Source organism: Massilia sp. Root418, assembly GCF_001425265.1.
Taxonomy (GTDB): Bacteria; Pseudomonadota; Gammaproteobacteria; order Burkholderiales; family Burkholderiaceae_D; genus Rugamonas.
Map to the genome: position 1 here is coordinate 225,103 of NZ_LMEC01000026.1, position 112,586 is coordinate 337,688.

The 112,586-nt window shown below is 66.2% G+C and carries 102 protein-coding genes and 2 tRNA genes (2 of these 104 only partly in view); 38 read left to right on the plus strand and 66 right to left on the minus strand.

All coding sequences use genetic code 11. The features are described from left to right. The 3 genes in view from ASC94_RS29515 to ASC94_RS29525 are tightly spaced (at most 13 nt apart) and all read right to left on the minus strand, a layout consistent with a single transcriptional unit that may run on beyond the window. Positions 1–612, minus strand: partial view of a glycerate kinase gene (locus ASC94_RS29515; protein WP_056404750.1) — the 5' end (the start) only. Its footprint begins 657 nt before the window's first position; the window shows 612 of its 1,269 coding nt (coding positions 1–612); it begins with the start codon at positions 610–612; its stop codon lies off the left edge, out of view. A gap of 13 nt (positions 613–625) precedes the next feature. After that, positions 626–1,555: a 2-hydroxy-3-oxopropionate reductase gene (gene glxR, locus ASC94_RS29520; protein WP_373888147.1), complete on the minus strand. Its 930-nt coding sequence runs from the start codon at positions 1,553–1,555 to the stop codon at positions 626–628. Beyond that, positions 1,552–2,322, minus strand: a complete 771-nt coding sequence (locus ASC94_RS29525; RefSeq protein ID WP_056404754.1) for an aldolase/citrate lyase family protein — start codon at positions 2,320–2,322, stop codon at positions 1,552–1,554. Before ASC94_RS29525 ends, glxR begins: the two co-directional genes overlap by 4 nt. Positions 2,323–2,703: 381 nt before the next feature. Here ASC94_RS29525 and ASC94_RS29530 point away from each other — a divergent pair, with 381 nt between their 5' ends. The 3 genes from ASC94_RS29530 (at position 2,704) to ASC94_RS29540 (ending at position 6,503) form a co-directional block, all read left to right on the plus strand. Beyond that, positions 2,704–3,666, plus strand: coding sequence for a LysR family transcriptional regulator (locus ASC94_RS29530; RefSeq protein WP_056404756.1), 963 nt, complete (start codon positions 2,704–2,706; stop codon positions 3,664–3,666). Between the two features lie 161 nt (positions 3,667–3,827). After that, entirely contained in the window at positions 3,828–5,114 is a 1,287-nt protein-coding gene (locus tag ASC94_RS29535; RefSeq protein WP_056404758.1) for a Glu/Leu/Phe/Val dehydrogenase, read from the plus strand. A gap of 156 nt (positions 5,115–5,270) precedes the next feature. Further along, complete coding sequence (locus ASC94_RS29540; protein ID WP_056404760.1) at positions 5,271–6,503, plus strand: malic enzyme-like NAD(P)-binding protein; 1,233 nt, start codon at positions 5,271–5,273, stop codon at positions 6,501–6,503. A 136-nt stretch (positions 6,504–6,639) separates the two neighbouring features. Here the strand turns inward: ASC94_RS29540 and ASC94_RS29545 are convergent, their stop codons facing one another. Beyond that, entirely contained in the window at positions 6,640–8,460 is a 1,821-nt protein-coding gene (locus ASC94_RS29545; RefSeq protein WP_056404763.1) for a DUF885 family protein, read from the minus strand. A gap of 188 nt (positions 8,461–8,648) precedes the next feature. Between ASC94_RS29545 and ASC94_RS29550 the strand changes: the two genes are divergently transcribed. Beyond that, the gene (locus ASC94_RS29550) at positions 8,649–11,696 is read left to right on the plus strand and encodes a hypothetical protein (RefSeq protein WP_157201642.1); all 3,048 of its coding nucleotides are present in this window, start codon (positions 8,649–8,651) and stop codon (positions 11,694–11,696) included. Positions 11,697–11,785: 89 nt separating this feature from the next. Here the strand turns inward: ASC94_RS29550 and ASC94_RS29555 are convergent, their stop codons facing one another. Beyond that, positions 11,786–13,054 (minus strand): amidohydrolase family protein, encoded by a 1,269-nt coding sequence (locus ASC94_RS29555; RefSeq protein WP_056404768.1) that lies wholly within the window; start codon positions 13,052–13,054, stop codon positions 11,786–11,788. Between the two features lie 35 nt (positions 13,055–13,089). After that, complete coding sequence (gene senA / locus ASC94_RS29560) at positions 13,090–14,322, minus strand: selenoneine synthase SenA (protein ID WP_229417448.1); 1,233 nt, start codon at positions 14,320–14,322, stop codon at positions 13,090–13,092. Positions 14,323–14,404: 82 nt separating this feature from the next. Between senA and selD the strand changes: the two genes are divergently transcribed. Further along, positions 14,405–15,448, plus strand: coding sequence for a selenide, water dikinase SelD (selD, locus tag ASC94_RS29565; protein ID WP_056404770.1), 1,044 nt, complete (start codon positions 14,405–14,407; stop codon positions 15,446–15,448). 25 nt (positions 15,449–15,473) lie between these two features. Here selD and ASC94_RS29570 read toward each other — a convergent pair whose 3' ends face one another. Both ASC94_RS29570 and ASC94_RS29575 read right to left on the minus strand, forming a co-directional pair. Beyond that, positions 15,474–17,057, minus strand: coding sequence for an FAD-binding protein (locus ASC94_RS29570; RefSeq protein WP_056404772.1), 1,584 nt, complete (start codon positions 17,055–17,057; stop codon positions 15,474–15,476). Continuing rightward, the gene (locus tag ASC94_RS29575; protein ID WP_056404774.1) at positions 17,057–17,482 is read right to left on the minus strand and encodes a hypothetical protein; all 426 of its coding nucleotides are present in this window, start codon (positions 17,480–17,482) and stop codon (positions 17,057–17,059) included. The genes ASC94_RS29570 and ASC94_RS29575 overlap by 1 nt, the downstream gene beginning before the upstream one ends. A 470-nt stretch (positions 17,483–17,952) precedes the next feature. Between ASC94_RS29575 and leuA the strand changes: the two genes are divergently transcribed. The 4 genes from leuA to ASC94_RS29595 all read left to right on the plus strand — a co-directional run bounded on the left by leuA (position 17,953) and on the right by ASC94_RS29595 (position 22,843). Beyond that, positions 17,953–19,659: a 2-isopropylmalate synthase gene (gene leuA, locus ASC94_RS29580; protein WP_056404776.1), complete on the plus strand. Its 1,707-nt coding sequence runs from the start codon at positions 17,953–17,955 to the stop codon at positions 19,657–19,659. Further along, positions 19,659–20,672 (plus strand): alpha/beta fold hydrolase, encoded by a 1,014-nt coding sequence (locus ASC94_RS29585; RefSeq protein WP_082616927.1) that lies wholly within the window; start codon positions 19,659–19,661, stop codon positions 20,670–20,672. Before leuA ends, ASC94_RS29585 begins: the two co-directional genes overlap by 1 nt. Positions 20,673–20,770: 98 nt before the next feature. Next, positions 20,771–21,199: a hypothetical protein gene (locus tag ASC94_RS29590; RefSeq protein ID WP_157201643.1), complete on the plus strand. Its 429-nt coding sequence runs from the start codon at positions 20,771–20,773 to the stop codon at positions 21,197–21,199. A gap of 66 nt (positions 21,200–21,265) precedes the next feature. Next, entirely contained in the window at positions 21,266–22,843 is a 1,578-nt protein-coding gene (locus ASC94_RS29595; protein WP_056404781.1) for a methyl-accepting chemotaxis protein, read from the plus strand. An 86-nt stretch (positions 22,844–22,929) separates the two neighbouring features. On the opposite strand, the gene egtB is transcribed toward ASC94_RS29595, so the two are convergent. Together egtB and egtD are read right to left on the minus strand one after the other, a co-directional pair. Continuing rightward, positions 22,930–24,234, minus strand: coding sequence for an ergothioneine biosynthesis protein EgtB (gene egtB / locus ASC94_RS29600; protein ID WP_056404782.1), 1,305 nt, complete (start codon positions 24,232–24,234; stop codon positions 22,930–22,932). A gap of 15 nt (positions 24,235–24,249) precedes the next feature. Continuing rightward, entirely contained in the window at positions 24,250–25,251 is a 1,002-nt protein-coding gene (gene egtD, locus ASC94_RS29605) for an L-histidine N(alpha)-methyltransferase (protein ID WP_082616928.1), read from the minus strand. A gap of 150 nt (positions 25,252–25,401) precedes the next feature. Between egtD and ASC94_RS29610 the strand changes: the two genes are divergently transcribed. The 7 genes from ASC94_RS29610 (at position 25,402) to ASC94_RS29640 (ending at position 31,264) form a co-directional block, all read left to right on the plus strand. Further along, on the plus strand, positions 25,402–26,268 hold the full coding sequence (locus ASC94_RS29610) for a putative selenate ABC transporter substrate-binding protein (protein WP_056404784.1): 867 nt from the start codon (positions 25,402–25,404) through the stop codon (positions 26,266–26,268). 2 nt (positions 26,269–26,270) lie between these two features. Beyond that, entirely contained in the window at positions 26,271–27,101 is an 831-nt protein-coding gene (locus ASC94_RS29615) for a phosphonate ABC transporter ATP-binding protein (RefSeq protein WP_056404787.1), read from the plus strand. Positions 27,102–27,125: 24 nt separating this feature from the next. Further along, positions 27,126–27,971, plus strand: coding sequence for an ABC transporter permease (locus tag ASC94_RS29620; protein ID WP_056404789.1), 846 nt, complete (start codon positions 27,126–27,128; stop codon positions 27,969–27,971). Then, positions 27,968–28,762, plus strand: a complete 795-nt coding sequence (gene phnE, locus ASC94_RS29625) for a phosphonate ABC transporter, permease protein PhnE (protein ID WP_056404792.1) — start codon at positions 27,968–27,970, stop codon at positions 28,760–28,762. The genes ASC94_RS29620 and phnE overlap by 4 nt, the downstream gene beginning before the upstream one ends. Positions 28,763–28,784: 22 nt before the next feature. Beyond that, entirely contained in the window at positions 28,785–29,462 is a 678-nt protein-coding gene (locus ASC94_RS29630) for an ABC transporter ATP-binding protein (RefSeq protein WP_056404794.1), read from the plus strand. A gap of 173 nt (positions 29,463–29,635) precedes the next feature. Further along, positions 29,636–29,923: a hypothetical protein gene (locus ASC94_RS29635; protein WP_056404796.1), complete on the plus strand. Its 288-nt coding sequence runs from the start codon at positions 29,636–29,638 to the stop codon at positions 29,921–29,923. Between the two features lie 168 nt (positions 29,924–30,091). Continuing rightward, positions 30,092–31,264, plus strand: a complete 1,173-nt coding sequence (locus ASC94_RS29640) for a hypothetical protein (RefSeq protein WP_056404798.1) — start codon at positions 30,092–30,094, stop codon at positions 31,262–31,264. A gap of 5 nt (positions 31,265–31,269) precedes the next feature. Here ASC94_RS29640 and ASC94_RS29645 read toward each other — a convergent pair whose 3' ends face one another. From ASC94_RS29645 to ASC94_RS29695, 11 genes are all read right to left on the minus strand, one after another. Continuing rightward, positions 31,270–31,824: a TetR/AcrR family transcriptional regulator gene (locus ASC94_RS29645; protein ID WP_056404800.1), complete on the minus strand. Its 555-nt coding sequence runs from the start codon at positions 31,822–31,824 to the stop codon at positions 31,270–31,272. Between the two features lie 14 nt (positions 31,825–31,838). After that, positions 31,839–32,309, minus strand: a complete 471-nt coding sequence (locus ASC94_RS29650) for a nuclear transport factor 2 family protein (RefSeq protein WP_056404802.1) — start codon at positions 32,307–32,309, stop codon at positions 31,839–31,841. A gap of 72 nt (positions 32,310–32,381) precedes the next feature. Beyond that, the gene (locus tag ASC94_RS29655) at positions 32,382–32,873 is read right to left on the minus strand and encodes a molybdenum cofactor synthesis domain-containing protein (RefSeq protein WP_056404804.1); all 492 of its coding nucleotides are present in this window, start codon (positions 32,871–32,873) and stop codon (positions 32,382–32,384) included. Between the two features lie 3 nt (positions 32,874–32,876). After that, positions 32,877–33,635 (minus strand): GNAT family N-acetyltransferase, encoded by a 759-nt coding sequence (locus tag ASC94_RS29660; protein WP_056404806.1) that lies wholly within the window; start codon positions 33,633–33,635, stop codon positions 32,877–32,879. A 94-nt stretch (positions 33,636–33,729) separates the two neighbouring features. After that, a complete protein-coding gene (locus ASC94_RS29665) occupies positions 33,730–34,452 on the minus strand; it encodes a hypothetical protein (RefSeq protein WP_157201644.1) in 723 nt (240 codons plus the stop codon). A gap of 38 nt (positions 34,453–34,490) precedes the next feature. After that, complete coding sequence (locus ASC94_RS29670; RefSeq protein ID WP_229417449.1) at positions 34,491–35,621, minus strand: two-component system response regulator; 1,131 nt, start codon at positions 35,619–35,621, stop codon at positions 34,491–34,493. Positions 35,622–35,629: 8 nt separating this feature from the next. Further along, on the minus strand, positions 35,630–38,800 hold the full coding sequence (locus ASC94_RS29675) for a response regulator (protein ID WP_056404810.1): 3,171 nt from the start codon (positions 38,798–38,800) through the stop codon (positions 35,630–35,632). Beyond that, positions 38,800–39,591, minus strand: coding sequence for an ABC transporter substrate-binding protein (locus ASC94_RS29680; protein ID WP_056404812.1), 792 nt, complete (start codon positions 39,589–39,591; stop codon positions 38,800–38,802). Before ASC94_RS29680 ends, ASC94_RS29675 begins: the two co-directional genes overlap by 1 nt. A gap of 2 nt (positions 39,592–39,593) precedes the next feature. Then, complete coding sequence (locus ASC94_RS29685) at positions 39,594–41,048, minus strand: Ppx/GppA phosphatase family protein (RefSeq protein WP_056404814.1); 1,455 nt, start codon at positions 41,046–41,048, stop codon at positions 39,594–39,596. 146 nt (positions 41,049–41,194) lie between these two features. Next, on the minus strand, positions 41,195–42,361 hold the full coding sequence (locus ASC94_RS29690) for a GGDEF domain-containing protein (protein WP_056404816.1): 1,167 nt from the start codon (positions 42,359–42,361) through the stop codon (positions 41,195–41,197). Between the two features lie 33 nt (positions 42,362–42,394). Next, entirely contained in the window at positions 42,395–42,670 is a 276-nt protein-coding gene (locus ASC94_RS29695) for a hypothetical protein (protein WP_056404818.1), read from the minus strand. 149 nt (positions 42,671–42,819) lie between these two features. Between ASC94_RS29695 and ASC94_RS29700 the strand changes: the two genes are divergently transcribed. Next, positions 42,820–43,590, plus strand: coding sequence for a transferase spermidine synthase (locus ASC94_RS29700; RefSeq protein WP_056404820.1), 771 nt, complete (start codon positions 42,820–42,822; stop codon positions 43,588–43,590). A 131-nt stretch (positions 43,591–43,721) separates the two neighbouring features. Next, positions 43,722–46,589 (plus strand): EAL domain-containing protein, encoded by a 2,868-nt coding sequence (locus ASC94_RS29705; RefSeq protein WP_056404822.1) that lies wholly within the window; start codon positions 43,722–43,724, stop codon positions 46,587–46,589. Here the strand turns inward: ASC94_RS29705 and ASC94_RS29710 are convergent, their stop codons facing one another. From ASC94_RS29710 to ASC94_RS33350, 4 genes are all read right to left on the minus strand, one after another. Next, positions 46,590–47,603, minus strand: coding sequence for a DUF4351 domain-containing protein (locus ASC94_RS29710; RefSeq protein ID WP_056404824.1), 1,014 nt, complete (start codon positions 47,601–47,603; stop codon positions 46,590–46,592). An 81-nt stretch (positions 47,604–47,684) separates the two neighbouring features. After that, a complete protein-coding gene (locus ASC94_RS29715; RefSeq protein ID WP_056404826.1) occupies positions 47,685–48,149 on the minus strand; it encodes an acyl-CoA thioesterase in 465 nt (154 codons plus the stop codon). Positions 48,150–48,187: 38 nt separating this feature from the next. After that, positions 48,188–48,553, minus strand: coding sequence for a hypothetical protein (locus ASC94_RS29720; protein ID WP_056404829.1), 366 nt, complete (start codon positions 48,551–48,553; stop codon positions 48,188–48,190). Between the two features lie 112 nt (positions 48,554–48,665). Continuing rightward, positions 48,666–48,815: a hypothetical protein gene (locus ASC94_RS33350; protein WP_200955852.1), complete on the minus strand. Its 150-nt coding sequence runs from the start codon at positions 48,813–48,815 to the stop codon at positions 48,666–48,668. Between the two features lie 208 nt (positions 48,816–49,023). Between ASC94_RS33350 and ASC94_RS32875 the strand changes: the two genes are divergently transcribed. Further along, positions 49,024–49,194 carry a hypothetical protein gene (locus ASC94_RS32875; RefSeq protein WP_157201645.1) on the plus strand — a complete coding sequence of 57 codons (171 nt, stop codon included), beginning with the start codon at positions 49,024–49,026 and terminating at the stop codon, positions 49,192–49,194. A 16-nt stretch (positions 49,195–49,210) separates the two neighbouring features. Here ASC94_RS32875 and ASC94_RS33355 read toward each other — a convergent pair whose 3' ends face one another. Continuing rightward, the gene (locus tag ASC94_RS33355; RefSeq protein WP_200955853.1) at positions 49,211–49,375 is read right to left on the minus strand and encodes a hypothetical protein; all 165 of its coding nucleotides are present in this window, start codon (positions 49,373–49,375) and stop codon (positions 49,211–49,213) included. Between the two features lie 134 nt (positions 49,376–49,509). On the opposite strand from ASC94_RS33355, the gene ASC94_RS29725 reads away from it, so the two are divergent. The 6 genes from ASC94_RS29725 (at position 49,510) to ASC94_RS29750 (ending at position 56,102) form a co-directional block, all read left to right on the plus strand. After that, on the plus strand, positions 49,510–50,367 hold the full coding sequence (locus ASC94_RS29725) for a MaoC family dehydratase N-terminal domain-containing protein (protein WP_056404831.1): 858 nt from the start codon (positions 49,510–49,512) through the stop codon (positions 50,365–50,367). Positions 50,368–50,380: 13 nt separating this feature from the next. Next, positions 50,381–51,541 (plus strand): acyl-CoA dehydrogenase family protein, encoded by a 1,161-nt coding sequence (locus tag ASC94_RS29730; protein WP_056404833.1) that lies wholly within the window; start codon positions 50,381–50,383, stop codon positions 51,539–51,541. Between the two features lie 10 nt (positions 51,542–51,551). Continuing rightward, a complete protein-coding gene (locus ASC94_RS29735; RefSeq protein WP_056404835.1) occupies positions 51,552–52,730 on the plus strand; it encodes a CaiB/BaiF CoA-transferase family protein in 1,179 nt (392 codons plus the stop codon). Positions 52,731–52,838: 108 nt separating this feature from the next. Beyond that, a complete protein-coding gene (locus ASC94_RS29740) occupies positions 52,839–54,203 on the plus strand; it encodes an MmgE/PrpD family protein (RefSeq protein WP_056404837.1) in 1,365 nt (454 codons plus the stop codon). Continuing rightward, positions 54,200–55,057, plus strand: a complete 858-nt coding sequence (locus ASC94_RS29745; RefSeq protein WP_056404839.1) for a CoA ester lyase — start codon at positions 54,200–54,202, stop codon at positions 55,055–55,057. The genes ASC94_RS29740 and ASC94_RS29745 overlap by 4 nt, the downstream gene beginning before the upstream one ends. Before the next feature lie 46 nt (positions 55,058–55,103). Next, entirely contained in the window at positions 55,104–56,102 is a 999-nt protein-coding gene (locus ASC94_RS29750) for a TRAP transporter substrate-binding protein (protein ID WP_056404841.1), read from the plus strand. A 54-nt stretch (positions 56,103–56,156) separates the two neighbouring features. Here ASC94_RS29750 and ASC94_RS29755 read toward each other — a convergent pair whose 3' ends face one another. From ASC94_RS29755 to ASC94_RS29780, 6 genes are all read right to left on the minus strand, one after another. Further along, positions 56,157–57,098 carry a LysR substrate-binding domain-containing protein gene (locus ASC94_RS29755; RefSeq protein ID WP_082616929.1) on the minus strand — a complete coding sequence of 314 codons (942 nt, stop codon included), beginning with the start codon at positions 57,096–57,098 and terminating at the stop codon, positions 56,157–56,159. 61 nt (positions 57,099–57,159) lie between these two features. Further along, positions 57,160–58,683, minus strand: coding sequence for a glycoside hydrolase family 30 beta sandwich domain-containing protein (locus ASC94_RS29760; protein WP_056404842.1), 1,524 nt, complete (start codon positions 58,681–58,683; stop codon positions 57,160–57,162). A 7-nt stretch (positions 58,684–58,690) separates the two neighbouring features. Beyond that, positions 58,691–59,416: an SIMPL domain-containing protein gene (locus tag ASC94_RS29765; RefSeq protein ID WP_056404845.1), complete on the minus strand. Its 726-nt coding sequence runs from the start codon at positions 59,414–59,416 to the stop codon at positions 58,691–58,693. Between the two features lie 88 nt (positions 59,417–59,504). Further along, on the minus strand, positions 59,505–61,394 hold the full coding sequence (locus ASC94_RS29770) for an ATP-binding protein (protein ID WP_082616930.1): 1,890 nt from the start codon (positions 61,392–61,394) through the stop codon (positions 59,505–59,507). Beyond that, positions 61,391–62,014, minus strand: a complete 624-nt coding sequence (locus tag ASC94_RS29775; RefSeq protein ID WP_056404849.1) for a YfiR family protein — start codon at positions 62,012–62,014, stop codon at positions 61,391–61,393. Before ASC94_RS29775 ends, ASC94_RS29770 begins: the two co-directional genes overlap by 4 nt. Beyond that, the gene (locus ASC94_RS29780; RefSeq protein ID WP_056404851.1) at positions 62,002–63,921 is read right to left on the minus strand and encodes a TonB-dependent siderophore receptor; all 1,920 of its coding nucleotides are present in this window, start codon (positions 63,919–63,921) and stop codon (positions 62,002–62,004) included. Before ASC94_RS29780 ends, ASC94_RS29775 begins: the two co-directional genes overlap by 13 nt. Positions 63,922–64,408: 487 nt before the next feature. Between ASC94_RS29780 and ASC94_RS29785 the strand changes: the two genes are divergently transcribed. Together ASC94_RS29785 and ASC94_RS29790 are read left to right on the plus strand one after the other, a co-directional pair. Next, the gene (locus tag ASC94_RS29785) at positions 64,409–66,190 is read left to right on the plus strand and encodes an ABC transporter permease subunit (protein WP_056405426.1); all 1,782 of its coding nucleotides are present in this window, start codon (positions 64,409–64,411) and stop codon (positions 66,188–66,190) included. Between the two features lie 17 nt (positions 66,191–66,207). Beyond that, positions 66,208–67,470, plus strand: coding sequence for a nitrate/sulfonate/bicarbonate ABC transporter ATP-binding protein (locus ASC94_RS29790; RefSeq protein ID WP_056404853.1), 1,263 nt, complete (start codon positions 66,208–66,210; stop codon positions 67,468–67,470). 34 nt (positions 67,471–67,504) lie between these two features. Here ASC94_RS29790 and ASC94_RS29795 read toward each other — a convergent pair whose 3' ends face one another. From ASC94_RS29795 to ASC94_RS29855, 13 genes are all read right to left on the minus strand, one after another. Then, positions 67,505–68,776: an aminotransferase class V-fold PLP-dependent enzyme gene (locus tag ASC94_RS29795; RefSeq protein ID WP_056404857.1), complete on the minus strand. Its 1,272-nt coding sequence runs from the start codon at positions 68,774–68,776 to the stop codon at positions 67,505–67,507. A 99-nt stretch (positions 68,777–68,875) separates the two neighbouring features. Next, complete coding sequence (locus ASC94_RS29800) at positions 68,876–69,214, minus strand: cytochrome c (RefSeq protein WP_056404858.1); 339 nt, start codon at positions 69,212–69,214, stop codon at positions 68,876–68,878. Positions 69,215–69,252: 38 nt separating this feature from the next. Continuing rightward, complete coding sequence (locus ASC94_RS29805) at positions 69,253–70,968, minus strand: PQQ-binding-like beta-propeller repeat protein (RefSeq protein WP_056404860.1); 1,716 nt, start codon at positions 70,966–70,968, stop codon at positions 69,253–69,255. Positions 70,969–70,996: 28 nt separating this feature from the next. Further along, positions 70,997–72,199, minus strand: coding sequence for a hypothetical protein (locus ASC94_RS29810; RefSeq protein WP_056404863.1), 1,203 nt, complete (start codon positions 72,197–72,199; stop codon positions 70,997–70,999). A 60-nt stretch (positions 72,200–72,259) separates the two neighbouring features. Continuing rightward, positions 72,260–73,834, minus strand: a complete 1,575-nt coding sequence (locus ASC94_RS29815; RefSeq protein ID WP_056404865.1) for a GMC family oxidoreductase — start codon at positions 73,832–73,834, stop codon at positions 72,260–72,262. A gap of 22 nt (positions 73,835–73,856) precedes the next feature. Beyond that, positions 73,857–74,423 (minus strand): gluconate 2-dehydrogenase subunit 3 family protein, encoded by a 567-nt coding sequence (locus ASC94_RS29820; RefSeq protein ID WP_200955854.1) that lies wholly within the window; start codon positions 74,421–74,423, stop codon positions 73,857–73,859. A gap of 32 nt (positions 74,424–74,455) precedes the next feature. Continuing rightward, positions 74,456–75,232, minus strand: a complete 777-nt coding sequence (locus ASC94_RS29825) for a hypothetical protein (RefSeq protein ID WP_056404867.1) — start codon at positions 75,230–75,232, stop codon at positions 74,456–74,458. Next, complete coding sequence (locus ASC94_RS29830) at positions 75,233–75,952, minus strand: 2-oxo acid dehydrogenase subunit E2 (protein ID WP_056404870.1); 720 nt, start codon at positions 75,950–75,952, stop codon at positions 75,233–75,235. After that, a complete protein-coding gene (locus tag ASC94_RS29835; protein ID WP_056404873.1) occupies positions 75,952–76,200 on the minus strand; it encodes a lipoyl domain-containing protein in 249 nt (82 codons plus the stop codon). Before ASC94_RS29835 ends, ASC94_RS29830 begins: the two co-directional genes overlap by 1 nt. Continuing rightward, positions 76,197–77,255, minus strand: a complete 1,059-nt coding sequence (locus tag ASC94_RS29840) for an alpha-ketoacid dehydrogenase subunit beta (protein ID WP_056404874.1) — start codon at positions 77,253–77,255, stop codon at positions 76,197–76,199. Before ASC94_RS29840 ends, ASC94_RS29835 begins: the two co-directional genes overlap by 4 nt. Positions 77,256–77,280: 25 nt before the next feature. Beyond that, positions 77,281–78,288, minus strand: coding sequence for a thiamine pyrophosphate-dependent dehydrogenase E1 component subunit alpha (locus tag ASC94_RS29845; RefSeq protein ID WP_056404876.1), 1,008 nt, complete (start codon positions 78,286–78,288; stop codon positions 77,281–77,283). Positions 78,289–78,479: 191 nt separating this feature from the next. Next, positions 78,480–79,745: a HupE/UreJ family protein gene (locus tag ASC94_RS29850; protein ID WP_157201646.1), complete on the minus strand. Its 1,266-nt coding sequence runs from the start codon at positions 79,743–79,745 to the stop codon at positions 78,480–78,482. Positions 79,746–79,747: 2 nt separating this feature from the next. Further along, positions 79,748–80,353, minus strand: a complete 606-nt coding sequence (locus tag ASC94_RS29855) for a VOC family protein (protein ID WP_082616932.1) — start codon at positions 80,351–80,353, stop codon at positions 79,748–79,750. A 283-nt stretch (positions 80,354–80,636) separates the two neighbouring features. On the opposite strand from ASC94_RS29855, the gene ASC94_RS29860 reads away from it, so the two are divergent. After that, on the plus strand, positions 80,637–82,610 hold the full coding sequence (locus ASC94_RS29860) for a sigma-54-dependent Fis family transcriptional regulator (protein WP_082616933.1): 1,974 nt from the start codon (positions 80,637–80,639) through the stop codon (positions 82,608–82,610). A 7-nt stretch (positions 82,611–82,617) separates the two neighbouring features. On the opposite strand, the gene ASC94_RS29865 is transcribed toward ASC94_RS29860, so the two are convergent. Further along, positions 82,618–83,841, minus strand: coding sequence for a pyridoxal phosphate-dependent aminotransferase (locus ASC94_RS29865; RefSeq protein WP_056404880.1), 1,224 nt, complete (start codon positions 83,839–83,841; stop codon positions 82,618–82,620). 66 nt (positions 83,842–83,907) lie between these two features. After that, entirely contained in the window at positions 83,908–85,044 is a 1,137-nt protein-coding gene (locus ASC94_RS29870; protein WP_056404882.1) for an FAD-dependent monooxygenase, read from the minus strand. Positions 85,045–85,074: 30 nt separating this feature from the next. On the opposite strand from ASC94_RS29870, the gene ASC94_RS29875 reads away from it, so the two are divergent. Continuing rightward, a complete protein-coding gene (locus ASC94_RS29875) occupies positions 85,075–85,911 on the plus strand; it encodes an IclR family transcriptional regulator (RefSeq protein WP_157201647.1) in 837 nt (278 codons plus the stop codon). Between the two features lie 563 nt (positions 85,912–86,474). Here ASC94_RS29875 and ASC94_RS29880 read toward each other — a convergent pair. The 5 genes from ASC94_RS29880 to ASC94_RS29900 all read right to left on the minus strand — a co-directional run bounded on the left by ASC94_RS29880 (position 86,475) and on the right by ASC94_RS29900 (position 90,151). Next, positions 86,475–86,564, minus strand: a tRNA-Ser gene (locus tag ASC94_RS29880). Positions 86,565–86,595: 31 nt separating this feature from the next. Beyond that, positions 86,596–86,685: transfer RNA gene (locus tag ASC94_RS29885), tRNA-Ser, on the minus strand. A gap of 67 nt (positions 86,686–86,752) precedes the next feature. Continuing rightward, positions 86,753–88,042, minus strand: coding sequence for a serine--tRNA ligase (serS, locus tag ASC94_RS29890; protein ID WP_056404887.1), 1,290 nt, complete (start codon positions 88,040–88,042; stop codon positions 86,753–86,755). Between the two features lie 64 nt (positions 88,043–88,106). After that, on the minus strand, positions 88,107–88,310 hold the full coding sequence (locus ASC94_RS29895) for a hypothetical protein (protein WP_056404889.1): 204 nt from the start codon (positions 88,308–88,310) through the stop codon (positions 88,107–88,109). 401 nt (positions 88,311–88,711) lie between these two features. Beyond that, on the minus strand, positions 88,712–90,151 hold the full coding sequence (locus ASC94_RS29900) for a PLP-dependent aminotransferase family protein (protein WP_229417450.1): 1,440 nt from the start codon (positions 90,149–90,151) through the stop codon (positions 88,712–88,714). A 180-nt stretch (positions 90,152–90,331) separates the two neighbouring features. Between ASC94_RS29900 and ASC94_RS29905 the strand changes: the two genes are divergently transcribed. Further along, the gene (locus tag ASC94_RS29905) at positions 90,332–90,682 is read left to right on the plus strand and encodes a DUF2917 domain-containing protein (RefSeq protein ID WP_056404893.1); all 351 of its coding nucleotides are present in this window, start codon (positions 90,332–90,334) and stop codon (positions 90,680–90,682) included. Here ASC94_RS29905 and ASC94_RS29910 read toward each other — a convergent pair. Next, positions 90,679–91,494, minus strand: coding sequence for an alpha/beta fold hydrolase (locus ASC94_RS29910; RefSeq protein WP_056404895.1), 816 nt, complete (start codon positions 91,492–91,494; stop codon positions 90,679–90,681). The two genes, ASC94_RS29905 and ASC94_RS29910, sit on opposite strands and share 4 nt — an antisense overlap. 90 nt (positions 91,495–91,584) lie before the next feature. On the opposite strand from ASC94_RS29910, the gene ASC94_RS29915 reads away from it, so the two are divergent. Beyond that, positions 91,585–92,289: a GntR family transcriptional regulator gene (locus ASC94_RS29915; protein WP_056404898.1), complete on the plus strand. Its 705-nt coding sequence runs from the start codon at positions 91,585–91,587 to the stop codon at positions 92,287–92,289. Positions 92,290–92,346: 57 nt separating this feature from the next. On the opposite strand, the gene ASC94_RS29920 is transcribed toward ASC94_RS29915, so the two are convergent. Both ASC94_RS29920 and ASC94_RS29925 read right to left on the minus strand, forming a co-directional pair. Then, positions 92,347–93,723, minus strand: a complete 1,377-nt coding sequence (locus ASC94_RS29920; RefSeq protein WP_056404899.1) for an 8-oxoguanine deaminase — start codon at positions 93,721–93,723, stop codon at positions 92,347–92,349. Positions 93,724–93,848: 125 nt separating this feature from the next. Beyond that, on the minus strand, positions 93,849–95,204 hold the full coding sequence (locus ASC94_RS29925; RefSeq protein WP_056404901.1) for a uracil-xanthine permease family protein: 1,356 nt from the start codon (positions 95,202–95,204) through the stop codon (positions 93,849–93,851). Positions 95,205–95,544: 340 nt separating this feature from the next. Here ASC94_RS29925 and ASC94_RS29930 point away from each other — a divergent pair, with 340 nt between their 5' ends. Continuing rightward, a complete protein-coding gene (locus tag ASC94_RS29930) occupies positions 95,545–95,991 on the plus strand; it encodes a DUF2158 domain-containing protein (RefSeq protein WP_162251462.1) in 447 nt (148 codons plus the stop codon). A 44-nt stretch (positions 95,992–96,035) separates the two neighbouring features. Here ASC94_RS29930 and ASC94_RS29935 read toward each other — a convergent pair whose 3' ends face one another. The 4 genes from ASC94_RS29935 to ASC94_RS29950 form a co-directional block, all read right to left on the minus strand. After that, positions 96,036–96,479: an Hsp20/alpha crystallin family protein gene (locus ASC94_RS29935; protein ID WP_056404905.1), complete on the minus strand. Its 444-nt coding sequence runs from the start codon at positions 96,477–96,479 to the stop codon at positions 96,036–96,038. A gap of 106 nt (positions 96,480–96,585) precedes the next feature. Further along, complete coding sequence (locus ASC94_RS29940) at positions 96,586–97,893, minus strand: replication-associated recombination protein A (RefSeq protein ID WP_056405435.1); 1,308 nt, start codon at positions 97,891–97,893, stop codon at positions 96,586–96,588. Between the two features lie 71 nt (positions 97,894–97,964). Next, a complete protein-coding gene (lolA, locus tag ASC94_RS29945; RefSeq protein ID WP_056404907.1) occupies positions 97,965–98,609 on the minus strand; it encodes an outer membrane lipoprotein chaperone LolA in 645 nt (214 codons plus the stop codon). A gap of 10 nt (positions 98,610–98,619) precedes the next feature. Then, a complete protein-coding gene (locus tag ASC94_RS29950) occupies positions 98,620–101,136 on the minus strand; it encodes a DNA translocase FtsK (RefSeq protein WP_056404909.1) in 2,517 nt (838 codons plus the stop codon). 250 nt (positions 101,137–101,386) lie between these two features. Here ASC94_RS29950 and trxB point away from each other — a divergent pair, with 250 nt between their 5' ends. The 3 genes from trxB (at position 101,387) to ASC94_RS29965 (ending at position 103,859) form a co-directional block, all read left to right on the plus strand. Further along, complete coding sequence (trxB, locus tag ASC94_RS29955) at positions 101,387–102,340, plus strand: thioredoxin-disulfide reductase (protein WP_056404911.1); 954 nt, start codon at positions 101,387–101,389, stop codon at positions 102,338–102,340. A 4-nt stretch (positions 102,341–102,344) separates the two neighbouring features. Further along, positions 102,345–103,046 (plus strand): Smr/MutS family protein, encoded by a 702-nt coding sequence (locus tag ASC94_RS29960; protein WP_056404912.1) that lies wholly within the window; start codon positions 102,345–102,347, stop codon positions 103,044–103,046. Between the two features lie 186 nt (positions 103,047–103,232). Next, positions 103,233–103,859: a trimeric intracellular cation channel family protein gene (locus ASC94_RS29965; RefSeq protein WP_056404914.1), complete on the plus strand. Its 627-nt coding sequence runs from the start codon at positions 103,233–103,235 to the stop codon at positions 103,857–103,859. Between the two features lie 27 nt (positions 103,860–103,886). On the opposite strand, the gene ASC94_RS29970 is transcribed toward ASC94_RS29965, so the two are convergent. From ASC94_RS29970 to ASC94_RS29980, 3 genes are read right to left on the minus strand one after another with little or no spacing between them, the layout of a single operon-like run. Next, entirely contained in the window at positions 103,887–104,225 is a 339-nt protein-coding gene (locus tag ASC94_RS29970; RefSeq protein ID WP_019922031.1) for a P-II family nitrogen regulator, read from the minus strand. 55 nt (positions 104,226–104,280) lie between these two features. Beyond that, a complete protein-coding gene (locus ASC94_RS29975) occupies positions 104,281–106,356 on the minus strand; it encodes an NAD(+) synthase (protein ID WP_056404916.1) in 2,076 nt (691 codons plus the stop codon). Positions 106,357–106,405: 49 nt separating this feature from the next. Then, positions 106,406–107,425 carry an acyltransferase gene (locus ASC94_RS29980; protein WP_162251463.1) on the minus strand — a complete coding sequence of 340 codons (1,020 nt, stop codon included), beginning with the start codon at positions 107,423–107,425 and terminating at the stop codon, positions 106,406–106,408. Between the two features lie 130 nt (positions 107,426–107,555). Between ASC94_RS29980 and ASC94_RS29985 the strand changes: the two genes are divergently transcribed. Together ASC94_RS29985 and ASC94_RS29990 are read left to right on the plus strand one after the other, a co-directional pair. Next, the gene (locus tag ASC94_RS29985; RefSeq protein ID WP_056404919.1) at positions 107,556–108,686 is read left to right on the plus strand and encodes a GNAT family N-acetyltransferase; all 1,131 of its coding nucleotides are present in this window, start codon (positions 107,556–107,558) and stop codon (positions 108,684–108,686) included. 83 nt (positions 108,687–108,769) lie between these two features. Then, complete coding sequence (locus tag ASC94_RS29990; protein ID WP_056404921.1) at positions 108,770–108,970, plus strand: DUF3606 domain-containing protein; 201 nt, start codon at positions 108,770–108,772, stop codon at positions 108,968–108,970. A 30-nt stretch (positions 108,971–109,000) separates the two neighbouring features. Here ASC94_RS29990 and ASC94_RS29995 read toward each other — a convergent pair whose 3' ends face one another. Then, a complete protein-coding gene (locus ASC94_RS29995) occupies positions 109,001–109,387 on the minus strand; it encodes a hypothetical protein (RefSeq protein WP_056404922.1) in 387 nt (128 codons plus the stop codon). Further along, positions 109,374–109,892, minus strand: a complete 519-nt coding sequence (locus tag ASC94_RS30000) for a helix-turn-helix domain-containing protein (protein WP_056404924.1) — start codon at positions 109,890–109,892, stop codon at positions 109,374–109,376. Before ASC94_RS30000 ends, ASC94_RS29995 begins: the two co-directional genes overlap by 14 nt. Before the next feature lie 116 nt (positions 109,893–110,008). Here ASC94_RS30000 and ASC94_RS30005 point away from each other — a divergent pair, with 116 nt between their 5' ends. After that, a complete protein-coding gene (locus tag ASC94_RS30005) occupies positions 110,009–111,196 on the plus strand; it encodes an MFS transporter (RefSeq protein WP_056404926.1) in 1,188 nt (395 codons plus the stop codon). A 5-nt stretch (positions 111,197–111,201) separates the two neighbouring features. On the opposite strand, the gene ASC94_RS30010 is transcribed toward ASC94_RS30005, so the two are convergent. Further along, positions 111,202–111,987 (minus strand): TlpA disulfide reductase family protein, encoded by a 786-nt coding sequence (locus ASC94_RS30010; RefSeq protein WP_157201648.1) that lies wholly within the window; start codon positions 111,985–111,987, stop codon positions 111,202–111,204. A 135-nt stretch (positions 111,988–112,122) separates the two neighbouring features. Further along, a protein-coding gene (gene pcaF / locus ASC94_RS30015; RefSeq protein ID WP_056404930.1) for a 3-oxoadipyl-CoA thiolase crosses the window boundary here: on the minus strand, positions 112,123–112,586 show its final stretch. The gene runs 739 nt beyond the window's last position; 464 of the gene's 1,203 nt are visible here — the last part of the coding sequence; its start codon lies off the right edge, out of view; the stop codon is at positions 112,123–112,125.

Consider the following 112,586-nt stretch of genomic DNA (forward strand, 5'->3'; position numbering starts at 1 on the left):
GGTGGTGGCGTCGGCGCAGGTGGGGCCGGACGCGATGTCGGCCGGGTTATCGCCCGGCACGTCGGAAATGAGCAGCGTTACCACGCGCGCCGGATGGCAGGCCGCCGCCAGCCGGCCGCCCTTGATGGCCGACAGGTGGCGCCGCACGCAGTTCATTTCGCCGATGGTGGCCCCGCTTTGCAGCAGCGCGCGGTTGATCTCCTGCTTCACCGCCAGGTCCAGCGCAGGGTGCGGCATCGGCAGCAGCGCCGAGCCGCCGCCCGATATCAGGCAGATCACCAGGTCGTCCGCCGTCAGCCCCTGCACCATGGCCAGGATGCGGCGCGCCGCTTCCTGGCCCTTGGCGTCCGGCACCGGGTGCGCCGCTTCGGCGATCTCGATGCGCAGGCACGGCACGGCGTAGCCGTAGCGCGTGACCACCAGCCCGCTCAGCTCCCCCGGCCAGTGCTGCTCCAGCACGCGCGCCATCTCGGCCGACGCCTTGCCGGCGCCGATCACCAGGGTGCGCCCGCGCGGCGGCTCGGGCAGGTGCGCGGGCAGGCAAAGCGAGGGCTGCGCCGCCGCCACGGCGGCGTCGAACATGCTGCGCAATAAAGTGGCTTGGAATGTCATGGGGTCCCCGGGCTTATTCAGGCAGCTTGGCGCCGATCTGGTAGTTTGCCATGATCTCCAGCGCGCGCACCAGCGCGGAATGGTCCCAGGCCTTGCCGCCGTGCGCCGAGCAGGTGTTGAACAGCTCCTGCGCCGTGGCGGTGTTGGGCAGGCTCACGCCGATGGCGCGCGCGCTGCTCAGCGCCAGGTTCAGGTCCTTCTGGTGCAGTTCGATGCGGAAGCCGGGATCGAAGGTGCGCTTGATCATGCGTTCGCCGTGCACCTCCAGGATGCGCGACGCGGCGAAACCGCCCATCAGCGCCTGGCGCACCTTGCCCGGATCGGCGCCCATGCGCGAGGCGAACAGCAGGGCCTCGCCCACCGCCTCGATGTTCAGCGCGACGATGATCTGGTTGGCCACCTTGGTGGTCTGGCCGTCGCCGTTGCCGCCCACCAGCGTGATGTTCTTGCCCATCAGTTCAAACAGCGGCTTGACCGCATTGAACGCCGCCTCGCTGCCGCCCACCATGATGGTCAGCGTGGCGGCCTTGGCGCCCACTTCGCCGCCGGACACCGGAGCATCCAGGTATTCGCAGCCCAGTTCATTGATGCGGGCCGCGAACTTCTTGGTTTCAATCGGCGAAATGGAGCTCATGTCCACCACCGTCTTGCCGGCGCTCAGACCCTGCGCCACGCCGCCTTCGCCGAACAGCACCTCGGCCACCTGCGGCGTGTCCGGCACCATCAGGATGATCACGTCGGCCTGCTGCGCCACTTCCGCGCTGCTGGCGCAGGCCACCGCGCCCAGTTCCACCAGCTCCGGCGGCAGCGGCTTGCGCTGCAAGACGAACAGCTCGTGCCCGCCCTTCAGCAGATTCGCCGCCATCGGCGCGCCCATGATGCCCAGGCCAATAAAGCCAACCTTACTCATATCCTTGCTCCTTTGTGGATGGGCCGCGCTCAGGCGGCATTCTTGAATTTTCCTGCCAGCGCTTCGGCGCCGCGCGCCAGCAAGCCGATGTCGCTGCCTACTGCAGTGTAGGTGCAACCGGCCGCGATGTAACGGCGCGCCAGCGCCTCGTCCCCCATCAGCACGCCAGCGGCCTTGCCGGTGGCAACGATGCGGCGCACCGCGCCCTCGATGGCGGCCACCACGTCCGGGTGTTTCAAGTTGGCCAGGTGGCCCATGGAGGCGGCCAGGTCGCCGGGGCCGATGAAGATGCCGTCCACGCCCTCCACGGCGGCGATTTCCTCGATGTTGGCAATTGCCTCCGGCGTTTCCACCTGCAGCAGCACGCAAATATCGTCGCTGCTGGTGGCCCAGTAATCGGCCACGCGGCCATAGTCCGAGGCGCGCGCCGCGGTGGAAAACCCGCGCACGCCGTGCGGCGGATAGCGCGTGGCGGCGACCGCCTGGCGCGCCTCCTCGGCGTTCTGCACAAAAGGAATCAGCAGCGTTTGCGCGCCCACGTCGAGCAGGCGCTTGATCACCACGGTGTCGTTCCACGGCGGGCGCACGATGGGCTGGGCCGTGCCTTGCGCAATCGCCTGCAGCTGGGAGTGCACCATGGGCAGCTCATTGGGCGAGTGCTCCATGTCCAGCAGCAGCCAGTCGAAGCCCGCATTGGCCAGCACCTCCACCGTGACATTGCTCGACAGCCCAGACCACAGGCCGATTTGCAGGGTGCCGCCCTTGAGGGTCCGCTTGAAATGGTTGATGCGTTTGCTCATGCCACTGCTCCTGTAAAGGTTGGTGATATTTATACAAACAACAAGTGATCAGTCGTCGTACGACTTATTGGAGTATATGCTGCGATGCGAAAAAAATGCAAGCCTGGACCAGGCTTGACGGTTTAATGAGATTGGCTTCCCCCCCTGTCCAGCGGCATATGGCGCGCCAAACCCAAGAGGCATTGATGAACGCTCACCTGATTTTCCGATCCGCTACCGCGGCCCGCTGCAGGCCTTACGCGAATTCCTGGGCGTCTGCCTGCCTCCGCCACTGCCATGGCCGCCCGGCTAGACGCATGAAGCCACCGTCCTGGCGCCGGACCTCACATTAGCGCCCCGTAGTCAGTAGAATGGAGCTCTTTTCAAGTTCGGTGCACAAGCATGGAAACCAAATGGCTGGAAGACTTCATCTCGCTGGCCGAGACCAATAACTTCAGCCGCTCCGCCTCGCAGCGGCACGTGACGCAGCCGGCCTTCTCGCGCCGCATCCAGTCGCTGGAAAACTGGCTCGGCACCGACCTGGTGGACCGCACCTCCTACCCCACCCGCCTGACCCCGGCCGGCCTGGTGTTCTACGAGCAGGCGCTGGAGATGCTGGGCCAGATCAACGGCGTGCGCGAGCTGCTGCGCAACAAGCGCGCAGCCGCCATGAACAGCATCGACCTGGCCGTGCCGCACACGCTGTCGCTCACCTTTATCCCCAAATGGATCACGCAGCTCGAGACGGACTTCGCGCCCATCAACAGCCGCCTGATGGCGCTCAACGTGCACGACGCCGTGCTGCAGCTGGTCGAAGGCGGCTGCGACCTGCTGCTGTGCTACCACCATCCGCGCCAGCCGGTGCAGCTCGACCCGGGCCGCTACGACATGCTGGTGCTGGGCCGCGAGGCGTTGCGCGCCTACGCCCGCTGCGACAAGACGCGCACGCCGGAATTCACCCTGCCCGGCACCAAGCAGCATCCGCTGCCCTTCCTGTCCTACACCAACAACGCCTATCTCGGCCGCATGGTGGAGCTGATCCTGGCCGACACCAAGACCGCGCTGCACCTGGAGAACCACTACGAGACCGACATGGCCGAAGGCCTGAAGATGATGGCGCTGGAAGGCCGCGGCATTGCCTTCCTGCCCGAATCGGCGGTCACGCGCGAGCTCAAACAGAAGCTGCTGGCGCCCGCCGACGGCGGCGTGCAGGACTGGGCCATCGAGATGGAGATCCGCCTGTACCGCGAGCGCCCGTCGCCTTCGCGGCCCGGCAAATTCATCGTTTCGCGGCTGTGGGACTACCTCGAAAGCCAGCAGAATTCGTCCCGCAAACGCAGCCGCGTGACCGCCTCCGAACGTTGATCTTTACCTAACGATTTGAACGTTATGCATTTTTTGCATGGGCGGATGCGCATACAGCATTAGCCGCCCTGCAGGGCTCCAGCCTATGATTCGCTTCGCTAACGCACCGCCACAAGCACCGCGACCAACGAAGCAAATAATCGAAAACAGGAGCCAACAGCATGACTACCCAACACGCACTGCCGTCCTACCTCAATCCAGAAGATCTTGGCCCATGGGGCCAGTACCTGCAGCAGATCGACCGCGTTACGCCGCACCTGGGCAGCCTGTCGCGCTGGGTGGAAACGCTGAAGCGCCCCAAGCGCATCCTGACCGTTGACGTGCCGATCGAGCGCGACGACGGCTCCATCGCCCACTACGAAGGCTACCGCGTGCAGCACAACATGTCGCGCGGCCCCGGCAAGGGCGGCGTGCGCTTCCACCAGGACGTGACCCTGTCCGAAGTGATGGCCTTGTCGGCGTGGATGACCGTGAAGAACGCGGCCGTGAACGTGCCGTACGGCGGCGCCAAGGGCGGCATCCGCGTGGATCCCAAGACCCTGTCGCGTGGCGAACTGCAGCGCCTGACCCGCCGCTACACCAGCGAAATCAGCCTGATCATCGGCCCTAACAAAGACATCCCTGCGCCGGACGTAAACACCAATGAACAGGTGATGGCATGGATGATGGACTCCTACGCCATGATCGAAGGTAACCTGTCCACCGGCGTGGTGACCGGCAAGCCGATCTCGCTGGGCGGTTCGCTGGGCCGCCGCGAAGCAACCGGCCGCGGCGTGTTCGTGGTCGGCCAGGCTGCAGCTGCCAAGCGCGGCGTGGCCATCCAGGGTGCGCGTGTTGCCATCCAGGGCTTCGGCAACGTCGGCGGCGTAGCGGCAACCATGTTCGCCGATGCGGGCGCCAAAGTCATCGCCGTGCAGGACCATACCGGCACCGTGGTGCACTCGAATGGCCTGGACGTGGCACAACTGCACAAGCACGTAGCGGAAACGGGCGGCGTAAAAGGCTTCCCCGGCATCGAACAGTTCATGGACCGCGACGCGTTCTGGGGCATTGAATCGGACATCCTGATTCCGGCCGCGCTGGAACAGCAGATCACCGCCGCCAACGCGCCGCTGATCCGCACCAAGATCATCCTCGAAGGCGCTAACGGCCCAACCACGCCGGAAGCTGACGACATCCTGTCCGACAAGGACATCCTGATCGTTCCGGACGTGCTGGCCAATGCCGGCGGCGTTACCGTGTCCTACTTTGAGTGGGTGCAGGACTTCTCCTCCTTCTTCTGGAGCGAGGACGAAATCAACGCACGCCTGACGCGCATCATGCAGGAAGCCTTCAACGCGGTATGGGAAGTCTCGCAAGACAAGAAGGTAACGCTGCGCACCGCAACCTTCATCCTGGCCTGCACCCGCGTGCTGCAAGCGCGTGAAGTACGCGGCCTGTACCCTTGATCAACGCGCTGACTAAGTGAAATCCACAGGCTGGAAGCGCACCGCGCACGCGGATAGTATTGGTAATATCAGTTATTAGCCGCATTCAGTCATCATCACGCCTGCCCTGGCTTATGCTCGGGCAGGCGTTTTTCGCATATACAAAGGATTGGTTTCATGAGTACTTTCGAACAAAAGGCACTGGACTATCACAAGGCAGGCGGCCCGGGCAAAATCGCCATCGCCGTCACCAAGAGCGTCGCCAGCCAGGACGACCTGTCGCTGGCCTACTCGCCCGGCGTGGCAATCCCCTGCGTTGAAATCCAGCGCGACCCGGCGCTGGCCTATGAATACACCGCCAAAGGCAACCTGGTGGCCGTGATCACCAACGGCACCGCCGTGCTGGGCCTGGGCAATATCGGCGCGCTGGCCGGCAAGCCCGTCATGGAAGGCAAAGTGGTGCTGTTCAAGAAGTTCGCCGGCATCGACTCCTTCGACATCGAAATCGACGAAACCGATCCGGACAAGCTGGTGGACATCATCGCCGCCCTGCACCCGACCTTCGGCGGCATCAACCTGGAAGACATCAAGGCGCCGGAGTGCTTCTACATCGAGCGCAAGCTGCGCGAGCGGCTGTCGATCCCGGTGTTCCACGACGACCAGCACGGCACCGCCATCGTGGTCGGCTCCGGCCTGCTGAACGCCGTTGAAATGACCGGCCGCGATATTGCCGACATCAAGATCGTCTGCTCCGGCGCCGGCGCTGCCGCCATCGCCTGCCTGGACCTGATCCTGTCGCTGGGCGCGCGCCGCGAAAACATCTTCGTCTGCGACAGCAAGGGCGTGCTGACCACCGCGCGCGACCTGGACGGCGAGAAAAAAGCCTGGGCGCGCGACACGCCCGCCACCAGGCTTTCGCAAGTGATCGAAGGCGCGGACGTGTTCCTGGGCCTGTCCGGTCCCGGCCTGCTGTCGCAGGCGGATGTGAAGTCGATGGCCAGGCAGCCGATTATTTTCGCGCTGGCCAATCCTGAGCCGGAGCTGCGCCCCGAGCTGGTGCGCGAAGTGGCGCCGGACGCCATCATCGCCACCGGCCGCTCGGACTATCCGAACCAGATCAACAACGCGCTGTGCTTCCCCTACCTGTTCCGCGCCGCGCTGGACTCGGGTGCAAGCACTATCAACCAGGAAATGAAGATCGCCTGCGTGGTGGCGCTGGCCGGCATGGCCCGCAGCGACGAGCGCTTCGGCAAGGACTACGTGGTGCCGGGCCTGCTGGACCCGCGCCTGCTGGTCGGCGTGACGCCGAAGATCGCGCAAGCGGCCTTCCGCAGCGGCGTGGCGCGCAAAGAGCTGGACGTGGAGGCGTACGCCGCGCACCTGGCCAAGCTGGGCCAGTCGCTGATTTGATGCATTGGCGGGTTACGCCGCTGCGCGGCTAACCCGCCCTACGAGAGTCAGCCCACGCATTCGGCATCACCGGTTTACGCCGCTGCGCACGCATCGCGCGTAGGGCGGGTTAGGCGTAGCCGTAACCCGCCGGCTCTCAGCTCCGCTTGCGCATCGCCACCCAGTCACTGACGACGTGCTCCAGCACCTTCAGCGGCAGCGCTCCGTGCGTAAGCACCTCGCTGTGGAAGGCCTTCAGGTCGAACTTCTCCCCCAGCTCCTGCTGCGCGTGCTCGCGCAATGACAGCATGGTCAGCATCCCCACCTTGTAAGCCAGCGCCTGCCCAGGCGACACGAAATAGCGCTCCACCTCCGCCGTCACATCCTCCTCCGGCATGCCGGTGTTCTCCAGCATGTAGGCAATCGCCTGCTCCCTGGTCCAGCGCTTGTAGTGGATCCCGGTATCGACCACCAGCCGCGTGGCGCGCATCATGTCGTCGCGCAGGCGGCCCAGCTTGTCGAGCTGCGTCCGCTCCCAACCCAGTTCGCTGGCCAGCCGTTCGGCGTACAGCGCCCAGCCCTCCTGGTAGGCGCTGAACGGAATCACCTTGCGGAAGAACGGCACATCCCGCAGCTCCATCGCCACCGCGATCTGCAAGTGGTGGCCAGGCAGCCCTTCGTGGTGCGCCAGCGTACGCATGGAAAACTTCGGCGTCTCGCTCAGCGTGCGCATGTTCACGAAGAACACACTGGGACGCGAGCCGTCGAAAGTGCCGGGCTGGTAATAGGCGCCAGGCGCCGTGGCCTGCAGCGCAACCGGCACCGGCTCCACTTTCAAGGCCAGGCGCGGCCGCACGCTGAACGCCCCGCCCAGGCCCTGGCGCGCCTCGTCGATAATGGCGCGGTACTGCGCCAGCATGGCTTGCCGGCCCTCTTCCGTGTCCGGATATTTCTGATCGGGCCGCGCGGCCAGGCGCATCATGCGCTCGCCGCGGCTGCCGCCGCTAAGGCCCTGTTCCTTCAGGATCGCATCCATCTCCGCGCCCACGCGCGCCACTTCCGCCAGGCCCAGGCTGTGCACCTGCTGCGGCGTGAAGTCGGTGGTGGTGTGCATGCGTACCGCCCAGGCGTAGTATTCGTCGCCGTTCGGCAGGCTCCACGCGCCGTCGTTATGCAGCGCCCGGTCCCGCAAAGCGCTGAAGTGCGCAATCAGGCTGCGGTAGGCTGGATAAACCTGGCCTTTCAGCGCCGCCTCCGTGTCGGCCAGCAGCCTGGCGCGCGTGGCGTCGTCCACTTTCCCGGCCGGCAGCGCGGCCAGCTTGTCGCGCATGTCCAGGTACAGGCGGTGCTGCTGCGGCGGCATGGCGACGAAGGCCTGCATCTGCTGCAGCACCTTCTCCACCGTGAAGCGCGGCGGCACGATGCCCTTGTCCTCGCTGAGCTTCACCTGCTCCAGCACCTGCGCGAACCTGGCCGGGAACCTGCGAAGGCGGGCGATATAGTTTTCCGCGTCGGCCGCGCCGGCGACGCGGTGCACCTGCACCATGAAATCCGGCAGCGTGGCCTGGATGCCGTCGAGCTGGTTGACCGGGAAGGCGTGCGACATGAAAGGCTCGCCTTCGGCCCGCATGGTCATGTAATAGTGCAGCGTGTCATAGGACAGCTTGCCGTTGCGGTCCAGATCGGCGCGGTCATAGCTCTCCAGCACGGCCAGGTTGCTCTTCATTTCCGCCATGACCTTGCGCGCATGGGCCGGCGACGAATCGTCCAGGCGGCTGCTGAAGAAGTCCAGCCACGATGGCAGCACGCCCAAGCCGGACAGCGTCTCCGGGCTGTCCATGGCAAAGGTGGCGAACACGCGCGTGTAGAACCAGTCCAGGCGCAGCGGCTTGAAGTGGGATGTGTGCGTCACCAGCAGCACGGCAGCCAGCACCAGGCCCGTCAGGGCCGTCAGCAGCCAGGTCAACGCACGTTTCATCTTCCCTCCAGAACTGTTAAATCAGATTCGGATTTTATCAACTTCTGGCGCAATCAAAAGAAGTTGCTTGGTGATTATTCGCGAGAATCTCAGGACAGGAAAAGATCATAATGGCAATTCTCAGCTGAGAGAACGTCGCGTCCATCACCGAAGCAAACCTCGACACCAATGAAAAACAAGGGGGCATCGTGAGGCTTTCCATCTATCGTCCCGTCTATCGGCTCTGCGGTGCAGTGCTGGCATTCTGCCTCTCCTCTGCTCCGTCGGCAAAAGCAGAGTATCTTGCAGAAGCCAACAACTACCGCGCATCCGTCAAGGTGGTTCCACGCATCGGCGCGTTCTGGTCCAGCGCCTACCAAGAAGCATGGCAAAGCGATTGCTTGCCACAGACCCAGAGCACTGGCTTGATCGACTGGCTGGGGTATCAAAACAAGCTCGACAGGCATAAAGCACCACTGGCCTATACATTGCCGGCGCAAAACACGGGGCTGAACGCGGCAATTGGCATTCCGGAGTGGGACATCTTGACCACCCGCAGGATCGGCACCCGCCTCGATTGCGGTTACAAAGCCCGCAGAATTCTCATCACCATCCGAGCAGAGCGCAACAATGTCCAGCAAAAGTGCGAGTTTCTCTTCCCGCAGAGAGTCACGATCCGGCCGATTCCCAGCGACGAGACAGACTCGTGCTCCTTGTACGCGAGCCTGGAGTCGAATAGGGAAGTTAAATTCGACGTCGATATTACCGATACCCACAGTTTGTCCAAGCAGCGTATTAGCACGGTGATACCCGAGGACGTGCTGATTGTCTCGCTGGGCGACTCGTTCGCCTCAGGTGAAGGCAACCCTGACGTACCGGCGGGGGTTATCGGTAAGGCACTATGGATGGATGCCCGCTGCCACCGAAGCGCCTACGCCGGCCCGTTGCGGGCTGCAGTGCGTATCCTGAATCAACAACAGGACATCCACAATGAGCGATACCGGCGCTCGCTCTCGGCGGGTGCAATGACCGTCGTCAGTTTTGCATGCTCCGGTGCGCTCGTCAGCCAAGGACTCAACGGCGACTACAGTGGTGTCGTACCGCACCAGAAGGCGCTGGAAAGCTATCCCAGTTGGACTGAGACCAAGCAGAGCGCCACCGCATTCGGCAGCGCGGTCCCTATCGAACCACAGATTAGTCAATTAAAGTCTTTCCTCCGCAATCAGAACGACGACGCAAAGACCAGCATAGACCTTTTGTTATTGAGCGGCGGAGGCAACGATATCCAGTTCGGTGCACTGGTCACGGCCATGGTGGCGAGGAACATAGCGTTGGAAAAAACGCAGAGCGCCATTAACCTTTCCCTTGGCGAGCATTTCAATTTCCTCTCATCTTCCTACGGAGATCTTGGAGATGCGCTCGCTGGCTTGAACCTGCAGTATCCCGCCATGCAAACGCTTGTTGTGAAATACCCTGATCCCTTATACCGCATGCCCGGGAAGAACTGTTCCGGTCGCATAGAGCAAGGCACCGCAGAGCCGGGAGGATGGGGTCTGCTCTTGGGGCCACTGTCTGCACTCGGCCAACTGCAACTGACAGACGACGAAGTGGCGTATGTACGGCAAAAGGTCATTGCGCCACTGAATTCAGTGGTTGAGGCGCAGGCCCAAAAATATGGCTGGCTATCGGTAGACGCCATGAAGACCGAAAGCAACGACGTTAGCGAACACGGATGGTGCTTGACCGGTGCGGCCAATGCCTATGACGCCCAGGGCCGCTGGTTCCGCAGCATTAAAGACTCCATACGCTTTCAAGGCAACGTCAATGGCAGCTTTCATCCAACCTTCGAGCTTACGGACAAAATTCAAGGCGTGCTGATCGCACAAAAGTTCAAGGAAGCAGTAAATGCTGAACCGGTTTGGGACGTGCTGTCCATACAACCGTCAAAACAGCAAGGCGACACCCTCGTTGTCCCGCCGTCGCCGTCTATTCGCTACGCGCCCGCCAATACCCTGCGCCCTCTCCTGAGCAGCCCGTCACTGGCAACGTGGCAGTGCGAACCGAATGCCGACGGCTGCACCGGGCGGTCGCCTGGATTTGCCTTGGGGGGGCACGGCGCCAATATTACAGTTGACGCCAAGGCGTACAACGCAGAGGCACGCCGCGGTTACGAGCGAAAGAACTTGCTCAAGCTTCGCGTGGACGCGCTCGCGCCAGCAGTCGGATGCCTGGTCGGCAATGCGACAGTTCCCGTTCCGTGCTCCACGTTCAGTTGGACCAAAGATAAAGAAATTCGCATCGTGGTGAGCGATCGTGATTCCGGCGTCCAGTCGGCCCTGCTTGTTACCCGCGATGATGCCAACCAACAGGTCAGGACCCCGCTGATCCGCACGTCTGATTCGGAGATGGAGATTCCAGTCAGCTTTAGTCGTGACGGCGAATACCGGCTGGCAGTATGCGCAGTGGACGCAGTTGGAAACCGTACCGGGGACGCAGCAAGCTGCGAGGCCGAATTCACCGTCGGTGTGGATACGACTGCCCCAGCGGTAGCCGCTATCACGGCGCACGACGTAGACTGGAGCGAGGGCGCGCGCGCCCGCATCCCCACCATTCCTGTGTTTGGTGAAACGATTCCTGCAATTGCCGTGACCTTTAACACGAAAGTGGCACCGGTCCAATGTCAGGCAGACGTCTCCGGTTGCCCCCTTCCCTCGACCGTCGCAGGTACACTGTGGGGGCGTGCCGTGAATACGATCAGTTTCTCCGACAAGGCCGGCAATCAAACCATCGTGCAATACGCGACAATACGGGTTAGCGACTACAGTACGGCAAACCGGCCCCGCACAGCGCAACAGTGGCGAGCTAGACCTGCGCGAACGGCACTTGCCGCCGCGCTGCGCGCTGCCCTTTTTGTGGTTCCCAGCCTTGCGGAATTCGTCGACGCTAGAGAGCCGCAGGTCGCTACCGCATTGGCTTCGTTGATGACTGCCGAGCCGAACCCCGCAGAACAAGGTGCTGCAGCAGATCTTGTATTCAGCCGTATGAAACAGGCTGATCTGGTTGTCGGCTGGCTCAACTTACTGAGCGGCGCAACCTATATGCGCGACCGAGTGCCGAACAAAGCAGCACTGGAGTGCATGCCATCGACCGGCGTCCCCCAAGGTCAGCTGACACAACTGAAATGGCTGCACAACCGCCTCCGGTGTACAGAAATCGCTGGAGCGAAGAAAGACACGCGCGTTGCACTGGCCAGATAACTCTTTGTGAATCACCTCTGCGGTGCCAGCAGGATCTGCTGGCACCGCGGACCAGCTCGCCGGCGAGGGCGGCAGTCGGCGTCCGCAATTCACCGGATAACGGCACCGCCCTTCATGACGAAAGTGACCTTGGTCAGCAGGCTGGCGTCGGCGGCCGGGTCGCCCTTGACCGCGATGATGTCGGCATACTTGCCGGCCGTGATGGAGCCCACGCGGTCCTTCCAGCCCAGCAGGTCGGCCGCGCTGATGGTGGCGGCCTGGATCGCCTGCATGGACGTCATGCCGTATTTCGTCATGTAGTGGAACTGCTTCGCATTGTCGCCGTGCGGGTAGACGCCGGCGTCGGTGCCGAAGGCGATCCTCGCGCCGCCCTGCACGGCTTTCCTGAAGTTGTCGCGCTGGGTCTGGCCGATGATGCGCTCTTTCTCTATCGACTCGGGCAGCATGCCTGCCTTCGCGCCTTCCTGCAAAATGTAGTCGTCATTGTAGATGTCCATCACCAGCCAGGCCCCCTTCTCGCGCGCCAGCCGGATGCCTTCGTCGTCGATCAGGCTGGCGTGTTCCACCGAGTCCACGCCGGCCAGGATGGCGTCGCGGATGCTGCTGGCGCCGTGGGCGTGCGCGGCCACCTTGCGGCCCAGCTTATGCGCCTCGTCGACGATGGATTTCATTTCTTCCAGCGTGTATTGCTGCGCGCCCGGCTCGTCACCCTTGGACAGCACGCCGCCGGAGGCGCAGATCTTGATCACGTCGGCGCCATACTTGGCCATTTCACGCACCTTGGCGCGCGCGGCCCAGGGGCCGTCGGCCACGCCCTGGCCGGTCACCTTGTATTCCGGCGGCAGCAGGTTGTTGTCGCAATGCCCGCCGGTGATGCCGATGGCATAGCCGGCCGTGCGCATGCGCGGGCCGGTAACGTCGCCGTCGTTGATGGCGTCGCGCAGGGCGATGTCACCGTAGCCTTCGCCGCCCACGTTGCGCACGGTGGTGAAGCCCGCCTCCAGGGTCGCCCGCGCGGCGCGCACGCCGTACAGGGCGGCGCGCACTTCGGAGACGCCGAGCGCCTGGTAGCCGTGCTGCAGCGGGTCGCTGGTCAAATGGGTGTGCATGTCGATCAGGCCAGGCAGCACGGTTTGTGCGGACAGGTCGATCAGCTGGGCGCCGGCGGGTACCCTGGCCGACGCGGTCGGCCCCACCGAGGCGATGCGCTCACCGTTGATGATGATGGTCTGGTCCTTGAGCACGGTGCCATTGACCACGTCCACCAGGCGGCCGGCCTTGATGGCCACCACTTTGCCTGGTTCGGCATGGGCTGCGCCGGCGACGAGGGCGGCGGCCAGGAAGATCTTCATTTTCATGCTGTTTCCCGTGATGTGAAAACAGCAGTATGCAGTTACCAGCTGCAGGTGCGCAAGCCGGCAAAAATGTCGTCCCTGCCGGGCAGGTGGAAGTTGCGGAAACGGGCCGATCCCAGCCGCGACGGCGTGGCGAAGGATGCCCCGCGCAGCACCTGGTGGGTGGCGAAATGCGGCGCCGAATATTCGCGCCACGGCCCGGGCTCGAAACCGGGATACGGCTCGAACGGCGTGGCGGTCCATTCCCACAGCGGTCCCCAGCGGAACGCCGGGTGCCCGGACAGGGCCGCGTATTCCCACTCTGCCTCGGTGGGCAGGCGCCGTTCGGCCCAGGCGCAGTAGGCCTGCGCCTCGAACAGGCTGATATGGCGCACCGGTTCCGGCCCGGCCAGCGTGCACAGGTGGCCGAAGCGCATGGTGCGCCAGAAGCCGTTGCCGCTGCCGTCGCCCGCCTCGCGCTGCCAGTAGCGCGGGGCCGAGCGCTCCTGCCGCATCAGCCAGGCGTTGCCGGCCACGCTCCAGAACTGGCGCCGCTGATAGCCGCCGTCGGCAACGAAGTCAGCGTACTGCGCGTTGCTGACCAGTGCCGCGTCGATGCGGAACGGCGGCACGTAGCAGGGATGGGACTGGAGCTCGTTGTCGAACACGAAGCCGCTTCCTTGAGTACTACTGGCACCGCCCGGGCTGCCCATCTGCAGCGTGCCGCCGGGGAAGCCGATTTCGGACTGCTGCGGCCAGCTAGGCTCGTCGCGCGCCAGTTCCGGCGGCACCGGCACGCCCAGCGTCTGCAAGGCCGCCAGCATGGCTTCGCCCTGCATGTCCTCGTGGGCCAGCGCCAGCCGGTAGGGATAGAGTTCGGTGTCGCTGCCGCCGCAGCGCGAAAGCTGGTCCAGTATGCGGTCCAGCACTTCGTGGCAGTAGGTTTTCACGGCGCCGGGGCTGGGCAGGTCCAGGTTCCAGCGCGCGCCGTGCGGCACGGTGTTGGCGTCGAACCAGTCGTCGCCCTTGCTCAGCAAGGCGTTCGGCTCGGCGTCCGCAGGGTGGCTGGAGGTGGCCTCGCGCAGGATGAACCACTCGGCGAACCAGGCCGTGCGGCCCAGCTCCCACAGCGGCGGATTGAGGCTGCGCAGCTGCGGCACGCGGATGGCGGCATCCAGCCCGGCGGCCGCCGCGCAGTCGAACAGCGCCAGCGTGTAAGCCCGGGCATGCTGCAAGGCGTCCGCCAGCTGCTGCGGCCTGGCGTTGCGGAATGATGCATGAATTGAACTCATGGCTGATTGTAACCGAAGCGTACCGAAGCGCAGGCTGCCCGCCTGCAAGGTGCGGCGGGCTTGTGATATCGTGGCGGGCATTATGCAAACACCTATCAAACTCACCTCCTTTTCCCACGGCGGCGGCTGCGGCTGCAAGATCGCCCCTGGCGTGCTGTCGGAAATCCTGAAAAACACCCACGGCTTCCCGGTTCCCAAGGAACTCATGGTGGGCATCGAAACCTCGGACGACGCGGCGGTCTACAAGCTCAATGACGAGCAGGCGCTGATCGCCACCACCGACTTCTTCATGCCCATCGTGGACGATCCGTTCGACTTCGGCCGCATCGCCGCCACCAACGCCATCTCGGACGTGTATGCCATGGGCGGCACGCCCATCATGGCGCTGGCCCTGGTCGGCATGCCGGTCAACAAGCTGCCGATCGAAACCATCGGCCAGATCATCAAGGGCGGCGAATCGATTTGCGCCGAAGCCGGCATTCCCATCGCCGGCGGCCACACCATCGACTCGGTGGAGCCGATCTACGGCCTGGTGGTGCTCGGCCTGGTGCATCCGTCCAAGGTCAAGCGCAATTCGGGCGCGCAGCCGGGCGACGTGCTGGTGCTGGGCAAGCCGCTGGGCGTGGGCGTGCTGTCGGCCGCGCTGAAGAAGGACAAGCTGGACGCGGACGGCTACGCCGCCATGATCGCCAACACCACCAAGCTCAATAAGCCCGGCCAGGCGCTGTCCGCCATGCCGGGCGTGCACGCCATGACCGACGTCACCGGCTTCGGCCTGCTGGGCCACCTGCTGGAACTGGCGCGCGGCGCCGGCCTGGAAGCGCAGCTGGACATGGCCAGCATACCGCTGCTACCCGGCGTGGAGCAGCTGGCCACGGACGGCTACTTCACCGGCGCGTCCGGCCGCAACTGGGACGCCTACGGCAAGGACGTGGCCCTGTCGGCCGCCGTCACCCCGGCGCAGCAAGCCTTGCTGACCGACCCGCAGACCTCCGGCGGCCTGCTGGTGGCATGCGATCCGGCCAGCGTGGACGAGGTGCTGGCCCTGTTTGCGCGCGAAGGCTTCGAGGGCGCCGCCGTGGTGGGCCGGACCGCCGCCGGCGCAGCGCGCGTCACGGTGGCCTGACCCGCCGCTGCCGCGCCGCCTCGCGCTATCGCGGCAGCACGAAAGGCACGGGGATTCTGGCCAGGCTGGTACGCGTGGTCAGGCCTTTGCCGCTTAAGGTCACCATCTGGCTTCCCGGCGTTGTGCCGCGCGTGATGCCAAAGCGCACCGCAACCTCGTGGAAATCGTAACTGCGGCCTGCGGAGGGGATATCCGCGCCGCAGGTGGCGTTTTCATACAGCGCAGCCAGCGGCTTCAGGTCTGTGCGGAACCGGTAGCCGCTCAGCGGCGCGAGGCTGTGCGCGGCCTCGGCACCGAAATGGCACTCGTAGTCCATGCGCCCGCGCCATTCCGCCCTGCCGGCACGCGCCCTGCAGGCGATCAGCAGGTGCATCAGGAAACGGTTCAGCAGATAGGTTTTGCCGAAATGGCTTTCCCGCACAAACTGCGATACCACGCCGGATCCCTTCCGCAAACAGGCCAGCAGCGCGCGCCGCATCGCCGGTTTCCTGCACAGCGATACCGCCAAAGCGCGGCAGGCACGATCCAGTCCGGCGTAGGCGCCCTGTCCCGCTGTCCAGGTGGCGATCAAGCGGCTCTGCTGCTCCATCGCAAGCAGCCGCTCCCTGGCCTTCAGCAGCAAACGCGATACTTCGGCATCCTTTTCCATTTTCCAGATCATTTCCAGCGGATGCCCCAATCCGGTCAGCGCGCGCAGCGCGTCCTGCAGGGCGCCGTCGCCGCCGCCGAAAATGCCGATGTTACGATCCGGCGTGCCGGCGTCCAGCAAATTGTCGGCGCCCCAGAAACGCGGGCCTTCCACCGGCTTCGATCCGGGTGCGGCAATCAGGAGTTGGGGCAGCGCCACATTCTCCTCCCCCAGTCCAGCGCCAAGCAGAATATAGTCCGGCATGAAGTGCCGCGTGTCGATACTGCCTGCCCGCCGCAGATGGATCTCGCAGGGCTCGACGTGGCCGCCGCCAACGCCGTCGATCCGCCTTTGCGTCGCGGCGCCGGTCTGCGCGGCGAAGCGCTTGACGGCGGCGGCCACACTGGCGGCGGTCGCTTCCATCCACCACTGCGGCGCCTTCCAGAGAGGATAGAGCGCGGACACCAACGCGGGGTTTCCCTTGACGCCATCCAGCCAGCTGACCAGCTGGGCGGCCAACGCCGTGCCCGAGAGCGGCTTCTTGCTGGACCACGCGGGCGTAATTGGCGATGCCGGCCCCCAGTCGCTGCTATTCCTGGGCGGGTAGCTCTGGTCGTCGAAAAACGAAGAAGGCCACTCATACATGAATGGGCCGACAAAGCGCTGCGGCGCGCCGCGCTGAAGCGAAAACGCCTCCTTCTCCGTGTCTGCCACCACCACGGTTTGGCCCTGGGCGGAAGCTTCCAGCGCCGCCGTCACGCCGGCTATGCCGGCGCCCACCACGAGGATCTGCAGATGGCGCGGATCGGCTTCGCACAAGTCGCGCACCAGCATCTGCGCGCGGATAATCTGGTCGCGGATACTGACATGCTGCTGGCCGCTGGACAAATCGAACACATTGGGGGCGACTTTCAGGGCCAGCAGGGACAGCGTGTCTTTCTCCGGCATGATGCCGGCCGCCGCCGACGGGGAATAGCTCATCACATTCCTCCCAGCGAGCGTGCAATGGCCGCGTCGAATTCATCGGCAGGCAGCGAAAACAACAGGCTGTGGCCGAGCACTTCCCGCAAGCCGCCACCTTCGCCGTCATTGTCGTTGCGATTGGCACCAGGCAAATCCGGCGGCGGCGGCGGGTCAACTCTCCCCGGACCACGCCAAAACCAGTCCGCATCCAGCGCCCAGCGCCTGTCGTGCGGAAGATCGGCGCCGCCAACAATCCGCGCCATGCCGGCCTCCCGCATCTCCTGCAACAGCGAGCCCAGATAATTGAGCGCCTTCTCTTCCCCACCGAACCAGGCGGTGCGGTCGGGGGAAGTCATCAACAGCGCATACAACTCGCCGAACGACACGCCGTCCGTGCCGGCCTGCCGCAATTTTTCCATCAGACCGACAGCAATTTTGGACATGCGAGCTTCCCCAAAAGAAATATTATCAAGATAATATTCAAAGCCCGCCAGGCAGTCAAACTGGCGCGCTCCGCAACATTTCCTTGACAGCTCTGCTGCCGATCTCGTACATTAAAGCCCATGTTCCCGCATCCGCACCTATCCGCTTTCCTGCTGCCGGCTCCTAGCGCCCTATCGCTAGCGCCGCGCCTACTAGCACGCGCTTAAAAAACCGCGTCTCAGTTGTACCCCTGCGCCGGCCACAAGCTGCGCAAGTCTCCCCAAAACCAGGAAAGTTTGCACCGATGTCCACCACGGCTATCTACACGCACCGTAGCACCGCACGCACCTTCAAAGGTTTCGCGCTGCTACCGCTATCGCTACCGATCGGTTGCCTGGCCTAGCGTCTTCGTGGCCCGCCCGGCAGCCAACGCCACATCGCATGCGCCTTCACAGGCTTTCCAAAATTCAGAAGACTCAGGAGTACCACCATGATGTTGCAGAACCCAGCAGCGAAATACCGCGCCTTCCCGGCTGTCCAGTTGAACGACCGCACCTGGCCCAACGCCGTGATCAGCAAACCGCCCATCTGGATGAGCACCGATCTGCGCGACGGCAACCAGGCGCTGATCGAGCCCATGAGCCCCGAGAAGAAACTGCGCTTCTTTGAAATGCTGATCAAGATCGGCATCAAGGAAATCGAAGTGGGCTTCCCTTCCGCCTCGCAGACCGACTTCGACTTTGTGCGCAAGCTGATCGACGAAGACCGCATCCCGGACGACGTCACCATCATCGTGCTGACCCAGTCGCGCGAAGAACTGATCCGCCGCACCGTGGAAGCGGCTGCCGGCGCCAAGCGCGCCATCGTCCACCTGTACAACTCTGTAGCCCCGGTGTTCCGCAAAGTGGTGTTCGGCATGTCGCGCGAAGAGATCACCAACATCGCCACCACCGGCACCAAGCTGGTGAAGGAACTGATCGCCCAGCATCCGCAGACCGACTGGGGCTTTGAATACACGCCTGAATCGTTCTCCACCACCGAACTGGATTTCTCCAAGCATATCTGCGACGCCGTCAGCGCCATCTGGAAGCCGACCCCGAACAAGAAGATGATCATCAATATGCCCTCGACCGTGGAGTGCAGCACGCCCAACGTGTATGCCGACCAGATCGAATGGATGTCGCGCAAGCTGGAGCGCCGCGATTCGCTGATCCTGTCGGTGCACCCGCACAATGACCGCGGCACCGCCATCGCCGCCGCCGAACTGGCCGTGATGGCCGGCGCGGACCGCGTGGAAGGCTGCCTGTTCGGCAACGGCGAGCGCACCGGCAACGTGGACCTGGTGACCCTGGCGCTGAACCTCTACACCCAGGGCGTGCATCCGGGCCTGGACTTCTCCGACATCGACAGCGTGCGCAAGCTGGTGGAAGAATGCAACCAGCTGCCGGTACACCCGCGCCACCCTTACGTGGGCGACCTGGTGTTTACCGCCTTCTCCGGTTCGCACCAGGACGCGATCAAGAAGGGCTTCGCCAAGCAGCAGCCGGACGCCCCTTGGGAAATCCCTTACCTGCCGATCGACCCGCAAGACCTGGGCCGCAGCTACGACGCGGTGATCCGCGTGAACAGCCAGTCCGGCAAGGGCGGCATGGCCTACCTGCTCGAACAGGACTTCGGCCTGGTGCTGCCGCGCCGCCTGCAGATCGAATTCAGCCGCGCGGTACAGGCCGTGGCCGACCAGACCGGCCTGGAGATCACCTCGGAAGGCATCCACGAGATCTTCAGCCGCGAATACCTTGAACAGACCGCGCCTTACGCCTACAGCTCGCACAAGATGCAGGAAGACACCACCAGCGACGAGCCGGTGCAGATCGACATCGCCCTCAGCCACCGCGGCGCCGGCATGGCCCTGCAAGGCGGCGGCAACGGGCCGATCGACGCCTTCGTCGATGCGCTCGGCCTGGACATCAAGCTGATGGACTACCACGAGCACTCGATCGGCTCCGGCGCCAACGCCAAGGCGGCCTGCTACGTCGAACTGCGCCTGGAGAACGGTCCGACCCTGTTCGGCGCCGGCATCGACAGCAACATCGTCACCGCCTCCTTCAAGGCCGTGCTGAGCGCCGTCAACCGCCAGATCAAGCAGAAAGAAGGCGCTGCGGCGCCTGCCGCCGCCGGCGCGGACGCCACGGCCTGATGCGCCGGCCCGCGGTCCACAAGGCGGCTGCCGCCGCCCTGCTGCTAGCCGCCGCCGGCAGCAGCGCCGCCCCGCCAGCGGGGCAGGACGCCTACGCCAGCGGCCAGGTGAAAGTGGACGTGGGCGACCGCAAGCTGAATATGTACTGCATGGGCAAGGGTTCGCCCACCGTGCTGTTCGAGGCGGACGGCGGCCGCGCGGGCTGGGACTGGTCCGCCGTGCAGCCGGAGGTGGCCAGGCGCACCCGCGCCTGCGTCTACGACCGCGCCGGCATGGGGTTCAGCGACCCGGCCACGCGCGCAGCCACCGTCGCCAACGCCACCAAGGACCTCCACTTCATGCTGAAGAATGCGCGCATGGACGGGCCTTACGTGCTGGTGGGCGCCGGCTTCGGCGCCATGATCGCGCAGCAGTTCGCCGCGCGCGGACGCGGCAACGTTGCCGCCCTGGTGCTGGTGGAGCCGCCGGCGGACGAGGAACTGGCCGCGGCGGCAGGCGCCAGTGCCGGCGCCGCTGGCTCTGCCGGCACTGCCGCCAATGCCAATACCGGCGGGGTTCCGCAGCCGCAGGCATCGGCCGCTGCGCTGGCGGCAGCCCTCGACGTCGCCCTCGCCTGCCTGGATGCCGCGAGCAGCGGCAACATAGCCGCCGCCCCGGCGTGCGCCTATGCCCCCGGCGGCGAAACCGGCCCCAGGCTGGCCGCCGCACAGGCCGCGCAGGTGGGCAGGCCCGCCTACTGGCGCTCGCGCGCCTCGGAAATCGACAACCTGGCCGCCGGTGCCAGCCAGCTGCGCGCCGCGCGCAAAACCTTTGGCGACACGCCGCTGGTGGTGCTCACACGCGAACAGTCCGCCCAAGTGGCGGCAGCGCAGCAGCTGGCCGCCCTGTCCACGCGCGGCAGCACGGTTGCGGTGCCGGTTGCTGTGCCGGACCCCCGCCAGTCCATCCTGTCCACCCGCCCGGAAGCCGTCGTCGGCGCCGTCATGGGCGTCCTGGACAGACAACCGCCTTGAGCCCGGCGGCGTCATTCATCTGAATGATGCGCCCGCGTCCCCGCAAGCATAGACTGCCTGAACCAACCAGGCTGTCATTGCGAAGGATGGACCAGATCATGAAAACACTTATCGTGGCGGGCTTGCTCGCCTGTGCCTCGCCGCTGGCCGCCGCCCAGGCCGCCGACACCGTGACCATACCCGCGCCCGGGCGCGGCATCGAAGCGCCCGGCCCCGGGCAGATCATTCCCATGCAGCGCGACGAATTCCAGCAGTTCGCCGGCGCCTACAATCTGGCCAACGGCCAGACGCTCTACCTGCGGCGCGTGGACAAGCGCTATTTCGCCAGGGTGGACGACTGGACCGAACACCAGATCGTGGCCGTCGGCGCAAACGAATTCGTGGCGCTGGACCGGCAGCTCAGCATGCGCATCGTGCTCCAGCCCTACGGTCTGGTGGACGGCGAACTGCACGTCGCCGTGCCTGCTGGCCGCACTGCACAATCGCCCACCGCGCAGCCGGAATTGATGCATATTGCCTTCCGCTGAGGCATTCCATGACGCACTGCCGCATTGTTGCTATACTTTTATCGTATTGCAACAAGCGGAGGCGGCATGAAAATGGCGAATTTGAAGATCGGCACCCGGCTTGCGCTGGGCTTTGGCACGGTGCTGCTGATGATGGTGGTGCTGATCGGGCTGGGGCTGCAGCGGCTGGGGCAAATCGGCGAGCTTAATGCCGGCATGGTGAACCAGGACTGGCGCAAGGCCGATGCCGCCGCCCTCATTGCCGCCACCACCCGCGCCAACTCGGCACTGGTGCTGGAACTGTTTATCGTCACCGACAGCACCGCCCAGGCGCGCATCCACGCCAGCATCGACGCCAACAAAAAGACCATTTCCGAAGCGCTGGAAGTGCTGGACAGGCTGGTGGTCCTGCCCGAAGGCAAAGCCCTGCTGGCGTCCATCCGCGCGCAGCGGGCGCAGTACGTGCAATCCTTCAGCAAGGTGAACAAGCTGATCGCGGCAGGCCAGCGCGATGCGGCGGCGCAGCTCATGTCCAGCGAAACGCTGCCGGTGCTGGCCGGCTTGCAGGATAAAATCAAGCAACTGAACGATCTGCAGCGCGGCATCGTCACCGCGCACGGCGCGCAGGTGCAGGACAACATCGGCGCTGCGGGCCGCATGATGGCGGCCCTGGGCGTGCTGGCGCTGCTGCTGGGCGCGGCCTTCGCATGGCGCGTCACGCGCTCCATCACCACCCCGATAGGCCACGCGCTGCACGTGGCGCGCGCCGTCGCCGCAGGCGACCTGACCAGCCATATCGCCTCCGGCACCCGCTGCGAAGCGGGCCAGCTGCTCGATGCGCTGGCGGACATGAACGCCAGCCTGGCGCGCATCGTCGGCCAGGTGCGCAGCGGAACCGGCGCCATCGCCAGCGCCTCCGGCCAGATCGCCAGCGGCAATATGGACCTGTCCGCGCGCACCGAAGCGCAGGCCAGCGCGCTGGAGCAGACCGCGTCCTCCATGATCGAGATGACCACCACCGTGCGCCAGAACAGCGACAACGCGCGCCAGGCCAATGCGCTGGCGCAAAGCGCGTCTGCGGTGGCGCAGCGCGGCGGCAGCGTGGTGGCGCAGGTGGTGGACACCATGGACTCCATCAACGCCTCATCGCGCAAGATTGCGGACATTGTCGGCGTCATCGACGGCATCGCCTTCCAGACCAATATCCTGGCGCTGAACGCGGCGGTGGAAGCGGCCCGCGCGGGCGAACAGGGGCGCGGTTTCGCGGTGGTGGCCTCGGAAGTGCGCACCCTGGCCCAGCGTTCGGCCAGCGCGGCCAAGGAAATCAAGCAGCTGATCGGCGATTCGGTGGACAAGGTGGACGCCGGCGCGCGGCTGGTGCAGCAGGCCGGCAGCACCATGGACGATGTGGTGATCAGCGTGCAGCGCGTGAGCCAGATGGTGGAGGAAATCACGCGGGCCAACCGCGAGCAGACCGATGGCATCGAGCAGATCAACATGGCCATCGGCCAGATCGACCAGTCCACCCAGCAGAACGCCGCGCTGGTGGAGGAAGCCGCCGCCGCCGCATCGGCCATGCACGACCAGGCCGGCGCCCTGCAGGAAGTGGTCAGCCAGTTCCGGCTTGGCGACAAGCCCGCGCAAGCGAGGCTGCGCGCCGCGTAGGGGGTGACCGGGGCGCAGAGCCGGGTGGCGTCGAGCCGGAAGCGCCGAGCCTACGGCGTAACGCGCCAGCCCGGCCGCAAGCGCAGTTATCGCCTTGCCAGCCGTATCCCCGTAAACTGCCAGCGCGCCCCCGCAGGGAAGAAATTGCGGTAACTCGCGCGCGCGTGCCCCGCCGGCGTGGCGCAGGACGAACCGCGCAGCACGTACTGGTTCAGCATGAACTTGCCGTTGTATTCCCCCAGCGCGCCGGGCGCCGTCTCGTAGCCGGGATACGGCGCGTAGCTGCTGCTGGTCCACTGCCAGCAGTGCCCGAACATCTGCAGCAGTCCGCCCGAGCCCGCAGCCGCAGAGGCCGCCGCAGATGCAGGCGCCGGCGCCGGATGCAGCCCGCCGGTCTCCACGACCAGCTGCTGCGCCGCGAATTCCCACTCGCCTTCCGTAGGCAGCCGCGCGCCGCGCCAGTGCGCGTAAGCGTCCGCCTCGAACAGCGACAGATGCGTGGCCGGCCCCTGCAGGTCGAGCGGCTGCATGCCATGCAGCGTGAACTCCGACCACTGCCCGTCTTCGGCGCGCAGCCAGTACATCGGCTTGCGCAGGCCCTGCGCGCAGACCCAGTCCCAGCCCTCGGCCAGCCACAGCGACGGCGTTTCATAGCCGCCCGCCTCGATGAAGGCCAGGTACTCGCCATTGGTCACCAGGCGCGGCGCCAGCGCAAACGGCGCCACATACTGGCGGTGGCGCGGCAGCTCGTTGTCGAAGCAGAAACCGTCGCCGCCATGGCCGATTTCCGTCAAGCCGCCGTCGAACGCGATCCATTCCTGGTGCGCGCCGTCCGGGGCGGACGGCCCGGCGGCCGGCGCCGCCGGGCGCGCGGTGTGCACCGCGGGCACGGCATAAGCCGGGTGCAAGGGATTCTGCGCCAGCAAATGCTTCACATCGGTCAGCATCAATTCCTGGTGCTGCTGCTCATGCTCCAGCCCCAGCGTGACCAGCATTGCCAGCTGTTCGCGTTGCGGCGCCGGCAGCTCGCCGCTGAACAGGCGCGCCATGCGCGCGTCGACGTTGGCGCGGTAGGCCTTCACCTCCGTCAGCGCAGGCCGCGTGAGCAGGCCGCGCTGCGGGCGCGGATGCTTCTCGCCGATGCCGTTGTAATAGGAATTGAACAGCACGCGGAACGCCGGATGGAAAGGCGCAAAATCCGCCTCCATGCGCTCCAGGATGAAGGTCTCGAAGAACCACGTGGTGTGCGCCAGGTGCCATTTGACAGGACTGGCGTCCGGCATCGACTGCGCGCCGCAGTCCTCGTCCGACAAGGGCTCGGTCAGCGCCAGCGAACGCTCGCGCACCGTGTTGTAGCGCGCAATCCAGTGCGCGGGGTCGGTCATCTGCATGGCTGGCTCACCCTGTCAGTCGCCGATGGCGCGGGCATGCAGCACCGCGAACCATTCGGCATCGTCGGTCCAGGTGCGCGTGGCGGCGAATCCAGCCTCCTGCAGCAGGTCGATGAAGCTGCGCCGGGTGTATTTGTAGCTGTCTTCCGTGTGGATGCGCTCACCGCGCACAAAATGCCGCTCATAGCCCTGCCAGCTCACGGTAACAGCCTCGCGCGCTTCCAGATGCATCTCCACCCTGCTCTCCTCGGCGTTGAAGAACGCCCGGTGCTGCCATTGCGTCACGTCGAAGTCGGCGCCGATCAGGTGGTTCAGGTGGCGCAGCATGTTCAGGTTGAACGACGCCGTCACGCCGATCGCGTCGTCATAGGCCGCATCCAGCACCGCGCCGTCCTTGATCAGGTCCACGCCGATTAACAGGCCGCCGTCGCCCTGTTCGTTGGCGCGCATGCGGCGCAGGAAGGCGATCGCCTCGTGCGGCGCAAAGTTGCCAATTGATGAACCTGGATAAAAGAACACGCGCTTGCCTGGCCGCACACTGACCGGCAGATGGAAGCTGCGCGAAAAATCCAGCCCCAGCGGCGTCATTTCAATGTGCGGGAAACGCTGCTGCAGCCGGCTGACCGCCTCCAGCAGGAAGTCGCGCGATATGTCGACCGGCACATACTGCGTGGGATGCAGCAGCGGGAACAGGCTGGCCGCCTTGGCGCAGTTGCCCGCCCCCAGGTCGATCAGCGTGGAACCCAGGCCCACCGCCTGCGCAATCTCGGCGCCGTAGCGCTCAAAGATGGACGCTTCGGTGCGCGTGGGATAGTATTCGGGCAGCTCGCATATCGCTTCAAACAGCTTGGAGCCAAGGCTGTCATACAGATACTTGGGCGAGGTGTAAGCCCGCTCCGCCAGCAAGCCGGTGCTGATTTCCGCGATGGCGGCTGGGCTGCCATGCGGAACGCTGGCTGAACGGCTGGAAACATCAGGCGAAATCACGCGGATCGCCGCAGTACGGGACATAGGCATAATGTGCTCAGTCAAGTTGGTCGGCCATCACCGGGCCTGCTGCCGATGACAGTTTTGCTATCATAGCTGAATATCACATTCCCAGCGCCGCAGCAGCACTGCCGTGCATTCTTGCGTTAGCTACTTAACAATCAACAATTAAGGTTCTCAATGAAATTTTCTCCTCTGAAGCTCGTCAAATCCCTGATGGCCGCCGGCCTGGTGTTCGCCGCCGTGCAAGCGTCCGCCCAGCAGGTGCTGCGCGTGTCCGCCATTCCCGACGAAGCGCCGACCGAACTGCAGCGCAAGTTCAAGCCGCTGGGCGAGTACCTGGAGAAGAAACTGAACATGAAGGTCGAGTTCACCCCGGTGACCGACTACGCCGCCTCGGTGGAGGGCCTGATCAACCACAAGCTGGACATGGTGTGGTTCGGCGGCTTCACCTTCGTGCAGGCCAAGGACCGCAGCAAGGGCCAGGTGGTGCCGCTGGTGCAGCGCGCCGAGGACGAGAAATTCCGTTCCGTGTTCGTCACCACCAACAAGGCCATCACCAAGCTCGATGACCTGAAAGGCAAGACCCTGAGCTTCGGTTCCGAGTCCTCCACCTCCGGCCACCTGATGCCGCGCTCCTTCCTGCTGGCGGCCAAGATCAACCCGGACACCGACATGAAGCGCATCGCCTTCTCCGGCGCGCACGACGCCACCGTGGCGGCGGTAGCCGGCGGCAAGGTGGACGCGGGCGCCCTGAACATCTCAGTGTGGGAAAAGCTGGTGGCCGAGAAGAAGGTCGACCCGAGCGCCGTGCGCGTGTTCTACACCACCCCCGGCTACTACGACTACAACTGGACCGTGCGCGCCGACATGCCGGCTGAAATGAAGAAAAAGATCACCGAAGCCTTCCTGGCGCTGGACCCGTCCAAGCCTGAAGACAAGGCCATCCTGGACCTGCAGCGCGCTTCCAGGTTCATTCCGACCAAGGCCGAGAACTACACCGCCATCGAAGCGGCTGCCGTCAACGCGGGCCTGCTGAAGAAGTAACAATGGCATCTCCCCTGTACCTGCTCGAGCGCCTGACGGTGCGCCATCACGGCGCCGCCAGCGCGCCCGCGCTGCACGCCATCGACCTGGCCATTGCGCCAGGCGAGCAGCTTGCGCTGATCGGGCCCTCCGGCGCCGGCAAGACCACGCTGCTGGCCACGCTGGCGTGCAACCACCAGCCGCAGTCGGACGACAGCGGCCGCTACACGGCCTTCGGCGTGGACCCGTGGGCGCTGGACAACGGCGCCCGGCACCGGCTGCGCGCGCGCCTGTTCCTGGCGCCGCAGACGCCGCCGCTGCCGCCGCGCCAGCGCGTGGTGACGGCGGTGCTGGCCGCGCGCCTGCCGCACTGGAGCCTGTGGACGGCGCTGCGCTCGCTGGTCAAGCCGGTCGATCCCGAAGCGGCCTACCGCGCGCTGGCGCGCTTCAACCTGGGCGAGAAGCTGTACAGCCGCGTGGACCGCCTGTCCGGCGGCGAGCGCCAGCGCTGCGGCCTGGCGCGGCTGATGCTGTCGGACGCGCAGGCGCTGCTGGTGGACGAGCCGCTGTCCGCGCTCGATCCCGCCCTGTCGCAGCTCACCCTGGCCACCCTGCAGCAGGAAGCGCGCGAGCGCGGCGCCGCCCTGGTGTGCAGCTTGCACCAGGTGGACCTGGCGCTGGCCAACTTCACCCGCATCGTGGCACTGAAACAAGGCCGCATCGCCTTCGACCTGCCGCGCGAGCAGGTGACCGAGGCGATGATCGCCGAACTGTACCTGGGCGAGCAGCCGCCGGCCAATGCGCCGTCGGTGCACGAATCGCCGGAAAAGCTGGCCATCGGCGCCTGCCTCTAAGGCCTGATACCCTCCCCCGCCCGTATGCGCAATATTCCCGCTGTACCCTATTCCGAGCGCCACCCCGACCCCGCCTGGCGCGGCCGGGTGACGCTGGCCGTGCTGGCCCTGATCGTGCTGTGGCCGATGGTCGTGGCCAGCGAATTCAAGCCCTCGCTGCTGTTCGACTGGCAAAGCCTGACCGCCACCGGCCGCTTCCTGGCCGGCTTCGTGCCGCCCGCGCACGACCCCGAATTCCTGGCCATGCTGCTGCGCGAAACCTGGCTCACCATCGCCATCGCCACCGCCGGCCTCACGCTCGCGCTGCTCGGCGCCATCCCCGCCACCCTGCTGGTGACCGAGCGCCTGTCCATTTCCCGCCTGGGCAGCGGCCGCATGGCATTGCCTTCGCGCCTGCTGCGCCAGGCCGTGCGCTGGCTGCTGATCCTGCTGCGCAGCGTGCCGGAACTGGTGTGGGCGCTGCTGTTCGTGCGCATCGTCGGCCTCGGGCCGACGGCGGGCGTGCTGGCCATCGCCCTCACCTACTGCGGCATGCTGGGCAAGGTATATGCCGAAATCCTGGAATCGTCCGAAGCCCACGCGGCGGACACGCTGCTGGCCAACGGCAGCGGCAGGCTGTCCGCGCTGCTGTACGGGGCGCTGCCGGAGGCGGCCTCCGAGCTGGTGTCCTACACCGTGTACCGCTGGGAGTGCGCGATCCGCGGCTCGGTGGTGATGGGTTTTGTCGGCGCCGGCGGCCTGGGTCAGCGCATGGACGAATCGATGAAGATGCTGTCCGGCGGCGAAGTATCCTCCATGCTGCTGGTGTTCGTGCTGCTGGTGGCGGCCGCCGACGTGGTGTCGAAATACCTGCGGAGGCGCCTCGGATGACCAGCTTGAAGATCCCCGCCCCGCCGCCGCGCTCCTGGTCCGGCTGGCTGATGGCGCTGGCCCTGGCGGTGCTGGTCGCGGCCAGCTTCGCCACGCTGCCACTCAAGTGGTCGGCCCTGTTCAGCGCCGACGCGGTGCGCAGCAGCAGCGAATTCCTGGCCGGCTTCGCGCCGCCGGAGCTGGCCACGCCTTTCCTGCTCAAGACCGCCAACGCCACGCTGGAAACGCTGGCCATGTCCGCCCTCGGCACCCTGCTGGCGGTGGCCGGCGGCCTGCTGCTCGCACTGCCCGGCGCCGGCCGCTTCGGCCGCCCGGCGCGCGCCGCCGTGCGCGTAATGCTCAACGTGCTGCGCTCGGTGCCGGAACTGGTGTGGGCGTCCATCCTGATGATCGCCGCCGGCCTGGGACCCTTCGCCGGCACCCTGGCGCTGGCCGCGCACACGGCCGGCGTGCTGGGGCGGCTGTTCGCGGACGCGCTGGAAAACGCCGCGCCGCTGCCGGAGCAGAGCCTGCGCACCAACGGCGTCTCGCCGATGGCCGCCTTTTTCTACGCCACCTTGCCGCAAACGCTGCCGCAGATGCTGTCCTACACCCTGTACCGGTGGGAGAACAATATCCGCGCCGCCGCCATCCTCGGCGTGGTGGGCGCCGGCGGACTGGGGCAAATGCTGAAATACCATTTGTCGCTGTTCCAGATGCAGGCGGCCGCCACCGTCATCATTGCCATGCTGCTGCTGGTGGCGCTGGTGGATGCCGCCAGTTTCGCCACGCGGCGCGCGCTCACCCGTTAAGGCTTACCCCGTCAAGGAATCCATGCTCGTCCTGCGCAACCTGTCCAAGACCTATGCCGGCCGGCCCGTACTGGCCAATCTGAACTGGAACTTCCAGGCCGGCGAGTTCGTCGCCATCATGGGGGAATCGGGCGTGGGCAAGTCCACGCTGCTGAACCTGATCGCCGGGCTGGACCAGCCGAATCCGGCCGGCGAGCCGCCCATCCTGCTCGATGGCGTGGCCATGTCCGCGCTGGACGACGACGCCGCCACCCGCCTGCGGCGCCGGAAAATGGGCTTCATCTTCCAGGCCTTCCACGTGCTGCCGCACCTGACCTTGCTGCAGAACGTGGCGTTGCCGCTGCTGCTGAACGGCCAGCCGCAGCAGCGCGCGCTGGAGATGCTGGACGCGGTCGGCCTGCAAGGGCGCGGCGGCGATTATCCGCACCAGCTGTCCGGCGGCCAGCTGCAGCGCGTGGCAATCGCGCGCGCGCTGGTACATCGCCCCGGCCTGGTGCTGGCCGATGAACCCACGGGCAACCTCGATCCGGACACCGCGCACGGCGTACTCTTGCTGCTGCGCAATGAAATCAAGGCGAGCGGCGCCTGCACCATCATGGTCACCCACTCCCACGCCGCTGCCGCGATGGCCGACCGCACCCTTATTCTGACCAGCTCGGGACTACAAGAAGCAACATCCGTCAACCCGTTTGCGCAATAAACAAGATTTTTTTTTGTCCTAGACCTACCAATAATCTACCGTTGCAGTATCATACATACAACTTGCTTGGTTATTAATAGTTGAGTTGATCCGCCATGTTTACGCCGTTTGGGCGGTAAAACACAAGCCAGGAGACGCCAATCTATCCACGTTTTTTAACTAAGGAGGAAAAAATGAGCGTGCGGCAAAAAAAACTCGAACTGATCGAAGCAATGAATCGGGCAAGGGCCTTGGAACCCTCCAGCTTTGTTCCCAACAAACTGCTCGATACGCTGATTGAGAAAATGCACCTGAAAAATGACGCCGAACTGTGCCGCGTCCTTGAAGTGCAGCCCCCCATCATCAGCAAGATCCGCCACCGAAAGCTGGCGGTAGGAGCAACCATTCTGCTGCGCATGCACGAGAAATCGGAATTGAGCATACGCGAGCTGAAAGATCTATCGACTGCCTCGATGCACTGACGCCGCTCCCGTCGTGCAATGCCAGGCGCCGGCATTGCGGTCTCCGGCGCCAATCAACAGCCCAATCCCCGCTGTTACCCCTCCTGTTTGCCCATCCCAAATTTATTTCCATTCGTTAATATCGGCAAATCCGGGTAGAATTTCCACGTCGAAATCCCTGATGCCATCATGCCGCAAGACCCGGTCAACGATGACCACATATTGTTCAGCCAGTGCATCGAAGCGCTGCGCTCGCCCTACCCGGCGGAGCCCGAGTCTGCGCCCAACGCCGCACAGCCCGCGTGGGCCTGTCTGCTGACCGAATTCCAGCTCACGCAAACGTGGGAATTGGGCATCTGCACCATCCTGCCCAGCGTGCCAATACAATTAGCGCCCGACTTCAAAGCCTACCTCTCCATTGTCCGTTTTCCCCAGCCGCGGGCCGATGCGCACCGGCTCGGCACTGTCCTGGCGGCCATCGTTTCGTTTTGCACGGGCACCACGTGCAAGTCTCCCCGCAACGACTTCCTGACCGGAAGCGCGCCGCGCACCGCCCAGGATTTCCTGAAAGCGGCGCTGGCGCACCCTGTTTTCGAGCCGTACTCTAGCGATGGCAAACGTACCGAAGCTGCGCAGGCTGCATACCAGCGCAAAACGGCAGACCTGATACGCCAGCTGCTGGCGGTCGACGATAAAACGTATCTGCTGGCCATCCAGGCCATACGCCTGGTTCAGCTATCGCTGAGCAACAAGCGCGACGACTTCGGGCTGGGCTATACCCTGCTTGCCGCCGCGATCGAATCCGTGGCACAAGTTGCCATCAAGCGCGACAAGGTGAAACCGGCAGAGCCAGCGCATGAATGGGATGAGAAGGCCAGGAACGACCCTGCGTTTGCCGAGCTGCTGCGCCTCTACCGCGAAGCCCGGGGCCAGAACGGCTACCTACAGGCGCGCTTCGTCGCCTTCGTGCTGAAATATGCGCCATACGAGGGCTGGTCGGCCCTGGTACAAGCTCCCCTGCAGAACTTCCTTGACGTCCACAACGAACAATCCCCGGAAGAAGACCGTGAGGAGGATACGCTGGTGGACACGACGGAGCCCCAGCCGCACGAGCTCGGCCGGGCGGAAATCGAGTCGATGCTGAAGGACGTCTACGAGATCAGGTCCTACTACGTGCATCGGGGTAAACAGCCGCCGCACTGGGACCCCAACCCCGGCTTCGTCCGCTACTTCCATCAGACCTACACCGACGACTTCGAAGAACTGATGCTGCCGACCTACGCCCTGCTGCTGGAAATTTCCCGGCAGTCCATCTCCACGTGGCTGGCCGAACGGGCGCTGCGTGCCGGCCCGCGCGCCTGAGCCGATCACTTCACCCGGTCGCGCAGGCGTTGCAGCGTTGAGATGAACACGTCCTGCCGGTCGAAGGCGCGCGCCAGGACCAGCGCGCCCTGGATGCCGGCCACCACTTCTCCGGCCAGGGCCGCCGCCTCCGCACTGCTTTTTCCGGAACGCCTCAGCGCGCCGGCTAGCGCGTCTATCCAGGCGGCGAAGTAGTCGCGCACCTTGACCGCAAAACGGTCGCGCTCGTTGCCGAGGGCGAATACGCCGACCAGGCAGACCTTGCGCCCGCTCAGGAAGTAGCGTTCCACCTGCTCGAACATGTGGGCAATGCCGGCGGCTGCGTCGGCGCTGTCGTGCAATGGCGCGAATACCTGCCGGCGGAACCAGGCGTCGATCTCACCCAGCACGGCGTCCGCCATTTCTTCCTTGCCGCCGGGGAAAAAGTTATAGATGCTGCCCTTTCCCAGCCGCGTGCCTTCGGTAATCCGGGCCAGGCTGGCCCCTTCAAAACCGTAGGTGCGAAACACTTCCGCCAGCAGTGGCACCACGTCGGCGCGCTCTGCGATCACTCTTGCCATTGCATTCCTTTAAGTCAAAAACCCAGTTCGGTCAGGCCGGGATAATCCGCCGGACGCGGGCCGCTGGCGTCCCACAGCAGCTTGCGCTCGGACTCCCTGATCGGCGTCTCGTTGATGCTGGCGTGGCGGTGGTGCATCAGGCCGTGCTCGTCGAATTCCCAGTTTTCGTTGCCGTAGGCGCGGAACCACTGTCCGGAGTCGTCATGGTATTCGTAGGCGAAGCGCACGGCAATGCGGGCGCCGTCGTGGGCCCATAATTCTTTCACCAAACGGTAGTCCAGTTCGCGCGTCCATTTGCGCTTGAGCAGGCCGACGATGGCTGCCCGGCCCTGGACGAACTCGCCACGGTTGCGCCACCAACTGTCTTCGGTATAGGCCAGCGCGACCTTTTCGGCGTCACGGGTGTTCCAGCCGTTTTCGGCAAGGCGCACTTTTTCGGTGGCGGTTTCAAGGGTGAACGGCGGCAGCGGAGGACGGGTGGACATGGCGGACCTTTCGACGAAGTTGTTCCGATCGGTACGGTATGTACCGATCAGTACAATTACTATAGTCGGGGTTCAGGCCGGCTGCAAGCAGTTTTTGCGCGGCGGCGCCGCAAGCTGCGCGCTGATGATGCGGTCCCAGGCCAGCGCGCAAGCGCCCACCACGCCGGGCAGGCAAAAGATCAGCGTGCCGTTGGCGTAGCCGGCCAGCGCGCGCGATTGCACGATGGTGCTGCCGACAGCGCTGTAGGCAAGGTGCTGCAGCAGGTCGCCGAAGCCGCGTATTTCCTGTTCCAGCAGGCCCGCTGCCGCCTCCGGCACCGCGTTGCGCCGCACGAAACCGCTGCCGCCCGAGCTGAGGACCACCTGGATCTCCGGATCGGCGATGCAGTCGCTCAGCACCCGCCGCACCGCGCCCACGTCGTCGCCCACGCAGACGCGCCGCACCACGCTGTGTCCGGCCGCCGCAGCGCGCGCGGCCAGCAGTTCCCCTGCTCCGTCCCGCCCGGTGCCGCGCGGGCTGCTCACACTGAGCACGGCACAACGCAGGCTGATTGCTTCGGGCACGTGTCAGCCTTCCACGCCGTAGTGGCGCGCGTAGCGGCTGTCCAGGTTGGCCAGCGGCATGAGCAGGAACAGGTCGGCGCTTTCGAAGTCAGGATCCCAGGCCGGTTCGCCGCAGATCCACGCACCCGAACGCATATAGCCCTTGAGCAGCGGCGGCACTTGCGGGTTCTGCGACGCTTCCAGTTTGCTGTAGGGGAAAGGCAGGTGGGGCGTGACGCGGTATTCGGCCGGGGCCATGTGCTTGGCGGCCAGGGAGTTGTACACGGCCACGGCATTGTGGCCACCGTCGGCCAGGCTGATACTGGCGCAACCGGCCAGGAAGTCGCAGCGTTCGCGGCGCATGTATTCGGCAAGGCCGGACCACAGCAGCATGATGACGCTGCCGCCACGGTAGTCCGGGTGGATGCAGGCGCGGCCGGCTTCCACGATGCGGTTGCGCACGTTGTTCAGGCGGCTGAGGTCGAATTCGTTTTCGGAGTAGACGCGGCCCAGCTTGTGGGCGCGCGAGGCGCTCAGCAGGCGGTAGGTGCCCACCACGCTCAGAGTGTTGGTGTCGCGCACGATCAGGTGATCGCAGTGCTCGTCGAACTCGTCGCTGTCCAACCCGTCTTCACTGGCCAGCGCGGTCAGGCCCATCGTTTCGATGAAGACCTTGTAGCGCAGGCGCTGCACTTCGCGCAGTTCCTCCGGCGTGCTGGCCATGCTGAGCGCCAGCTTGGCGGAGGAAGTGCGGATTTCCGTCTGTAAGATAGGCTGTTGCATGCTTCGTCCTTGTGAGTTGAGACGAAGCAAGCGTAGCCCTGTAATACTTCAGGACCGTGACAATGTCATGTCACTTTGGTTACATACAACGGGCTCAGACCTTTTTGGGGCGGCCGGTTTTCAGCTGCGGCAAGGAGCCCAGCACGCTTTTCAAGGTGGCCATGTCGGTCTTGCTGATCAGCGCGACGCCGACGCGCAGCAGCTCGCTTTTCTTGATCTCGAAACCGGCTTTCAGGGCGGCCTTCTTCACTTGGCCCAGCACGGCGTATTCGGCTTCCGGCATGGTGAAGCTGTCGCGTACCAGTTTTTCCTTGCGGACCTTTTCCTTGGCCGCGTCCGCAGGCCTGGCGGCGGCTTTCGGTGCGGCTTTCGGCGCGGCTTTCGGCGACGCTTTCACGGCTTTCGGTGCGGCTGGCTTGGCCGGCTTGGCGGCCTTCGCTGCGGCGGCCTTGGGCGCTGCAGTTTTCGCGGCGGCGGCTTTAGGTGCCGTGGCTTTGGGTGCTGTGGCTTTAGGTGCGGCGGCTTTAGGTGCGGACGCTTTAGGCGCAGCAGCCTTGGACGCTGCGGCCTTCGGTGCAGCGGCCTTCGGTGCCGCGGCTTTCGGTGCGGCAGCTTTCGGTGCGGCAGCTTTCGGAGCGGCCGCCTTCACGGCGGCGGTCTTCGGTGCAGCTGCTTTCGCTGCGGCTGCGCGCGGCGCAGCCGGCTTGGCGCCGTTCACTTTCGCTGCCGCGGCCTTGGGGGCGGTTGCGGTGGGGACGGCCGCCTTGGGTTCGGAAGCTTTCTCTTCAGGTTTGACTGCGCTATCGGTTTTGTTCATTTCCACTCCAGAATTTTCAACAATATAAACAATATATACTATTTTTGAGGAGCCTGCTCATTTGCAACATCTTCCGCGTCGCGGAACTTGCTGGCGATCTCAGCGAAAACGCCCTCGATCTCCAGGAAGGCGTCCAGGATATCCGGGTCGAAATGCGTGCCGCGCCCGTCCTGCATGACGGCGACCGCCTCGGTATGGCTGAAAGGCGGCTTGTAGATGCGCCTGGAAATCAACGCGTCGTACACGTCCGCCACTGCCATCAGGCGCGCCGACAGGGGGATCGCCTCGCCCGCCAGTTTTTCCGGGTAACCCGAACCGTCCCATTTCTCCTGGTGCGAATGGGCGATTTCGCGGGCGTAGGTGAGGAAGCCGTTGCTGCCGCCGATGTACTCCTCCACCTGGCGTATGGTGTCGCGCCCGCGTACGGCGTGCAGCTTCATGATCTCGAACTCCTCCTGATCCAGCTTGCCCGGCTTGAGCAGGATGCTGTCCGGGATGCCGACCTTGCCGATGTCGTGCAGCGGCGCAGACTTGTACAGCAGCGTGATGTTCTCGTCCGTGAGCTCGGCGGCGAAGCGCGGGTGGCTTTGCAGCTTGCGCGCCAGCGCCGCCACGTAGTTCTGCGTACGGCGGATATGGTTGCCGGTTTCGTTGTCGCGCGTTTCGGCCATGGTGGCCATGGCCATGATGGTGGCGTCCTGCATCAGCGAGAGCTGGCCGGTGCGCTGCTGCACCAGGCTTTCCAGGTTGGTGTTTTCCGTCTTCAGGGTCTGGCTGGCGGCGCGCAGCTTCAGGTGCGTGGCCACGCGGGCGAACAGGATGGGCGGACTGACAGGCTTGGTCAGGTAGTCCACCGCGCCCAGGCGCAAGCCCAGCGCCTCGTCCTCGGGCTGGCTCTTGGCGGTCAGGAACAGCACCGGGATATCGGCGGTGGCAGGATTCTGCTTGAGGCGGCGGCAGGTTTCGTAGCCGTCCATGCCCGGCATCATCACGTCCAGCAGCACCAGGTCCACCGTGGAGGTCTCGGCGATCTGCAGCGCGGTAGCGCCGTCCTTGGCAACCTTGGTATTGTATTTATCCTTCAGCAGCATGGACAGCAGCGTGATGTTGTCCGGTGTGTCGTCGACAATCAGGATGGTCTGGCGGGCGGTCTGGTTAGTAGTATTCATTCTGGTGTTCATGCTGGGTCCAGTTGTTGTACGGCGGCGGCCAGCAACTGGCTGGCGGCGGCGAAGTCATAGTGTGCCATGTGTGAGGCCAGGCGGTCCATCGTGGCCGCCGACAGCAGCGTGGCCAGGGCGGGCCGCGCGCTATCGAAATAGTCGGTGCTGTCGCCGCTGAATTCGGCGAGCAGGGATTGCAGCTTGCGCAAGGCATGGATGGCTTCCATGGCGTCCGGCGCGGCGGGGTCGCCTTCGGGGCTGGCCGGCTGGGACCGGACGGCGGTGCCGAAATGGCGGTCCAGCGCCGCCGCCACGCCCGCGAGCTCGCGTTCGACGGCAGCCAGCAAGGGAGCGACGGACTCACGGGAGGGTGCGTTGTCGGCGCCAGTCGCGAAGGCGGCTTCCAGCGCCTGCGCGGCGCCTTCGAGGGCGGTGGCGCCCAGGTTGCCGGCGACGCCCCGCAGGCTGTGGGCGGCGGCTGCCGCCTCGTGCACGCTGCCGCGCTCCACGGCGGCGCGCAGGCCGGCAGCTGTGTCCCGCTGGGACAGGCGGAAGCTGTCGAGCAGCTGCTGGTACAGCCCGGCGTTGCCGGCCACGTGGCGCAGGCCGCGCGCGGTGTCGATGCCGTCCAGCTGCGGTGCGCCAGCGGCCTGGTAACGCTGCGCGGCGCCGGGCGCCAGCGTGGGCTCGGGCGACGGCACCTGCGTCGGCGCCAGGCGGGCAATGCCCAGCCAGCGCGCCAGCACCGCGTACAGCCGCTCCGGTTCGATCGGCTTGGTAACGTAATCCTGCATGCCCTCGGCCAGGCAGCGCTCGCGGATGTCCGGCAGCGCGTGCGCCGTCATGGCTACTACCGGAACGTCGTCGAACGCCTTGTCTTCGCGCAGGCGGCGCGTGGCCGCGTGGCCGTCCAGAAGCGGCATTTCCAGGTCCATCAGCACCAGCGCGTAGGCTTCAGGCCCGCCTTCCCGGAGCATGTCCAGCGCCTGCTCGCCATTGTTCGCCAGGTCCACGCAAATGCCCAGCGTCGCCATCAGCTCTGCGCCGATCTGCTGGTTCACGGCATTGTCCTCCACCAGCAGCACCCGGGCCGCGTAGCGCTGGCCAGGCACCGCCTCGCCCTCGGCCTGTTCCGACTGCCGCCTTGGTCCGACGCGGCGCGGCAGCTCGGCGCGCCGCTCCGCGCCGCGCTGCCTGAAGCCGGGCGCCAGCAGCGTCACCAGCGTATCGACCAGCGCAGACTGCCCGATGGGCTTGAACAGGAAACCGATCACGCCCGCCGCCTCGGCCTCCGGCTGCACCTCCTCGCGCCCGAAGGCCGTCACCAGCACCATGCCGGGACGGGCCTGCAGCGCAGCGTCCTGCTGCACCCGGCGCGACAGCGCGATGCCGTCCATGTCCGGCATCTGCCAGTCGCTCAGCACCAGCCGATACGGATCGCCGGCGCGGTCGGCCGCGGCGATGGCGGCCAGCGCTTCGGTGCCGGTGCCGGCCGTGTCCACCCGCAGCGGCAGCGCGCGCATGGCTTCGGCCAGGATTTCCAGCGCCACCGGGCTGTCGTCCACCAGCAGCAGGCGCACGCCGTTCAGCGCGGCCGGCACCACTGCGGCGCGTTCGGCCTGTCCTGTCAGCGGAAACGCCAGGTCGAAACGGAAGATGGAACCCTGGTTCGGCACGCTCTCCACCGTGATTTCGCCGCCCATCAGCTGCACCAGCTGCTGCGAGATCGACAGCCCGAGGCCCGTGCCGCCGTATTCGCGCGTGATGGAGCCGTTGGCCTGGCTGAAGGCCTGGAACAGTTTGCCCATCTGCCCGGCCGTCATGCCAATGCCGGTATCGCGCACGGCGAAACGCAGCAGGGCCGAGCGGTTTCCGCCGGGCTGCGGCGTATCGAGCCGGGTGCAGCTCATTTCCAGCTCGCCGGCCGGCGTAAACTTGACGGCATTGTTGACCAGGTTGATCAGCACCTGCTCCAGCCGCAGCGGGTCGCCCACCAGGTGGCGCGGGATGGACGGCGGCACGTGGAACAGGTATTCCAGCTGCTTGTCCGCCGCGCGCTGGCTGGTGACGCTGGCCACGTTGGCCAGCACGTCGTCCAGGAAGAACGGCACCTGTTCCACCTCCAGCCGGCCCGCTTCGATCTTGGAGAAATCGAGGATGTCGTTGATGATAGCCAGCAGCGACATGGCGGCGCGATGGATCTTGTTCACATAGTCATGCTGCTTGGGCGTGAGGCCGGTGCGCAGCGCCAGGTAAGCCATGCCGATGATGGCGCTCATCGGGGTGCGGATCTCGTGGCTCATGTTGGCCAGGAATTCGGACTTGGCCACATTGGCCGCCTCGGCCAGCTCATTGGCCTTGACCAGCTGCTTCTGGCTGTCGCTGGCCAGCTGCGCCGTGCGGGTGAGTTCCGCCGTGCGTTCGGCGATTTTTTGCTCCAGGTGGCTGTTCAGTTCCCGCAGCTCGTGCTCGGCCTGGCCCAGCCGGGTCAGGGTGTCGCGGAAGCTGTGCACGGCCTTGGACAGACGCCCTATCTGGTCCACCCGGCCGATGCCGGACAGCTTGATGTCGATTTCGCCCCGGGTGAGCTTTTCCAGCGCCTGCTGGATGTCGGTGAACGGCTGGCTCACCTTGCGCGCCACCAGCAGGATGGAAATGATGATGGCCAGCGCCAGCAGCAGGTTGGCCAGCATGGTGTGGGTGATCTGGCGGCGCAGCTGCAAGTCCACCTGCTGGCGCGAGAACGCCAGCTCCAGCGTGCCGACCGGGTAGCTGCGCTTGCCGTCCTGGTATTCCACGGCCCGGCGCACGGTGATCGCGGCCTGCGCCGCGCCACCCTCCGCACCGGCCGATCCCGCTGCGCGCCCGGCGCGGAAGCTGGCCAGCTGCTCGCCGCCCGGCGCCAGCACGCGCAGCACCAGCACTTCCGGCGTGGCCTGCATGGCGTCCACCACGCTGGCCACGGCGGCGCTATTGATGTCGAACAGCGGCCGCGCCAGGGTCTGCGCCAGCACGCTGGCAAGATGGCTGGCGCGCTCGCGCAGCTGCTGCTCCGCTTCCGCGCGCAGCGTGTGGGTGGCGTAGGTGGTGTAAACCGCCGTGGTCAGCGCCACGGCCAGCAGGATGCCCGCCGCCAGCCGCAGCAGGATGTCTTCGCGCCAGGCCTTGAGCAGGCGCCGCCGCATCAGCCTCCCTCGCCTTCCAGTGCCGCGCGCTCCAGCTTTTTATAGGCCGGACTGGCGCGCTCCTGCGCCATGGCATTCCAGATGCGCTGCGCCAGCTCCGGCCGGCGATGTGCCATGCCGTGCGACAGCACCAGGAAATACGGCTTTTCAATCAGCGGCAGCGGCATGACTTCCAGCTGGGCCGCCACCGGGCTGCGCATGACGGCCGCCGCGTCGCTGCCGCCCATGGCCGCCGCGCCGACCCGCCCGGCGGCCAGCTTGCGCGCCAGCTCGTCGGCCCGCTGGCTGCCCTCGTCCACCTCCACCCCCAGCCCGCGCAGCATCGCACCCACCGAGTAGCCGAGCTGGAAGCCGACCGGCCCGTCCAGCTTGCGCAAGGCCTTGCCGTCCCACTCCACGGCGCTGCCCTTGCGGCGCAACAGCATGTAGCGGTCCACGTGCATGCGCTTGGTGTTGTCGGCGCCGGCATTGGGATCGCCGGGGAACACGCCCAGCGCGCGGCGCTCCGGCATGTAGCTGACCGCGAACGCGCCGTCGTATGCATTGGCCTGCAGCTGCGCCAGGCAGCGCTTCCAGGGCATGCTGTGGAAGTCGAAGCGGATGTTGAGGCGCTGCTCCACCATGCGCAGCAGCGCGAAATTGAGGCCGCCCTGCTGCTCGGTGCGCCAGGGCTGCACGTTGGCGCGTTCGAAGCACAGGGTGACGGTCTCCACCGGCGCGGCGGCGGCTGGAACCTGCAGGGCGCAGCCCAGCGCAGCAAGGGAAAGCCAGGCCAGGCAGCTGCGCGCCATGGTCAGGCGTTGGCCCGGATGCTGAAGTCCACGCCCACTTCGTCCCACAGTTCCTGCTCCTTCTCCATCCAGTAGGACACCGTGGGGTGGTCGGCCACCCACTCGCGCCGCAATTCCAGCTCGATCCGGTTCTTCATGCGCAGCTTCAGTTCCGTGAAATCGATGTCGATGCGCGAGTGCATGAACAGGATGGCCAGGCGCAGCGCCACCACGGCCTTGGCGAAGTCGCCGTCGGTGAGCGCGTCGCCCACCTTGCGCAGGTTGCCCTTCTGCGCCACGATCAGGCGGCCCATGGTTTTCTGCTCGCGCGTGGTAAAGCCGGGCAGGTCGGCGTTTTCCACCATGTAGCACGCGTGCTTGTGGTAGCCGGTCTGCGACACCACCATGCCCACCTCGTGCAGCAGCGCGCTCCAGGCCAGCAAGCGGGTGTAGTTGTCGGTGGCCGGTTTCATCTGCGCATACAGCGCAGCGGCGTATTCGGCCACGCGGTTGGCGCGCCCCTCGTCCACCTGGAATTTCTGCAGGAAGGCGCGCACCGACTGGTCGCGGCGGTCGCGCTTGGTCGAGCGCAGCTGCAGGTCCCACATCACCCCCACCCGCAGGCCGGCTTCGATCGGCGTCAAAGCGGCCACGCCCAGCTCGTGCACCAGGGCGATCAGCACGGCCAGGCCGCCGACGATGGTGCTGGCGCGGTCCGGGCGCAAACCCGGCATGTCCATCCGGCTGACGTGGCCGGCGGCGATGAAGCGCTTTTTGAGCGCCTCCAGGCTGACCGCCGTCACGCCGTTGCCCAGCTTGTTCTTCTCGATGATCTCGGCGATGGCGCGGATCGTGCCCGACGAGCCGTAGCACTTCTTCCAGTATTCGGGATGGTAGGGCGGCGCCGCGTCCTCGAAATGGCTGCGCGCCGACAGGATGGCGGCCTCGAACGAGGGCCCGTCCACCCGCCCGCCGACGAAGAAGGACAGGCTTTGCTTGACGCTGCCGATGGAGAACGATTCCACCCGCTCGATGTCGCTGCCGCGCCCCAGTATCAGCTCGGTGGAGCCGCCGCCGATGTCGATCACCAGGCGCCGCTCGCCGGGCAGGTTGAGCGCATTGGACACGCCCATGTAGATCAGCCGCCCCTCTTCCTCGCCGGAGATGATTTCGATGGGGTGGCCGATTGCCTGTTCGGCGGCGGGCAGGAAGGCGGCCGCGTTGCGCGCCAGGCGCAAGGTGGAGGTGGCCACCACGCGCACCGCTTCCAGGTCGTAGCCCTCCAGCACCAGGCGGAAATTCTTCAGGCAGCCGAGGGCGGACTGCATGGCGGCCTCGGTGAGGTTGCCGGACGCGTCCAGCCCGGCCGCCAGCCGGATCGGCTCGCGCGCCGATTTGACGACGCGGATCTCGTCGCCGTCATGCTTGCCGATGGCAAGCCGAAAACTATTGGAACCCAGGTCTACCGCTGCGTACATGCTACTTGCTCCAGGTGTGGGTCCGTGTATTGATTCCAGCATCGATTTATACTGTTTATATGAAAATGCTACCACAGTAAGGCTCGATTGTGACGCGATGATGACACTCTGTTCCGTGCGCGAGGCTCGGCGGCGACACTCAGCCGCTACACTTCCTCGGCGATGGTGGCGTCCGGCGCCTCCGCCACGCGGTTGGCGCCGCCCAGCATGGCCTGCTGCAGGGCGCCGTCGGCGCGCTTGAACAGCGTGACGGTGCTGTCGTCGGCGCGGATAGTGGTCACGCCCATGCTGGCGCTCAGGCTGATCATGGCCTTGTCGGCGCGCACCGGCTGGCTGGCGATGGCGGCGCGGATGCGCTCGGCCACCATGGCCGCGTCCTGCTGCGAGGTGCGCGGCAGCTGGATGGCGAATTCGGCGCCGCCCAGGCGGCCCATCAAATCGCTGTCGCGCAGCTGCTTCTTGCAGATCTCCACCATGGCCTTGAGCACCACGTCGCCCACCGTGTGGCCGTAGCTGTCGTTGACGCGCTTGAACTGGTCCAGGTTCAGCAGAATGAGCGCGGTGGGCAGGCCGGGGCGGCGCGCCAGCGCCATCCATGGCGCCAGCGCCTGGTAGAAGCCGCGCCGGTTCGGCACGTCCGTCAGCGGGTCCACCACTTCCAGGCGCGCCAGCTCGGCCTGCAGCTTTTCGCGCGACAGCAGCAGGTAGCCGAAGGCATTGGTGAGCATCATCAGGTACAGCGCGCCGAAGCCCACGCCCTGCAGCACCAGCGGGCCGACCCAGGACCAGCCCTCCGGATAGGTGGCCGCCAGCACGCCGCGCCCTGCCACCAGCATGCTCAGGCCCGCCATGACCACCACCAGGTAGCGCCGCAGCATGCTGCCGCCGCGCCACGCCAGCGCCAGCGCGGCCACGCCGGACAGGAAGAAGCCGCTCACGATGAGGAAGCCGGCCGCCGCGCGCGGCCCCGGCGCCACGTCCAGGAAATGGCAGGCCAGGTAGGCGGTGGACGTGCCGGCCAGGGCCGGCAGCATCCAGCGGCGCCAGCCGGGGCGCCCGGCCGCCTGCCATAGCGCGCCGGCGTCCAGCGCCATGCCGGCGAACAGCAGCACATTGGCCAGCGGTCCGGTCAGCAGGTCCGGCAGCACGCCGCGGAAGTACAGCAGGAACCAGGCCGCCGCCTGCAGCTGCTTGGCGACCGCCCAGGTGGACAGGCTGAGGGACTTCTTGCTTTCGTACTCGAAGAAGAACAGCGCCGCGCACAGGCTCAGATTGCCCAGCGCCAGCGCCAGTACCAGGGTTTTGATATCCATGAGGGGGACAGCGGGCCGCGCCTGCGGCCCGGCTTACACTTCGTGTTCGACGTTGGTGCTGCCGTCGCCGATCTTGCTGGCCCAGGCCTTGGAGAAGAATTCCTTCTCGTCTTCGGTAGGGGCGTCGTGCCAGAACACGATCAGGGTGCCCTTGTGGTCGTGGATTTGCGTGAATTTCTCGATGAAGCTGGACTTGCCGGCCATATCGGCCAGCGCCGCCACGTAGCCATAAACCCGGCCCAGGCGCTCGATGCGGTCCGGTTCGGTGAAGCTGTTCGTGGCGGTAATGGTCGGGTGATCTAAAAACATGGTGTGCTCTCTCCACGGTGGCCGCTGCCTATGTCGGCAATGTACCTAGAATTAGTGTGCGTGTAAATGAATATGCGCGGCCGCATGCTCTCCGCTACAATCCCCCGAGCTTATCAGAACTTAACCGTTGACAACAAGGTCAGCAAGCCATGCCCGCCACTCTGCACCACACTCCGGCCCCGCCCGCGCCGCCGCGCGTGCGCACGCGCGGCCGCCTGCGCACGCTGGAATTCCAGCCCGGCATGGTGCAAAGCGAAATGCACGTGGCCGATCCGGACCGGCTGGTGCTGGCCTATGCGCGCGCCATGATGTGCTTCGTGCTGTTCCAGCCGCGTCCGGCCCACATTGTCATGGTCGGCCTGGGCGGCGGATCGCTGGCGAAGTTCTGCTACCGCTACCTGCCGCACAGCCGCATCACGGTGATCGAACTGCGCGCGGACGTGATCGCGCTGCGCGCCCAGTTCGCCATCCCGCCAGACGACGAACGCTTTAGCGTCGTGCACGCCGACGCCAGCCACTACATGGCCACCCTGCGCGGCGCCGCCGACGTGCTGCTGGTGGACGGCTTCGACCAGGACGGCCTGCCGCCTGCGCTGGCCAGCGCCGCCTTCTACGCCGACTGCCGGCGCGCCCTGCGCCCGGGCGGCGTGCTGGTGGCCAATGTGTTCAGCTACGATCCCCAGTATCCGGCCGTGCTGCGCCGGCTGCGCGCCTGCTTCCGGCAGCGCGTTGGGAGCTTCCATGGCATTGCCGGCAACAACCGCCTGCTGTTTGCGATCAACAGCACCAGCGCCGTGCCGACACCGGCGCAGCGCGCCCTGCAGCGGGCGGCGCACCGGCGCGGCCCCGCCTGGGGCCTGGCGCACCGCCTGCTGGCACACTGGACCGTGCTGCGGCTGCGCTGGCTGAACAGCGGTTAAGCAACATTATCAAATCGAAATAATTGTTGTCAGTTAGAATTATTTTTTTTCGAAATTATGCCGAACGGCAAGTTTTGTGACAAACTAATGGCGGCCCCATCCCCGCCGAATTTTCACTGTACAGGAAAGCAATGACACGTCGCCGCAAATCCACCCTCACCGTCGCGGCGGCGTGCACCCTGGGCGCGGGGCTGCTCATCACCAGCGTGCTGTTCGCCGCGGTCGGCGCGCTCGAATACGGCAAGCTGCAGCTCGACTTCGAGCAGCGCGCCAACCTGCGCACCGCCGCCATCCAGCGCGGCCTGAACGAGGCGGTGCAGGTGCTGAAAATGACCAACCAGCTGTTCGTGGCCGCCGCCCCGGTGAGCCGCCAGCAGTTCCATGACTTCACCGCGCCGCTGCTGCAGCAGTACCCCTTCATCCAGGCCTTCAATTACCACCGCATCGTGCCCCTGGCCGAGCGCCCGGCCTACGAGGCGGAGATGCGGCGCGTCTTCCCCGGCTTTACCATCACGGAAAACGACAACGGCGTGCTGCGCCCGGCCGGCGAGCGCGCCAGCTACGACGTGGTGCACTTCCTGGAGCCGCTGGAGGGCAACCGGCGCGCCTTCGGCCTCGATTCCGGCTACAACCCGCAGATGCCGCTGGCCATCGACGACATCCTTACCACTGGCCAGCCGCATTCCACCGGCCTGCTCAAGCTGGCCCAGTCCAAGGGCAGCGAGCCCGGCCTGGTAATGATGATGCCGGTGTACCGCCGCGGCGCCCCGGTGGACACCGCGCAGCAGCGCCAGGCAGCCTGGCTGGGCGACACCGCCACCGTGATCCGCGCGCCCTCGCTGGTGAGCAAGATCCTGCAGTCGGCAGGCCTGCTGCAAGACAGCGGCCTGGCCCTGCGGGTCTACGTGGGCGCGCCGGCGCAGGCGTCCAACCTGGTGTTCAGCCATGGCGACCTGCCACCCGCGCCGGGCGCCAGCCATCCGCTGGCGCGCTGGTTCGCCTTCCACCAGCATGCGCTGTACCGCCAGACCTACACCGTGCTGGGCCGCCCCTGGGAAGTGCACGTGACCGCCCTGCCCCAGCCCTTCATCGACAGCCATCTGGGGTCGCTGAGCACTTTGCTGGGCGGCGCGCTGTTCAGCGTGCTGATGGCGGCGCTGGTGCAAAGCCTGGTGCTGCGGTCGCGCCGCGTGCAGATGCTGGTCGATGCGCGCACCGCCGAACTGCGCCAGTCCAACGAGCGGCTGGCGGCCGACGTGGCCATGCGCAAGCACACCGAGCGCGCCCTGCTCGACAGCGAACAGCGCTTCCGCCGCCTGCTGGCGCTGTCTTCGGACTGGTACTGGGAACAGGACGCGTTCTACCGCTTCACCAGCATCACCGACGGCTTCTTCGAAAAGGGCCACATCAACCCGGGCCGCTTCATCGGCCGCACGCGCTGGGACAGCACGCCCGAGATGCTGACCTCGCGCTGGGGCCGCGACCACATCGCGCGGCTGGAAGCGCGCCTGCCATTTTCCCACCTGGAATACGCCATCACCGGCGACGACGGCGTGGTCCGCTGGTTCACCACCAGCGGCGAGCCGGTGTACGACGCGCGCGGCGAATTCAAGGGCTACCGCGGCACCGGCAGCGAAATCACCGAGCGCAAGCTGTCCGAGCAGCGCATCCACCACATCGCCCACCACGACGTGCTGACCGGCCTGCCCAACCGCGCGCTGCTGCAGGACAGGCTGAGCCAGGCCATCGCCTACGCCAACCGCAGCGGCCATCCGATGTGGGTGCTGCTGATCGACCTGGACCGATTCAAGTTCGTCAACGACAGCCTGGGCCACAAGGCCGGCGACCTGCTGCTCAAGACCGTGGCCGAGCGCCTGCTGGCGGCGGTGCGCGCCAGCGACACCGTGGCGCGCCTGTCGGGCGACGAGTTCGTGGCCATCCTGGGCGAATCGAACGAGGCCACGCTGTCGCCGGACATCGTGCAGCGCGTGATGCACGCGGTGGCGCAGCCGGTGATCCTGGAGGGCAAGGAATTCTTCGTCACCTGCAGCATCGGCGTGGCGTCGTACGACGGCGGCGGCAACGCCCAGCATCTGATCGAACACGCCGACATCGCCATGTACGCGGCCAAGAAGCTGGGCCGCAACAGCTTCCAGTTCTACGAGCCGGCCATGAACGAGGAGGCGCAGGAGCGCCTGCGCATCGAGAACGCGCTGCGCAAGGCGCTAGAACGCGGCGAATTCGCGTTGCACTACCAGCCGCAGGTGGACCTGGACAGCGGCCGCATCATCGGCGCCGAAGCGCTGCTGCGCTGGCAGCATCCGGAACTGGGGCTGGTGTCGCCGGCGCGCTTTATCGGGCTGGCGGAAGAAACCGGGCTGATCGTGCCGATCGGCGCCTGGGTGCTGCGCACGGCCTGCGCACAGGCCAAGGCGTGGCTGGAGCACAGCCACGGCCACGCGCCCATGAAGATGGCGGTAAACCTGTCTGCGCGCCAGTTCAGGCAGCCGGACCTGGTGCAGGTGATCGCGGCCGTGCTGGCCGAAACCGGCCTGCCGCCTGCCTGCCTGGAACTCGAGCTGACCGAAAGCCTGTTCATGAACGACGTGGCGCAGGCGGTGAGCCTGCTGCACCAGCTGAAGGCGCTGGGCGTCACCTTGTCGATCGACGATTTCGGCACCGGCTATTCCAGCCTGTCCTACCTGCGCGATTTCCCGATCGACGTGCTGAAGATCGACCGTTCCTTCGTCAACGACATCGCCACCGATCCGGACGACGCCGCCATTGTGGTGTCGGTGATCGCGCTGGCGCACAACCTGCAATTGCGGGTGGTGGCGGAAGGCGTGGAGAGCCGCGAGCAGCTGGACTTCCTGCAGCAGCACGGCTGCGACGCCATCCAGGGCTATTACTTCAGCCGCCCGGTGGCGCCCGAGCTGTTCGAGCAGATGGCGCGCCAGGGCCGCCACCTCGATTCGGCCAGTTCCACGCTGGCCGCCTGATTAGTTAAATATCTGCTTCAGTGACTGCGCATCCTGCAATGCATCGCTCCAGGCTGCCAACTGCTCCTCACTGGCGTTGGCCAGCTTGCGCTGGACAGTGCGCGGCAGCGGCCCGAAGCGCCGCGTCAGCAAGCGCTCCAGCAACGCGGCGGCCCCTGCCTTCCTGCCTTGCTCCAGCCCTTGCTCCAGCCCTTGCTCCAGCCCTTTCTTCAGCCCCCTCTTCATGCCCTTGTCAATGAACATTTCTTCCAACGGCGTAACCCATTCCATTGGGTTTTTCATATCGAGTTCCATGTTGTGCTCCTTCCCCAACCGGCGAACACCCCGCCAGTAGCGCTCGTGCTGCAGTGGCGGCAGGGCCATCATCCAGTTAATCACCTTGAACAGCATAATTATGCGCCGTTTGCTCCAGCCATGTTCATACAGTAGCTTGGTCATTTGCCACTTGGCCGCGTAGAGCTGATCGGGATCATGCCGGGCCTGCTGCGTGCGCAGATGTGCCAGTGTCACCAGGGCGAACGGATTACGGGAAGCCATCAAGGCATCGGCCTGCCCAGCAAAATCAAGCAACTTGGCTGTGGCGAAAGAGATCCCCATCACCGTGCCTAGCAGCTGGTTGTGGAAGGCATGCGGACGCCAGCCGGGATCGTCGTCGGCCAGCAGCACCAGGCTGGCAACCTGCCGGCCGTACTCATTGAAAATACGGTAGTTGTAATCGAATACACGGCGCGCCAGCGATCCATCGCGCTGCGCCTGGACTTCGACATGGATCAGCACCCACTGCTCGCTCCCATCGCGCAGGCGGACCTCGACCAGTTTGTCAGCCACCATGCCGTCCGGGGCGTCGCCAAAGCTGATGCCCGCCAGCTCTTTGTCACGGAAGCGCGGCCGCACCGTCCAGTCGATCCTGGCACAGAGCTCGGTGAAAAAGAAGGCCATGAAGGCGCGGAAAGCATGCGTCAACGCAGCTTTCCAAGGCAGATCGTAACGCGCTGGCGGGACGGCATTCGGCATCCAGCCAGTCTACGGCCACGCCCGGGCCCGCTGCATTGATCCAATGCAAACCGCAGCAGGTTCGGCGCGCGCCGCGGTTGCTTACTTGCGCTTGGCTGTCACCTGCTGGCGCGCCGCCTTGCGCAGCTTGGCCTGCTCGAAGCGGGCTTTTTGTTCCTCGGTCTCGGGCACCAGCGGCGGCACGGCGACCGGCTTGCGGTCCTTGTCCACCGCCACCATGGTGAAGTAGCAGCTGTTCGCGTGGCGCACCAGGCGCTGCTGGATGTTTTCCGTCACCACGCGGATGCCCACTTCCATCGAGGTGTTGCCGGTGTAGTTGATCGACGCCAGGAAGGTCACCAGCTCGCCCACGTGGATGGGCTGCAGGAACATCACCTGGTCCACCGACAAAGTCACCACGTAGCTGGCCGAATAGCGGCTGGCGCAGGCATAGGCCACGCTGTCGAGGTATTTCAGGATGGTACCGCCATGCACATTGCCGGAAAAGTTGGCCATGTCGGGCGTCATCAGAACGGTCATCGTCAGCTCGTGGGCCGACCAGTGCATTGCGCTATCCATTGAAAAACCTTGAGAGTTGAGGGGTGTCAGATGCCTTGGGCTTCGATGTCGGCCAGCGATTCGCGGCCCTTGTCGGTGATGTCGTAGCCGCCGTCGCGCGCCACGATGTGCGCCTTCTTGCCGAGGAAGGTGGCCACGTCGGTGTCCAGCTTGACGTCGCCGCCAGCCGCGACCGCGCGCAGGCCGAGCACGCAGCGGCGCAGGAACAGCGCCTGCTGGCCCTTTTCGGTCAGGGTGATGTGCCCGTTGCGGGCGATGCTGAACATCTTGAGCCCGGACAGGCGCTTGGTGTTGCGGCCGATGCATGCACTGATGCGCTCGCCCAGCTTGAGGCCGCGTGCGACCTCTTTCAGAGCGTCGTATTCATCGGCGGAGAGTTTTTCGTTTTTCATTGCCTAAATTCCAAAAGAGACTTGCGGCCCTCATGGTACGCGCCCTGTAGCGCCAGGGCAAGGCAATGCGGCCGCGAGCTTGCGCCCGGCGGCCCGTTTCAGCGGCGCTGGCTTACTTCAGCGCCTGGACGGCGAACCACGCGACAGCGGCGCCGGCCGCGGCGGTAAACAGCAGCAGGGCCTGCACACGCTTGGTGCTGAGGGCGTTCAGGGCGGCATGGCGGCGGCCAAGATAGATTTTATTGTGTAAGGAATTGCCCATGATGGCCTCCGAGATCAATAAACCGAATGTCGATGATTCATTATATGAACAGATTCGTGACGGTACTGTGACGGCCGGCACAAACACAGAAATATGTAGCTAGCCTGCAACGCAGTTTCACGGCAATCAATGTTGTCCGTGCCGCTACGGCGCGCCACGGCCGGCCGCTGCCTGCTAGGCTTTTGGCCTTACACCACGGGAGAACATCATGAACCAGGCCACCCAACCCAAACCCGGCAACGGCGACGCCGAACGCAGCGCGGACCATATGACCGAGGAAGCGGACATCGGCAGCGGCGAGAAAACGCCGGCCGAGCGCGAGACCGACGAACAGATCAAGACAGTGCCATCCAAGCCCGCCGGCAAGGCGCCGGCCTGAGCAGCGGCCGCCGCCGTCACTGCGCCTTGATCGGCGGCTGCGGCGGCTCGGGTTCCTCGATGGGCGGGATCTCCGGCAAGGGCGTGTTGTCCGGCGGCGGATCCTTTTCGGGTTCCGGCGGCGGGACATCCGGTTCGGGCGTGGTATGGGCCCGGATAAAGGCACTGACGATACGGCTCATGGCGTTCTCCTGTTTCTGCTGCGGCGGGCGGCCCGCCTCAAGCTGAAGCGAAGCCCCCCTTCCGAAATGGCAAATTGTGGCGTGCCCGGACGCGGTCTACACTGGCTCATCGCATCAATCTTGACGAGCCCACCATGACTTCCGACACCAACGACATTACCTTGCTACAGCAGTGGACGGGGAAAACGGAAACCCTGCATGACGTGGTGCGGCCCGAGGCGGTAGCCGCGCTGGCTGCCACGCTAGACTATCCGAGCGCGCCGCCGCACGGCGCACCCTTGCCGCCTTTATGGCACTGGATCAACTTCTGGACCACCGCCCCGCAGTCGGGCCTGGGTCCGGACGGCCATGCGCGCCGGGGCGGCTTCCTGCCCCCGGTGCCGCAGCCGCGCCGCATGTGGGCCGGGGGACGCCTCACCTTTCCCGGCAGCGTGCCGGTGGGTGCCGCCATCAGCCGCACCTCCACCATCCTCGATATCGCGCAAAAGAGCGGCGCCGGCGGCCAGCTCACCTTCGTCACCGTGCGCCACGACATCCGCCACGACGGCCAGCTCGCCATCACCGAGGAGCACGACATTGTCTACCGCGACCTGCCCGCCCCCGGCAGCGCCGGCCCGGCACCCAAAATGCCGCCCGGCGAAGCGCAGTGGACCCGCAAGATCTCGCCCGACCCGGTGCTGCTGTTCCGCTACTCCGCGCTCACCTTCAACGGCCACCGCATCCATTACGACCGCAGCTACGTCACCGAGGTGGAAGGCTATCCCGGCCTGATCGTGCACGGCCCGCTGATCGCCACGCTGCTGATGGAACTGCTGCGCGACAGGCTGCCACAGGCGCGCGTGGCGGCATTCAGCTTCCGCGCCGTCTCGCCGCTGTTCGACACCGCCCCCTTCAGCGTGAACGGCCGCCACAACGCGGACGGCACCGTCACCCTGTGGGCGGCCAACAGCCGCGGCGAACTGGCCATGCAGGCCGAAGCCACACTGGATTAACCCCGGAGATACCATGCACATCCCAACCCAGGACCACCAGGACATCCGCGACGCGGTGCGCGCACTGTGCGCCGAGTTCCCATCCTCCTACTTCCGCCAGGTCGACGAGCAGCGCGGCTATCCAGAAGCCTTCGTCGACGCGCTCACCAAGGCCGGCTGGCTGGCCGCGCTGATCCCGCAGGAATACGGCGGCTCCGGACTGGGCCTGACCGAGGCATCCGTCATCATGGAGGAAATCAACCGCTCCGGCGGCAATTCCGGCGCCTGCCACGGCCAGATGTACAACATGGGCACCCTGCTGCGGCACGGTTCCGAGGCACAGAAGGCGCTCTACCTGCCGAAGATCGCCAGCGGCGAACTGCGCCTGCAATCGATGGCCGTGACCGAGCCCACCACCGGCACCGACACCACCAAGATCAAGACCACCGCCGTGAAGAAGGGCGACCGCTATGTGGTCAACGGCCAGAAGGTATGGATCTCGCGCGTGCAGCACTCGGACCTGATGATACTGCTGGCGCGCACCACGCCGCTGGCCGAGGTGACCAAAAAGTCTGAAGGCATGTCCATCTTCCTGGTCGACATCAAGGACGCGATGGCGCAGGGCATGTCGGTGGTGCCCATCCTGAACATGGTGAACCACGAAACCAATGAGCTGTTCTTCGAGAACCTGGAAATCCCGGCCGAAAACCTGATCGGCGAAGAGGGCAAGGGCTTCAAGTACATCCTGGACGGCCTGAACGCCGAGCGCACGCTGATTGCCGCCGAGTGCATCGGCGACGGCTACTGGTTCATCGACAAGGTCACCAAATACGTCAACGAGCGGGTGGTGTTCGGCCGCCCCATCGGCCAGAACCAGGGCGTGCAGTTCCCGATCGCGAAAGCGTATGTGAACCTGGAAGCGGCCAACCTGATGCGCTACAAGGCCTGCGCGCTGTTCGACGCGCACCAGCCCTGCGGCACCCAGGCCAACATGGCCAAGATGCTGGCTGCGGACGCGTCCTGGGAAGCGGCCAACGCCTGCCTGCAGTTCCACGGCGGCTTCGGCTTCGCCCACGAATACGACGTGGAGCGCAAGTTCCGCGAAACGCGCTTGTACCAGGTGGCGCCGATCTCCACCAACCTGATCCTGTCCTTCGTGGCCGAACACGTGCTCGGCATGCCGCGCTCGTTCTGAGGAGAATTCCATGCGTCCGCTCGATGGCATCACCGTCATAACGCTGGAACACGCGATTGCCGCGCCGTTCTGCACCCGCCAGCTGGCCGACCTGGGCGCGCGCGTCATCAAGGTGGAGCGCCCCGGCGTGGGCGATTTCGCGCGCGCCTACGACGCCCGCGCGCGCGGCCTGGCCTCGCACTTCGTCTGGACCAACCGCTCCAAGGAAAGCCTGACGCTGGACGTGAAGCACGCCGAAGCCGCCGTCATCCTCGGCAAGCTGCTGGAAGATGCGGACGTGCTAGTGCAGAACCTGGCGCCCGGCGCCGCCGCGCGGCTCGGCCTGTCGTACCAGGCGCTCAAGGAGCGGTTTCCGCGCATGATCGTGTGCGACATCTCCGGCTACGGCGCGGACGGACCTTACCGCGACAAGAAGGCCTACGACCTGCTGATCCAGAGCGAGTCCGGCTTCCTGTCGATTACCGGCACGCCGGACGAGCCGGCCAAGGCGGGCTGCTCGATCGCCGACATCGCGGCCGGCATGTACGCCTATACCAACATCCTGGCGGCACTGATCCAGCGCGGCAAGACCGGGCAAGGCTGCCATATCGACGTGTCCATGCTGGAGAGCATGGCCGAGTGGATGAGTTATCCGCTGTACTACGCCATGGACGGCGCGGCGCCGCCGCCGCGCGCCGGCGCCGCGCACGCCACCATCTATCCCTATGGCCCCTTCCCGGCCGGCGACGGCAAGACCGTGATGCTGGGCTTGCAGAATGAACGCGAGTGGGAACTGTTCTGCAGCAAGGTGCTGCTGCGGCCGGAACTGGCGAAAGACCCGCGCTATGCATCCAACGCCGTGCGCACGGCCGCGCGGGACGAGCTGCGCGAGATGATCGTGGCGGTATTCTCCACGCTGACGGCGGACCAGGTGATCGCGCGCCTGGACAGCGCGCAGATCGCCAATGCGCACATGAACGACATGCACGACCTGTGGCAGCACGCGCAGCTCAAGGCGCGCGGACGCTGGGTGGAGGTGGGCACGCCCGCCGGGACCATGCCGGCGCTGCTGCCGCCCGGCGTGCCGAACACCTACGAAGCGCGGATGGACGGCGTGCCGGCGCTGGGGCAGCACACGGACCAGATCCTGGGCAAGCTGGGTTATGGCGCGGAGGCCATCGCGGCGCTGCGCGGGGCACATGCCGTCTAACACGGCGGGTTACGGCTGCGCCTAACCCGCCCTACAGGATAACGGAACACATGACCCACGTAGGGCGGGTTAGGCCGCAGGCCGTAACCCGCCATCACCGGAGACGCCATGAACGCCATCAACCACCCAAGCCTGGCCCTGGCCACCTTTGCCGCCACGCTGCAGTTCGAAACCATCCCGCACGACGTGCTGCGCCGCGCCGAGGATCTGCTGCTGGACTGGGCCGGCTCGGCCCTGGCCGGCAAGGGCGCCCGCCCGGTGGAAACCATCGCCCGCTACGCCGGGCAGATGGGCGGCGGCCCCAACGCCGGCCCGTGCGAAATCCTGATCTCCCGCACCCACGCCACGCCCATGTTCGCCGCCATGGTGAACGCCGCCGCCTCCCACTACGCCGAGCAGGACGACGTCCACAACGGCTCCGTGTTCCATCCCGCCGCCGTGGTCTTCCCGGCCGCGCTGGCGGTGGCGCAGGCGCTGGGCCGCTCCGGGCGCGAGCTGCTGACCGCCGTGGTGGCCGGCTACGAAGTGGGCATCCGCGTTGGGGAATTCCTCGGCCGTCCGCACTACAAGATCTTCCACACCACCGGCACCGCCGGCACCATCGCCGCCGCAGCGGCGGCAGGCCGCCTGCTCAATCTCACGCCCGAGCAGATGCTGCACGCCTTCGGCTCGGCCGGCACCCAGGCCGCCGGCCTGTGGGAATTCCTGCGCGACGCCGCCGACTCCAAGCAGCTCCACACCGCCAAAGCCGCCAGCGACGGCCTGATGTCGGCCTACCTCGCCCAGGCCGGCTTCACCGGCGCGCGCCGCATCCTCGAGGGCGCCCAGGGCATGGGCGCCGGCATGACGCAGGACGCCGACCCGGCCAAACTGATCGACCGCCTGGGCTTCCGCTGGACGCTGGCCGAAACCTCGTTCAAATTCCACGCCAGCTGCCGCCACACCCACCCCGCCGCCGACGCCTTGCAGCAGCTGATGCGCGAGCACGGCCTGGCGCCGGACCAGATCGCTCGCGTGGAGTGCCATGTGCACCAGGGCGCCATCGACGTGCTCGGCCCCGTGATCAATCCGCAGACGGTGCACCAGGCCAAATTCTCCATGGGCACGGTGCTGGGCCTGATCGCCGAATTCGGCAGCGCCGGCTTGACCGAGTTCGAATCGGGCTTCAATGCGCAGCGCGTTGCCCAATTCCGTGGCAAAGTACACATGGTGCTCGATAAAGAGGTTGACCAGGCCTACCCGGCCCGCTGGATAGGCAAGGTGACCGTGGGCACCACGGATGGCCGCACGCTGCACGGCCGCGTCGACGAACCCAAAGGAGACCCCGGCAATACCCTGAGCCGCACCGAGCTGGAAGAAAAAGCCGCGCGCCTGGCCGCCTTCAGCGGGGCCGCCACGCCGGCCGAAATGGCCGCCCTGGCCGACAAAATCTGGTCCATCAGCCGCATTAACACTATGGGAGACCTCTTATGAGCACTGCCGTACATGCTGCCCCACCCGACGCCAGGCTGGCCCTGGCCCATTCCTTCCTGTTTGTCCCCGGCGACCGGCCCGACCGGTTTGCCAAGGCCTGCGCCTCGGGCGCGGACGCCGTCATCATCGACCTTGAGGACGCGGTAGCGCCCAACGCCAAGGGCACGGCGCGCGACGCGCTGGAAAACTGGCTGTCCAGCCCCGAGGGCCGCGCGCCGCACGTGCCGGTGCTGGTGCGCGTGAACTGCGTGAACTCCGGCTGCTTCGGCGACGACCTGATCCTGTGCCACCGCCCCGGCATCGCCGGCATCGTGCTGCCTAAGGCCGAACGCGTGGCCGACGTGGCCAGCGCCTCGTCCAGCGCGCCGCTGTTCCCCCTGATCGAGACCGCGCAGGGCTTCGCCAACATGAGCCAGATCGTGTCTGCGCCGCGCGTGCAGCGGCTGATGTTCGGCGCCATCGACTTCAAGCTTGACATGGGCATCCATGGCGACCGCGAAGAGCTGCTCTACTTCCGCTCCCAGATCGTGCTGGCCTCGCGCCTGGCCGGCCTGCGCGCGCCGGTGGACGGCGTCACCCTCGCCATCGGCGGCGACGCCACCGAGGACGACGCCCGCCATGCGCACCGCCTGGGCTTCGGCGGCAAGCTGTGCATCCATCCGGACCAGCTGGCCGCCGTCAACCGCGCCTTCCTGCCGTCCGGCGAGGAAGTGGCGTGGGCGCAGCGCGTGCTGTCGGCCGCCGAGAGCGCGCGCGGCGCGGCCGTGGCGGTGGACGGCAAGATGATAGACAAGCCAGTGCTGCTGCTGGCGCAGCGCATCGCCTCCGAGGCGGCGCGAAAGAACCTGCATTAAAACCCGCAAGGGGCCGGCAAGAGCCCCTCACCACCCTGGAGACACCATGAAACTGCAATCCCTGCTGTTCGCCGCCGCCACCGTCTTTGCGGCCAGCGCCTATGCGCAAAATCCCATCGTCATCAAGTTCAGCCACGTGGTGGCGGCCGACACGCCGAAAGGCAAAGGCGCGCAAAAATTCAAGGAACTGGCCGAAGCGGCCACCAAGGGACGGGTGAAGATCGAGCTGTACCCGAACAGCCAGCTGTACAAGGACAAGGAGGAACTGGAGGCGCTGCAGCTGGGATCGGTGCAGATGCTGGCGCCTTCGCTGTCCAAGTTCGGCCCGCTGGGCGTGAAGGAATTCGAGGTCTATGACCTGCCCTACATCCTGCCCAGCAAGGCGGCACTGGCGCGCGTGAACGAAGGTCCGGTAGGCAAGGCGCTGCTGAAGAAGCTGGAGTCCAAGGGCATTGTCGGCCTGGCATTCTGGGACAACGGCTTCAAGGAGATGACCGCCAACAAGCCGCTGCGCAAGCCGGCCGATTTCAAGGGCACCAAGATGCGCATCCAGTCGTCCAAGGTGCTGGACGCGCAGATGCGGGCGCTGGGCGCCAATCCGCAGGTGCTGGCTTTCTCGGAGGTGTACCAGGCCATGCAGACCGGCGTGGTGGACGGCAGCGAGAACACGCCGTCCAACATCTACACGCAGAAGGTGCATGAGGTGCAGAAGCACCTGACCGTATCCGACCACGGCTACATCGGCTATGCCGTCATCGTGAACAAGAAGTTCTGGGACGCGCTGCCGGCCGACGTGCGCACGTCGCTGGACGGCGCCATGAAGGAAGCCACCAGGTATGCCAACGACATCGCGCAGAAGGAGAACGACGCCGCGCTGGAGGCCATCCGCAAGTCCGGCAAGACCGAGGTCTACACGCTCACGCCGCAGGAAAAAGCCGCCTGGCGCGACGCCCTGCTGCCGGTGCAGAAGACCATGGAAGAGCGCATCGGCAAGGAGCTGATCGCCACCTTCAACAAGGAAGCCGCCGCCGCGGAAGGCAAATAGGCCGCTGGCCGGCCGGCGGGTTACGCGCCTGCGGCGCTAACCCGCCCTACGGTCCTACACGGTCTTGTAGGGCGGGTTAGCGGCATCGCCGCGTAACCCGCCGTCCACGGACTCCATGCTGCAAATAAAATCCACCAGCTCGCGCGCGTACAGCGGCAGCGCGTCGAGCTTCTGCACCACCACGCTGCGTTCGCGCACCGCCCACGGCTCCGTCAGTTCCACCAGCGCCAGCTTCATGCCCCGGCTCAAACGCAGGGCGGAAGAATGCGGCAGGATGGCGATCCCCACGTTGTTCTCCACCATGCGGCACATGGCCTCGAAGCCGCGCACCTGGATGCGCAGCTGCAGGCGCTGCCCCGCCTCGTGCGCCGCGCGCGCCAGGAAGTGCTGCAGGGTGCTGCCCTCGTGCAGGCCGATGTGCTGGTAGTCCAGCGTCTCCGCGAAACCGATCTGGCCGCGCCCCGCCAGCGGGTGGTCCGGCGCCGTGGCCAGCACCAGGCGGTCGGTTGAAAACGGGATGATCTCCAGGCCGGCGCCCTGCACCGGGCCGGCGGCGATGCCGATATCGGCCGTGCCTTCCTGCACGCCACGGATGATGTCCTGGTTCAGCCGCTCTTCCAGCGCCACGTTCACCTGCGGGTGCACGCCGAGGAAGCGGCCCAGCACTTCCGGCATGAATTCGGTGACGGCAGTGGTGTTGGCAAAGATGCGGATGTGGCCCTTGATGCCGTTGTTGTACTGCTGCATTTCGCTTTTCAGGCGTTCCACCAGCTGCATGAACTGCTGCGCGTGCGCCAGCAGCGTTTCGCCGGCCGGCGACAGCTGCACGCCCTTGTTCTCGCGGTACAGCAGCCGCGTGCCGAAGCGCGCCTCCAGTTCCTTCACCCGGTTGCTCGCGGCCGCCAGCGACATATGCATGCGCTCGGCGCTGCGGGTGAGGCTTTTCAGCTCGGCGATATGGATGAACAGGCGTAGGTCGGTCAAATCGAACAGCATGGCGCTCCTCTGGGCTAAGCGCCGATTCTACGCCGAATAGCCGGCCGCCGCTGTGCCGTCGTCAGGGGGCCGGGCGCCAGAAGTAGGTGGCGACACTGGCCGGCGGGAGGGTCGCGGCATAGCCGCTGGCGCCGGCCCGGACGGTGATGGTGCGCGCTTCGGCGGCGGAGTTGGCGGCGACCAGCACCAGCGTGCCGTCGCGGTTTTCGAAGGCGGCGGCGTCGACGCCGTCTCTGCCGGGGGGCGTGGCGAGACGCCAGGCGCCGGGGCGCACGAAGCGGCTGGCGTGGGCCAGGACGTAGTATTCGGGATTGCGCGTGATGGCGCCGCCCTCGCCTACCGTGACCACGCCACGGCAGCCACGGCAGCCGCCGATGCGCGGCCCGCCCTGCTGGTCCAGCGCGATATTGCCGAACAGGATGCCCCTGGCGGCGCCCGCCGTGGCGGCCTGCACCAGCGTGCGCGCGAAATGCATGAGGTTGTCGCGCCAGGCGGGCGCCCAGGCGCCGCCCGAGCATTCGGTGAGGTAGCTGTCCTTGCCGGGATGGGCGGCGGCCACGCTGCCCTGCGCGTCCACGCTGCCGGCGTAGCAGTGCCAGGCCACGCCGGCCACGTAGGAAGCTGCGGCCTTGTCCTGCAGGACCTTGAGCGGCGCTTGCGGGGCGTCGCGGTTGCCGTCCCATTCCAGTATCAGGGGGCCGCCTTCGTCCAGCAGCGGGCCGAGGTGCCTGGCGATGAGCTGCACGCGGGCGGCATCGTCGAGGCGCATGCCGGGGGCGTCGCCAGGTTCGCCGGCGGGATCGTTCTGCAGCGTGATGGCGTGGATGGGGATGCCTTCTTCAAGATATACGTCCGCGTAGCGCTTCAGGTAGCGGGCGTAGGCGTCGAAGGCCTCGGGCTTCAGCGTGCCTTGCAGCAGGCTGCCGCTGGTCTTCATCCAGCCGGGTGCGCTCGATGGGCTGGCGATCAGTTCGAGATCGGGGTTGCGGGCAAGCGCGTCCTGCACCAGCGGCAGCAAATAGGCACGGTCGGGGTCGATGGAAAATTGCGCCAGGCCGTCATCGGTCTGGCCGGGCGGCAGGTCGTTGTAGCTGTACTGGCTGAGCGCGAATTCGTTGGCGCCCAGCGGCAGGCGTGCGACGCTGAGCGCCATGCCGGGGGACGGGCCGAACAGCTCGGCCAGCAGGGACGGGCGCTGCGCGGGGTCCAGCTTCTCCGCCAGCAGCCAAGCGGACGAGGCGCTCAGCGCCGCGCCGAAGCCGGACATTTGCTGGCGCCGCGCGCCAGGGCCTGTGGCGATGTCGATCGTGTGCGGGCCTGCCGGCAGCGGTCCGGCGGTGTCCACGCCGGGCGACCAGGGCGTGAGCGCGCGCGGCAGGCTGCCCAGCGGCAGGTCCGGCTGGCGCTGCAGCAGGCGGGCCTGGTCGCCGGTGGTGAGCCAGGCGGCCACCATGCCCGGCGCCGGCAGGTCCGCAGCAGCGCCGGCGCCGGCGGCCATTGCCAGGGCAATGGGCAGGACCAGCGCGCACGGCAGCACTGTGCGCCGCGCCCAGGCATGCGTGGTGGCGAAGGCAGCCCCGCGCATCACAGCATCACTTGAAGCGGAACAGCACGTCGACCGACTGCGACATCTTCATCGCGCTCACCATCAGCAGGTCCGCCGGGTCCTGCTCGTTGCGCTTGGTGTTCGCGCTGTTGCTGTTGCGCGGCCATTCAACCGGCGCCAGCCCGATCGAGCGGGTGATGTTCTTGATCTCGTCCGACGACACGCCGGCCACCGCGCCCACGCGCTTGCCGAAACCCTTGGCCATGGCGTCGGCCTTGGCGGTGGCTTCGCGCACGGCGTGCTCCGTCAGTTCCGCCTCCACCTTGGCGCGCTCCTTCAGGCCGAAGGTCGCGGCAAACGCGTCCAGGTTCTGCTTCTTCAGCAGCGGCATCATGATGTCGCGCCATTTGCCCAGGTCGCGCACCACGATGTGGATCGAGCATTTGATATCGTATTCGGGATCCGACGCGGTGATGCTGGCCTTGCGGATCTGGCGGCGCATGTCGCGCACGTCCACGTCCGCATCCGGCACGCCCTGCTCGGCCAGCAGCGCGCGGATCTCCAGCACGCGCTCCTGGATCACCGCCACCGCCGCCTCCGCGTTCGCGTCATAAGCCGACACGTCGAAATCGATCTCGCCCAAGTCCGGCTGCACGTACATGAAGCCGGTGCCGCGCGCGTGGATGAAGGGGTAGGACGGCAGCTCGGCGGCAGCGACGCCTTGCAGGGAAGCCAGCGCAAGCGCTGCGGCACACAGGGATTTTTTCAGCATGGCGGCAATATGAAATAGTAAATCGCAAGTATTGCCGAATTAACAAAATTTGGCAACCTGCTTCGGCAAGCTGCGTCGGCAAGCTGCTTCAGCAACCCACCTTCGCGCTGTCCAGGATGGCGACAATCTGCTCGAAGCCGACCGGCTTCACCAGGTGGCTCTGGAAGCCCGCCTCGAAGGCCCGCTCCCTGTCCTTCTGCTGGCCCCAGCCGGTGACCGCCACCAGCACCGTGTCGCGCAGCCCCGGCAGCCGGCGCAGCGCGCGCGCCAGGTCGTAGCCGTTGAGCTGCGGCAGGCCGATGTCGAGGAAGGCGAAGTCGGGGGCGAACAAGTCCGCGATGTCCAGCGCCCGCATGCCGTCGTGGCACACGCGCACGGTGTGGCCTGCGGTACGCAGCAGGCTGCCGATGCTGTCGACGAAATCGGCGTTGTCGTCCACCAGCAGGATGCGGTAATGCTGCCGCCCGCTCTCCGCGCTGGGCGCTGCCGTGGCGGGGTCCGCCGGCACGGCCATCACCGGCAGCGTCACGGTGAATTCGCTGCCCTTCCCCAAGCCGGCGCTGGCCGCCTCTATGCTGCCGCCGTGCAGCTCGGCCAGCTTGCGCGCCAGCGACAGGCCCACGCCCAGCCCGGCCGTGCTGCGCTCCAGCGAGGTGTCGGCCTGCACGAACATATCGAAAATCTCACCCAGCATGTGCGGCGCAATGCCGATGCCGTTGTCGCGCACGCGGATGCGCAGCACGCCCCCCTCCAGCGCGGCCCGCAGCGACAGCCGGCCGCCGCGGTCGGTGTACTTGGCGGCGTTGTTGAGCAGATTGGACAGCACCTGGGCCAGCCGGGTGGCGTCGCCGTCGATGTACACGGGCGGCGGCGGCAGCTGCACCTCCAGCGTGTGGTCCAGCGACGCCAGATAGGGCCGCACCAGCTCCAGCGCGTCGCTCACCACCGTGTGCAGCTGCAGCGGCGCGCGCCGTATCGCCAGCTTGCCGGTATTGATGCGCGACACGTCCAGCAGATCGTCCACCAGCCGCACCATCTGCTTGAGCTGGCGCTCCATGATGGTACGGGCGCGGGCGCCTGCGGCGTGGTCGTCCGGATTCACGCGCAGGATGTCCAGCCCGGTGCGGATGGGCGCCAGCGGATTGCGCAGCTCGTGCGCCAGGGTGGCCAGGAATTCGTCCTTGCGCCGGTCCGCCAGCAGCAGCGCGCGCTCGGCGCCCTGGCGCACCGCCATTTCGCGCTCCAGCGTCTGGTTGGCTTCCTGCAGTGCGTAGGCGCGCCTCCCCACCTCGGCCAGCATGTTGTTGAAGGCCGCCACCAGGGTGCCGATCTCGCCGCTGCCCGAGGGCGGCACGCGCAGGCTGAAGTCGCGCTTTTGCATCACTTCCTGCGCCACCCCGGTCACCGCCGCCAGCGGCTGGGTGATGCCGCGCTGCAGGCGGCTGGCCACCAGCGCCGCCAGCAGCAGGCTGAGCACCATCACGCCGCCCAGGATGGCGGCATAGCTGCGCAGGCGCTCGATGAGCCGGTAGCGCGCGCTCAGGTAAACCGTGCCGATCACCTCGCGGTTTTCCACGATGGGGTGGTAGACCACCAGGCGCCCGCTTTCGATGGCGTAGCCCGGCCGGCCCGGCTTGGCCGGGAACACCGGCGTGTCCTCCAGCGACTGGGCATAGGCGGCGAACAGCGTGCCGTTGGCCGCATAAATGGCGCCGGCCTGGATCTGCGGGCGCACCCGCAACAGCGACAGGTTCTGCCGCGCCGCGGTCTGGTCGTTGAAGCTGAGCGCGGTGGTGCTGACCGCCGCCACGATCTCGGCCTGGGTGGTCATGTCGTCCACCCAGTACTGCTGGAAGGAGTCCAGGTCGTACAGCAGCATGGCGGCCGAGGAAGCCACCAGTGCCACAAAGGTGGTGGCCAGTGCCATGAGGATCAGCTTGCCGCGCACCGTGCCTGGCTTCAGGCGCGCAAACATCATGAACCGCCTTTTCTCACGTGGTAGGCCACCGCCAGCAGGCGGGAACTGAGCTTGAGATGGCTTTTCTCGGCGGCCGGTATCGAGACCTCGAAGCGCACCCGGTCTTCCACCACGCGGAAATTGATCACGCTGCCCAGCTCCAGTCCTTCGTCGCTGTCCGTCACGCTGAGCACACCGCCCTGCTGGGCCGCGCGCAGCACCGCCTGGGGCTTCGGCGCGTCGCCGTCTATGAACACCATGTGCAGGCCGGTCAGCGGCTCACCCTCGCGCAGCGGGCGCACCACCACCGCGCGCGTGCCCACCAGGCGCCCGGTGGTGATGCGGGCCAGCTCGGCGGCCACGTCGTCCGCGCCCAGCACGCCCACCGTCAGCGGGCCGGCGTCCTGGCCGTTGCCGAACTCGACGTACCCGAGGAATTTGTAGAGGAAGGCGGCCTTCACATTGCGCTCAACGTTGCCCGGCGGCGCAGGCGGCGCGTCCGCGCCACCGGCCAGGCAACTCAGCGCCAGGCACAGATAGCAGACCAGCATCAGCCAGCGCGCGCAGGCGAAATCCGCCCAGGTACGGCGCGCCGGAAACGGGAGGGGGCCGGACGCGCCGGCGGGGATCAGAATCGCCATGTCACTTTCAGCAGTGCGCTGCGCTCGTACGCGCTGCGGGTGGGTGCCGCGCCCCATTCGGGATGGCGCGCGTGCAGCAGGTTCTGGCCGATCAGCGCCACCTCCAGGTTGGGCCGCACGCGCCACAGCCACTGCAGGTCCATCTCATAATAGGACGGCACCACAGGGTGCGGCAGTTCGCCATTGTAGCGCAGCGTCAGGTCCAATTGCTGGGCGTCGGACACGTCGTAGGACGAGCGCAGCTGCCAGTTGAAACGCGGGTCGTTGGCCAGGAACAGGCCGCTGGTCAGGCTGTCGCGGCTGCCCGGCCGCAGGCCCAGCTTGACCTTCTGCGCAGTCAGCCCGCCGCTCAGGCGCCAGGCCCGCGTGGCCTGCCAGCGGCCCCACAGTTCCAGGCCGCGCGTGGTGGCCTTGCCCAGGTTGCGGAATTCGAAGCCGAGCACGGGCAGCGGCTCGGTGCTGCGCAGTTTGTCGTAGTCTGCAAAGAACAAGGTGCCGGAATAGCTCCAGCGCGCGCTGGGCTGCGCACGGTAACCCAGCTCCGCCACGTTGGCCACCTCGGACTCGAAAGTCTGGCCGCCGGCCACCAGGTAACGCGGCTGGCCGGCGATGATGAGCGGCTTGGCCGGCGCGTACCAGTCGCGGTCCACGCGCGATGGCGCGCGGATGGTGCGCGCCAGGCTGCCCCACACCAGCTGGCGCGGATCCGGGGTCCACGCCATGCGCATGCTGGGCAGGAATTCGGCGCCGGTGTAGTTGTTATGCTCCACCTTCAGGCCGGCCGTGAATTTCAGCTGCGGCGCGACGGTGATCTCATCCTGGGCGAACACATTGGCCCAGTGCATGTCCAGCCTGGGGGGCTGGAAGCCGAAGCCGATCGGCGTGACATCGTCCCAGCTGTGGCGGTAGCCGCCGCCCCATACCAGGCTGTGCGCGCCGCCGAGCCGCACGCCCTGCTGGGCCTCGATTTCCGCCGTGTCCAGGCGTTCAATGAAATTGTTCGGCTGGTTGCGCTCGGTGTGGTCCAGCACCAGCTGCAGCCGCAGATCCGAGCCGCCGGCCAGCTTGCGCGTGTAGCGGCCCACCAGGTTGGCGCCGGAAATCAGAATGTCGGCCGTGCGGCGCTGGGCCAGCGCGCCCTGGTAGGCGTCGCCCGTCAGGATCAGCCCGCCCTGCAGCAGATCCATGTCGGCCCGGAAGCCGGCCTGGCGGCGGCGCATGCCGGTGCGGGTGATGGCGCCGCTCTGTTCGTAGGTGTCATCCACGTCCATATAACGCGCGTACAGGCGGTAGTAGGCGCCGCCCTGCGTGCGGGCGCCGTAGCGCGCCGTGCCATCCTTCTCGTGCGCGCCGGCCACCGCGCTCAGCAGGCCGCCCTGGGTGTCGCGCGCCGAGCGCGTGATGATATTGATCACACCGTTAACCGCGTTTACGCCCCAGATGGTGGCGCCGGCGCCGCTGATCACTTCAATCCGTTCGACGTCCTCCATCGCCACGTCCTGGGCATCCCAGAACACGCCGGAAAACAGCGGCGAATAAATGCTGCGGCCGTCGATCAGCACCAGCAACTTGTTTTCAAAGGCATTGTTGAAGCCGCGCGCGGTCACCGCGTAATTGCGCGCGTCCACCCGCGCCACCTGCAGATTGGGCGCCAGCCGCAGCGCCTCCGGCAGGCTGCGCACGCCGCTGCGGCGCAGCTCGCTGCCGGTGAGAATAAAGACCGAGGCGGCCGCATTGTTCAGCCGCTCATCCTGGCGCGAGACGGAATTGATGAGGATATTGCTGAGCTGCTCAATGGACAAGTCGGCCAGGTCGCTGTCCGGCACAGTTTCAGCGCCAAGCGCGGCGCCTGCGAACAGGAGGGCGAGGCAGGGCAGAAAAGTGCTGCGGTGGATGCGTGTCGGCATGGCCCGTCTCTCGGATGACTACTCTGAAAAGATTATAAACATTTCCCTGCGGGCCGCAGGTTCCGTTATGCAATTTCGCGCCAGTTCGGGCCACCGATTGGGGAGAACGCAACAGTTGATGCCCGCTTGCGACATTCTTAGAACCGCCTTAGGACTGCCGATCGTTTCTTGACCTTGTGCAAGTTGCAAAATACACTGCGCCCTGTCTACATTTTATGGAGCCCCGCATGGGCACTTGTTCGAGTGGTAGTTGTCGCCAGGCATGCTCTGGCACCGCCCCGGCAAGATAACGCAGGCTTCCCCTGCCGTCATCCTGCCAGCGGCGGATGATGGTGTCTTTCCCGCCCGGCACCTGTCCGGCGCTGGAGCTTCCCCATACACAACTGATCGCATGTACCGCCTGCCGGCTGCGCCCCCTGCGCTGCGGACGGGCCGCGCATGCGCCGTGGAACCCGGCTGCCGCGCGCAGCCTGTACCGGGAATGCCGATGTTCAAATTATTCTCCCTCCGCCACGCCGGTCCCAACCGCTGGGACTGGGCCCTGCTGCCGCTGGTGCTGGCTGTGCTTGCCGCCGCCGGCTACGGCGCCATGCAGATGGCGCGTCCCTTCACGCTGGGCCAGGCCGCCGCCATTCCGCTGGACGCGGCCTGGCTGCCCTACTATCTGCTGCGCACCATGCTGCGCATGTTCATGGCACTTGGCTGTTCGCTGCTGTTCGCCTTCGTCTTCGCCGCCGTGGCAGTGAAATACCGCGCCGCCGAAAAAGTGCTGCTGCCGCTGCTGGACGTGCTGCAATCCGTGCCCATCCTGGGCTTCCAGGCGATCGCCATCGCGCCCTTCATCGCCCTCTTCCCGGGCAGCCTGCTGGGCGTGGAATGCGCGGCGATTTTCGCCATCTTCACGTCGCAGGCGTGGAACATGGCGTTCAGCCTGTACCAGTCCATGCGCAGCGTGCCGGCGGAGCTGAACGAGGCCGCGCGGGTGTTCTGCCTGTCCGGCTGGCAGCGCTTCTGGCGCCTGGAGCTGCCCTACGCCATGCCCAATCTGCTGTGGAACATGATGATGTCCATGTCCGGCGGCTGGTTCTTCCTGGTGGCGGCCGAGGCCATCTCGGTGGCCGGCCAGGACATCAAGCTGCCCGGCATCGGCGCCTATATCGCGGTGGCCATCGAGACCGAGAACGCGCGCGCCATTGCGCTGGCCATCGCCGCCATGCTGGCCGGGATCGTGCTGTACGACCAGTTGTTCTTCCGACCCCTGCTGGCCTGGGCCGACAAGTTCCGCTTCGAGGATACGCAGGGCGACACCGCGCAGCGATCCTGGCTGCTGGACTGGGGCCGCCGCAGCCGCTGGCTGCGCCGCCTGACGGACCGCTTCTGGCGCTGCATGCGCGGCACCCTGGGCTGGTTCGCCTCCGCGCCCGGCAAGCGTGCCGGCGGCATGCATGGCATCACCGGGGCCGCACCGTCCCTGGCGCCCCTCGCGCCATGGGCGCGCCGGCGGGCGGCGCTGCGGGGGGCAATGGCGCGGCACGGCGCGCGCATCTGGGATGCGGCCCTCATCCTGGCCTCCCTGCTGGCGGCCTGGCGGCTGGCGTCCTTCGTGCACGGCACCGTGGGCTGGCCGGAAGTGGCGCACGTGGTCTGGCTGGGCATGGTCACGCTGCTGCGCGTGACGGTGCTGATCGCGCTGGCATCGCTGCTGTGGGTGCCGGTGGCGGTGTGGATAGGTTTGCGCCCGCAGTGGGCGCAGGGCGTGCAGGCCGTGGCCCAGTTCCTGGCGGCCTTCCCCGTCAACCTGATGTTCCCGGTGGTGGTGTACCTGATGGTCGCGTTCCGGCTCAATCCCGACATCTGGCTCAGCCCCCTGATGGTGTTCGGCACCCAGTGGTACATCCTGTTCAACGTGGTGGCGGGCGCCTCCGCCATCCCCAGCGAACTGCGGCTGGCGGCCGGCAACCTGGGCCTCAAAGGCTGGCTGAAATGGAAGCGCGTCTACCTGCCTGCCGTGTTCCCCGCCTACCTGACCGGCGCCATCACCGCCTGCGGCGGCTCGTGGAACGCCAGCATCGTGGCGGAGTACGTCACCTGGGGCCACACCACGCTGGCCGCCGATGGCCTGGGCAGCTACATCAAGCACATGACCGACGCCGGCGATTTCCACCGCATAGCGCTCGGCATCAGCGTGATGTGCGTATTCGTGATGTTGTTGAACCGTTTCTTCTGGAACCGCCTGTACCGGCTGGCAGAAGACCGTGGACTGGGTTGATGGAACAAGGAGCTGGCATGACTGAACACATCCTGATGGAACTGGCCGGGATCGGCAAATCCTTCACCAAGGCCGACGGCGCGCCGCGCGTGATACTGGACGGCGTGGACTTCTCGCTGCGCAAGGGCGAAATCGTGGCGCTGCTGGGCAAATCCGGCTCCGGCAAGTCCACCCTGCTGCGCATCATGGCGGGGCTGATCCCTGCGGACCGGGGCCGCGCGGCCTACCGTGGCGCGCAGATCGACGGGCCGGCGGCAGGCGTTGCCATGGTATTCCAGTCCTTCGCGCTGTTTCCATGGCTGACGGTGCAGCAGAACGTGGAGCTGGGGCTGGAGGCGCAAGGCGTGCCGCCCGCCGAACGCACGCGCCGCGCCGACGCGATGCTGGAGCTGATCGGCCTGGCCGGCTTCGGCGGCGCACTGCCGCGCGAACTGTCCGGCGGCATGCGCCAGCGCGTCGGCATCGCGCGCGCCCTGGTCACGCATCCCGACGTGCTGCTGATGGACGAAGCCTTCTCGGCGCTGGACGTGCTGACCGGCGAAACGCTGCGCAACGATATCCTGGACCTGTGGGACAGCGGCCGCATTCCCACGCGCGGCATTCTGGTGGTGTCGCACAATATCGAGGAGGCGGTCATGATGTCGGACCGCATCGTCATCCTGTCCAGCGATCCGGGCCGCGTGCGGCACGAGATCGCCATCGGCCTGCCGCGCCCGCGCAACGCCGACTCCCGCGAAGTGCGCGACCTGATCGACCAGGTGTACGGCCTGATGACCATGCGCGCGGCTGGCGCGCCGCAACGCGGCTACCGCCTGCCGGAGACCGACATCAGCCGCATCGAATCGGTGCTGGAACTGGTGGCCGCCGAGCCCTTCGGCGGCCGCGCCGACCTGCCGCAGCTGGCCGAGGAAACCGAACTGCCGGACGAGGAGCTGTTCCCCACCTGCGACGCGCTGGCCATGCTGGAGCTGGCCGTGGTGGAGAAAGGCGACATCGCACTCACCGCGCTGGGCTTGCGCTACGCGGCGGCGGACCAGGCCTTGAGGCAGGAACTGTTCGGACAGCAGCTGCTCAAGCACGTGCCGCTGGCGGTCCGCATCCGCGAACAGCTGGCGCAGGCGGACGGCGGCTCGCTGCCGGAAGAGCCCTTCCTCGCGCTGCTGGAGACCATGCTGAAGGCGGACGAAGCCAAGCGCACGCTGGAAATCGCCGTGGAATGGGGCCGCTACGGCGAAATCTACGACTACGATTTCCACACCAGGCGCCTGGCCTTGCCGTAACGCGCACCACCGTCCTCTCCGGCCGCAGCCGGGGTCAGGCGGCGGCCAGCGCGCGGATGGCGGCGGCCAGCTTGTCCAGGTCCGCGCTGCGCGTGAAGAACGAGGGCGTGACGCGCACGCAGGCGCCGCCTGCTGGCCCATTGCGCGCGACAGTGAAGATGCCGTAGTCGTCCGCCAGCGTGCGGGCCAGCGCCACGTTGGCGTCAAAGCTGGTCTTGCCCTGGATGCGGAACGAGGTGAGCCCGCCGTACATGTCCTTCTCTTCCGGCGTCAAAACCTGCACGTTCGGGATATCGCGCACCTGCCGGACCCACTGGTCGCGCATGCCGCGCAGGCGCGCGCTGCGCTCGGCCAGGCTGACCTGGCCGTGGAACTTGAGCGCGGATGGAATGGTCATGATGGCGGCCGCGTTGACGGTGCCGGAATGGACGCGGGAGCGGATATCGGTCTCGGGAAAGTCGCGGTCGCCCATGTGCACGCCGATGTCCTGCAACCGCCCGGCGCGGATGTAGAGGAAGCCCAGGCCGAGCGGCGCACCCACCCATTTGTGCAGGTTGGCGCCGACGAAGTCCGCGCCCAGGTCCGGAATCCGGAAGTCGAGCTGGCCCCAGGACTGGGCCACGTCGGCGATCACGTCCACGTTGCGGCGTTTGGCGATCTTCACGATCTCCAGTACCGGGATCACCAGGCCGGTGCGGTGGCTGATGTGGGTGAGCAGCAGCAGCCGGGTGCGCGGATGCTGCTGCAAGGCGCGTTCGTAGGCGTCGATGACGTTCTGCCGGCTGGCCGGCTCGGGCAGCTGGACCACGGCCACCGACGCGCCGCGCCGCTGGGCCAGGTCGTTCATGGCGTACTGCATGGCGTCGTAATCGAGGTTGCCGTACATGACGGTGTCGCCGGCGCCGACGTGGCGGTAATTGCTGATGAGGTTTTGCAGCGATTCGGTGGCGCCGCGCGTGATGGCGATTTCACCGGTGGCCACGCCGGCATGCCGCGCCAGCTGCGCGCGGATGGCCTCGATGCCGTCGCGGTCGAATTCGCGGCGCAGGAAACGCGAGCTGTAGCGGTTGAGGTAATCGATATTGCGCTTGAAGTCATCGGCCACGGGCGTAGGCATGACGCCGTAGTAGCCGTTCTCTAGGTTGATGAAGTCGGGCGCAACGTCATAGCTGGCTGCGAGCACGTCACCCGTCCCCGGCGCGGGGCCGGCGGCATTGCGCGCACCGGACGTGATCGAGGCGGCGCCCAGTGACAGGCCGGCTGCGGTGCGCAGCAGGTTGCGGCGGCGGTGCTGGTTGGTGCTCATGGATGCTCCTGGAATGGGTGCCCTCCAGTATAGCTAAAAAGGAGCTCCCGGCGGGAGCTCCTCTTCTTGCGCTTGCCCCCAGGCCACCGGCCGCAGGCCCTAGCGCGCCGGCGTGCGCGCCCGCAGCGAATGGATGTAGGCGCTCAGCTCCCAGATCTCCTGCGGAGAGAACGCGTCCTTCCATGGCGGCATCTGCAGTGCGCCGCGCGTCTTGCCGTTGCTGATGGTGTCGAACAGGTATTGCGGCGGCAGGTCGTCGCGGCCCTGCAGCGGTGCGCCCTTGCCGCCGGAACCCGCGTTGCCGTGGCAGTACACGCAATTCTGGTTAAAACGCTTCTGCCCCGCCGCGATAGTGGCCGGCGTGTCGAAGTCGGCCGGCGGCGCGGCCAAGGCCAGGCCGGACAGCAGGAACAGCATGGGGATGATGGTGTTGTGCATGACAGTCTCCAGTGGCTTAGTAGCGGATTAGCAATGGCTTAGTCCAGGGCGAATACCACCATTGCGGCGCCGCCGGTCAGGTCCTTGATCTTGGGGAAAGCGCTGGCCATGAAGCCCGGCGCCAGCGACCCCCAGCCGCTCGGCACCGCGATGTACTGCTTGCCGTTGACGGCGTAGCTGATGATGCCGGCGCGGATGCCGGAACCGGCCTGGAACTTCCACAGTTCCTTGCCGTCGTCCGCATCGTAGGCGTGCACATAGCCGAACGGATCGCCGTTGAACACCAGGCCGCCGCCGGTGGCCAGCACGCCGCCCAGGCCCGGGATGGCGTAGCTCACGCTCCATTTCAGCTTGCCCGTGAGCGGGTCGCGCGCGTCCAGCCGTCCCTCGGCGGGACGGTCCGGAGGCGGCACCGCCTCCAGCTTGTCCACGCCCAGGTACAGGCTGGCGATGCCCATGCCCTTGGTCTCCTGCTTGGCCGGCACCACCTTCTGGCACACTTCCATGGCGTTGGTGTACCACAGCCCCGTCTTCGGACTGTAGGCGCCGGGGTTCCAGCTGCGCGTGCCCAGCAGGTAGGGACACAGCAAGGTCTCCTGCCCGGCCGGCATGGCCTTGCGGCCGATCAGCTCCCCGGTCTTGGGATCGATGGTCTTCACGAAGTTATAGGTCTGGCTCAGTGGCCACACGTTTTCCAGCTTGCCGTTTGCCTTGTCCATCACGAATACGAAGCCGCTCTTGTTCAGGTGGACGATGACGTCCTTGCCGTCCTTCTTCACGATCAGCGCCTCGTAGGCCGCGTCGTAGTCGAAGGTGTCGTGCGGGATCTCCTGGCGGTGCCATTTCAGCTTGCCGGTCTTTGGTTCGATGGCCAGCAGGCTGGCGGTGTACAGATTGTCGCCCTTGCGCGCGTCGCCATAGAAATCCGGCGCGGCATTGCTGGTGCCGATGAATACCGTGTCCGAAGCCGCGTCGTAGGTGCCGGGCAGCCACGCGCCGCCGCCGCCGACCTGGCCGGTGCCGTCCGGCCAGCTTTTCGGATCGTCCTTGATGGTGTCGAAGGTCCACAGCTTTTCGCCGGTGAGCGCATTGACGGCGTACACCTTGCCGCGCTGCGGCTGGTCGCCGCCGGTACTGCCGCCGATCAGCACATCGCCGGCCAGGATGGGCGAGGACGAGAACAGGCAGCCGAAGCAGGTCTTCAAGTCGGTCAGCTGGGTGGACCAGGCTTCCTTGCCGGTCTTTTCATCGATGGCCACGAAGCGCCCGTCCAGCGTGCCCAGGTAGATGCGGCCGTGGCCCATGGTCAGGCTGCGGCTCAGCGTGGCGTAAAAGCTCTGGCTGGCGATGGCGGCCAGCTTGGGCTGGTAGTGCCAGATGGCCTGGCCGGTGGCGGCGTCCAGCGCGAACACGTTGTTGTTGGGCGCCACGTAGTACATGACGCCGTCCTTCACCAGCGGCGTGGAGATCAGGCCGGCCGTGATGTCGCCCGGCTGGTGTATCCAGGCCGCCTTCAGGCGCTGGACGTTGTCCTTGTTGATCTGCTCCAGCGGCGAGTAGCGCCAGGCGTTCGAGGTGCGGTGGTACTGGGTCCAGTTGTTCGGATCGGCCTCGCCGCCGGACGGTCCCGGCATGGGCGGCGCGACTGCGTGGGCGGGCGGCGTGGCGGCCAGCATGGCGGAAACGGCGGCGGCGCCGGCGGCGGCCAGGCAGGCGGCGATGGCGCGCGCGCGGCGCTGTGGATGCTTGTTCATGTTCGTTTCTCCTCTTGGTATGGGCGGCTTACCACATGAAACGGACGCCGGCGGTGGCGTAGTCCGTGTCGGTGCGGTGCTGGAAGACGGGGTTGTAGCTGAAGCGCGAATTGGCCAGCTCGCCGTACACGGTCAGGTAGCGGTTCACGGCGTAGTAGGCGCCGGCGATGTGCGATTGCGCCAGGTGGCCCAGGGTGGCGGCCGTGCCGTCGATGCGTGTGCGGCCATAGCTGTAGCGCAGCGACAGCGCCGCCGTGGGGCGGTACACCAGCTGGCCGAACAGGCCCCGGCTCTTGCGCGCGCGGCCGTCGGCGTCCAGCGCATCCAGGTCCTGCATCAGCACCGAGCCCAGGCCCTCGCCGCGGAAACCGGACAGGTGCACGTTGAAGGGGCCCGCATCGGCCGTGGCACCGGCCGACAGGCCGCGCGTGCTCACCTTGTCGTCCAGGCAGGCCAGCCCCGCCGCCGTCAGGCAGTGGCTGGCGCGCTGCCAGGTGAAGTCGCCGTAGACCTTGAGCTTCATGCCGCCGCCCTGGTGGCGGTAATACACGCCACCCTCGACGCGCGGCGAGTTGGTGCGGTCCGCGCCGGAACCGGCGAACACGTTGCGCACCTGGCTGGGATCGTAGACGCCCACCGAGAACGTCAGTGCCTCGGCCTGGGGCGAGTTGTAGCGCAGGCCGGCGTTGAAGTTGGTGTACATATAGCCGGCGTTGAAGGTGGCCGCCAGCGCATTGGTGGTGTTCACGTTGTCGTAGCCGGTCAGCCCGCCCGCCAGCACGGAAGCGTCGGCCAGTACCGGTTCGCCCTGGTAGATGCTGTAGGACTTGCCAAACACCAGCTCGCCCCACGGTGCGGACAGCTTGGCCCAGATCTCGCGCGGGTCGAGCGCCTTGGAACCGGTGTTGCCCACGTTGCCGGCATTGCGGAAATTGCCCTCGCCCGACTGGGCATTGATGTACAGGCCGACGCGGCTGCTCAGCGTCATGCCGTCCACGGCGGGGGCAGTGACGTTGAAGGCGATCAGGCTGGGCGTGGTGCCGGAACTCATGCGGAAGCCCGTGGTGTCCGGGCTGTCGCCGTTCTGCTTGTGGGCTTGCAGGATGACCCAGCCGTCGGTGCTGTACTTCCAGCCGTCGGCCGTGTCGAAACCCACGCCGGCGGACGCGCCCGCGCTGAACGCGCAGCAGAGTGCCGCCGCCGTGGCACGGCGCTTGATATTGTGTTTCATGCTTGTCTCCAGTTATAGTTTTTGTGCTTGGGTACTTCCTCGGGTACTTCTGTGCGCGCTTCAGATTTCCTTGCGTTTCATGGCGCCGGCGATGTATTCGGCCTGCCGGATCGCCAGTGCCACGATGGTCAAGGTTGGGTTGGCGGCGGAGCTGGAGGTGAACTGGCTGCCGTCCGAAATGAACAGGTTCTTGATGTCGTGCGCCTGCCCCCACTTGTTCACCACGCCGTCGCGCGCCAGGCCGCTCATGCGGTTGGTGCCCATGTTGTGGCTGGCCGGGTAGGCCGGCATGTCGATCACGCGGGTGGCGCCCACGGCCTCGGACAGGCGCCGGAACTGGCGCAGGCCGTGGGCGGCGATGGCTTCGTCGTTGCTGTGGTAGGTCTTGGTAACGATGGGCACCGGCAGGCCGTACTGGTCCTTCTCGGTGGGGTGCAGCGTGATGCTGTTCTGCTCGCGCGCCATGTCCTCGCCGCACACCCATACGCAGCTCATGTGGTCATACATATCCAGCGCCGACGTTACATCCCTGCCCCAGCCGCCCGGATTCATGAAGGCTGCGGCGTAGGGCAGGCCAAGCGCCAAGCCTTCGAGATAGTAGCCGCCGTTGAAGCCGCGCCGCGTGTCCAGGTCCACCTCGTCCGCCACCACGGCGCCGATGTCGAAGCCGCGGTACATATACACCGGCTTGCGGTGGATCGCCAGCGCAGCCGCCGTGGAGTGGTTCATATAGTTCTTGCCCACCTGGCCGGAGGAATTGGCCAGGCCGTCGCGGTACAGGCTGGAGGCGGAATTGAGCAGCAGGCGCGGCGACTCGATGGAATTGCCCGCCACGCACACCACGCGCGCCTTCTGCAGCTGGGTCCTGCCCTTGGCGTCCGCGTACAGCACGCCGGATACCTTGCCCGACTTGTCGTGCTCGATGCGCAGCACCATGGCCTGCTGGCGCAGTTCGGCGCGGTTGGTCTCCAGCGCGCGCGGAATTTCCGTGTACAGCGTGGACCACTTGGCGCCGATTTTGCAGCCCTGCATGCAGAAGCCGATCTGCATGCAGGCGGGGCGGCCGTCGTTGGCCTTGCTGTTGGATGCCACCGGCCGCACGATCTTCTTGTAGCCGATCTTGCGGGCGCCCGCCGCCATCACCTTGTAGTGATTATTCTCCGGCATCGGCGGCAAGCCGCTGGCGGCCGTACCGGCCACGCCCATCTTCTTCTCCGCCTTGTCGTAGTATGGCGCCAGGTCCTTGTAGGTGATGGGCCAGTCCAGCACATTGGCGCCCTCCACCTGGCCGTACACGGTGCGGGTCTGGAAGTCGTGCGGCTGGAAGCGCAGCGCGACGCCGGAGAAGTGCACGGTGGAGCCGCCCACGCCTTTTACTATCCACGCCGGCAGGTTGGGATAGGTCTTGGTATGGTGCCAGCCTCCCGCCGAGATGCGCTTGTCGAGCCAGGATATCTTGTTGAACATCGCCCATTCGTCGTTCTCGAAATCGGCCTGCGTGTAGTGCTTGCCCGCTTCCAGGATCACCACCTTGACGCCGCGCTGGGCCAGCTCGTTGGCCAGCGTGCCGCCGCCCGCGCCCGAGCCGATGACGACGACCACGTCGCGGTCGCCGGTGCTGTATTTGATCGCCATGCTTGTCTCCTCGTTCTTGTTGTCAGATCCAATCGATATCGTCGAAACCCCGGTTCACGTAACCGCCCTTCTCCCACGACGATCCCTCATAGCCGAACAGCGGGAACACCGCCTTGTTGTCGTACAGCCCCGTGACCAGGCCGCCGTGGATCTTGGCGAAGAACGGCGTGGCCTCGATCTCCTTGAGCAGCGCCACGCGGTCCGCTTCCTCGGCCACGGCTGCGTAATCCTTGCCATGGGCCTGGCGCGCGCGCCGGTTCAGCTGCGCCACCCCGTCGGCCAGCAGCGCCTTGAGCGCCGGGTCCTTGGCCGCCTGCGCGTCGTAGGGCAGGATGGCGTGCTGGTAGTACTTGTCGGCCAGCTTGTCGTGCGGGAAAATGTCGCGCGCCATGCGCAGCAGCGCCGCGCCGGTATCGCCGCCCAGCACCTCGAACTGCTGCGCCATCGCCGCGCCCGGACTGGCCAGCAGCGCGCCGGCCGATACCACGCTCACGCCTATCCCTGCCAGGCCTGTGCCTTTGAGGAAGCCGCGCCGCGTCAGCGTCACCGCCTTGTCGACCACGCGCATGCCGCTTTTTTGCTTGTCCATGTCATCTCCTTAGTTGTTGTAAGTAGCCTGCTTCAGTAAATTTCCGCCGCGTCCGCAGCCTCCGCCTGCGCCTGCGGCAGGTGGAACAGCGCGTAACTCAGCGCCTGCCGCAGCGGGCCTGCCACCGAGTCAAGCCAGTCGCCGCCGCCCGCTTCCTGCTCGCACGAGGTGTTGCAGGCCGCCAGCGCCGCCGCGTCCCCGGCAGGCCGGCCAAGTGCCCGCGCGAGCAGCGGCCAGTCCGGCTGCGCGAGCTGCAGCCCCGCCACCAGCAGCACGCTGCCGCGCCGCCGCACCTGCGCCAGGCCGACGATCTTCCGGTGCCCCACCACCACCTCCCACGGCGAGTAGCCGCCGTAGCAGGCCCAGCCCAGTTGCACCGCGCCGGCCCGTCGCTGCAGCGTGCGCGCCTGCTCCGGCGTGAGCGCATGGGCCGGCACGCCCAGGCTGCGCAGCACGCCCGCATACAGCTCGCCCAGCCAGCGGTAGCTGTGCACCAGCTGCCCGGAGGCCAGAGGATGGCCCTGCGGTAGCAGCACCGAGGCGCTCAGCATCCACGGCCCGGCCAGCACTGCGCCGCCGCCCGCCTGGCGCACCACCGCCTCCATGCCGGCGGCTGCCGCGCGCTGCGCCACCTCGTCCAGCGCGGCGTGCTGCGCGCAGCCCAGCACTACGCCGGGCGCGCCGTAGCGCCACAGCTGCATGGCCGCGCCGTCCGCCGGCTGGGCCAGCAGGCGCGCGTTCCACTCCTGCTCTTCGCGGCAGCTGGCCAGCGCGGGCTGGCGCGGCGCGTTCCATAGCGGCGCGAACACCTACAGCCCCTCGGCCGCTTCCAGGCGGGCTTTCAGCTCGCCCAGGAACAGCGCGGCAGGATGGCCGTCCACCGCGCGGTGGTCGAACACCAGCGACAGCGTGGTGGCCGGCGCGATCATCAGCTTGCCGCCCTGGACCACCGGCCGGTCCGCCACGCGCGCCAGGCCCAGGATGGCCACCTGGGGCGGGTTGAGGATGGGCGTGAACCAGTCCACGCCTGCCGCACCCAGGCTGCTTACCGTGAAGGTGCCGCCCTGGTAAGCCTTGACCGGCAGCGTGCCGGCGCGCGCGCCGGCCGCCAGCGCCGCCGCTTCCGCCGCGATCTGCTCGATGCTCTTGGCGTCGGCGTCGCGTATCACGGGCACGGCCAGGCCCTCTTCCAGCGCCACCGCCACGTTCAGGTGGATGCCCGGCATGCGTTCAATGGCGCCTTCGCGCATCAGGGCGTTCATCGCCGGATGGCTGCGCAGCGTGAGCGCCAGCGCGCGCAGCACGATGGGCATCACGCTCAGGCGCACGCCGGTTCCGGCGCGCTCCTGCAGGCGGGCGCGCAGCAGCTGGCAGCGGCGCATGTCCACGTCCATGCCGAGCGCCACACGCGGCGCCTGCCAGCCGGCCGTCATGTTGCGGGCGATGCTGCCGCGTATGCCCTTGAGCGGCACCAGCTGGGGCGGCGCCGCCTGATCGGCCACCGCGACGGCCGGGGTGTGGGCATTCATCACGCCGCCCGCAAGGTAGCCAGCGGCTTGCCCTGGGCAACCGTGGCGTCGGCTTCGATCAGCACCTGGTCCAGCACGCCGTCCGCCGGCGCCGGCACTTCGATGCTGGTCTTGACCATGACCACCACGGCCACCGTCTGGCCGGCCGCCACGCGGTCACCGGGCTTCACCAGCCATTGTTCCAGCAGGGCCTCGGTGCCGGGTTCGACGTCTTCCCAGGCGTCCTGGGGTAAATGGATTTCGCTCATGCTGCTTTCCTTTCAATGGTGTTTGCGGATACGAGTTGGCGCGCGGCGGCAACGATGCCGTCCACCTGCGGAATGACGAACTGCTCCAGCGGGCGCGCGTAAGGAATCGGCACGTCCGGCACGGCCAGCCGTTTGACCGGCGCGCGCAGGGTGACGCTGTCGAGGTTCTCGGCCACGATGGCGGCGATCTCGCCGCTCAGGCCGAAGCTCAGGTAGTCTTCGTCGGCGATCAGCAGGCGGCCGGTCTTGCGCACCGAGTCGAGGATGGCCTGGCGGTCCAGCGGGACGATGGTGCGCAGGTCGATCACTTCCGCGCTGATGCCTTCGCCGGCCAGTTCGGCGGCCGCCAGCACGGCCTTCTGCACCATCTGGCTCAAGGTCACGATGGTGAGGTCCGTGCCTTCGCGCACCACGCGCGCCTGGCCGAACGGGATGGCGTAGGCTTCTTCGGGCACCTCGTTGGTGCTGCCTTCGAAGTAGGACATCCACGGCAGGCCCATGATCCCCTTGTGGAACATGAACACCACCGGATTGTTGTCGCGGATGGACTGGATCATCAGGCCCTTGGCGTCGTAGGCGTTGGACGGCACCACTACCTTCATGCCCGGCAAGTGGGCGAAGGTGGCGTACAGGCACTGGGAATGCTGGGCGGCGTCGTTGTAGCCGCCGCCGATGCCTGTCATCAGCACCATCGGCAGGCTGATGTTCCCGCCTGCCATATAGGTGTTCTTGGCCATGTGGTTGTAGATCATGTCCATGCAGACGCCGAAGAAGTCGACGAACATGAGTTCCGCAATCGGGCGCATGCCCTCGGCCGCAGCGCCGATGGCCGCGCCGATGAAGGCGGTTTCCGAAATCGGCGTGTCCATGATGCGGTCCTTGCCGAACCTGGCCAGCAGGCCCGTGGTGGCGCCGAAGATGCCGCCGTACTTGCCGACGTCCTCCCCCAGCACGAATACTTCGGGGTCCTGCTGCATTTCCTGGGCGATGGCCTCGGCGATCGCCTGCGCCATCGTCATGCGGCGCGCTGCGCTGGTGTTGGTGGGGCTGCTCATAATGATGGTCTCCTTGGTTGTGGGGTCAGCAGAAAACGTGCTGCAGCGCCTCTTCGGGCGCTGGGTCCGGACTGTTGCGGGCGAAGGCGTAGGCACCTGCCACGCGGGACTTGGCACCGGCCACCAGTTCGGCCTCGGTGGCGTCGTCCAGCAGGCCGTGCGCGCGCAGGAAGGCCGCCAGTTGCGGGATGGGGTCGTTCTTGCGCGCCTGCTCGGCTTCACCCTTGGCGCGGTAGACCTCCGGGTCGCCCTGGAAGTGGCCGTGGTAGCGGTCCGTCTTCACCTCGATCAGGGTCGGGCCCTCGCCGCGCCGGGCGCGCGCCACCGCGGCGCCGGCGGCTTCGAACACGTCCAGCGCGCTGTTGCGCTCGACCAGGATGCCGTGCATGCCGTAGGCAGCGGCGCGGTCGGAGTTGTTGGCGATGGCGGTGGAATCGGCCTTCTCCACCGAGATCGCATACTTGTTGTCTTCGCAGATGAAGATCACCGGCAGCTTCCACAGCGCGGCCAGGTTCATCGATTCATGGAAGGCGCCCTGGTTGGTGGCGCCTTCTCCGAAGAAGGCCACCGCCACCGCGTCGCTGCCGCGCTTCTTGGCCGCCAGCGCGGCGCCGCAGGCCGGCGGCATGCTGGCGCCCACGATGCCGCTGCAGCTGAACTTCACGGCCGGATCGAACAGATGCATATGGCCGCCCTTGCCGCGTCCCAGGCCGGTGGCCTTGCCGAACATCTCGGCCGTCATCTCCGGCAAGCGCACGCCCTTGGCGATGGCGAAATGGTGCGAGCGGTGTGCGCCGACCACGGTATCGTCGGCGCGCAGGTGGGCGCACACGCCCACCGCCACCGGCTCCTGCCCCGCCGCCAGGTGCATCTCGCCGGGTACCGGACCGGAGCCGATGTCGAAGGCCAGGCCTTTCTGGATATTCGGCGGCAGCTTGCCCTCAAGGTAGACCTTGACCATGGTGTCTTCGAATTCACGAATCGCGATCATGGTCTGATACATCCAGATCAGCTGCTCTGACGTGTGTTCCATTTACTCCTCCTGTAATTTGTCTCTGTCGGAAGCGCGCGCCGGGCTACGCGCTCTTGGCAGGTATTCCGCAACAACCATGCCAGGCGAAAAACCGCGCTTGCGGGCGATACAGCCCGCCGTTACCGGGCGTTTGCGCGACAGTTGGCACAGCAGCTGTCTCATTGGCGGCGACAGCTGTCGCGGGAAGCCGCCTAGGGAGCGGGCATCGCCGCGACGAAGCGACCGGCGAGCCAGAACAGGGACACCGCCGTGCAGCCGAAGGCGATGCCGGTTTGCGTGCGTGCAGCCCAGCCGCTACGCCAGGCCTGCAATCCGCGCAGCGCCAGCCACGCGGCGGAAGCAACCAGCAATTGGCCCGCTTCCACGCCGAGGTTGAAGAACAGCAGTGTGGCCAGCGGCGGCACGCTGCTGTCGGCCAGCAGTTCGCGCAGGCCGAACGCCAGGCCGAAGCCGTGCACCAGCCCCACCGCCGCCACGGCGGCCAGCGCCGGCATCGGCATCGGCATCAGAGGCTGCGGCCGTGCGCTGCGGTCTGCACGCAGCGCCGACAAGGCGGCGCCCAGCAGCGACAGCGCGATCGTCACTTCCACCCACGGCGGGAACCATGCGCCTGCCGGCATCCAGCCGAACAGGCCGGCGCCCAGCGACAGAGAGTGGCCAATGCTGAATGCGGTGATGCGCAACGCGATGGGTTTCAGCTGCAATGGCCCCAGCACCAGGCACAGGACGAACAGCAGATGGTCCCAGCCTTGCAGGATGTGCTCGGAGCCGGCCAGCAGGAACATGCGCGCGGCGCCGGCCAGCGATGGGTTCAGCTGCACCGGCACTGCCAGTGTGCCGCCCACCGCATAAGTGCGCAGCGCGCCGTCCTGGTGGAAGAACAGGATGTTGGCTATGTCAGCCAGGCTGCCGGGTTCAGGCCCGCCCAGGCTGCAGAATGACAGCGGCGGGTAGCCTGCCGCGCCGCGCGCAACGGGATACAGCAGCTCGGCGTCCACCAGCACGTGGCGCGTTTCGGTAGGCTCACCGCCTTGCATGTCGGGCATCACCGCGTGCGCCGCGCGGCGCGCCTGGTCCAGCGTGGTGAACGGCGGCACTTGGCCGCGCCTGCGGACGCGCACCGCCAGCACCCGCGCCGCCACCGCCTGGCCGCCGGCCCCAAGCCGGTGGCTGTCCGCCAGCAGCCGCCCCAGCTGTTCCAGCCTTGCCTGCGCGGCGGCCGTGTCGAGATAGTGGAACAGGCGGCCGCTCTCGACGCTGTCGTAGCGCACGCCGCCAGACTGCGGCAGCAGCGGCAACGACAGCCGGACGTAGGCGGCCAGGCCGTCCGTGCGCGGCTCGAAGTGGACCACACGCACCAGGCGGTCCGACGATGGATGGGCCGCCGCAGCGGCGGTCCAGGCCAGCAGCAGCGCCAGGCAGGCGCGCAGCGCGGCCGTACAGGCGCTGCGGCCCATGGCTATTTCGCCGGCGCGCGCGGGTCCCACAGCAGGCGCCTGGCGCCCTTCTCGTAGGCGCGTCCCTTGGGATAGCTGACCAGTTCCAGCTGCATGCCCCACGGTGCCAGGAAGTAGACCCAGGTCAGGCCGGCGGCCGGGCCTTCCTTGAAGGTGCTGGGGTCACCCAGCACCTTCACGCCGCTCGCCTTCAGGAAGGCCACTGCTTTGTCCATGTCGTCCACGTAGAAGGCAAGGTGGTGGCCGCCCACGTCGCTGTTTTGCGGCGGGCGCGGCGCCTGTTTGGGCGCGCCGTACTCGAAGATCTCCAGGTTGGTGCCGTAGCCGCAGCGGACCATGCGGAAGCGCTTGATCTCGGCGCGCGGGTCCACGTTCAGGTGCACCTGCATCCAGTCGTCGTCGAACTTGAATGCGCCCAGGTCGAACGAGGCGTCGCAGCCTATCACCTTGACGAAGAAGTCCACTGCGTCGGCCATGTTCGGCACCGTGATGCCAAGGTGGTCCGAACCGCGCATGCCCGGCAGGGTGCCTGCCTGCGCGCCGGGCGCCAACGTCAGCGGCAAAGCCAGCGCCAGCAGCGCCGAGCGCAGTAGTTTGTTGTATTTCATGCCAATCTCCTTGGATTTTTTATGTGGTCGGCGCCGCGCCGGATGGCGGGGCGCAAGCTGCCTTTGCAAAAATCGCACCAGCATGCGCAGGCCGTGCTGCGCGTCTGGCGCGCCGCCTGTGGCACGCGACAGCTGCTCCAAAGAGACGAAAAGTGAGACAGTTGTCTCACCGCCGGCGGCCCGCGCCCCTGCGCAAGGCGCGCTTGCAGGGTGGCACTGCGCTTGCTAGCATGGTCTATATCAAATCAATATCCTGGTCCAAACCGGGGAACGGAGACCTGCCATGAGTACCTTTGCCACCGTCGATGAAGACCTGGCATTACTGCGTTCGCGCGGCATTGCCCGCGCCGACGCCGACCCGCTGATCGTGCGCTCCTGGCGCCGCTCGCTGGGCCAGTACAAGCTTGACCCGGGGCGCCGCCAGGCGCCGCGCGTGCTGGCCGGGGGCCAGCTGCGCGACCACCAGGACCCGATGGAACCGATGATGCAGATCGCGCGCGGCGGGGTGGAATACCTGTTCAACCAGGTGCGCAGCGCCGGCTATGTGGTGCTGCTGACCGACTGCCAGGGCGTGACGGTGGACTTCAAGGCCGACGCGCTGCAAAAGCGCGAGCTGCGGCGCGCGGGCCTGTACCTCGGCGCCTGCTGGTCCGAAGAGGAGGAAGGCACGTGCGCCGTGGGCGCCTGCATCGCCGACCAAAGCGCATTGACCGTGCACCAGGCCGAGCACTTCCGCTCGACCAACACCACCCTAACCTGCAGCGCTTCGCCCATTCTCGATACCGACGGCAGCCTGCTGGCGGTGCTGGACGCGTCAGCGCTGTCCTCGCCGGACGACAAGCGCAGCCAGGCGCTGATGCTGCAACTGGTGTCGGTATCGGCCAAGATGATAGAGAACGCGCACTTCCTCAAAAAGTTCGAGGACCACTGGATCATCCGCCTGAGCCGGCGCCGCGAATTTGCCGAGGTGGTGACGGACGGCCTGATCGCGCTCGACCACCTGGGCCGCATCATCGCCGTCAACCGCAATGTGCAACAGGCCTTGCAGGGTGCGGAACAGGCTTTGCTGGGCCGCAGCGTGGACCAGGTGTTCGATGCGCGCCTGGAAACGCTGCTGGCATCCTCCGGCGCGCAGCACCGCGAAACCCTGGCCTTGCGCGCCCTGCACAGCGGGCGCCAGTACTATGCGCTGATGCGCGCGCCCAGCGGCCGCACGCTGTGCGTACAGCCTTCGCGCAGCGCACGCTCCAGCCATCCTTCGGTGTCCACGTTACTCACGCTGGAAGAGCTGGCGGGCGAGGACGCGCAGATGAAGCGCAACGTGGCCATCATCCGGCGCGTGATCGACAAGGGCATCGCCATCATGCTGCAGGGAGAGACCGGCACCGGCAAGGAGGTGTTCGCCAACGCCATCCACCATGCCAGCGAGCGCGCCGAACAGCCATTCGTGGCGCTGAACTGCGCGGCGATACCGGAGTCGCTGATCGAGAGCGAATTGTTCGGCTATGCCGAAGGCGCCTTCACCGGTGCGCGTGCCAAGGGCATGCGCGGCAAGCTGCTGCAGGCGCACCGGGGCACGCTGTTCCTGGACGAGATCGGGGACATGCCCTTGCAAATGCAGACCCGCCTGCTACGCGTGCTGGCGGAAAAAGAGATCGTGCCGCTGGGCGCGGAAAAAGCGGTGCCAGTGGACGTGCAGATCATCTGCGCCACCCACCGCAACCTGCTGGACCAGGTGATGGCGGGCCAGTTCAGGGAGGACCTGTACTACCGCCTGAACGGCATGAAGATCCACCTGGCTGCGCTGCGCGAGCGCGCCGACATCTCGACCTTGATGCACAGCGTGCTGGCCCGGGTTGCGGCGGAGACCGGCCGGGGCCAGGTGACGATGTCGGCGGAAGCACTGCGGGCCCTGCTGGCCTACCGGTGGCCGGGCAATCTGCGGCAGCTCATCAACGCCCTGCGCGCGGCCGTGGCGCTGTGCGAGCACGATCATATCGAGCTGCTTGACTTGCCTGCGGACCTGCGCGACGCCGCGCAAGGCCCCTCGGGCCACGCGCTGCCGGCGCCGGCACAGGCGCAGGATGCGGAATGCAGCGCCCCGGGCGACGAGCGCAGCGTGCTGCTGCGCGAGCTGCGCAAGCAGCGCTGGAACGTCACGCGCGCGGCCCAGCAGCTGGGCATCTCGCGCGCCACCATCTACCGCAAGATGACGCGCTGGGGCATCGTGGCGCCCAACGCGGCAGGCGGCGACTAGCCTTCGCTCAGCCGTTCGCCTGCAACAGCCGCCCCATCCGGTGCACGGCCTCCTCGATGCGGCCATAGGCGGTGGCATACGAGAAGCGCACATGGCGGTGCGGCGCCGCCACGCCGAAATCATCCCCCGGCACGAAGGCCACGCCGGCTTCCCGCAGTACCGCCATGACGAAGGCCGAACTGTCGCCGCTGGCCGGATGGGCCACGCCGCGGCAATCGGCGTACACATAGAACGCACCGTCCGGCATCACCGGGACGCCGAAGCCCAGCTGGCGCAGGGCCGGCACAAAGAAGTCGCGGCGGCGCTTGAATTCCAGGCGGCGCTGCTCGTACACGGCGATGGAGTCCGGGTGGAAACAGGCCAGCGCGGCGTGCTGCGCCACCGTGGAGGGACAGATGAACAGGTTCTGCGCCAGCTTTTCGATCACGCTCACCAGCTGCTCGGGCACAACCAGCCAGCCGAGGCGCCAGCCTGTCATGTTGAAGTACTTCGAGAAGCTGTTGACGGTAATGACCTGGTCGTCCAGGCCCAGCGCACTGTGCGGCGCATGGTCATAGGACAGGCCCTGGTAGATCTCATCGACGATGGCGAAGCGTTCGCGCGCGCGCACCTCGACCAGCAAGTCCCGCATCTGCCCGACGGTCAGCGAGGTGCCGGTCGGGTTGGATGGCGAAGCCACGATCACGCCGCGGGTCCGTTCGCTCCAGCGCTGCGCCGCCAGTTCCGCCGTCAGCTGGTAGCGCTGTCCGGCGCCGCACGGCACCAGGACCGCCTTGCCGCCGAAGGCGGAGACGAAATGGCGGTTGCAGGGGTAGCTGGGGTCGGGCATGAGCACTTCGTCGCCCTCGCACACCAGCGCGGCGCATGCCAGCAGCAGCCCGGCCGACGCGCCGGCCGTGACGATAACGCGGCGCGGGTCGATCTCCAGGCCGAAGGCACTGCGGTAGTGGCCGGCGATGGCTTCGCGCAGCGCGGGCAGGCCGAGGGCGTCCGTGTACTGCGTGGCGCCGCCGCGGATTGCGCGCACGGCCGCCTCCGTGACCAGTTCGGGCGCCGTGAAGTCCGGCTCGCCGACGCTCATGCTGATGACGTCGACGCCGGCTTTGGCCGCCGCGCTGGCCGCTTTCATGATTTCCATGACGCGGAACGGTTCTATCGCCTGCACGCGGGCGGCGGCGCGCAGGGCGCGGGGGATGTCGGGCTGGCGGGGGTCTTGCTGGGTGTGTGTCATCTTGCACTTTCAAAGGCGGTGCTTCGGATTATAGCGAAGCCCCCCGCGAAGCACCCCGCTTCACTGTCACAGCGCCACCTTCCAGGCGTCGTAGCCGTACACCCAGTCCGCATTGCCACCTTCGCGCAGCCAGTTGTTGCCGCGCGAGCCGAGCTGGATTTTGGACGCGCGTTCGATACGCAATTCTTCAAAGCGGCGCAAGGCGGCGGGGATGCCGCCGGCGTCTCCCACATTGCGCAAGACACAGGCCAGCACGACGCCGTCTTCAATGGCCATGCCGGCGCCCTGCGCCATGAAGGGCATCATCGGGTGCGCGGCGTCGCCCAGCACCACCATGTGGCCCTTGGACCATGCGGGCAGCGGGTCGCGTTCGTACAGTGCGGTCTTGAGCACTTCGTCGCACGCATCGAGCAAAGCGCGCGCGTGCGGGTGGAAGCCGGCGTAGCTGTCGCGCAGTTCCTGCACGCTGCCTTGCGTGGTCCAGGATTCGAGGTGCCAGCTGTCCTGCGCGGTGGTGGCGAAGATAAAGATGTCCTTGCCGGCGTTGAGCGGGAACGTGACGATCTGGCTTTCCGGCGTGGGTCCCCACCATTTGGTGAACGCCTGCAGATTGGGAATGCCGGCCAGGCGCTCGGCCGGGACCACGGCGCGGTAGGCCACCACACCGGTGAAGCGCGGCTGCTCCTGGCCGAACATGACGCTGCGCACGGCGGAATGGATGCCGTCGGCGCCGACCAGCAGGTCCAGCGCGTGGCGGCTGCCGTCGCCGAAGGAGACGGCGGCGCCCTGCTCCAGCGCGCTGATCTCGCTGACGTGTTTGCCGAACAGGACCTGCTCGGCCGGGAAAGCCGCAGCCAGCGCTGCCAGCAGGTCGGCGCGGTGGATGGTCAGTTGCGGCGCGCCGTATTGTCGTTCCGCCGTGTCGCCCATTGCCAGGCGCGAGGTTTCCTCGCCGCTGTCCCAGGTGCGGCTGATGCGGTGCGTGGGGCGGGCTGCGGTGCGGCGCACGTTTTCGGGGATGCCCAGGCCGAGGCCGTCCAGCGCGCGCACCGCGTTGGGCGTGAGGTTGATGTCGGCGCCGACTCGCAGGAATTGCTTGGTTTGCTCGAAGACCACGACGTCGTGGCCCATTTCACGCAGTGCGATGGCTGCGGCCAGGCCGCCTATGCCGGCGCCGGCGATGCCGATGGTGAGTTTGCTCATGTGTTGTCTCCGCTTGGGGTTGGAAGGTGATTGACTATAGCAATGGTCTTTTTTGCTGTGCTTTTTTTGTTCAATATGTTCAAATATGAACAGATTGGAGGATATATGGCGGATGATGAGTTGAAAGGCGGGGCGGTCGCGCGGGCGTTCAGCTTGCTGGCCTATGTGGCGGGCGGTGGTGCGACCGGGAATTTGAGCGCGCTGGCGCGGGACGTGGGGATGAACCGGATCACGGCGGCACGCTTGCTGGCGACGCTGGAGGACGAGGGAATGCTGGAGGCGCTGCCGCACGGCGGGCATCGGATCGGCGTGCGCTTTTTGGGGCTGGCGGCGGATGCGCTGGGACAGGATGATTTGATCGGGCATGGGCGCAGGCTGGTGTCCTTGCTGAGCAAGCAGGTGTGCTGGTCGGGGTATATGGTGGAGCTGGATGGGCCGTTCGCGGTGTATCTGGTGAAGGAGGTGCCGCAGACGCCGCTGGTGAGCAATATCCGGCCGGGGAGCAGGATTCCGGCCTATTTGATTGCGCCGGGACGGGTGCTGATGGCGCGGCTGCCGAGGGCATCCTGGCGCGCGCTTTACGATGCGGCGCAGGGGGATCCGCGCGGTGCGCGCGTGACGTTTGAGGAGGCGGAGGGGATGCTGCTGGAGGCGGCTTCGCGGGAGTGTTGCTGGAGTTTGGGGGCGTTTGAGACGGGGATTGATGCTTGTGCGGCGCCGGTGTTTGATGCGTCCGGGGAGGCGGTGGCGGCGATTAGTGTGGCGGGGGCGGGTTTTCGCCTGCGGGAGCGTCCGGCGGACCGGGGAATTATTGAAGATGCTGTTTCGGGGGCTGCCAAGCGGCTGTCGGCGTTGCTGGGGGCATAGCTGGCTTTTACGGCGCACTGCAGAATGGGCGATTCGGAGAGCCTCCGCGCCCCTTAGGGCGCTCCGTCTTCGAATCCCACCCTTTCCGTCCGAAAAAGTAAAAAAGGGCTCCCGCAGGGGAGCCCTTTCTGAATGGGCGATTCGGAGAGCCTCCGCGCCCCTTAGGGCGCTACGTCTTCGAATCCCACCCTTTCCGTCCGAAAAAGTAAAAAAGGGCTCCCGCAGGGGAGCCCTTTCTGAATGGGCGATTCGGAGAGCCTCCGCGCCCCTTAGGGCGCTTCGTCTTCGAATCCCACCCTTTCCGTCCGAAAAAGTAAAAAAGGGCTCCCGCAGGGGAGCCCTTTCTGAATGGGCGATTCGGAGAGCCTCCGCGCCCCTNTCGTCTTCGAATCCCACCCTTTCCGTCCGAAAAAGTAAAAAAGGGCTCCCGCAGGGGAGCCCTTTCTGAATGGGCGATTCGGAGAGCCTCCGCGCCCCTTAGGGCGCTTCGTCTTCGAATCCCACCCTTTCCGTCCGAAAAAGTAAAAAAGGGCTCCCGCAGGGGAGCCCTTTTTTTCTTTTTCTGGCGGAGAGGGTGGGATTCGAACCCACGGTAGGGTCGCCCCTACGCTTGATTTCGAGTCAAGTACATTCGACCACTCTGCCACCTCTCCTGGTACGGCAATTTCCTACAGCAGCTTGTTGTGGCGGAGAGGGTGGGATTCGAACCCACGGTAGGGTCGCCCCTACGCTTGATTTCGAGTCAAGTACATTCGACCACTCTGCCACCTCTCCGTTTTCCCACTAGCTGCTGCGAGAAGGCAAGATTATAGCAGGCCTTTGCAGAAAGGGAAGGACTATTTTATGCCTTCAACGATGTCAGTCCGCCCATGTAGGGACGCAGCACTTCCGGGATCTCTACGGAGCCGTCGGCCTGCTGGTAATTTTCCAGTACCGCGACCAGGGTGCGGCCGACCGCCAGGCCGGAGCCGTTCAGGGTGTGCAGCAGTTCCGGCTTGCCTTGGGCGTTGCGGAAACGCGCCTGCATGCGGCGCGCCTGGAAGGCCTCGCAGTTGGACAGGGACGAGATCTCGCGGTAGGTGTTCTGCGCCGGTAGCCACACTTCCAGGTCGTAGGTCTTGGTGGCGCCAAAGCCCATGTCGCCGGTGCACAAGCTCATGACGCGGTAAGGCAGGCCGAGGTCCTTCAGGATCTTCTCCGCGTGGCCCACCATTTCTTCCAGCACGTCGTACGAGGTGTCCGGATGCACCGCCTGGACCAGCTCCACTTTGTCGAACTGGTGCTGGCGGATCATGCCGCGCGTGTCGCGGCCATAGCTGCCGGCTTCGGAGCGGAAGCATGGGGTGTGGGCGGTCATCTTCACCGGCAGCGCCTCGGCGGCCAGGATCTCGTCGCGCACGATGTTGGTCAGCGAGACTTCGGAGGTCGGAATCAGGTAGAAGGTCTCGCCTTCGCCTTCGGCACCTCCCTTCTTCACCGAGAACAGGTCGGCTTCGAACTTGGGCAGCTGGCCGGTGCCGCGCAGGGAGTCCGCGTTGACCATGTAGGGCGTGTAGCACTCGGTATAGCCATGCTCGCCGGTGTGCGTGTTCAGCATGAACTGCGCCAGCGCGCGGTGCAGGCGGGCGATACCGCCCTTCATGACGGAGAAACGCGAGCCGGTCAGCTTGGTGGCGGTATCGAAGTCCAGGCCCAGGACCGCGCCCACGTCGACGTGGTCCTTCACTTCGAAATCGAAGGCGCGCGGCGTGCCGACTTTACGCACTTCGACGTTGCCGCTTTCGTCCGTGCCTACCGGGACCGATTCGTGCGGCAGGTTAGGCACCGCCTGCATGAAATCGCTCATCCGTGCCTGCACGGCCGACAATGCTTGTTCATTGTTCTTCAGCTCATCGCCCAGGCCGGCCACTTCCGCCATCACGGCGGTGGTGTCTTCCCCTTTGCCCTTGAGCATACCGATCTGCTTGGACAGCGAATTGCGCTTGCTTTGCAGTTCTTCGGTGCGCATCTGGATCGCCTTGCGTTCCGCTTCGAGGGCGTTGAAACCTGCCACGTCCAGCTGGAACTTGCGCGTCGCCAGGCGGGCTGCGACGGTGTCAATATCTTTACGGAGAAGTTGGATGTCTATCATGGGAGTTGCCGCTATGTCGGAAAGAGAGCAATTGTACCAAGATGACGCCACTTCCTTCGAGTTTTCAGATCAGGGCAGCTTTCTCCGCTGCGGTCAGGCGCTTGGCCGCAACCACGACGACGGGCATCTTGGCCGGGGCGGCTGCCACAGTGGCGACGGCGGCGGCCGGCACCTCGATCGCGGGGGCGCTCGCGGTGGCATAGCTGGTGACGAGGGCCAGCGAAGCGGCGGCGGCGAAGATGACTTCCATGTTTTTCAGTACGTTCATTTTAAGCTCCTTGGTGGTTGGGGACTGCGTTGTGTCTTGCGATGATTGAACTGTACCTAAAGGCTCCCTGCCATTCCACCGGCGTGCGATGAAGCGCTGAAAACGCGGGATGAAACGCAAAAACCAGCCCCAAAACGAAGCCGAGCTCTGCCGCATTCCCCGCTACTTCGGGGTCAGACCCCGAAGTGGGCCGAATGCGGCAGAGCTCGCATATAGGATGGCGCTTATCCGTGTAGGGTTAATCAGGTAAAGAGGGCTGGATATGCTGACTTTGACCCGGCGCCGCCGGGCGAGGACGCGAACTGAGCCGCATTCCCCCCCCACTTCGGGGTCAGACCCCGAAGTGGGGGAAATGCGGCTCAGCTCGCCTGTCGGCGTTGTCCGAACGGTGTGGGAATGCGTCAGGCGGCGCGGAAGGCGGGGGTAGCGGCGGCGCGGTGCACGAGGGCGCCGAGGCGGGTGATGGCGCTTTCGACTGCGGGACTCCAGGGGTTGCCGCAGTTGAGACGCAGGCAGTTGCTGAACTTGCCGCTGGCGGAGAATAGCTGGCCCGGCATGAAGGCCACTCCCTCCCCTATCGCCTCCCGGTGCAGCGCGAGCGCGTCCACTTGCACGGGCATCTGCACCCACAGGACGAAGCCGCCCTGCGGTTCGGAGATCGAGCATTCGTGCGGAAAACTGGCGGCTACGGCGTCGGACATGCGGCAGATGCGCTGCGCCAGCGCGCGCCGCATCTTGCGCACCTGGAGCTCATAACTGCTACCGGCGAGGAAGTCCGCCAGCACGGCCTGGAAGAACTGGCTGGTGGCGCCGCTCGATACCATCTTCAGCAGCGTCACTTCCTGCGCCCAGCGCCCCGCCACCACGTAGCCCACGCGCGAGGCGGGCGTGATGGCTTTCGAGAACGACGAGCACAGCAGCACGTGGCCGCTGGTGTCATAGGCCTTCACCGGCCAGGGCCGCTCGGCGGTGAAGCACAGGTCGCGGTAGATGTCGTCCTCGATCAGCGGAATGTCGTGCTGGGACAGCAGCGCAGCCAGGCGCTTCTTGTTCTCTTCGGGCATGACGCAACCTAGCGGGTTGTTGGCGTTGGGGACGAACAGGCACGCCTGCACCAACCCGGCATTGAAGGCCAGCTCCAGCGCGTCGATCGAGGGGCCGGTTTTGGGGTGGGTGGGGATTTCCAGCGCCTTCATGCCCAGGCTTTCTATCAGCTGCAGCAGCACGAAGTAGGTAGCCGATTCGATGGCGATGGTGTCGCCCGGCTTGGCGACCGCGCGCAGGCACAGGCTGATCGCTTCGGTGCAGGAGCTGGTGACGACGATCTCGGCCGGGTCCGGCCGTCCCCAGTCCAGCGCGCGCCGCATGATCTGGCGCACGAAGGCGGGTTCGTTGGTCTCGAAGCAGCTCACGCGCGCCAGCAGCGCCGGTTCGCGCCGCGCCACGGCGGCGACGGTTTTCTGCATGCGCTTGATGGGCAGCAGCTCGTCGGGCGGCCAGGCCGAGCCCAGTTGCAGCATGCCGGGCGCTTCGTTCTCTTTTAATATCCGCATCAGCAGGCTGGTGATGCCGACGTATTCAGGTTCTTTCAGGTGCTCGGCGTCCGTCATCACGGACAGCAGGCGCGCACGGTGGCGCACGTAGTAGCCCGCCTGCGGGCGCGCTTCGATCAGGCCGCGGTCTTCCATCAGCCGCAGCGCCTGCAGCACGGTGCTGACCGACAGGCGCTTTTGCTGCGCCAGGTGGCGGATGGACGGCAGCCGGTCGCCAGGCGCGAACACGCGGGCGGCGATGTGGGCGCCAAGTTCGTCGGCCAGCTGTTCGTACAGATTGGTTTGCATGGACATCCTTCCATTGTGGCGAGCGCGCGCCGCGCGGCACAGGTACAACGGCGCGTTATTTCGACCAGCACAGTTTAGCCGAACCGGCGCTGTGTACATCACAATTCCGGTTTGCTGCATCTGTTATGGCCGGCGCGCGGTGGGTATGCTGAAGGCTGCAATCATCTTCAGGAGAGCCCCATGAAATCCCGTACCCAGCCCTATGCCGAATACACACTGAGCAGCGACGCCCCGCTGCGCCTGGAGGACGCCGGCGGCCGCGTGGTGGAGGCCATTTCCGGCGTGACGTGGATTACCGCCTATGGCCAGGCAACGGATTTCCTGCTGCGCCCCGGCCAGCGCTTCGTGGTGCCGAACGACGGCTTGACGCTGGTGGACGCGATCGGCAGCAGCCGGATCCGGCTGGCGGCGCCGCCGGCGCAAAGCTGGCGCCTGCGCGTGCTGCGCGAGGGCCACGCGCGCCTGGCGGAGTCGATGATGCGTTTGCGCCAGGGCTTGCAGCCGGCGCGCTGCGCGGACTTCCCCGGCTAGCCGCCTGCCAGCCAGTTTTGCACGGCGGCGTTGAATTCCGCCGCCTGTTCGCGCATGGGCCAGTGGCCGGTTTCCATGCCGATGGCACGGCTGCCGGGTGTGGCATTGAGCTTGTCCGCCCATGCCCCGGAGTGGAACATGAAGGGCTTGCGCTTGCCGTAGATGAAGAGCGTGGGGCAGCCGGGCATGCTGGTGGCGGCGTGGCGGTACGAGCCGTAGGCGCCGGTCCAGGCGATGTAGTACGGGTAGTTCATCTGGCTGCCGATGTCGGCTGCCTCCACCGGCACGCGCATGGCCTTGGCCATCCTGCGCGACATGCCATCCCCAAGCTTGCCGCCGATGCGCCAGGCCAGCGCGAGCCACAGCTGGTAGCTGGCGATGGCAAGCTTGGCGCCCAGGCCCAGCGTGGCGCGGTATTCGGGCGTGAGCGCATCTCCCACGTCGACCGCCACGATGCGCGATACCAGCTGCGGATGCCTTTGCGCGAATTCGGTGCCGAAGATGCTGCCCCAGTCGTGCTGCATCAAAATCACCGGCCGGTCCGGACTGGCCAGGCGCGCGATGCGCTCGATCAGCGAGGTCATCTCGTCCAGCGGGCACGGCCGGCGCGGCTTGCCCAGGTCGAAGCCGGGCAGCGTGAAACGCGCGCAGCGGTATTGCCCGCTCAGCGCGGCCACCTGGCCGTCCCACAGTCGGTGCGTGTCCGGCCAGCCGTGCAGCATGAGGATGGTCTCGGTGGCCGGACCACCCTCGCCTTCCAACGGCCCGTCCACCAGCACTTCGATGCCGTCAACCACGAATGTCCGCTGCATGCCGCGCCCTTGCTTGTCAAAAGAATAGCAATCATAGCCAATAAATAGCCGGCCATGTATGATTGAGTAATTGATTACTGCTACGGCTCCATGCAAACCTCCATCGTCGCCATCGAAGAAAAACAGAGCAGTGGCGCGAGCTCGAACGATATCGCGAACCACATCGCGGAGGCCATCGCGGCACGCAAGCTGCCGCCCGGGACCAAGCTGCGCGAGGAGGCTTTGTCGCGCCTGTACTCGGTCAGCCGCACCAAAATCCGCGCCGCGCTGCTGATCCTCTCCAAAGATAAACTGATCCAGATGGTGCCCGACAAGGGCGCTTTCGTGAGCCAGCCGAGCGAGAAGGAGTCGCGCGATATCTTCGCCGCGCGGCGCATCCTGGAGGCGGCGCTGGCCAGGGAGTTCGTGGCCAAGGCGAAGGCGGCCGATTTCAGGGTGCTGGAGCGGCATTTGAAGATGGAACGCGAGGCGCTGGGCGACCATAAGGTGCGCTCGCAGCTGCTGGGGGATTTCCATGTGCTGCTGGCGAACGTGGTGGGCAACCAGGTGCTGCAGGAGATGCTGAGCGAACTGGTGGCGCGCAGTTCGCTCATCACCATGCTGTATCAGTCGGACCGGGATGCGGTGTGCTCGTCCAACGAGCACCAGGAATTCCTGGATGCGGCCAAGGCGGGCGATGCGGACCTGGCGGCGCGGCTGATGCTGGAGCATCTGTTGCACGTGGAGGGTGCGCTGCGCTTTGATTCGGGCGGGGCGGCGCCGGATAGGGATCTGGTGGCGGCGCTGCTGAAGTAGCGGCGGGTTACGCGCTGCGCGCTAACCCGCCCTACGGATGCATTAACGGCCGTTTATTTATGCTGCCTTGCGCGTGCCGGTGGCCAGCGCCAGTTCGTGCGCCAGCGAGTTGTGGCGCTCGATGACGATCGGCAGGTCCACTGTCTGCAGCAGCCCGTCGCGCACCACCACTTTGCCGTTGATGATGCTGTGCGTGACGTTGGACGGGGTGCAGAATACCAGCGCGGCCACCGGGTCGTGCAGTGCGCCGGCGTATCCGATCTGATCCAGCTTGAAGGTAATGATGTCCGCCCCCATGCCGGGCTTGAGCGCGCCGATGTCGTCGCGGTTGAGCACCTTGGCCCCCCCCAGCGTGGCCAGTTCCAGCGCCTGGCGCGCGGTCATCGCGTCCGGACCGAAGCCGACACGCTGCAGCAGCATGGCCTGGCGTACTTCGCCCAGCATGTGGCCGGCGTCGTTCGAGGCGCAGCCGTCCACGCCCAGGCCCACCGGCACGCCGGCGTCCACCATCTTGCGGATCGGGGCGATGCCGGAGGCCAGCCGCATGTTCGAGCACGGGCAGTGCGCGATGCCGGTGCCGGTCCTGGCGAACATGTAGACGCCGTCGTCGTCCAGCTGCACGCAGTGCGCATGCCACACGTCGTGGCCCACCCAGCCGCAGTCTTCGGCGTATTCGGCCGGGGTCATGTTGAACTTCTCGCGGCTGTAGGCGATGTCGTTCACGTTCTCGGCCAGATGGGTATGCAGCGACACGCCGTAGCTGCGCGCCATGCCGGCCGCTTCCTTCATCAGATCGCGCGACACGGAGAACGGCGAGCATGGCGCCACCACGATGCGCTGCATGGCGTAGCGGCTGGCGTCGTGGTAGGTTTCGATCAGGCGCTGGGTGTCCTTCAGGATGGCGCCCTCCTCTTCCACCACGCGGTCCGGCGGCAGGCCGCCCTTGGACTGGCCCACGCTCATGGAGCCGCGCGCGGCGTGGAAGCGCATGCCGATCTTCTTCGCGGCCTCGATGCTGTCGTCCAGGCGGCAGTTGTTGGGGTAGATGTAGAGGTGGTCGCTGCTGGTGGTGCAGCCCGACAGCATCAGCTCGGACATGGCCGTGAGCGTGGACACGTGCACCATTTCGCTGGTGAGGTTGGCCCATATCGGGTACAGGTTGGTGAGCCAGTTGAACAACTCGCCGTTCTGCGCGGTGGGGATCACGCGCGTAAGGCTCTGGTACATGTGATGGTGGGTGTTCACCAGGCCCGGCATCACTACCTGGCCACTGGCGTCGATCACTTCGTCGGCGTGCTGCGGCAGGTCGGCGCTGAGGCCGACCTGTTCGATCACGTTGCCGCGCACGAAGACGGCGCCGTTGTCGATTTCACGGCGCTCGTCGTCCATGGTCACCACCACGCGCGCATTCTTGATCAAGAGGGTTTTAGTCATTTTTAGGTCCATAGGAATGATTAAACACTGCGGAAACAATGCGCGGGCACTGCGGAAACAATGTCAAAACCGCGCCGGGTGGTCGTCACCGGCGCGGACTTTACTGCGGGAAGGCGGCTAAGAGCTTAAGCCGCTTCGAGCTTTTTTACCAGCATGGGCTGGGGCACCTCCTCTTCGTCGTCATCGCTGGCTTCAACCGGACGCTCGGGCAGGATCAGGTTCATCGCCACGGCCACGATGGCGGCGGTGCTGATGCCGGAGCCGAAGATCTCCTGCACGAATGCGGGCAGCTTGGTCAGCAGTTCGGGACGGACCGACACCGCCAGGCCGCAGCCGATGGAGACGGCGATGATCAGGCCGGTGCGCTTGTTGTGCTCCACTTTGCTCAGCATCTGCACGCCTGCGGCGATGATCATGGCGAACATCATCAGGCCGGCGCCGCCCAGCACGGGCTGCGGAATGGTGACCACCACGGCGCCCAGAACCGGGAACAGGCCGGCCAGCGCCAGCATCACGCCGGTGAGGGCCACCACGTGGCGGCTGGCCACGCCGGTCAGCGAGATCACGCCCACGTTCTGCGCGAAAGTCGATACCGGCGGGCTGCCCAGCATGGCCACGCAAGCCGAACCCACGCCGTCGCACAGGACGCCGCGCGCCAGCGTCTTGCCGCGCATCTTGGTGTTGGTGGCCGAGCCGAGCGCCATGAAGGTGCCGGTGGTTTCCACCATGGTGACCACATAGGCCACGCCCATGGCGACGATGCCGCTGAGCGGGAAGCTCATGCCGTAGGCGAAGGGCTGCGGCACCGAGAACGCGGCGGCCTTCTGCACCGACGAGAAGTCCACCAGGCCCATGGCCACGCAGGCCAGGTAGCCGACGAACATGCCCAGCACCACGGCGGCGGCGGAGAAGATGCCTTTGCCGAATTGGACCAGCGCGATCACAGTCACCAGCACGAACAGCGCGATGCCCAGGTTGACCGGGTCGCCGTAGTGCGCACCCGCGCCCTTGCCGCCGGCGGCCCAGTCGATGGCGACCGGCACCAGCGACAGGCCGATCATGGTGACCACCACCGCGGTCACAGCGTGCGGGAACAGTTTGCGGATTTGCGGCATGAAGCAGGAGCCGACGATCATCACCACCGAGCCGGCCAGCGAGGAGCCGAGGATGCCGGGCACGCCGTGTTCCAGGCCGATGCTGATGGCTGCGCCGACAAAGGCGAAGCTGGTGCCCATCACGCAGGGCAGGCGGATGCCGATCGGGCCGACGCCCTTGCACTGGATGATGGTCACGATGCCCGAGCCGAGCAGCGCGGCATTGATCAGGGCGACAATCTGGTCGGCCGGCAGTTTGAGGACGGCGCCGACCACCAGCGGCACGGCGATGATGCCGCCCAGGGCAGCGAGCATGTGCTGGGCGGCCAGCAGGGTGGTGGTGATCAGCGGCGGACGGTCGTCCACTTGGAATAGCAGGTTGTTCATGTGTGTCTCCATCATTGATGTTATGTCGTGAACTACTTGTTCCGGTGCTATCCGGCATGCCTCTCCGCGCAGATCGTGGCGTCTGTTTTTATCGTGGCGAGGTCGTACTTGGGGCGGGATGGCGCGTCTTTTGGACACGCCACTGGGATGCTTACACGCGGCTCTGTGGCAGCGTTCTATGTGATTGATGATGCCGAGTGCTGAAAAAGTTGTCAACCGATTTTGTATACAATCTATGCGTACCCAAGGTAAGTATTGCATAAATGACACACATGCCAGACGGGCGCTGCCCTTGTCCCCGGCGCGTACAATATCAAGCCTCAGTCACGGCGGAGGGGCTATGCTCAACCTTCCAGAAGAGGAGCGACACTTCCTGATGCAGCTTGGCGCGCTGGTGGTGGATGCCGACGGAAACGATGTGCTGGCGGGGCTCACAGCGGCCGAATCGCGCTTTCTGGTGGAAGTCAGGTCGGGGCACGCAACCCCGGCGGCGAAGGCGGAATATTGGCTCTACCAGCAGGTGCTGGCAACGCATCTGGGCGCCCGGCTGGATGCCGTCAACAAGCGCACGGGCTGCCCTTTCCTGGCCGATGGCGTGGACAAAACGGGATTCGGCGACGGGGACGTGGTCCGGCTGAAATGCGGCGGCCCCGACGTCACCGTTGTGGGGACCGTCGAGGCCTATCCGTTCATGGACGGCCCTGCACCGGGCGTGTTTTGCGTCTGGGAAGACGGCAGGCGGCGTTACGAGCAGGTGTACCCGCCGTGCGCGATCGAACGCGCCTAGTGGACGCGCCGGCCAGGCCGCCCGCGTCCACCTGTTGCCAGGCACTACTGGATTTGCAACTGCCGGCCGTGCCCGCCCACTTTCTTGGGCAGGGTCAACTCAAGGATGCCGTTCTTGCACGTGGCAGTGGCCTTCTGGTCGTCCACTTCCTGCGGCAGGGTGAAGCTGCGGTACTGCTCGCCGTGGAAGCGCTCGCTGCGCATCATGGTGCCGCTCTGCGGATCCTTCTTCTGCTCGTCGCGCTTGGCACGAATGGTGACCGTGTGGCCGTCGATCGAGACATTGATGTCCTGCTTTTCAAAACCGGGCATCTCCGCCCTGACCGTATAAGCCTGATCCGTCTCGTGCACATCCATGCGCATGCTGCGCGTCTGGTCGGTGCTGCCATAGGGGCGGTCGACCTCGTCGAAGAAGCGTTCGATGTCACGGAATGGATCAAAGCGGGCAAGGTCGCCGAAGGGGCTGAAACGGGTAAGGTTGCTAGCCATAATTTCCTCCCTTTAGGTGATATGGTGAATGAACACTGCCTGTGCATTCAGCATAGCACCTGCGCCGGAGAGGTCCAGTACACGATTCAATCGGAAGCGCGCCAGCTCAGCCTTTGCGGGCCTCGTCGTCCAGGCCGCGCAGGAAAGCCAGCTTGTCGGCGATCTTGCTTTCCAGTCCACGCGGGACGGGCTGGTACCATCCGGGCTCGGCCATGCCGTCCGGCAGATAGGTTTCGCCGGCCGCGTAGGCGTGCGGCTCGTCATGCGCGTAACGGTACTCGTGGCCGTAGCCCAGCTCTTTCATCAGCTTGGTAGGTGCGTTGCGCAGGTGCACCGGCACTTCGCGCGACTTGTCACGCTTGACGAATGCCATGGCCTGGTTGAAAGCGTTGTAGCCGGCATTGCTCTTGGCTGCGACAGCCAGGTAGATCACGGCCTGGCCCAGCGCCAGCTCGCCTTCGGGTGAGCCCAGCCGTTCATAGGTGGCGGCAGCGTCGTTGGCCATGGTGAGCGCGCGCGGATCGGCCAGGCCGATGTCTTCCCAGGCCATGCGCACGATGCGGCGCGACAGGTAGCGCGGGTCGGCGCCGCCATCGATCATGCGGCAGAACCAGTACAGCGCGCCGTCCGGATTGGAGCCGCGCACCGACTTGTGCAGGGCGGAAATCTGATCGTAGAAGTTGTCGCCGCCCTTGTCGAAGCGGCGCGCGTTCAGGGTCATGGCGTTCTCGACGAACTTGGCGTCGATCTTCCGGATGCCGCCCGATGATGCCGCGTTGTCGGCCTGCTCCAGCAGGTTCAGGAAACGGCGCGCGTCGCCGTCGGCGTAGCCGATCAGTGTGTCGGCGGCGGCGTCCTCGAATGTCAGGTGCGGCAGGGCTTCCTTCTGCGCCTTCAGCAGCAGCTGGCGCATCTCGTCCTCGGTGAGCGACTTCAGCACGTAGACCTGCGCGCGCGACAGCAGCGCCGAGTTCACCTCGAAGCTGGGGTTCTCGGTGGTGGCGCCGATGAAAGTGACCAGGCCGGACTCCACGAACGGCAGCAAGGCGTCCTGCTGCGATTTGTTGAAGCGGTGAATCTCGTCCACGAACAGCAAGGTGTGCTTGCCGTGCCGGTCCAGGTTCTGCTGGGCCTGTTCCATGGCGGCGCGGATGTCCTTTACGCCCGCGAACACGGCCGACAGCGCGATGAACTCGGCGTCGAAGGCGTTGGCGGTCAGGCGCGCCAGCGTGGTCTTGCCGACGCCGGGCGGCCCCCACAGGATCATGGAATGCGGCTTGCCGGCCTGGAAGGCCAGGCGCAGCGGCTTGCCCTCGCCCAGCAGGTGCTGCTGGCCGATCACTTCGTCCATGGTTTTTGGGCGCAGTGCTTCGGCCAGCGGCGGGCGGGGTTCGGTTTTGAAAAGGTCGTCCATCATGCTTTACTGTAGCGGCAGCGGCGCGCGCGGCGTTTGCGCGCGCGCAAGCGGGCGGCCCGTTTCCATCCTTATTGCTGCGAAATTTCCACGCCCTTCGGCATCACGAACTTGTAGTGCGTCGCGCTCACTTGCGGGTTCTTCTCGAACTTGCCGAACGTGAGCACGGAGGTTGAGCCGAAGTTATCCTTCAGCTCCATCGCTTCCGGCGTGCCGTTGCGCAGGCCAATGGTGATCTGCTCGAACGTTGTGTCCTGGGTCTTGGGCACGGCTTTCAGCCACTCCAGGCCGTCGCGCGTGCCCGCTTCGGACAGCGTGAAGTTCTTTTCCAGGTCATTGCTGCCGAACAGGATGGCAGCCGGCGACGAACCCAGCGCGTTGCCCAGCTTCTTCACGGTGACCTGGTTCAGGTCCTTGTCGTAGATGTAGAGCTGTTCGCCGTCGGCCTGCAACAGCTGGTCGTAGGGCTTCAGGTAGGTCCAGATGAACTTGCCGGGGCGGGCGAACTCGAACGTGCCGCTGGCGGTGTTGGAGCTCTTGCCTGCCTTCACCTGACGCTGCGTGAATTCGCCGCGCGCCGACTTGGTGCTGGAGACGAAGGTCTTGAACTGGTCCAGCGCCGCGGCCTGGGCCGCGCCAGCCAGCAGCAGGGAGGCCGCTGCTGCCGCCGCTGCAGCCATACCCATCGATGCTGCGATTTTCTTCAGTTGAGTCATGCTGTGTCCTTTATTCAGCGCTGGCGGCCGGCACCAGGATGTCGCGGTTGCCGTTCGACTGCATGGGCGATACCACGCCGCTCTGTTCCATCTGTTCCAGCAGGCGCGCCGCGCGGTTGTAGCCGATGCGCAAGTGGCGCTGCACCAGCGAGATCGAGGCACGGCGGTTTTTCAGCACCACCTGGACGGCCTGGTCATACATCGGGTCGGCTTCGCCGCCGCCCTCGCCGCCACCGCTGCCGCCTTCGCCGCCGCCCTCGCCCTCCAGCGTGCCGCCTTCCAGGATGCCCTCGATATAGTTCGGCTCACCCTGCAGTTTCAAATGTTTCACCACGCGGTGCACTTCGTCGTCCGACACAAAGGCGCCGTGCACCCGCACCGGCAAGCCGGTTCCAGGCGGCATGTAGAGCATGTCGCCCATGCCCAGCAGCGTTTCCGCGCCCATCTGGTCCAGGATGGTGCGCGAGTCGATCTTGGACGACACCTGGAACGCGATACGGGTCGGGATGTTGGCCTTGATCAGGCCGGTAATCACGTCTACAGATGGGCGCTGCGTCGCCAGAATCAAGTGCAGGCCTGCGGCACGGGCTTTCTGGGCGATACGGGCGATCAGTTCTTCCACCTTCTTGCCGACCACCATCATCAGGTCGGCCAGCTCGTCGATGATGATGACGATGGTGGGCAGCTTGTCCAGCGGCTCCGGCGAATCCGGTGTGATGCTGAACGGATTCGGGATGTGCTCCTCGCGCTTGGCCGCCTCGGCGATCTTGGCGTTGTAGCCGGCCAGGTTGCGCACGCCCAGCTTGGACATGAGCTTGTAGCGGCGCTCCATCTCGTTCACGGCCCAGTTCAGCGCATGACCGGCCTGGCGCATATCGGTGACCACCGGCGCCAGCAGGTGCGGAATGCCTTCGTACACCGACATTTCCAGCATCTTCGGGTCGATCAGGATCATGCGCACGTCGGCCGGGTCGGACTTGTACAGCAGCGACAGAATGGTGGCGTTGATACCCACCGATTTACCCGAACCGGTCGTACCGGCCACCAGCAAGTGCGGCATCTTGGCCAGGTCGGCCACCACCGGCTTGCCGGCGATATCCTTGCCCAGCGCCACGGTCAGCGAGGATGCGTTGTCGTGGTAGACCTTGGAGCCGACAATCTCGCTCAGGCGCACGATCTGGCGCTTGGGGTTCGGCAGCTCCAGCGCCATGTAATTCTTGCCCGGAATGGTTTCCACCACGCGGATCGAGGTCAGCGACAGCGAACGCGCCAGGTCGCGCGCCAGGTTCACGATCTGCGAACCCTTCACGCCCGTGGCGGGCTCGATTTCGTAGCGCGTGACCACCGGGCCGGGATAGGCGGCCACCACGCGCGCTTCCACGCCGAAGTCCGACAGCTTCTTCTCGATCAGGCGGCTGGTGAACTCCAGCGTTTCCACCGCCACGGTTTCCTGCGACGGCGGCGCATCGTCCAGCAGGGACAGCGGCGGCAGGTCGCCCGGGCGCGAATCCTGGAACAGCGCGCCCTGGCGCTCCTTCACCGCGCGCTCGGACGGCACCACGGACGTCACCTGCTGCTCGATCTTCACCGGCACCGGGGCGCCGAACTTTTCCGGCGCCACCGCAGGCGCAGGGCGCGGCATGCCCTCGTCCATCGCGCCCGCCAGGCCGGCGGCCGAGGCAGGCGACGATAGCGACGACGGCGACGGCGACGGCGGGGCAAACACCGGCGCCGGTCCGCCGTCCATGCGCGGCTCGGCGCGCACCGGTTTCTCCACGTGCTTTTCGATATGCTTGGCGCGCTCGCTGACCACCACTTCCTCGCGCAGCACGGTGGCGCGCTCGCCCTGGATGCGGTCTTCGCGGTCCTGGTAACGCAGCATCAGCCACTCGCCGCAGTCCTCGATGAAGCCGCCGATGCGCTCGGCCACGGCCAGCCAGGACACGTGGAAGAACAGGCTGAAGCCCAGCCCGAACAGCAGCAGCATCAGCAAGGTGGCGCCGGTAAAGCCCAGGCCCACGTGCGCGCTATGCCCGATCAGCTTGCCCAGCACGCCGCCCGGCGCCAGCGGCAGCTGCACCTTGAGGGTGTACATGCGCAGGAATTCCAGGCCCAGGCTGCCCACCAGCAGGAAAGCGAAGCCCACCACGCGGATCAGGCCCTCGTGGCGGTGCTCGTCGTCGTCCGCCTCCTTGGTCACGAATTTGCGGGTCAAGCGGCGGTAGCCGCTCCACACGGCCCGCAGCAGCCACACGCACCACCACCAGGCGGACAGGCCGAAGATATACAGCATGAGATCGCTCAGCCAGGCGCCCGCGCGGCCGCCCAGGTTGTACACCTTGGGCACCACGTTGGAATGCGACCAGCCGGGGTCGGCCTTGTTAAAGCTGACCATGATGAGCAGAAAGTACAGCGCCAGCGCGGCCAGGGCGAACCAGCGCGCTTCCGACAGCAGCCGCACCAGCCGGTTCGGCAGCGGTTGGCGCTCGGTGGGCGTGCGGGTGTAGCTTAATGGCTGCTGCTTCATCGGCGCTTGCTTGGCCGGCTGCTTGACAGGCTGTTCTCTCGTTTTAGACATTGATACTTTTATAAGATTTTTGCGGGCGCACCAGAGGGCGCTAGCCATTTGTGGGTATTCTAAGCCATCTCTATAGGAAGCGGCCTCCCAATTCAACCAGTTTCCCTGCTTGGACTATAATTCTGTCTTTGCTCGCCGGCATTGTTATCGCCCGGCCTGCCCCCAACTCCGGTTTATCCAATTAACGAAGAAGCCTTCCATGACCACTACCAAACACGCCCGCGTTTTGATTCTCGGCTCTGGCCCAGCCGGCTACAGCGCCGCCATTTACGCCGCGCGCGCCAATCTGAACCCCATGCTGGTGACCGGCGTGGAGCAAGGCGGCCAGCTGATGACCACCACCGACGTGGAAAACTGGCCGGCCGACCCGATGGGCGTGCAGGGTCCTGACCTGATGCAGCGCTTCCTGCAGCACGCCGAGCGCTTCAAGACCGAGATCGTGTTTGACCACATCCATACGGCTAAACTGAGTGAAAAGCCGATCCGCCTGATCGGCGACAGCGCAGAATACACCTGCGACACCCTGATCATTGCCACCGGCGCCTCCGCCCAGTACCTGGGCCTGCCGTCCGAGCAAGAGTTCATGGGCCGCGGCGTGTCCGCCTGCGCCACCTGCGACGGTTTCTTCTACCGTGGCCAGGAAGTGGCCGTCATCGGCGGCGGCAACACCGCCGTGGAAGAGGCGCTGTACCTGTCCAACATCGCCACCAAGGTCACCCTGGTGCACCGCCGCGACAAGTTCCGCGCCGAAGCCATCCTGATCGACCGCCTGATGGCCAAGGTTGCCGAAGGCAAGATCGAGCTGAAACTGAACCACACGCTGCAGGAAGTGACCGGCGACCAGGGCGGCGTGACCGGCCTGACCCTGGCGGCCACCGCCGACGGCGCGCAAACCAAGATCAACGTGCACGGCCTGTTCGTGGCCATCGGCCACAAGCCGAACACCGGCATCTTCGAAGGCCAGCTGGAAATGCACAACGGCTACATCAAGACCCGCACCGGCACCGAAGGCATGGCCACCGCCACCTCCGCCCCGGGCGTGTTCGCCGCCGGCGACGTGCAGGACCACATCTACCGCCAGGCCATCACCAGCGCCGGCACCGGCTGCATGGCGGCACTGGACGCCCAGCGTTACCTGGAAGGCCAGGAGTAACATCATGGCGGGCTTGAAGGACTTTGCCGACCTGAAATCCCTCGGCAAGCAGCTGAAGGAACAGGGCGAGGCGCGCGCGGCCGCCGAGGCCGAGCGCGCCAAGCGCGAAAAGGTGGCGGCGGCGGAAGCGAACATTTTCCGCAACACGCTGGGCGCGCAGGGCGACATCAAGCGCATGCCGGAGCAGAACCGCTACGTGCACCAGCCCGCGCCTGCCGTGTCCCCGCAAGCGCTCGCGGCGGCAAAGAAACGCGGCCCGCTCACGCCCGAAGAGCAGCGCCAGGACGACGCCAACGTGCTGCGCGAGTCCCTGTCCGACCTGTTTGAGGTGGACCACTACATGGAAGAAGACCCGGCGCTGAACTACGCAGCGCCCGGCGTGGGTCCCGATGTGGTGAAGAAGATGCGCAAAGGCCACTGGCCGGTGCAGGACGAGCTGGACCTGCACGGCCTGAACCGCGACGGCGCGCGCGATGCGCTGGGCGCGTTTTTAACCCGCGCGAACCAGCGCGGCATGCGCTGCGTGTGCGTGATCCACGGGCGCGGCTTCGGCTCGCGCGGCCAGGAGCCGGTGCTGAAGTCCATGGTGCACAGCTGGCTGGTGCAGAAGGAAGTGGTGGCGTTCTGCCAGGCCCGTCCGTCGCAAGGCGGCGAAGGCGCGCTGATCGTGCTGCTGCGCGCCGCGCTGCAACCCGAGCGGCGCTGACATGGCGGGTTACGGCGCTTCGCGCCTAACCCGCCCTACGTTCCGACACCTGCTCCCTGTAGGGCGGGTTAGCGGCAACGCCGCGTAACCCGCCGAGCCGCCGAGCCGCCGCCAAATTCCCCTACACGCAGTCGCTATCGCATGTTAACCTGTTGGAATTAGCAACTTTGCCAATCCCACAGTTAAATGAAGCTTATCCCGCACGTCTCCCTGATCACCATCATCGAAGTCGTGGCAATCCTGGTCGGGGCGATTTCAGGCTTCATTGAAGCACGGCGCAAGCGCATGGACCTGGTGGGCGTGTTCACGGTCGCCTTCATCGCCGCATTCGGCGGCGGCACCCTGCGCGACATCCTGCTCGACAAGCGTCCCCTGTTCTGGGTGCAGCACCAGGAATACGCCATCCTCATCTTCGTGCTGGCCCTGATCGCCACGCCGCTGATCCGCACCCTGCGCCAGATCGTTTCAGAACGCGTGATCGTGGTGGCCGACGCGGTTGGCCTGGGGCTGTTCGCCATTGCCGGCGTGTCGCAGGCGCAGCAAGCCAATATGCCGGTCTTCATCGCGGCCATGATGGGAGTGATTACGGGGATCTTCGGCGGGGTGCTGCGCGACATCGTCTGCAACGAAGTGCCGATGGTGTTCCGCGACGGCAAACCCTACGCCATCTGCGCCTTCATCGGCTGCTGGATGTACATCGTGATGCAGAAAACGTCCGTCTCGGACGATTTCGCCCTGTGGTCCAGCGCCATGGCGATCACCGTCATGCGCCTGCTGACCTGGAAATTCGACATGCGGCTCGGCCGCCACTAAGCCCGGGGGCCTGCAGCGGCCCGGCGATTACACCGCGTCCGGGCCGGTTTCGCCGGTGCGGATGCGGATCACCTGCTCCACGTTCTGCACGAAGATCTTGCCGTCGCCAATCTTGCCGGTGCGGGCTGCCTTGATGATGGCGTCCACCACCTGCTCGGCCACGCCGTCGTCCACCACCACCTCCACCTTCACTTTCGGCAGGAAGTCCACCACGTATTCGGCGCCGCGATACAGCTCGGTGTGGCCCTTCTGGCGGCCGAAGCCCTTCACTTCCGTCACGGTCAGGCCGGTGACGTTCACTTCGGCCAGCGCTTCGCGCACTTCGTCCAGCTTGAACGGCTTGATCACTGCGGTGATTTGTTTCATTGGATTCTCCTAAATGTAAATCGTTATGCGCGCTTACTTTTAACCTACCCTGCGCTTATTCCTCCGGCACGGACTTCAAGTCCTCCAGCCACACGACGGATTCCGAATCGCTGGGCGCGCGCCAGTCCCCGCGCGGCGACAGCGAACCGCCCGATCCCACTTTCGGCCCGTTCGGCACGCAGCTGCGCTTGAACTGGCTGGTCTGGAAGAAGCGGCGCAGGAAGATGCCCAGGTTGCGCTTGATATCCTTCATTTCGTACTGATTGCGCACCACGTGCGCCTCGTTCGGCCAGCCGCCAATGCTGCGGTCGCTCCACGCGGCATGGGCCAGGAACGCCACTTTTGATGGCGCGAAGCCGAAGCGCAGCGTGTAGTATAAGTTGAAGTCTTGCAATTCGTATGGCCCGATGACACTTTCGGTTATTTGCGCCGGCGCGCCGTCGTCCGCCGCATCGGCCTTGCCCGGCACCAGCTCCGGGCTGATCTCCGTGTTCACCACGGCCAGCAGCACCGCCGAATCGCGCTCGCCGAACTGGCGGCTCTCGGCCACCCAGCGCACCAGGTGGGAAATCAGCGTCTTCGGCACGCTGGCGTTGACGTTGTAATGCGACATATGGTCGCCCACGCCGTAGGTGCACCAGCCCAGCGCCAGTTCGCTCAGGTCGCCGGTGCCGATCACGATCCCGTTGTGGAAATTCGCCAGCCGGAACAAGTGGTTGGTGCGCTCGCCCGCCTGGACGTTCTCGAACGTGATGTCGTACAGCGGCTCGCCTTCCGAGAACGGATGGCCGATATCCTTCATCATCTGGATGCAGCTGGGGCGGATGTCGATCTCGGACGCGCTGCAGCCTACGAACTCCATCAGCTGGCGCGCCTGCAGCAAGGTGCGCGCGCTGGTGGCGAAGCCCGGCATGGTGATGCCGACGATATTCGTGCGCGGCAAGTTCAGGCGGTCCATGGCTTTCGCGCACACCAGCAGCGCGTGGGTGGAATCGAGCCCGCCCGAAATGCCGATCACCACCTTCTTGATGCCGGACGACGACAGGCGCTGCACCAGCGCCTGTACCTGGATGTTGTACACCTCGTTGCAGCGCTTGTCGCGCAGGGCCGGATTGGACGGCACGTAAGGGAAGCGCGCCACGTTGCGCTCCAGCGCCAGCACCGGCTGCGAGGGCAGCGTCAGCGCGAGGCGCACGGTGCGGAAGGCCGCCACCTCCTCGCGGTGGCGGCGCGCGGACTGGCCGAATGTGGTCTGGCGCATGCGCTCGCGCGACAGGCGTTCCAGGTCCACGTCCGCGTAGATCAGGTGCGACTCGTCCTGGAAGCGCTCGGCTTCGGACAGCAGCTCGCCGTTCTCGTAGATCAGCGCCTGGCCATCCCAGGCCAGGTCGGTGGTGGACTCGCCCCGCCCGGCCGAGGAATACAGGTAAGCCGACAGGCAGCGCGCCGACTGCTGGCTCACCAGCTGGTGGCGGTAGTCCGCCTTGCCGACCACCACGTTGGACGCCGACAGGTTCACCAGCACCGTCGCCCCCGCCAGCGCGGCGAAGGATGAGGGCGGAATCGGCACCCACACGTCCTCGCAGATCTCGACGTGGAACTTGAACAGCGGCAGCCCGGTGGCCGCATTGGCGACCTCGAACAGCAGCGCTGCGCCGAAAGGCACGGTCTGGCCCAGCAGCGTCACCTCGGTGGACACCGCCTCGTCGCCCGCGCTGAACTGGCGCGCCTCGTAGAACTCGCCGTAGTTCGGCAGGTACGATTTCGGCACCACGCCGTGGATGCGGCCGCCGGACAGCACCACCGCGCAATTAAACAGCTGGTGGTCCACGCGCAGCGGCACGCCCACAATCAGCGCCGCGTCGATGGCTGCGGACGCCTCCACAACCGTCTGCAAGCCGGCCAGGCAGCCATCGAGCAGCGCGCGCTGGTGGAACAGATCGTCGCAGGTGTAGGCCGAGATACCCAGCTCCGTGAACGCCACCAGCGCTGCCCCCTTGGCGGCGGCCTGCTTGGCCAGCTTGACGGTTTCGGCGGCGTTATATGCCGGATCGGCCACGCGGCAGCGCGGCACGGCGACGCTCAAGCGCGCGAAGTCATGGGAATACAGATTGAAAAATGGATGCGGCATATGGGCGTGTTCCTCTATGGATAGGAGGATTTTAGCACCGGGCCGCCGGTCAGCGTTTTGCTTGCCCGGAAAACCGCAGCGACTCCATCGGCGCCGCCGCCATCCCCAGGCCCACGGTGAACAGGATCGCCAGCACCCACACCAGCGCCAGCGGCGCATCGACGCGGTTGCCGACGTAGCGCGCCAGCGTGTAGCCCAGTCCTTGCCACAGATAGAGCGAGTAGCCGTGCTCAACGAAAGGGCGGAACCAGGCCGCCGCGCGCAGCCGCTCCAGCATAGACTCAGGCGCCAAGCGCGCCGCCACCGACCAGACGCAGAACCAGGCCAGCCCGAACAGGAAAAAGGCCGGATTGGGCGGAAATTTATTGGCCTGCATATCCAGCGAGATCCAGCCGCGCGACCATGCTGCGGCAAGCATCGCGCAGCACAGCGCAAAGAGCTGCAGGCAGCGTGCGCGCGTGAGGCCCGCGCCACCGGCTCCGGCCGCATAGCCCAGCACGGACCAGACCGCGTAGGTGAGCACGTTCTTGCCCAGCTCCGTGTGCAGCGTGAGGTCCGCCGCCAGGATCAGCAGCGCGCCGGGCAGCATCAGCGCGGCCAGCGCGGGCGGCCTGCGCCCGACGGCGCGGGCCGCCGCCGGCATCAGCATGGCCACGCCCAGGTAGGGCGCGATAAACCAGAGGTGGGCGTTCAAAACAAAGAAGGTGTGGCCCTGCCCGAACTGCAGCGGATTCAGCCAGGCGGCAACGGCGGCCGCGCTGGCGCCGCCCTTCAGGAACAGCATACACAGGCACACCGCCGCGTACAGCCAGTACGGGGCGAGAATGCGCACTGCCCGGCCGGCAATGTATGCCAAGTAGTACTGCGCGCCCTCCGCCGCTCCGCCGGCGCGCAGCGACAGCGCGTACGCATAGCCAGAAACGAAGAACACGCAAGGCATCTCGAACAGCATCCAGGATCTGGCCTCGCCAGCGCCGGTGCCGACGCCGAGCCAGTAGGCGCCGTGGACCGCCACGATGATGTACAGCATCAGCAAACCGCGTGCAACGTCGAGTCGAAGGTTGCGCATCACGGACTCCCGGCGGGCGAATGGAAAGATTATTGTTTTTACCAGCTTGTCTTTACAATAACACAGCTGCCGCAAGATCAGGCGACCCCGGCAAGGAACCCCGATCGCGGAATTTGCGTAAAATGGGCCCATGAGCTACCGCCCCGATGTCATTTCTTCCCTCGCCGAGGCCGGCGAAGCCGCCTGGAGCGCGCTGCTGGCGGCGCAGGGCGAAACCAATCCCTTCCTGTCCTATGCTTTCCTGCATGCGCTGCACGAGTCGGGCAGCGCCAGCGCCGAGACCGGCTGGCAGCCGCAATACCTGGCGCTGTGGGACGGCGACGAGCTGGCCGCCGCCATGCCGCTCTATGTGAAGGCCCACTCTTACGGCGAATACGTGTTCGACTGGGCCTGGGCGGACGCCTACCACCGAAACGGCATCGAGTACTACCCGAAACTGCTGTCGGCCATCCCATTCACGCCGGTGACCGGCAGCCGCCTGCTGGCGCGCGACGGCCAGGCACGCGCGGCCCTGGTAGCGCTGCTCAAGGCGCAGCAGAAGTCGGCCGACATCTCGTCCACCCACATCCTGTATCCGCCGGAAGACCAGGCCATGCAGCTGCACGAGGCCGGCTTCATGCTGCGCAGCGGCGTGCAGTTCCACTGGCTGAACCAGGGCTACGCCGACTTCGAACAGTTCCTGGCCACGCTGGAGCACAAGAAGCGCAAGAACATCCGCGCCGAGCGCCGCAAGGTGCGCGAGGCCGGCGTCACCATGCGCCAGATACGCGGCCACGACGCCAGCGCCGAAGACTGGCGCTTCTTCCACCGCTGCTATTCGAATACCTACGCCGAGCACCGCTCCTCGCCGTATCTGAACCTGGACTTTTTCCAGCGCATCGGTGCCACCATGCCCGGCAACATCCTGCTGGTGGTGGCCGAACGCGCCGGCCGCGCCATCGCCTCCTCGCTGGTGATCCACACCGAAGACACGCTCTACGGCCGCTACTGGGGCGCCGACGAGCACGTGCCCTGCCTGCACTTCGAGACGGCCTATTACCAGCCGCTGGAATTTTGCATCGCCAACGGCATCGCCACCTTTGAAGGCGGCGCGCAGGGCGAGCACAAGATGGCGCGCGGCTTCCTGCCGCAGAAAACCTGCTCCGCCCACTGGCTGGCCCACCCCGCCTTCGCCGACGCCGTGGAACGCTTCCTGGAGCGCGAAAGCGGCGGCATCGACGACTATATCAGCGAGCTCAACGAGCGCAATCCCTTCCGTTAGCACGCCGGCAGCGTTAGCAAGCGCACCGTGGCGCGGCGCGAACTGCGCCATCATGGCGCATTGGCAATGCAAAGGAGCGCATCATGTCGGACGTACAAAAAATGCAGGAAGCGCAGGAACGCGCCGTGATCGTGCTGGATGAACCGCAGGAAGTGCGGTACTGGACCGATGAATTCGGCCTGCCAGAAGCGGAATTGCGCCAGCTGATCGCGCGCGTCGGCCCGTGCGCCAAGGATGTGCGGGCGGCGCTGGGGCGGCCCATCCACGAGGGTCACCAGGGCTGATCCGCCACCGCAGCCGCCGGGCCTTGCGCGCTAGAGCGCCGCGTCCACCAGCAATTCGGGCCGCAGGGCGCGCATGCGCAGCTCGGTGAAGTAGCCGCCCGCCTCGTTGTAGCGCAGGAAGTGGCGGCCGCAGGTCCGGCAGCGCAGCACCTGGCTCAGATTGGCGGGGAAATAGCGCGGCGCAATCGGCGCCTCCGCGCTCTCGTAGCGCGTGCCGTTGGGATGGTATTCCTTGAAAGTTGGCTCGTCGTACGGGTCTTCGACCAGCGTGCCGACCTCTTCCAGCTGCTCCAGCTCCAGCGAGGTCGGCAGGCTCTGCCACGCCAGCAGCGGCACGCTGCTGCAGCTGCACTTCACCGTCACGGCAGCCGAGGCCACGGCCAATTCCTTCAGTGCCGCAAAATCAATCAGCTGCATTGTTCTCTCCCAGTACCGCGTGATTGCGGGCATCGATTCTCGCCAGGGTGGACTCGGTCGCACCCGGCCCGGGCAGCATGCGCACGTCGCGGAAGCCCAGCACGCGGCCGTCGTCCGCGCGCGGCACCACCGGCGCCAGTGCTTTTCCGGACGCCAGATCCACATAGCGCACCGAGCCGCCATCCGGCCCGGGCGTCCATTTGTCGCCCCATTGCAGCAAGGCCACCAGCACCGGGAACAAGTCTTCGCCCTTGGGCGTGAGCCGGTAGCCCTGGCGGCGCTCCTGCCCCTCCAGCGCGGATTTTTCCAATATCCCCAGCTCGGTCAGCCGGTTCAGCCGGCTGGTAAGGATGTTGCGGGCAATGCCCAGCCGTTCCTGGAACTCGTCGAAGCGTGTGGTGCCCAGCGTGCATTCGCGAATGATCAGCAGGCTCCACCACTCGCCGACCTGGTCGAGTGCGCGGGCGATGGAGCAGTTCATGCCGTCGAAAGTTTTACGTTGCATGGGACGATTCTAAATCTATTAGTTGCGTCACGCAACTTTATCTGCTAAGTTTCATCATGAAACTAAAATTCCGCCCACCAGGGCACGCACAGTTACATAGTTAAAGGAGTAGCATCATGGATCGTCGTCTGATCGTGCTCGCAGCCGGCATGTTCGCCATCGGCACCGACAGCTTTGTCGTGGCCGGCATTCTTCCCCAGGTATCGCAGTCGCTTGGGGTGTCCATCGGCGTGGCCGGCCAGATGGTGACCTTGTACGCGCTGAGCTACGCGCTGCTATCGCCGGTGATCGCCGCCATGCTGGCGCACTGGCCGCGCAAGCGCCTGCTGCTGGCCGGGCTGGCGGTGTTCGTGGCCGGCAACCTGATCACGGCGCTGGCGCCCACCATCGAATGGGTGCTGGCCAGCCGCCTGCTTGCCGGCCTGGGCGCGGCCATGTTCAGCCCGACCGCCACGGCAGCCGGCGCCTCCCTGGTGCCGCCGGAGAAGCGCGCCCACGCGCTGGCCGTCGTGATTGCCGGCCTGACCAGCGCCACCGCCCTTGGTTCGCCCATCGGCACCTTCATCGGCGGCCTGGGCGACTGGCGCGGCACCATGTGGTTCGTCACCGCCGTGGGCGTGGCCGCCGGCGCGGCCGTGTACGCCCTGCTGCCCCACATCCCCGCCCTGCCCGCCGTCACCCTGCGCCAGCGCCTGGCGCCGCTGAAGGACAGCCGGGTGCTGCTGACTTTGCTGACCACACTGGCCGCCTATTCCGGCCTGTTCGCGGTGTACACCTACATCGGCGTGAGCTTCGACCGCGTCACCGGCGGCAAGCCGGACGTGCTGGCCGGCTTGCTGCTGCTGTGGGGCCTGGCCGCCACCGTCGGCAACCTGGGCGCCGGCAAGCTGACCGACCGCTACGGCAGCCGCGCCATCATCTACGGCGCGCTGGCCGCCGCCACCGTGAATTTCGCGCTGCTGCCCTGGGCCACTGCCCACCTCTGGAGCGCGGCCCTGTCCATCGTGGTCTGGGGCCTGTGCGGCTGGGGCTTGATCGTGCCGCAGCAGCACCGCCTGATCAGCCTCGCTCCCGCATCCGCACCGCTGCTGCTGGGGCTGAACTCGGCGGCGCTTTATGTTGGCGTGTCGGCCGCCGGTGTCATCGGCGCAGCCAGCATCGGCCTGCTCGACCGGCACCACATCGGCCTGGTGGGCGCGGCCCTGCTGGCCACCGGCCTGGTGATGGCATGGCTGGCGGACAGGCTGATCAGCAAGGAACAGGCCCACGTCCGTGCGCCGGCAGTGGGCGCCACCGCCGGTTAGGAGGACTAGCGCGGACCGGCGATCTTTTCGAGGTAGGCGTTGAGCGAGGCCTGCGACAGTTCGCCGATGTGCAGGCTGGCCAGCTTGCCGTCCGCGCCGTAGAACAGCGTGGTAGGGAAGGCGGAGGCGCCCACCGCGTGCGCGATCCCGGCATCCGCATCGTGCACCGTGTTGACGACCGTGAATCCGTGCTCGGTTAGGAAGCGTTGCCCCGCCGCCGCCTCGGCGTCCTCGTTGATGAACACGAAGGCCACGTCGCTGCGCTGCTGCTGCGTTTTGGCGAGCACCGGCATCTCGCGCCGGCACGGCGGGCACCAGCTGGCCCAGAAGTTCACCACCATGGGTTTGCCGGCGGCGTAGTGCCGGATGGCGGCCGGCGCGGCAGCGCCCTGCGGGCTGCGCAGCGCGATGGCCGAACCGGACATGTCCCACGCGAACACCGCCGCAACCAGGCCGGCGCCCAGCGGCGCCTGCAGCTGCGGCTTGCCCCAGCAGCGCCAGACGGCTACCGCAAGCGCGCCAATGATGGCGGCAGGCCAGTTGCCGCCGCCGTCGCGGAAGTCGAACACCGCCCACCAGGACGCGCTGCGGAAGTCATCGAAGCGCAGCACGACGAAGGCGATGCGCCCCGCCACCAGCGCGGCCAGTGCCATGTCCAGCAATATGCCGGTGACGTTCACCTTGTTCTTGCGGCCCACCAGGTAGCCTACGCCTGCGGCGATGCCGAAGGCCAGCGCCAGCAGCAGATGGCTGGCTTGCAGGACCAGCGGCCCCAAATTTACTGAAAACACCCGCGCTCCCCGTTTCGTCCACCGGCATCAACCGGCATCAACCGGCATCAATCCGCCCAGCCGCACGATAGCACGGGGACCGGAAAGCCGCCGCGCCGCCGGCCGGCGCGCGCGAGGATGGCAGGCGGGGCGCGGCTACACGCGCTCGATCACGATGGCGATGCCCTGCCCCACGCCGATGCACATGGTGCACAGCGCGTAGCGGCCGCCGGTGCGCTGCAGCTGGTACACGGCGGTGGTCACCAGGCGCGCGCCGCTCATGCCGAGCGGATGGCCCAGCGCGATGGCGCCGCCCAGCGGATTGACACGCGGATCGTCGTCGCGCAGGCCCAGTTCGCGCAGCACGGCCAGGCCCTGCGAAGCGAAGGCTTCATTGAGTTCGATGATGTCCATCTGCGCCAGCGTCAGCCCCACCTGCCGCAGCACCTTTTGCGTGGCCGGCGCGGGGCCGATGCCCATCACGCGCGGCGCCACGCCCGCCGTGGCCATGCCGAGGACGCGGGCGCGCGGCGTGAGGCCGTACTGCTTCACCGCGTCGGCATTGGCCAGCAGCAGCGCGCAGGCGCCATCGTTCACGCCTGAGGCGTTACCGGCGGTGA

Bases quoted from the DNA above. Each gene is read 5' to 3' on its own strand.
- ASC94_RS29525 (WP_056404754.1), bottom strand. From the start codon at position 2,322: ATGAGCAAACGCATCAACCATTTCAAGCGGACCCTCAAGGGCGGCACC.
- ASC94_RS29530 (WP_056404756.1), top strand. From the start codon at position 2,704: ATGGAAACCAAATGGCTGGAAGACTTCATCTCGCTGGCCGAGACCAAT.
- ASC94_RS29535 (WP_056404758.1), top strand. From the start codon at position 3,828: ATGACTACCCAACACGCACTGCCGTCCTACCTCAATCCAGAAGATCTT.
- ASC94_RS29540 (WP_056404760.1), top strand. From the start codon at position 5,271: ATGAGTACTTTCGAACAAAAGGCACTGGACTATCACAAGGCAGGCGGC.
- ASC94_RS29545 (WP_056404763.1), bottom strand. From the start codon at position 8,460: ATGAAACGTGCGTTGACCTGGCTGCTGACGGCCCTGACGGGCCTGGTG.
- ASC94_RS29555 (WP_056404768.1), bottom strand. From the start codon at position 13,054: ATGAAAATGAAGATCTTCCTGGCCGCCGCCCTCGTCGCCGGCGCAGCC.
- senA (WP_229417448.1), bottom strand. From the start codon at position 14,322: ATGAGTTCAATTCATGCATCATTCCGCAACGCCAGGCCGCAGCAGCTG.
- selD (WP_056404770.1), top strand. From the start codon at position 14,405: ATGCAAACACCTATCAAACTCACCTCCTTTTCCCACGGCGGCGGCTGC.
- ASC94_RS29570 (WP_056404772.1), bottom strand. From the start codon at position 17,057: ATGAGCTATTCCCCGTCGGCGGCGGCCGGCATCATGCCGGAGAAAGAC.
- ASC94_RS29575 (WP_056404774.1), bottom strand. From the start codon at position 17,482: ATGTCCAAAATTGCTGTCGGTCTGATGGAAAAATTGCGGCAGGCCGGC.
- leuA (WP_056404776.1), top strand. From the start codon at position 17,953: ATGATGTTGCAGAACCCAGCAGCGAAATACCGCGCCTTCCCGGCTGTC.
- ASC94_RS29585 (WP_082616927.1), top strand. From the start codon at position 19,659: ATGCGCCGGCCCGCGGTCCACAAGGCGGCTGCCGCCGCCCTGCTGCTA.
- ASC94_RS29590 (WP_157201643.1), top strand. From the start codon at position 20,771: ATGAAAACACTTATCGTGGCGGGCTTGCTCGCCTGTGCCTCGCCGCTG.
- ASC94_RS29595 (WP_056404781.1), top strand. From the start codon at position 21,266: ATGAAAATGGCGAATTTGAAGATCGGCACCCGGCTTGCGCTGGGCTTT.
- egtB (WP_056404782.1), bottom strand. From the start codon at position 24,234: ATGCAGATGACCGACCCCGCGCACTGGATTGCGCGCTACAACACGGTG.
- egtD (WP_082616928.1), bottom strand. From the start codon at position 25,251: ATGCCTATGTCCCGTACTGCGGCGATCCGCGTGATTTCGCCTGATGTT.
- ASC94_RS29610 (WP_056404784.1), top strand. From the start codon at position 25,402: ATGAAATTTTCTCCTCTGAAGCTCGTCAAATCCCTGATGGCCGCCGGC.
- ASC94_RS29615 (WP_056404787.1), top strand. From the start codon at position 26,271: ATGGCATCTCCCCTGTACCTGCTCGAGCGCCTGACGGTGCGCCATCAC.
- ASC94_RS29620 (WP_056404789.1), top strand. From the start codon at position 27,126: ATGCGCAATATTCCCGCTGTACCCTATTCCGAGCGCCACCCCGACCCC.
- phnE (WP_056404792.1), top strand. From the start codon at position 27,968: ATGACCAGCTTGAAGATCCCCGCCCCGCCGCCGCGCTCCTGGTCCGGC.
- ASC94_RS29630 (WP_056404794.1), top strand. From the start codon at position 28,785: ATGCTCGTCCTGCGCAACCTGTCCAAGACCTATGCCGGCCGGCCCGTA.
- ASC94_RS29635 (WP_056404796.1), top strand. From the start codon at position 29,636: ATGAGCGTGCGGCAAAAAAAACTCGAACTGATCGAAGCAATGAATCGG.
- ASC94_RS29640 (WP_056404798.1), top strand. From the start codon at position 30,092: ATGCCGCAAGACCCGGTCAACGATGACCACATATTGTTCAGCCAGTGC.
- ASC94_RS29645 (WP_056404800.1), bottom strand. From the start codon at position 31,824: ATGGCAAGAGTGATCGCAGAGCGCGCCGACGTGGTGCCACTGCTGGCG.
- ASC94_RS29650 (WP_056404802.1), bottom strand. From the start codon at position 32,309: ATGTCCACCCGTCCTCCGCTGCCGCCGTTCACCCTTGAAACCGCCACC.
- ASC94_RS29660 (WP_056404806.1), bottom strand. From the start codon at position 33,635: ATGCAACAGCCTATCTTACAGACGGAAATCCGCACTTCCTCCGCCAAG.
- ASC94_RS29665 (WP_157201644.1), bottom strand. From the start codon at position 34,452: ATGAACAAAACCGATAGCGCAGTCAAACCTGAAGAGAAAGCTTCCGAA.
- ASC94_RS29670 (WP_229417449.1), bottom strand. From the start codon at position 35,621: ATGAATACTACTAACCAGACCGCCCGCCAGACCATCCTGATTGTCGAC.
- ASC94_RS29675 (WP_056404810.1), bottom strand. From the start codon at position 38,800: ATGCGGCGGCGCCTGCTCAAGGCCTGGCGCGAAGACATCCTGCTGCGG.
- ASC94_RS29680 (WP_056404812.1), bottom strand. From the start codon at position 39,591: ATGGCGCGCAGCTGCCTGGCCTGGCTTTCCCTTGCTGCGCTGGGCTGC.
- ASC94_RS29685 (WP_056404814.1), bottom strand. From the start codon at position 41,048: ATGTACGCAGCGGTAGACCTGGGTTCCAATAGTTTTCGGCTTGCCATC.
- ASC94_RS29690 (WP_056404816.1), bottom strand. From the start codon at position 42,361: ATGGATATCAAAACCCTGGTACTGGCGCTGGCGCTGGGCAATCTGAGC.
- ASC94_RS29695 (WP_056404818.1), bottom strand. From the start codon at position 42,670: ATGTTTTTAGATCACCCGACCATTACCGCCACGAACAGCTTCACCGAA.
- ASC94_RS29700 (WP_056404820.1), top strand. From the start codon at position 42,820: ATGCCCGCCACTCTGCACCACACTCCGGCCCCGCCCGCGCCGCCGCGC.
- ASC94_RS29705 (WP_056404822.1), top strand. From the start codon at position 43,722: ATGACACGTCGCCGCAAATCCACCCTCACCGTCGCGGCGGCGTGCACC.
- ASC94_RS29710 (WP_056404824.1), bottom strand. From the start codon at position 47,603: ATGCCGAATGCCGTCCCGCCAGCGCGTTACGATCTGCCTTGGAAAGCT.
- ASC94_RS29715 (WP_056404826.1), bottom strand. From the start codon at position 48,149: ATGCACTGGTCGGCCCACGAGCTGACGATGACCGTTCTGATGACGCCC.
- ASC94_RS29720 (WP_056404829.1), bottom strand. From the start codon at position 48,553: ATGAAAAACGAAAAACTCTCCGCCGATGAATACGACGCTCTGAAAGAG.
- ASC94_RS33350 (WP_200955852.1), bottom strand. From the start codon at position 48,815: ATGGGCAATTCCTTACACAATAAAATCTATCTTGGCCGCCGCCATGCC.
- ASC94_RS32875 (WP_157201645.1), top strand. From the start codon at position 49,024: ATGAACCAGGCCACCCAACCCAAACCCGGCAACGGCGACGCCGAACGC.
- ASC94_RS33355 (WP_200955853.1), bottom strand. From the start codon at position 49,375: ATGAGCCGTATCGTCAGTGCCTTTATCCGGGCCCATACCACGCCCGAA.
- ASC94_RS29725 (WP_056404831.1), top strand. From the start codon at position 49,510: ATGACTTCCGACACCAACGACATTACCTTGCTACAGCAGTGGACGGGG.
- ASC94_RS29730 (WP_056404833.1), top strand. From the start codon at position 50,381: ATGCACATCCCAACCCAGGACCACCAGGACATCCGCGACGCGGTGCGC.
- ASC94_RS29735 (WP_056404835.1), top strand. From the start codon at position 51,552: ATGCGTCCGCTCGATGGCATCACCGTCATAACGCTGGAACACGCGATT.
- ASC94_RS29740 (WP_056404837.1), top strand. From the start codon at position 52,839: ATGAACGCCATCAACCACCCAAGCCTGGCCCTGGCCACCTTTGCCGCC.
- ASC94_RS29745 (WP_056404839.1), top strand. From the start codon at position 54,200: ATGAGCACTGCCGTACATGCTGCCCCACCCGACGCCAGGCTGGCCCTG.
- ASC94_RS29750 (WP_056404841.1), top strand. From the start codon at position 55,104: ATGAAACTGCAATCCCTGCTGTTCGCCGCCGCCACCGTCTTTGCGGCC.
- ASC94_RS29755 (WP_082616929.1), bottom strand. From the start codon at position 57,098: ATGCTGTTCGATTTGACCGACCTACGCCTGTTCATCCATATCGCCGAG.
- ASC94_RS29760 (WP_056404842.1), bottom strand. From the start codon at position 58,683: ATGCGCGGGGCTGCCTTCGCCACCACGCATGCCTGGGCGCGGCGCACA.
- ASC94_RS29765 (WP_056404845.1), bottom strand. From the start codon at position 59,416: ATGCTGAAAAAATCCCTGTGTGCCGCAGCGCTTGCGCTGGCTTCCCTG.
- ASC94_RS29770 (WP_082616930.1), bottom strand. From the start codon at position 61,394: ATGATGTTTGCGCGCCTGAAGCCAGGCACGGTGCGCGGCAAGCTGATC.
- ASC94_RS29775 (WP_056404849.1), bottom strand. From the start codon at position 62,014: ATGGCGATTCTGATCCCCGCCGGCGCGTCCGGCCCCCTCCCGTTTCCG.
- ASC94_RS29780 (WP_056404851.1), bottom strand. From the start codon at position 63,921: ATGCCGACACGCATCCACCGCAGCACTTTTCTGCCCTGCCTCGCCCTC.
- ASC94_RS29785 (WP_056405426.1), top strand. From the start codon at position 64,409: ATGTTCAAATTATTCTCCCTCCGCCACGCCGGTCCCAACCGCTGGGAC.
- ASC94_RS29790 (WP_056404853.1), top strand. From the start codon at position 66,208: ATGACTGAACACATCCTGATGGAACTGGCCGGGATCGGCAAATCCTTC.
- ASC94_RS29795 (WP_056404857.1), bottom strand. From the start codon at position 68,776: ATGAGCACCAACCAGCACCGCCGCCGCAACCTGCTGCGCACCGCAGCC.
- ASC94_RS29800 (WP_056404858.1), bottom strand. From the start codon at position 69,214: ATGCACAACACCATCATCCCCATGCTGTTCCTGCTGTCCGGCCTGGCC.
- ASC94_RS29805 (WP_056404860.1), bottom strand. From the start codon at position 70,968: ATGAACAAGCATCCACAGCGCCGCGCGCGCGCCATCGCCGCCTGCCTG.
- ASC94_RS29810 (WP_056404863.1), bottom strand. From the start codon at position 72,199: ATGAAACACAATATCAAGCGCCGTGCCACGGCGGCGGCACTCTGCTGC.
- ASC94_RS29815 (WP_056404865.1), bottom strand. From the start codon at position 73,834: ATGGCGATCAAATACAGCACCGGCGACCGCGACGTGGTCGTCGTCATC.
- ASC94_RS29820 (WP_200955854.1), bottom strand. From the start codon at position 74,423: ATGGACAAGCAAAAAAGCGGCATGCGCGTGGTCGACAAGGCGGTGACG.
- ASC94_RS29830 (WP_056404870.1), bottom strand. From the start codon at position 75,952: ATGAATGCCCACACCCCGGCCGTCGCGGTGGCCGATCAGGCGGCGCCG.
- ASC94_RS29835 (WP_056404873.1), bottom strand. From the start codon at position 76,200: ATGAGCGAAATCCATTTACCCCAGGACGCCTGGGAAGACGTCGAACCC.
- ASC94_RS29840 (WP_056404874.1), bottom strand. From the start codon at position 77,255: ATGAGCAGCCCCACCAACACCAGCGCAGCGCGCCGCATGACGATGGCG.
- ASC94_RS29845 (WP_056404876.1), bottom strand. From the start codon at position 78,288: ATGGAACACACGTCAGAGCAGCTGATCTGGATGTATCAGACCATGATC.
- ASC94_RS29850 (WP_157201646.1), bottom strand. From the start codon at position 79,745: ATGGGCCGCAGCGCCTGTACGGCCGCGCTGCGCGCCTGCCTGGCGCTG.
- ASC94_RS29855 (WP_082616932.1), bottom strand. From the start codon at position 80,353: ATGAAATACAACAAACTACTGCGCTCGGCGCTGCTGGCGCTGGCTTTG.
- ASC94_RS29860 (WP_082616933.1), top strand. From the start codon at position 80,637: ATGAGTACCTTTGCCACCGTCGATGAAGACCTGGCATTACTGCGTTCG.
- ASC94_RS29865 (WP_056404880.1), bottom strand. From the start codon at position 83,841: ATGACACACACCCAGCAAGACCCCCGCCAGCCCGACATCCCCCGCGCC.
- ASC94_RS29870 (WP_056404882.1), bottom strand. From the start codon at position 85,044: ATGAGCAAACTCACCATCGGCATCGCCGGCGCCGGCATAGGCGGCCTG.
- serS (WP_056404887.1), bottom strand. From the start codon at position 88,042: ATGATAGACATCCAACTTCTCCGTAAAGATATTGACACCGTCGCAGCC.
- ASC94_RS29895 (WP_056404889.1), bottom strand. From the start codon at position 88,310: ATGAACGTACTGAAAAACATGGAAGTCATCTTCGCCGCCGCCGCTTCG.
- ASC94_RS29900 (WP_229417450.1), bottom strand. From the start codon at position 90,151: ATGCAAACCAATCTGTACGAACAGCTGGCCGACGAACTTGGCGCCCAC.
- ASC94_RS29905 (WP_056404893.1), top strand. From the start codon at position 90,332: ATGAAATCCCGTACCCAGCCCTATGCCGAATACACACTGAGCAGCGAC.
- ASC94_RS29910 (WP_056404895.1), bottom strand. From the start codon at position 91,494: ATGCAGCGGACATTCGTGGTTGACGGCATCGAAGTGCTGGTGGACGGG.
- ASC94_RS29915 (WP_056404898.1), top strand. From the start codon at position 91,585: ATGCAAACCTCCATCGTCGCCATCGAAGAAAAACAGAGCAGTGGCGCG.
- ASC94_RS29920 (WP_056404899.1), bottom strand. From the start codon at position 93,723: ATGACTAAAACCCTCTTGATCAAGAATGCGCGCGTGGTGGTGACCATG.
- ASC94_RS29925 (WP_056404901.1), bottom strand. From the start codon at position 95,204: ATGAACAACCTGCTATTCCAAGTGGACGACCGTCCGCCGCTGATCACC.
- ASC94_RS29930 (WP_162251462.1), top strand. From the start codon at position 95,545: ATGCTCAACCTTCCAGAAGAGGAGCGACACTTCCTGATGCAGCTTGGC.
- ASC94_RS29935 (WP_056404905.1), bottom strand. From the start codon at position 96,479: ATGGCTAGCAACCTTACCCGTTTCAGCCCCTTCGGCGACCTTGCCCGC.
- ASC94_RS29940 (WP_056405435.1), bottom strand. From the start codon at position 97,893: ATGGACGACCTTTTCAAAACCGAACCCCGCCCGCCGCTGGCCGAAGCA.
- lolA (WP_056404907.1), bottom strand. From the start codon at position 98,609: ATGACTCAACTGAAGAAAATCGCAGCATCGATGGGTATGGCTGCAGCG.
- ASC94_RS29950 (WP_056404909.1), bottom strand. From the start codon at position 101,136: ATGAAGCAGCAGCCATTAAGCTACACCCGCACGCCCACCGAGCGCCAA.
- trxB (WP_056404911.1), top strand. From the start codon at position 101,387: ATGACCACTACCAAACACGCCCGCGTTTTGATTCTCGGCTCTGGCCCA.
- ASC94_RS29960 (WP_056404912.1), top strand. From the start codon at position 102,345: ATGGCGGGCTTGAAGGACTTTGCCGACCTGAAATCCCTCGGCAAGCAG.
- ASC94_RS29965 (WP_056404914.1), top strand. From the start codon at position 103,233: ATGAAGCTTATCCCGCACGTCTCCCTGATCACCATCATCGAAGTCGTG.
- ASC94_RS29970 (WP_019922031.1), bottom strand. From the start codon at position 104,225: ATGAAACAAATCACCGCAGTGATCAAGCCGTTCAAGCTGGACGAAGTG.
- ASC94_RS29975 (WP_056404916.1), bottom strand. From the start codon at position 106,356: ATGCCGCATCCATTTTTCAATCTGTATTCCCATGACTTCGCGCGCTTG.
- ASC94_RS29980 (WP_162251463.1), bottom strand. From the start codon at position 107,425: ATGCGCAACCTTCGACTCGACGTTGCACGCGGTTTGCTGATGCTGTAC.
- ASC94_RS29985 (WP_056404919.1), top strand. From the start codon at position 107,556: ATGAGCTACCGCCCCGATGTCATTTCTTCCCTCGCCGAGGCCGGCGAA.
- ASC94_RS29990 (WP_056404921.1), top strand. From the start codon at position 108,770: ATGTCGGACGTACAAAAAATGCAGGAAGCGCAGGAACGCGCCGTGATC.
- ASC94_RS29995 (WP_056404922.1), bottom strand. From the start codon at position 109,387: ATGCAGCTGATTGATTTTGCGGCACTGAAGGAATTGGCCGTGGCCTCG.
- ASC94_RS30000 (WP_056404924.1), bottom strand. From the start codon at position 109,892: ATGCAACGTAAAACTTTCGACGGCATGAACTGCTCCATCGCCCGCGCA.
- ASC94_RS30005 (WP_056404926.1), top strand. From the start codon at position 110,009: ATGGATCGTCGTCTGATCGTGCTCGCAGCCGGCATGTTCGCCATCGGC.